Genomic DNA, 115,343 nt, shown 5'->3' with positions numbered 1-115,343 from the left:
TCAAACGATCTAGGTGACAATGTGAATCAACGAACAAGAATATACTCCAAGTTAAATTTGTTTTTGTACCGCTTGAGCTTGAGTTAACAAATCAAACAGTAATAGGGATTTATTTATGCCAGGGTGCGACAGCAACTTCACCGTCTCTAGGCAGCTCTGGTAACTATTAAATAGCTTCTCGTCTTGCTTGGTTTTATACTCATTCAAGAAGTATTGCGCCAGCCAGTTACTCATATTGCTAGCCTCAGCTTTCCATACTTCAGCAAGTCGACTTGGACTCTCCTGGCCACTTTTAAGGTGTCCAAGCGCCTTTTCAAAATCACTGAAGTTAAACTGCGAGTCATCTGACAATGATGCAAGATAACGTAGAGGAGAATTTGCATTCGCTAGCATCGCTTCCTGCGACGGGATTTCAAGGTCTTGGGTTTTCAGCCAAGAAGCACTTTCTTGGTAACTCGGCGCTGCAATCGTAATTTTTTCACAGCGACTAAGCACCGTCGGTAGTAGCTTTTGTGCTTCATTACTCGTTAACAGCAAATACGTATTCGCCGTCGGTTCTTCAAGTGTTTTCAGCAATGAGTTACTTGCCGACTCACTCATTAATTCAATGTTAGGAATGACGAGGACTTTGTTACCGCTGAGTTGAGCCGTTTGATTTAACTTAGCAATGGCTGAACGCACTTGGTCAATACCAATCTGAGTCTTTTCAGGAATAACAATGTTCAAATCAGGATGTGACCCCGCTGATAACAATAAACAGGACTTACAGTTTCCGCATGCGCCAGCGTCACTTCTTGGTTTTGTTTGGCATAACAGACTCGCGGCTAAAGATTCACACAGTTCTGTCTTACCAAGTGATTTTGCACCCATAAAAAGTATGCCGTGATGCAATGTACCTGCATCATACCGGGAAATTAACTGTCCGAAGGTGCGGTGTAACCAAGGATAAATCATCCCATCCCCACCTTTGTCTCAGAAGCCATGCGCAAATACCATTCATTTAAGTTGCGAATAACCTCGGCTTGCACTTCATCCATTGCTTGCATAGCACTTATCTCAATCGCTTTGGTGCTTTCTGCAACCAATTGCTTATACATCGCACGGGCTTTCTCAAAAAACTGTATTCCAGACAGTTCGATTCTATCTAATTCGCCTCGTCCACGCGCACGCTCTAGTCCTACGCTGGGTTCAACGTCAAGATACAAAACAAGGTCTGGTTCAAACTGCCCAATAGTAATTTGTTTAAGTGCCTCGAGGTCGCTTAAGGGTACTCCTCGGCCCCCGCCTTGATATGCTTTTGATGACATATCATGACGATCACCAATCACCCAATCACCGCGCTCTAATGCAGGTTGAACGACGTTCTGAACGAGTTGACTGCGCGCTGCATACATGAGTAACAATTCTGTTTCTTGCGTTACAAATTCGTCCCAATCATGTTTAACACACTCTCTGATCGCTTCAGCCATTGGCGTACCGCCTGGTTCTCGAGTACAAGTCACTGAGTGACCTTTTTGTTCAAGAAATGATTGTATGAGAGCTATCACAGAGCTCTTTCCTGCGCCCTCTAAACCTTCGACAACAATAAATGATGGCGTCATCACTTTCCTTTATTTAACTGATATTTTCGAACCGCTGCATTGTGCTCAGCTAAGGTTTCAGAAAAGTGATGAGTGCCATCCCCTTTTGCGACAAAATAAATCGCGTCTGTTAACTCAGGTTGTGCTGCTGCGTAAATGGAATCTGGTCCTGCCATCGCTATAGGCGTAATTGGCAGACCTCGAATAACATATGTATTGTACGGTGTTTTTTCACGTAAATGCTTACGTGTAATATTACCATCAAAGTCTTTAATACCATAGATCACGGTTGGATCTGTCTGTAAACGCATGTTTTTTCCAAGCCGATTGTCGAAAACGCCAGCAATAATTCCTCGCTCACTTGGTACCGCTGTTTCTTTCTCTATAATCGAGGCCATTATAAGGAGCTCATAAGGGTTTTGATAATGCGTATCTAGAAAGCGCTTCGTCCAAGCGTCATTCAATAGTTTTTGCATTTCGACAAAGGAGCGCTTGATTACCTCACTTGCTTTTGTCTCTCGTTCAAAGAAATAAGTATTAGCAAGCAAACACCCTTCAAGGGATCGGTACTTATTCGCACAGAATGAGTTTTCATCGACAACAATTGTGTCATACAAGTTATCTACATTTTCAATATCATTAACGAGGTACTCGTTCGTAGCCAGTGTTTCTAACCATTGCGTTAAGGTGAGCCCTTCTATTAGCGTCACTGAAAACTGAGCAACTAATCCCTTAGAGATTTTGGTAAAAACATCCTCAAGACTTTCGCCCTTTTCGAATGAATAATAGCCCTTTTTAATTTGACTATATTGAGGGTTCAACTTTAGCCAGAACTTAGCAACGAGTATGCTGTCGAATTGCGTTTCGTTTTGTAACACAGAAAGTAAGGAATGAGCTGTTTGTCCTTTTGAAATACTCATTGTCATATCATCTTTAAGAATTTGATATTGGAATCCAAAATTCTTTACATGCGCGTACCCAACATAGACGGCAAGCACACTAGAAATAAACAAAGATAAAGCTATAAATCGTTTTTTTATTTTCAAGTGTTTTCCTTACACTGCTCTTCAAGGTCAAGCGAGATGAATTGGTCTATTTGAATGGAGAGCTTTTCTGACTCTGCCGTGTCGAACTCAATTATATTTTCTAAATACTCAAGGGACTGAATTATTCTAAGATGACTGAGCGCATTGCAACAAAACGCAGCGCTAGCTGTTGCTAAAAACGACAAGTGATAGTCACCCACTTTGTAAGCGATGCTCTGTTCATCTAAATACTCAAAAATACAGGTTCTCATCACGCCACTCACACCACACTTTGTCAATTCAGGTGTATACCAAACGTCGCCCACTTTAAAAAACACATTAGCAGCGGTTAATTCAATGACACGTTTCTGCTCGTCGAGCATTAATGCATCATCCCACCCTCTCTGCTTTTTCAAATGAAGCTTCGCAAGGACCTGTTCGAGGCGATTTAAATGTTTTATGCCTGCCAACAGCCGCTGTTGAGAGAGAGAAACATCACTGATCCCAATGTGCATTGGAGACCGTTTAGTGTCAGCCAAATGATGATGCGAAATAATGATTGTTGGCACCGAGGGGTCATCTGGTGCATAGCCTCTATTTCCATTCCCCCTAGAAATTAAGATTTTAGTGACATAATAGTCATGGTCTGTCTTACTAAAATTATTCTGGGCACCATGGCTTACCAATAGTCGAAAATCATTTGCTGTTAGCCCCTCAGTTTCACAAAACATAGAGAGTCGTTTAGCATCATTATACAAACGAGCAGCATGCAAGCCCAAGAGTTCAGCTTGTCCTTTATAGCACCTTATCGTAGTGAAGCATCCATCACCGTAATTGAGGGCTCTATCGTTATGGGCAAGATCCTCATTCACGATAAAGTTGAGCAAAGTCGTCATGTATAAACTTAAGATAAAATTTTAATGGGGTTCATATGCTTAGTGTAAGTTTTCACATAAAAAAAGCCACTGAAAGTGGCTTTTTTTTTCTTAATGATAGGATTGCAAAGTTACATGTCGCAATCGCTAGTCGACGGCACTTAGTCTTTCCACTTCTTAAATAACAATGAACCGTTGGTACCACCAAAACCGAAAGAGTTGCATAGTGCATAGTCTTCTGTAAATTTAGCTGCACCATTGGCGACAAAGTCTAAGTCACAACCTTCACCAGGATTATCCAAGTTAATTGTTGGCGGCGCCATTTCATCGCGCAAAGCAAGAATCGTAAAGATCGCTTCGACAGAACCTGCTGCACCCAGTAAATGTCCAGTCATTGATTTTGTAGAGCTGACTTTCACCGTTTTGGCTGCCTCACCAAAAATACTCTTAACAGCACTGACCTCTGCTACGTCGCCCGCCGGTGTTGAAGTACCATGAGCATTAACATAGCCCACTTTACTAGCATCAATATTAGCGTCCTTCAGCGCATTCTTCATCGCTGCGGCAGCGCCTTCACCATTTTCTGGGGGTGAAGTCATGTGGTAAGCATCACCACTCATACCAAAACCAACTAGCTCTGCATAGATTTTAGCACCGCGAGCAACAGCGTGTTCGTACTCTTCGAGCATGACAACCCCGGCACCTTCGCCCATAACAAATCCATCTCTAGCACTATCCCATGGGCGGCTTGCCTCTTGAACATTGTCATTATTTGTAGACAAGGCCCTTGCTGCACCAAAACCAGCGATAGAAAGAGGCGTAATAGCCGCTTCAGCGCCGCCTGCTAACATACCGTCAGCATCACCATATGCAATCGTTCTAGCCGCGATACCTATGTTATGAACACCGGTTGTACACGCTGTCACCACATTAAGGTTTGGCCCTTTCAAGCCTTCCATAATGGAAATAAAGCCTGAAATCATATTCGTAATAGTAGAAGGAACGAAAAATGGAGAAACCCGTCTTGGTCCGCTGTTAATCAGCTTACTGTGGTTCTCTTCGATTAATTCCAAACCGCCAATTCCTGAACCAATCGATACACCGATTCTTTCAGCATCAAGTTCATCGATGTTGATGTTTGCATCACGCAATGCTTGTAAGCCTGCGACGATACCAAACTGGATAAAACGATCCATTTTTTTTGTTTCTTTGCGAGGAATAAACTCTTCGGGGTTAAAATCTTTAACCTCACCAGCAAAGCGGGTTGAAAAGTTTGTTGCATCAAAACGTGTTATGTCAGAAATACCACTCTTCCCGGCTAATATGTTTTCCCAAGTGGAATTAACATTATTACCCAGTGGAGACAGCATTCCAATACCAGTAACCACTACGCGACGTTTAGCCACAATAGCCTCCGTACTAAAATTATTGCTCACAAATAAAAAAACGGCTCGTAAAGAGCCGTTTTTCTAAAGATTCAATTACGCGTCTTTGTTAGCGTTGATGTAATCAATAGCAGATTGAACTGTTGTAATTTTTTCTGCTTCTTCATCTGGGATCTCTGTATCAAATTCTTCCTCTAAAGCCATTACTAGCTCTACAGTGTCTAAAGAATCTGCACCTAAATCATCTACAAAAGAGGCTTCAGATTTTACTTCTTCTTCTTTTACGCCTAGTTGTTCAACAATGATTTTTTTTACGCGTTCTTCGATGTTACTCATAATTTCAGGTTTCCTTTACGTACCTTTTAAAAATTCCGACGGTAGTTTATTTCCCTACCTCAGTGCTTGCAAGATATTCCCGCAATAAATGCTGTGGTCAAACCACAATTTTATCACTGGATTTTCCTACAAAACAACTTTTCTCTATAATAAATTGCTTTAATACCTTTATTTTCAAAGGCTAAGCAATTACGACATATACATGCCGCCATTAACATGAATTGTTTCGCCGGTAATATATCCTGCCTCATTACTGACCAAAAATCCAACAGTTGACGCTATTTCTTTAGGGTCACCCAGCCTATTAGCAGGTATGTCCTTGAAAATAGCCTGTTTTTGCTCATCGGTCAGACCTTTAGTCATGTCCGTATCGATAAACCCCGGAGAAACGACATTTACAGTAATTCCTCTTGATGCTATTTCTCTTGCCATTGATTTAGAAAAACCAATCACTGCCGCTTTAGCTGCAGCGTAATTTGCCTGTCCTGCGTTACCAGAAGAACCAACAACAGAACCGATGTTAACAATACGACCATGTTTCTTTTTCATCATGCCGCGAAGAACTGCTTTTGATAATTTAAAAACCGAGGTCAAGTTGGTTTGAATAATATCATTCCACTCGTCATCTTTCATTCGCATCAACAGATTATCGCGAGTAATGCCAGCATTGTTGACGAGTATATCGATACTGCCAAACTCATCGTTGATTTGAGACAACAGAGTAGTCATTGATTCATCGTCAGTGACATTTAATACTTTGCCCGTGCCTTGTGCACCAATATAAGCACTAATGGCTTCTGCACCCTTCTCACTTGTTGCTGTACCAATTACCTTTGCGCCTTTCGCCATCAAGTCTTCAGCAATTGCTTTACCAATGCCTCGACTCGCTCCAGTCACTAAGGCAACCTTTCCATCTAAATTTGACATAAATCTTCCCGTTGCTTAAATATTTTCAAAATCACTTGGCTGAGAAAAATTCGCCAAACTAAGCGATTTGTTGATTCGCTTGTTTAGCCCAGATAACACTTTGCCTGGACCAACTTCTATCATTTTATCCACGCCTAAATCACTCAAAGCTAAGACAGATTCAGTCCATCTCACTGGCATATACAATTGGCGTAATAACGCATCTTTTATAAGACCCGCATCAGTTTCAATACTCACATCGACATTGTTAATAACACTGATATTTGGCGTATTAAATGAAACGTCTTCAAGCAATGTAGCCAACTTTTCAGCTGCGGGTTTCATTAAGGCACAATGAGACGGTACGCTCACAGCGAGTGGTAACGCTCGTTTCGCACCCGCTTCCTTGCATAATAAGCCTGCTTTTTCTGCCGCTTCTGCATGGCCTGCAATCACGACTTGTCCGGGACTATTGAAATTTACTGCAGATACAACCTGAGCGGTTTCTTCAGACACTTCTTGACAGATTTGCATTATCTTTGCGTCGTCTAAACCAATGATTGCATACATTGCACCTACACCTGCAGGAACCGCTTGTTGCATAAATTCGCCACGAGCTTGAACCAATGTAACGGCATCGCTTAGATTCAACACACCTGCACAAGTTAACGCGCTATATTCACCTAAACTGTGGCCGGCAAGATAATCAACCTGAAGATTCTTTTCCGCTTGCAAAACACGCCAAGCTGCCACACTTGCTGTTAACAAGGCTGGCTGTGTAATGTGAGTTTGGTTTAATTGAGTTCCGTCGTCTTCTTGAACTAACTTCCACAAGTCGTAGTTCAAGGCTTCAGATGCTTCAGCAAACGTTTCTTGAACACTAAAAGCGTGCTCTGCCAATGTGTTCAACATGCCGACGGACTGTGAGCCCTGACCAGGGAACACGCAAGCTAACTTTGTCATATTGTTTCCTATAAAAGCGTTTAAATCTTTTTATTATTAATATTTAACAAGGGCTGATGCCCACGCAAAACCGCCACCGAAGGCCTCTAGTAATAAATGTTGGCCGCGTTGAATACGACCATCACGAATTGCTGTATCAAGCGCAGTTGGCACTGTTGCTGCCGAGGTGTTACCGTACTTTTCCAATGTCATGACAACCTGGTCAAGCGACATATCTAGCTTTTTAGCGGTGGCTTTTATTATTCTGAAATTTGCCTGATGTGGCACTAACCAGTCAATGTCTGATTTTTGAAGATTATTAGCTTCCAGAGTCTCCAAGACGATTTGGCTAAGCTTTGTAACCGCGACTTTGAACACTTCGTTCCCTCTCATGACGCCCCAGTTTTCGTGGACTGATTGTTCATCACCTCGAGTGGGATTGCCTACGTACAACAGATCACCATGTGAGCCTGCCGCGTTAATGTGGGTAGAAAGAATTCCCGGCTCTTCACTCGCTTCAATGATTGTTGCGCCAGCTCCGTCACCAAATAAAATGATCATAGAGCGGTCAGCTGGATCTATCAATCGACTCAAACAATCTGTTCCAATCACTAATATCCGTTTTGCCATACCGCTCTTAATGTACTGATCAGCTACACTAAGTGCATAGCAATAGCCAGCGCAAGCGGCGGCGATATCAAACGCTGGAATATTATCAACTCCCAGTATTTTTTGTATCTCGCAGGCCGTACTTGGAAGAGAATAACGCCCGCTTGTGGTTGCACAGACAATCATATCCAAATCTTTGGCATCAATTCCTGCCGCTTCTAAGGCTTTAAAAGATGCTTCAGCTCCCATTGTCGCTGCCGTTTCATGTTCACCTATTATGCGGCGCTCTTTAATACCTGTGCGGTCGGTAATCCACTCATCAGAAGTGTCTACCATTTGCTCTAGGTCCGCATTTGAGCGAACATCACTTGGGTAATAACTACCCGTTCCAATAAACCGTGAATACATCAATTAATGCTCCATCAAGACTGATTCTATTTTTGTTTTTATTTTGTCTGGAACCGCATTTTTTGCTTCTTCATAAGCTTGTTTAATTGCATAAAAACTAGCTTCAGAGTTTGCATTTCCGTGACTCTTTACAACGATTCCGCGCAATCCTATCAGACTGGCGCCGTTATACTGGTCGGGGTTCATGCGTTGATAGAGCTTTTTCAAAAAAGGGAGAGCAAGTTTGCTCAGTAAACGAGCAGTAAAATTTTCAGTAGTCAGGCGTTTTAGCTCATCGATCACGAGCTTTGCAATACCTTCACTAGACTTTAAGGCGATATTACCTGTAAAACCGTCTGTAACAACAACATCAGCTTTACCTGCAAATATTTGGTCGCCTTCAACATAACCGATGTAATCCACACTTTGACTATCACGCAGCAACTGGTCGGCATGTTTCACCAGAGTGTTACCTTTAATGTCTTCTTCACCAACATTCAATAATGCGACCTTCGGTGATTCGACACCGGCGCACAGTTTGGCGAACACCGACCCCATCACTGCATATTGGAAGAGGCCTTCCGCGTCGCAATTCACTGATGCACCTAAGTCTAGTAATAGAACCTTTTTACCTTGGGCTTTAGGCAACCAAGATATCAATGCGGGTCTAGAAATTCCGGGTAAGGTTTTCAACACATAATACGCCATCGCCATGAGTGCACCGGTGTTACCCGAACTGACACAGGCATCAGCCTTTCTTTGCTCAACTAAATCTATTGCGCGACGCATAGAGGATTGTTTCTTTTGGCGTAAAGCGGTGGTGGGTTTATCACTCATAGATACAACTTCATCACATTCTTCGAGTGTGATGCGTGCTTTCAGATCGCCGGACAGTGTATTTATGAAGGATTGGTATACAGAAGAATGACCGCATAGTGTGATATGCAAGTCGGAATAATGTTCGAGTGATTTTTTTGCAGCATCTAAAAGAACATGGGGGCCAAGATCGCCCCCCATGATATCTAATGCAATATTTACCTTAGACAATGTGCAATGCCGAATTAATCAGCAATCACTTTTTTGCCTTTGTAAAAACCATCCGCCGTCACATGGTGACGTAGATGTGTTTCACCAGACGTTTGATCAACCGATAAAGTTGCGCCTGTTAATGCATCATGAGAACGACGTGTGCCACGTTTTGCACGCGTCTTCTTATTTTTTTGTACAGCCATAGGTTAAACTCCTAATCTCGCTTAAGCTCTTTTAAAACCGCAAATGGGTTTTTACGCTCTTGTTCCGGTTCGATTACTCCGAATGTCATATCATCTTTACCAACGCGGCAATCTTCTTCTGCATGAAGTGCCACAATGGGTAAAGACAAAATCAACTCGTCTTCAATTAATTGAAGTAAATCGACTTCTCCGTGGTCATTGACCTCTACCGGTTCGTAAGCTTCTGGTAACTCTTCCTCAGCTTCTTGCCCCTGCACAGGACTGAAACAATATTCAATAGAAATTGAATGAGGAAATTCATGGTTACACCTCTGGCAAAGTAAATCAACCTGAGCATTTGCAGTACCCTGGAAGTAAGTAAGACTCTGCGCGTCTTTCGAAAACTTAACATCCACCGATACTTCTTCGCTGCAAGCCGCCACTGATCCAACAAACCGCTCCATTAAAGCAGTAGAATAAATACCCACATAAGTAGAGCGTTTCATCGCACTTTTTTGTGGATCGATTAGTTGGGGTAGTTTCACTTTGACCATAGCGCGCGCATAATATAGGTTTACGTAGGCATAGTCAAAGAAATTACCTAATCGCTTAGGTACTTTTTATCATTTTTTATCGACAACGGAGTTTTACTAAATGTCTGATACAAGCAGGGTGTCAAAAACGAACACTCTTCAATCTAACGATTCTAATGAAGAAAACTCAATGCAGTCGCGTCAGTCTCCAATTCTACTGGCATCCTCGTCCAAGTATCGCGCATCACTATTAAACAAACTGAATATAAGCTTCGAGTGTTACTCACCTAACATAAACGAAACACCAAGAGTCAATGAAAGCCCATTGCAAGTCGTTACACGCTTGAGCTTTCAAAAAGCTTTGAGCGCACAAAAACAGTTTCCAAAGCACCTGATCATCGCTTCAGATCAAGTTGCCTTTATAAAGGAAGAGCAAACTACTCTTTCGTCTAAACAAATGGATATCAGATTACTCACTAAACCACTCACCCTTTCAAACGCTGAAAAACAACTCACGGCCTGTTCTGGAAAAACTGTTCGGTTTTTAACTGGATTGTGTTGCTTACCGCCACTTCAGAGCATTATAGATTCTGGTATTGGTGCCATCGATGCAAGCAACCGCGCCATGGTCGACAAGTATTGTGAAGTAGCTTACGTCGACGTCACCTTCAGAAACTTGAGTCAACGTGAAATTCGAAGCTACCTTGAACAAGAATTACCTTTAGATTGTGCTGGCAGCTTTAAGGCCGAAGGTCTAGGTATCGCACTATTTGAAAAACTGGAAAGCACTGACCCAAATACAATTATTGGTTTGCCGTTGATTGCACTGTCAAAACGATTACGAGATTTAGGTATCAATCCACTATTGAGCAAATGAATACTCTGTGATTATCCGTGACTATCTAAATATAAACAAACTCTTGCAGTTCAGAAAAACAATCAATAATCCGCAAGGGTTTGTGAACTGATAGCGCATCACTATGGTGGACGCCATAAGAAACAGCGACTCTGGGCATACCGATATTCTCAGCCATTTGCATGTCGTAAATGGTGTCACCCACCATCAACACTTCACCTGCATTTACCTGCCATTGCTCTATTATCTGTATAAGCATATCTGAACTGGGTTTAGACTCAGCTTCATCAGCGCAACGAGAGTGCTCAAAATAATGTCGAGTCGTGCTTGCATCAAACGCCCTTTCCAAACCTCTTCTCGCTTTTCCAGTCGCCACAGCCAAGCGCGCTCGTTTACTTAAAAAATCTAAAGTGGGTTCAGCATGAGCGAACAATGGACACGGTGTAGTGTCTTGCTTTATGAAAACGGTTTTATAATGTTCTTTCAACTCATCAGCTTTTTTATCGTCAACGTCAAATAACTGTTTGATAGCGGGTTGTAAACTAATACCAATGATATGTTCGACCGCTTCTTTTGAAGGGACAGGCATATCACCTAATACAGCTGCTTGTTGCATACACGAGACGATTTTAGCTGCAGAGTCCATCACTGTGCCGTCCCAATCGAAGATAATGTATTTAAACTTCATGTGACAAGGTATCCATCAACTTAAGCAAATCATTGTCATAGTCGGCCTCAAATTTCATTCTTTCGTCATTCAAGGGGTGGTCAAAGGCAATGCTTTTGGCATGTAAAAATAAACGTCTGAACTTAAGTGATTTTAAATGACTATCGAAATCCTCATCCCCATACTTACTATCCATAGCAATGGGATGGCCGGCATGTAGGCAATGCACGCGAATTTGATGGGTGCGCCCGGTAATAGGACTCGCTTCTATGAGTGTGCATTGCTTAAACGATTGTAGAATGCGAAAGCGTGTTTCTGAAGGCTTACCATCATCCGCAACAGAAACCAATCTTTCTCCACTTTTCAATATATTCTTTTTTAAAGGCGCTATCACTTTGAAACAATGACGTGGCCAGTCACCAGCTACGAGAGCATGGTAGCGCTTATCGACTCGTTTGGTTCTTAATTGTTCATGCAGATGTCGTAACGCACTGCGTTTTTTAGCCACTAATAGGCAGCCAGATGTGTCTCTATCTATTCGATGAACCAATTCTAAAAATTGATGCTGAGGCCGTAAAGCTCTCAAGCCCTCAATTACGCCAAAGTTTAAACCACTGCCGCCGTGCACAGCTAAGCCCGACGGTTTATTAAACACGATCAAGCGGTCGTCTTCGAACATAATATGACTCTCTAGATTCGCAACTCGATTTAAATTTACATTGTTTTGTTCTTTTACTGACGTGCGGACAGGTGGTATCCGCACGATATCACCGCAACGTAATTTATATTCAGGCTTCACCCGTTTCTTGTTAACTCTCACTTCCCCTTTCCTCACGATCCGGTAGATCATGCTTTTCGGCACACCCTTGAGTTTGCCAGTGAGATAGTTATCAATGCGTTGCTGCTCGTTGTCATCCGTGATTTCAACGAGTTGCACGGTATTATATTCTTCAGTCATGCGCGCATTATACAGAACTTATTGAGAAATGAATGACAAATCAATGCTTTTGAATTCTTTTTGACAATTCTGTATTTTTATCGAGTAAAGCGCACACCTTACTTGACAGTGTGGATAGTTTTGCTTGTTTATCCGTGGTAATTAAGCAATAATGCGCGCCGGTGTAACAATGTTCGACTATTAATGAATAGCGAAGCAGACAAATAAGCGCTGTACCCATAAACGGTAAACGGCGATAAAACACCACTAACAACGTTTATCATTCAATTATTGAAAACGTGAGCCTTGATAAAGAGTGCTACGAGAAACACGCACTGCATCGAAAAACAGATGCGACAGGGTATAAATTAAACAGGTAAAACGAACTGTTGAACAGATTTGAATTAACATTAATGATAAAAATCATTAGTGAAAAATTGTAGCAAGGACTAAATCGACCTACACGTGTTGTTGGATATTTTTGTACAGTGTAAGTTTAAAAAATTATAATAAACAATCACTTGTAATTTCCTTTTAAGAATAATGGACAATTTATACTCAGCCGTGAGGCTCAGAAAAACAGTTAATTCGAAACTGTATCTACAGGGTTTTCCCTACACTGAGTTAGATACAAATGAAAAGAATGCTAATCAATGCAACTCAACAAGAAGAGTTGCGCGTAGCCCTAGTAGACGGCCAAAAACTCTACGATTTAGATATTGAAAGCCCAGGTCACGAACAAAAAAAGGCAAACATTTATAAAGGCACCATCACTCGTGTTGAACCGAGCTTAGAAGCTGCTTTCGTAGACTACGGGGCTGACCGCCATGGATTCCTTCCTCTAAAAGAAATCGCAAAAACATATTTCCCATCTGGCTATAAACTAGAAGGCCGTCCTAACATCAAAGATGTTGTCAAGGAAGGCACTCAAGTTATCGTTCAAGTAGATAAAGAAGAGCGTGGACAGAAAGGTGCAGCCTTAACCACTTTCATATCTCTAGCTGGTAGCTATTTAGTTCTCATGCCAAACAACCCTAGAGCTGGCGGTATTTCTCGTCGTATTGAGGGAAGTGAAAGAACCGAACTTAAGCAAGCACTGGATCAGCTTGAATTGCCTGATCACATGGGTTTAATTGTAAGAACAGCGGGTGTTGGTAAATCTTATGAAGAATTAAAGTGGGACCTAGGTGTACTAGTTAATCACTGGTCAAATATCACCAAAGCTGCTGAATCACGCCCTGCTCCATTTCTTATCCATCAAGAAAGTAATGTTATCGTCAGAGCGATACGCGATTATTTACGTAGAGATATTGGCGAAATACTTATTGATAAACAAGCTATCTACGAAAAGGCTTTGTCACACATTGAGCTAGTGCGCCCTGACTTCGTCAATCGCGTTAAGTTGTATAAAGGCGATGTGCCATTGTTCAGCCATTATCAGATTGAAAGCCAAATTGAGTCTGCCTTCCAGCGTGAAGTACGTCTTCCTTCAGGTGGCTCGATAGTAATCGATCCTACAGAAGCGCTTACGTCAATCGATATTAACTCTGCACGCGCAACAAAAGGTGGCGATATTGAAGAAACAGCTTTCAATACAAACCTAGAGGCAGCAGATGAAATCGCAAGACAACTTCGATTGCGAGATTTAGGTGGTTTAGTGGTTATCGATTTTATCGATATGACGCCAGTGAAGCATCAACGCGAAGTTGAAAACCGCATGAAAGATGCCGTTAAACCAGATCGTGCCCGAATTCAACTAGGTCGCATTTCACGTTTTGGCTTGTTAGAAATGTCACGCCAGCGTTTGCGTCCATCATTAGGTGAGTCTGCATATCACGTGTGCCCTCGTTGTAGTGGCCACGGTACAGTTCGAGGAACTGAGTCCCTCGCACTTTCTGTGTTAAGAATCATTGAAGAAGAAAGTATTAAAGATAACACTGGGCAAATTGAAGCGCAGTTACCTATTAATGTGGCGACTTATTTACTCAACGAGAAGCGCAAAGCTGTTCATAGCGTTGAGAAACGACATAACGTTGAATTACTCATCATCCCTAATCCGAACTTTGAAACGCCTAACTACGAAATTGTTAGGCGTCGTCCGGATGACAAAATTGATGATATTAGTTACAACATTGCGTTAGCTGAAGTACCACAAACGGCTGCTGATACGACGTCACCGAAAGTAGTGAAACGTGAAGAACCAGCGCTTCAAGGTATGTCCGCTCCAGCACAAGCCGCACCAACAGTTGCGCCAAGCAAACCAAAAGAGAAAGCTGAAGATTCAGTTATTACTAAAGTTATCGCTTGGTTGAAAGCATTGTTTGTAGAGGAAGAAAAGAAACCTGAACCGAAACCACAACGTCGAAATAACAATCGCAATAGAAACAACAAACGACGTAACACCAATCAACGTGGTCCTCGTCAGGACAAGGGTGCTGAGCGTACTGAGCGCACTGAAAACAAAGAGCGTCCCGAAAAACCTAAGAATGAGCGTCAGGGAAATCGTAAACGCAGGAATGATCGTAATGACAGTCCTCGTAACAATCCGAAGAGCGAGTCGACTGTTGAAGAACAGAATCAACAAGACGACAATGCACAAAAAGCGCCGAAGCCTCAGGCAAAAAGAAAGCCGCCTGCAGAACGCAGAAAGCGCCGTGACACCAAGCGTAACGTGCGTGTATCAGATGATAATAAGACTGTAACCCCAGTAACATCTACTGAGGAAAAAGTCACAGCGCCAGTAACGAAAGAAGCGAAGCCTGAAACAAGCAACACAGAAACAGCAAGCGTCGACACGGCTGTCACTGCGCCTGAAACAAAGGCTATTGAAAAGACACAAGGCGACGTTGTCACTGAGTTACCAAAAACAAGCGAGACAGACGCGGAATCAAAGCAGGCAGATGCTGAGCAAGAAAGAGCTGAGGGTGATGCGCCTAAAGGTCGCGGTAGACGCTCTCCAAGACATGTTAGAGCTGCTGGTCAAAAGCGTAAGAAAGACAAAGAAAGTAAGTCTGACAACGCCGAAGTAAATGCTGAAGCTGTCGTTCAGGATGAACTTCAATTTGATGAGCCAAAAGACGCTATTTCAGACGTAGAGGCACCAACTGACAAGGTGGCAACTGAAGTTGAAGCGCCTGTTCAAGCGGAAATCGAATTGGGTGAATCAAATGTTGAGGAAACAGGCAAGGTAGACGAAGTTGTTGCTCCTCAAACTACTGAAACAAAAAAAGCGCCTGAGAGCCCTGTTATTGAAAACACTGAGACCAGTACTGCGGTTGAGGCAAAAGAAGCGCCTATCTCTGAGCCAATAAAAGCCACCGTTTTTGAAGCTTATGTAAGAGCACCACTGAAGTCGACTTCACATCCGATGACCAACCCAGAAAAGGTTGAGGCACCCAGTGAAAGAGAAGTAATTAACGCTATCTCAGACGAACAGCGCGGTTCTTTTGACTTAGGTGGACGCACAGCGCTTGTAGGCAACGTGAAGTCAAGTGCTAGTTCAGAAGCAAGCAACCCAGCAAAGGTTGATGATTAATTTGAACCTAGCATTGGCTTTGTAGCCAGTTAATATACTAACCATAAAAACGGAGCTCGACGCTCCGTTTTTTTTGGTTCTTACTCTCGCATTTATCATGTGGCATAATCCAACGACTTACCTCTTTTGAAGTTAGACGTGTGAACCTCTCTTTTATTGCTAAGAAAAAATTAAAGTATTACGGGCTTATTATTATCGGTGGGCTAGTAATCCTTGCCTTTACGATGTCATTTATCAAGTATTACGAAGATACATCCTCCGAATATGATGAAGAGGTAAAAAAGCTTATTCGCTCAGAACTCATTGCTTTACAGGTCCAATACTCTTTCAAGAAACAAGTTCAAGAATGGAAAAATATCTTGCTTAGAGGTAGTGATACAACAGACTATCAGAAATATCATCAACAGTTTATTGACGAGTTCGAGCGAACACAAAGCTATGCTCAAGCGCTTATCGACCAATTTGATTCGACGAATAAGATTGCCGAGTTGGCTAGCGATTTTCAGAAAACACACCGAAGTATATTGGCTGACTACCAACAAGCATTGTTGGTTTATGAGCAAACTGGATTTGACGCGAATGCAGCCGACAAAGAAGTTAAGGGAATAGATAGAGAGCCTGAAGAGCTTTTAAGCGAAATTTCGATATATGTGCGAAGTGATATTACTTACCGACTTAAAAATATCGAGTCCGAGGTATTTACTTTTAAAATAACTCTCGCGCTCGTTTTTATCGCCCTACAAGGGATATTGTGCCTTGGTTTAATTCGCCTAACTAAGCGCCTTTTAAGTGTTAACTTACACGACAAAACAACTGGTCTAGGGAATAGAGAGTTATTCGTTAACAGTATTACTGATTTTCATAAAAACCAGCACGATTTTACCGTCGGTATTCTCGATATAGATGAATTTAAAATCATTAACGAAACCTGTGGAAATAGTGGCGGAGATATCTACTTAAAAGAAATCGGTAACTTAGTGCAAAATCACCTACCGAAAGACGCTGTCATATGTCGCATTAGCGCAGATGTCATCGGCTTTATTTATCTGCAATCCGAGGCGGCTAACAATACACTAAAACAATTAAAAACTGCGGTAAGTCAGTACGAGTTCCATTATCAAGACCTGACAACGAGTTTAACCTGTTGCATTGCTATTTATGAGGTTAAAGAAGGCGATACAGTTGAACACACAAGCGTACTAAATGGCTTATATGCAAGTTTATTAGAAGCAAAATCTCTGGGTAGAAACCGATTGGTGAGCTATGACGAAGAGGATAGCTTTATTGTTGGTCGGCAAAAGTTGATGCGCATGGTTTCGCATGTTGCCGACTCATTAAACCAAAAATCGATTGTATTATTCCGCCAAGCAATCAGTCCTTTCGATACGGCGTCACAATCGACTTACTACGAAGTGCTGATGCGCGTGAAGCACAATGGTGAGTTCCACTCGCCCTTCCCTTACTTACAAGCAGCCGAAAAATTCCACTTAATCAATAAGATTGATCAGTACGTTTTGCGCGAAACCATCCTTTACTTAAATAAACATCCAGAAGATAAGGCCCATTATTCAATTAACTTATCAGGGCAAACCTTATCCGATGAAAGCTTTCCAATTTATATCAGAGAACTTTTCGAGAATAGTCAGTTTCCGCTCAGTCACTTAGGTTTTGAGATAACCGAAACAGACATCATCAGAAATTTCTCTATAGCACTGAATAACATTAATTTTTTAAAGAGTTATGGTTGTAAAATTTCCCTCGATGACTTTGGTACTGGCATGTCATCTTTTGGTTATATTGCACAATTAAACATAGACACCGTCAAGATCGACGGCACTTTTATCAAGAATATTGCCAACGTCGATCATAATAAAGCGATAGTGAAATCTATTGTTGGTTTAGCACAAGAACTGAGCTTATCCACTGTAGCGGAGTTTGTAGAAACTGAGGCTGAAATGAAACAGTTGGAGGCCTTGAATATCGAATATTGCCAAGGTTATTTAATACACAAACCCGAATTATTTTATGAGCCTCAAGGTTGAGGCCCTAGTTAGTCATTACCAGACTAAGTCATCTGGTATTTCATACTCTGCATACCAATCATCGTCTGCGTTATTTTGTTTTTCTTCAGCGACTTCTGTCGCTTGGTAAATAACGGACTCTGGCATGCGTTCTTTGATTTTATCAGCTACGGGGGTCGGCACCAATTCATAGCTATCTTGTTCATAGCTGACAACAGACAACCGACCTTGCGTCACTAAGCGATGCGTTTTGCCATCAACATACATCCGCTTCACTAACTTATTATCTGTGAAGTTAAGAACAATATCACCGCGCTTTCTCTCTTGCGCGTTGGCCTTGATGAGGTCTATCACTTGCGCGGCAATTTCTTTTTCCAATCGCTCTTGGCGCTGTTTTTCACTGAGCAAGCGGTCTTTTTCACGCTTTGCTGCCAGCGCTTGCGCAGCGGCAACCTTCGCCTCGTTTTCAACTTCAACATTATTGCGTTGTTTGGCTTTCACTTGCTTGTGCTTTTCTTGCTTTATTTTCTTCGCTTTTTTCTTATCAGCCAAGCCCGCTTTTAGGAGTTGATCTTGTAGTGATAATGCCATGACATTACCTCCTATTTTTTCGCTTTCTTACGTTTATCATCAGCTACCCACTTACCATCTTGGTACCACGCAGACCAACCTGTTGCTTTGCCTTTCTTATCTTCCGACATCACATATTGCTGCTTAGTTTTGCGACTATATCGAACAATTGTTGGGTTCTTATCTGGGTCGGCTTTTGGCGCATCAGCTAAATAATAAAACTTCGGTGAAATTCTATCTCGGAAACGAGCCAGCTCTTCAACTAATGGTGCTCTCGTTTCTCTTGATTTTGGGAATGTATGTGCAGCAAGGAAGATACCTGAAGCACCATCTCTTAAAACAAAATGTGCATCCGATTTTTCACACTCTAATTCGGGTAAGAACACAGGATCTTCTTTCGGTGGCGCTGCTTCACCGTTCCGCAATAATTTACGTGTATTTTTACACTCTTCATTGGTGCAGCCAAAATATTTACCGAAGCGGCCATTCTTCAGTTCCATATTACTTTGACACTTATCGCACTCAATAATGGGGCCGTCGTAGCCTTTAATTTTAAAGGTGCCCGACTCAACAAAAGCGCCCTCACAACCAGGCGTGTTGCCGCATACGTGTAATTTACGCCCCTCATCCACCAGATAACTATCCATCGCCGTGCCACAGAGGTCACAACGGCGTTTGGAACGCAGTGCTTCGGTTTCTAATTCTTCTTCGTCATCCACCTTCACGACTTCTTCGCCAGGCGTTAAGTTCATGGTGTTTGTGCATTTCTCTTTTGGTGGCAGGTTATAACCAGAACAACCTAAAAACACCCCAGTGCTGGCAGTTCTAATGTTCATCTCACGACCACATTTACCACACTCGATGCCGGCTGGAACAGCTTGGTTAAGCTTCATACCGCCTTCATCAACCGGTTTTTCAGCTAGTTCTAATTGCTCAGAAAACTCTGTGTAGAAATTATCTAATACATTTTTCCACTTTTTCTCACCATGGGCGATATCATCTAAGCGCTGCTCCATTTTGGCAGTGAAATCAAAACTGACTAATTCGGAGAAGTTTTCGACGAGTCTATCGTTGACAATCTCCCCCATTTTTTCCGCATAGAAACGTTTATTGTCAAGTTTTACGTAGCCGCGATCTTGGATCGTAGAAATGATACTGGCGTAAGTAGATGGACGACCGATACCACGTTTTTCAAGTTCTTTAACCAGAGATGCTTCATTAAATCTAGCGACGGGTTTGGTAAAGTGCTGTTTGGGATCGAGAGCCTTCAGGTCTAACTTATCGCCTTGTTTCACATCCGGCAGCATCAACTCGTTATCGCCCTTACGTTTGATTTGAGGTTGTACAGCAGTCCATCCATCAAATAACAGGACTCTGCCCTTCGCCGTTAATTCATAATTATTCGCCTCGACACGGATCGTCGTTGCATCATATTTTGCAGCCGTCATTTGACAAGCAACGAACTGACGCCAGATCAACTCATAGAGTCTCTGAGCGTCTCTTTCCATTTCTTTGAGTGAGTCTGCCTTTATAGCAACGTTCGACGGCCTGATGGCCTCGTGGGCCTCTTGTGCGCCATCCTTGCTTCCATAAGCAAGTGGATTTGGTGGTAAATACTTATCACCGAATTGTTTTTGAATGAGTTGTCGACATGCTTCTACTGCATCTTTACTTAGGTTTGTAGAATCTGTACGCATGTAGGTGATGTGCCCAGCTTCATACAAACGCTGCGCCATGGTCATCGTCTTCTTTACCCCAAATCCTAGGCGAGTACTCGCCGCTTGTTGCAGCGTCGAGGTAATAAAGGGTGCAGATGGGCGGCTTTGCGTCGGTTTAGATTCGCGGCTACTGACGACAAACTCAGCACTTTCCAGTTCAGCAACGGCCGTACTGGCTTGTTTTTCATTAACCGGTTTAAAAGCACTACCTTTATGCTTAGCAACCAACATTTGTAGCTTGTCTTTTTTTGCCGTATCTAAATCGGCATGAATGTCCCAAAACTCTTCAGGTACGAAGGCTTTAATTTCACGCTCACGCTCAACCACTAATCGAACGGCAACGGACTGAACTCTACCTGCTGATAAACCTCTAGCGACCTTTTTCCATAATAAAGGTGACACCATAAAGCCAACAACGCGGTCTAGGAAACGCCTTGCCTGTTGTGCATTGACTCGATTAATATTGACTTCGCCGGGATCAGAGAAGGCATCCTGAATTGCAGATTTAGTAATTTCATTAAACACGACTCGTTGATAGGTTTTATTCTTAGTACCAAGCAACTCTTGTAAGTGCCATGCAATCGCTTCTCCCTCTCTATCCAAATCGGTTGCGAGATAGATAGTGTCAGCGTCTTTAGCTAACTTTTTGAGTTCTGCGACAACTTTCTCTTTGCCTTGCAGAATCTGATAATGCGCTTTCCAGTCTTGTTTTGGATTCACACCCATGCGATCTACTAACTTGCGATATTCAAAATCTTTGAGGTAATCCGCTTTCTTCTTGTCTGAATAATCTTTCAATTCTTTTGCTGGTTTTTTAGGCTCAACTTGCCCTAAAGCTTTAGTTGGTAGATCACGCACGTGCCCAACACTCGATTTTACAATAAAATCTTTACCTAAATATTTATTTATTGTTTTCGCTTTGGCCGGTGACTCTACTATGACTAGTGATTTACCCATTTATGGAAAGAACCTTATTATTTACATACATTTACGTTGAAACTGAGACAAGACTGTATTATCTAGTTAATGTTTTTCTTTTTTTACATATATCTACAAAGTGAATAGAAAACAAGTTGTTCCACATACTTATATTTCAAATAAAACAAAACTCATTGTTTTTTATGACTTTTTCTTAATTTTAAATTGGCAGCCTAAATTTAATGCGTATAATTCCTCTGCAGATAGCGAAATAATCTACGACACTATAGCAACACTTTACGCAAGTTCAGTCATCGACAAAGACGTAAAGTGATTCAATTGGAGAAGTTACCATGCATCAGTTCGAAGCTAATTTTGACGGCTTAGTCGGACCCACACACAATTACGCAGGCTTATCTTTCGGCAATGTTGCTTCGAAAAGCAATGCGAATGCAACAAGCCATCCTAAACAAGCGGCATTGCAAGGTTTACAAAAAATGAAAGCCTTGTCAGATATGGGCATGGTACAAGGTGTATTAGCGCCACAAGAGCGTCCTGATGTGTATGCCCTCAGAAGACTTGGCTTTACTGGCAATGACGCGACTGTCATGCAGCAGGCATACAAACTAGCCCCTCATATATTTCTCGCTTGCTGCTCAGCTTCTAGCATGTGGACTGCTAATGCGGCAACGGTATCACCGAGTGGTGATACCGCTGATGGTAAAATTCATTTCACCCCGGCTAATTTAACCAATAAGTACCATCGTTCTCTCGAACCAGAAGTTACAGGCAGGATTTTACAAGCCACGTTTGCCGATCCTGAGCACTTTGTTCACCACCTTCATTTACCTGAAAACGAACATTTTGGCGATGAAGGTGCTGCCAACCATACTCGTTTTTGCCATGATTATGGAGGAAAAGGCGTCGAATTATTTGTCTTTGGTCGCTACGCTTTTGACGATTCAAAACCTGCACCACGCAAATTCCCAGCTAGGCACACATTCGAAGCTTGTGAAGCTGTCGCGCGCTTACATGGGCTTTCTGAAGATACGGTAGTGTACGCTCAACAAAACCCAGCCGTGATTGATTCAGGAGTGTTTCACAACGATGTTATCGCCGTTGGTAACCAGAATGTGTTATTTTTCCATGAAAAAGCCTTTTTAGACACGACTAAAATGAAAAAAGAAATTCTCTCAAAATTAGGGTTTGACGATTTTCATTTTATTCAAGTCGATGAATCCGACGTGAGTGTAGAAGAGGCGGTCAAAACCTATTTATTTAATACACAGTTGATTCGCCTGCCAAATGGAAACATGTCAATTGTGGCCCCTAAAGAGTGTGAAAATAGCGAAAGTGTATCGCGCTACCTTAGCAAACTCATCACTCAAAATACGCCGATTAAAGAAGTGCATTATTTTGACGTAAAACAAAGCATGCAAAATGGAGGTGGTCCCGCCTGCTTGCGTTTAAGGGTTGCACTAACGGAACAAGAAAAGAATAAAGTGAATCCACATACTTTGATCACTGAACATAGCTATAACGCTCTTTGTGCTTGGGTGAATAAACATTACAGAGATGAGTTACACGTAGCTGATTTAGTTGACCCTCAACTCCTTATTGAGTCTCGTACTGCCCTTGATGAGCTTACTCAACTTCTCAACTTAGGCAGTGTTTATCCTTTTCAACGCTAAGCCCTTTCATTAAACTAAAAATAAAAAACCCCTCTTATTGAGGGGTTTCTTGTGTGCATTCCTAACTAGTTAGGATCCGAACAATCAAACGCACTACCAAATGGATTCGCTGGTGGAGCCTTATTCTCATCATTGATATCGTTGGCTTCAATAGGTAATGTCAGTGTTTGACTGTCTCTTGCCTCACTACCGGAGCTTTGACCGAATACCGCTATTTCAACTTCAGCCCATAGCGCGAATTGTCTGGGGTATCTGAGTTCTAAGGTCGCTTGCCCTGAAGCATTAGTACGACTAATACCATCTTGAAAACTAATTGTACCGATAATTCCCGGTGTTAATTCACCATCTCCATTGACATCCTCACCGGCATCGAGGCGACCGTTATTGTTAATGTCTTCGTTGTCACAAGTCGCAGTAATGAATCTAACCCAACGGTCAGAATCAGCATCATATTGATAAAAACCCTTCTGATATGTGCCACCGCTGCTAAATTTCACTGGCGTAGATGACGCAGTTAACTCGGCATTTTCAACTGGGCGTCCAACAGAATCGCTTACAAATACAGCAAACTCTTTTAGATACGTTGAGGAATCTGGAGATTCAATCTCTGCGCCAGTACCAATTGAAATATCAAAGGCTCTGTCACCGACCGTTAAATCAACTGAGCTGGATACCCCATCAGCTGAAGCAGTCACAGTGACACCGTCTTCAGCACTGACTGCATTTGAGGTATAAACAGTAGAGGCGATACCGTCGCTCCCTGTAGTTGCACTGTTTGGAGAGATGCTACCACCACTAGAGTCTAACAAAGAGAAGTCGACCACTTTTCCTTTTACTAAATTGCCACTTGGGTCTCTTACGACTGCCGTAATGGTACTTGTTTCGCCCTCAGGTCCGATTAAATCAGGCGTCGCATCAACAAAAATACTTTGCACTTGTGAAGCAATAAATTCAACATTAGCTCTGGCTGTTACTTGATTTCCATTGTTGTCAGTCCCAATCGCTGAAATTGACGCAGGGCCTGCAAACGCTGAAGATATTGAGAATGTCGCGATACCAGCATTGTTGGTTACTATATTTGGTGTAGCGATGTCACCACGAGAGGTCGTTACTACTACATCACCGCCCACAAACGCAGCGTTATCTTTAAACCAACGCACCGAAATATCTTGCGCTGTGTTTAAGGGAATATCATCACTTGGTAATGACGAGAAGGTGAAATCATCTTGCTGAACGGTCACTTCAAAGGAACCTTCTGCATTTAAAGCAGAGGCTGTAATGGTACTTACACCTGATACATTGGCCGTAAAGTTCACTAACACCTGACCATTTGCACCCGTCAAAGGTGAGTTGTTATCTAAACTACCTGAAGATACTGATAATTGGACCGTTTGGCCAGAAATGCCATTACCTTCAGAATCAATTAAATTCACTGTTAGTGGGACTGAATCGTTAATAATAGCAGACGATGCACCGTTTACTCTCACTTCCGTACCAACAACTTCCAAAGTCAAATCATCAGTTAATGATGCTGTGCTAGCTGACACGTTTATGGTGCGATTCATTTGATTATTTGCTGTCGTTAAGGTTGCTGTAACAATACCGGAAGCGTTACTTACGCCGTTATCATCTACGCTTAACGACGCGCCATTGTCTGCCGAGAAAGAAACATCAACACCTTCTAACAGGACATTTTGCTCATTTTTTACAACCGCTGTAAGAATGACTGAGTCAGAACCACTCGATTCCATTTGCACCTGACTAGAAAACAGCTCCAACGTAGCAGGCACTACTTGTGTTTGTTGAGTACCGGTTGATGAAAAGCCAACGTTAGCAGATGTGGTATTCGATCCAATCTCGATTGAGCCAGTGACTAAGGCATCGCCTCTCAATTGCCCTACTTCCAAACCGATTTGAGCAACACCATCGGCGTTAGTTAACGCTGTTGAAGAGTCATTATCGAAGTTAGCTAAACCAGTGGAGCTCATGGTAAAAGTCACTAGAATATCATTTACAGCCGCACCGCCTGTTGCGGTTACCGTCGCTGTAACTACTAGTGGATTACCTTCGCTCACTTCATTAGTTGCTGTGCCATCAGCATCAGCAATAGTTAATGTCACCGCATAAGACACGTCTGGAGATTGATCTGGGTCATCCGGAGTGTTGCCACTGCCATCTCTGGTCAGCTCATCACCACCCCCACATGCTGCAAGCATAATGGTGGATGCCAAGACTAAAAAGAATTTCATAAACGCCTTCATTTAAATACCCTACTGAGTTGTCGCTAACAAATTAGCTTTTTGAACAGCTTACCTAATCAATAAATGGTTTAGCTTTGAGGCTAGAATTGGTAATCTTTACGTATACGGACGAATAACGAAAACAACAAGGTCTATATATGCAAAATTCCAACGCTAAACTCAGTCTAACCTCTAGAATCTTTATCGGCATGATTGCCGGAATCCTGATTGGGTTTACACTGCAACTTGGTAACTATCTTAACGGAGATCTTGATTTTCAGGTATTCTCAATCACGTTTTCTACGTATGGATTTTTCGTAGAAGGTATATTTCACGCCGGAGGTAAGATCTTTATCAACGCGCTGAAAATGCTCGTGGTCCCTTTAGTCTTCGTGTCTTTGGTGTGTGGCACAAGCAGTTTGTCTGACCCTTCCAAACTGGGTAAGTTAGGGGGCAAGTCGATAGCATTGTATATGTTCACGACATTTGTTGCCGTGACTTTCGCCATGACATCCGCCTTACTATTTAAACCGGGAGCTGGTTTTCAGGCGCCAAGTGATACACCAGAGTATGTAGCCAAGGAAGCCCCCTCTTTAGTTCAGGTAATTATAGACATGGTGCCAAGCAATCCGATCTCCTCTATGGCAGAAGGTCAAATGATACCTATCATCGTGTTTGCTATTCTCTTTGGTATTTCCATGTCTTACGCTGGCGAGGCAGGTAAACGTCTTTCAGGTTTCTTTAATGACCTTAACGAAGTCATCATGAAGATAGTGACTATTGTGATGAATTTTGCACCATATGGCGTGTTTTGTTTAATTGCCAAACTAAGTGCAACAATAGAATGGCGAGACATTTTTGCTATAGGTGCATATTTCTTTAATGTGTTAATTATTTTAATTCTGCATGCCATTATTGTTTACCCTCTTCTATTAAAACTGACAACAGGTCTCAATCCACTTATCTTGTTATCTAAACTAAAGGAAGTCGCCGCTTTTGCTTTCAGTTCAGCAAGCAGCAGTGCGACACTTCCACTAACAATTGCAACTGCAAGGCAGAAACTTGGTGTGAGCCGTTCAGTGTCTTCATTTACCTTACCTCTCGGCGCTACCATCAATATGGATGGAACCGCTATAATGCAAGGTATCGCAACAGTATTTATCGCTCAGGCCTACCAAGTCGACTTGTCTACTGTTGATTTATTAATGGTGGTTCTTACCGCAACATTGGCATCTGTTGGAGCCGCGGGTGTACCAGGTGTAGGCTTAATACTGCTTGCTGTTGTTTTGCAACAAGTGAACTTGCCGGTTGAAGGGATAGCGTTAATTATTGGTATTGACAGATTACTCGATATGACACGCACGGTCGTTAACGTCACTGGTGATAGCACCATAGCAACCATCGTTGCTAAAACCGAAGGTGAATTAGATGAAGATATCTATCACGATAGAGCACTTGCGAAGCAAAAAAGTGTCGTTGAATAGCCCAAATCGACCAAAAGCATAATGATACATAAAGGCCTCTTCAGCAATGAACAGGCCTTTCTTATATCCACCACAAACCTAGGCTAGAGAAGTAGCCGGATCAACATTAGCGGCCTTGTGAGCCGGATACAATGTTGCTAGTACACATAAGACAATCGCTAAGAAATAAGTGGCAATAACATCAACAAGCTGCAAATCGGAAGGAATAAAGTTAATAAAATAAACGCCGTCGCCCAGCAAGCTAAAGTTAAATAGGGTTTCAATAAATCCGCTAATCTCTGCTAAATAAATAGCTGACAGTACACCGAGTATAGTCCCAACTGTGGCGCCATATAAGCCATTGATAAGACCTTTTATAACGAATACTTGACGTAAGAGCTTATTTTCCGCCCCCATACTTTTCAAAATAGCGATTTCTTTGGTTTTTTCTTTTACTGACATTACTAGCGACGATACGATATTAAAACAAGCCACGCAGATCACGAGAATTAGAGTGATGTAAACAACGGTGCGAACCAACTGAATATCTTGATACAAGTGACCGTTAGTTAAGGTCCAGTCGGACATATAAACGACTTGTTTGAAATCGTAACCATATTCTCTAATAAGCTGACGTCCCAAGAAAGGATCGCTGAGTTGAAATTCGATATGACTTGCCCCACTTTCTATCTTTAAAGCAGACGAAAGCGTTTGCTTATTCATGATGCCAACAAAATCATCGACTTCACCGCCTAAAGATATTTCGCCCAAAAATTCTAACCAAATCGCTTTTGGTGCTTGAAATGATAGATCGGCGCTAGCACTTGGCAACAATAACTGCACTTTATCACCAGGCACGATAGAAAGCGTCTCCACGATGCCAGAACCAAGGTATATCCCTTTTGGTTGGGCCGCAAATACCTCAGGGGCCAATGCAAATGCCGGTTTATTCTTTATATAGTCTGCGTCTACACCTTGTATTTCAACAGACTTCATTTTGGCGCCTTTTTGTAGCAAACCAGAAGCTTTGGTGTAAGAAAATACGGCACGCACTCGGGGGTCATTCTGGGCTTTATTAATTGTTTCTTGGTCTAGGTAAACACCCTGTTCAGACGCTGCAATAAATTCAGCATGAGGAATATATGACAAGAGTGTATTACGTAATTCTTTTTCGAATCCGTTCATTACTGAAAGGAGCAAAATAAGAACGAAACACCCTAAACCAATACCGATGGTTGAAGATGCTGACACGAAGGAAATAAAGCCACTTTGTTGTTTGCTTTGACGAAAACGATTAGCAATAGTGAGCGCGAGAAACAAAATTAGCGTCCTTTTTCATCTGGAAGTAATTTACCTTTAACCAAACGAAGTGTGCGGTCCATTTTTTTTGCTAAGCGCTCATCATGCGTGACTAGTAGAAATGCTGTGGCGAACTCTTTATTGATATCTTCTATCAGGGCATAGATAGACTCTGTATTTTTATCGTCAAGGTTACCCGTTGGCTCATCTGCGAAAATCATTTTAGGTTGGTTGACCAAAGCTCGAGCTATCGCTACTCGCTGCCTTTCTCCACCAGAAAGTTGATTAGGTTTGTGCTCGACACGATTCTCCAAACCAACTCTTGCAAGCAGTTCAGTAGCGTGTTTAAGCGATTGCTTTTTGTTGTCACCTTTTATAAACAATGGCATTGCCACGTTTTCGGCTGCAGTGAATTCAGGAAGCAGGTGATGAAATTGATAAACGAAGCCAAGTTCGCTGTTTCTAAATCTGGCTTGTTGCTTTTTTGACTTAGCAAAAAGTGCTTGGTTTTGATAGAAGACTTCACCCGAGTCTGGTTGGTCTAGTGTGCCTAAAATATGTAGTAAGGTACTTTTACCAGAACCTGAGGCGCCTAAAATGGCTACTTTTTCACCAGGGGATATGGAAAAATCAACGTCTCTTAAAATTTGGAGATCTTGGTTTGCGTCGGAATAATGCTTATTTATTTTTTCACAACGAAATAATGAGTCTGTCATTTAAATTAAAAATTGGCTGTATGTAATCAACTGAATATGGATAGTTTACAGGCTTGCGCGCTAGGAACAACAAAATATGAGGAAAAGATGATTGAAGTATTGTCTTTGCAATAAATGGCGGAGTGGACGGGACTCGAACCCGCGACCCCCGGCGTGACAGGCCGGTATTCTAACCAACTGAACTACCACTCCGCAGTGGTATGTGCTTTTGCTTGTTTAATATGAGATGACAAATGGCGGAGTGGACGGGACTCGAACCCGCGACCCCCGGCGTGACAGGCCGGTATTCTAACCAACTGAACTACCACTCCGCTGAAGATGTCATCTTGTTTGTTAAATGGCGGAGTGGACGGGACTCGAACCCGCGACCCCCGGCGTGACAGGCCGGTATTCTAACCAACTGAACTACCACTCCGCTTTAACAAGCAAAATCAATGAGTTACATTTTTCCGAAGAAGCCTGTCCCTGCATTGCGGCGCAGATAATACGGTTTCAGTCTTATTGAGTCAACAGCTTTTTTAAAAACATTGTTTTCTTGCGCGAATTTTAGGCAAAGCGGTGACCTTCTATTCACTTTCTTTTTTCCCCGATGTCGCTTCTTCGGTTTTTGCTGACTTCTTAGGAATAATGTTTTTTATTTTACTCAACAAAGACGATGCACTTTCTTGCAATCTCATCAAAATATTATCGTTGGGATTGTTCCGCTTATTGATAATTAAAAATAGGCTTAGACCACCAAAAATAAGAATACACAAGTTAATCGCAATCACTACTGTAAACGTGTCAGCAGCAGACCACTCAGGTTCAATCGGTTCAGCAAATGGTTGCAAGTCCAGTGAGGGGCTCGCACCCTCTATCTCAGCCTCAGGAACAGGCTCTGGTTCAGGCGGTGGAGGTGCTTTCGTAACAAATGTATGTTCTGGCACATCAATAATCACATCGCGCCCATTCACCGTTTCGGCAAACGTGGTGATATTAATCCTGTAAATCCCGAAGCTATCGTTTAGCACCTTCACCTTTCGTGCCTCACTACTCAGTTCAGTTAACGAAATATTATCTGTTTCGCCATTGGGGCGCTTTATTTTTCCATCGACTAAGAGCGAATCTAGCTTAATATGCTCGGGGTCAACATCAATGAGAATTACATGTTCCCCCTCATTCGTTTCGTCGATAATTGTCTCGATTCGAATAGGATTTTTATGCAATATCACTGTTTCGTTGATTTGTTCTCTTGTGTACATTGGGGTTCGAATACTAAAAGTAGGACGCCACTCACCACTTGGGATACTGAGATTAAATTGCCCAGTAAATACTCCGTCGGCCGCTACTTCATCAAAACCTTCACCATTATCTTGGAAGCGCGCAATGGTGCGAGAACCTAAGCCAAAATTTTCATAATTGGGATTATTATTACTGACAAAGTCGATGCTCAAACTGACAACATCTCTAAACGGAGAGAAATCGACTTGTTTTCCTGCGTTTCTTAGTACTGCGGTTTGCTTAATGATTTCGCCTGAGTAAATATTTGGTGGTATCGGCTTAGCATCTAAGACGATATCTGCGATTACCATAATTTTACTGCCATCGAGCACTTGGCCAACTGCTTGCCAAGGGCCAGGCATTGGCTTTTTAATCGAAATCATGTCGTAGGTTTCGGTTTCATACCAACGCAACATATTGTCGTCGTCGTCATCCTCCAAGAACACTTTGGAGCCGTCCGGTCGCACTAGCACAATAGGTGAAGAACCTGGCTCTCTAAAGAACACCATTGTGACTTCATCGACATCGTTATCAATACGGAAGCGGTTGCCGAGCAGTTGAATGCTATTTTGAAATTCGTTGCCCAATTCAATAATCGCTGGGCCACTTCTTTCTTTCTCTTCTTCGACCTGCTCTTTATTCTGCAAGAGCATATCAAGATCAGGCGATCGTTCGTCTTGCGCGAATGCACCAACGACACAAAACAAAACCATATACATACTTGCAATGGTTTTAGTGACCAGCTTGGATTGAGTGGAGCGTGGCCTAGTCAGCTGAAACGTCGCGCCATACCACTGTTGAAGATTTTTTTTCAATTTTATCTAAATATGCCTCATGATTACTTAGTTCATCGGCAGATGCTTTCACAACCTTTAAGGAACCTGACACATTAACTTTGCGAGGCGCATTTTTCTTTTGAGGATCGCTGCCTTCAGATTCATGAGCCCAACTCATGGCCGTTTGTCCGCCCGTCATCCATAAATAAACTTCGGCAAGAATTTCGGAATCCAGCAGAGCGCCATGATAAGTACGATGAGCATTATCAACACCATAGACTTTGCATAAAGCGTCAAGGTTATTTTTTTGACCCGGACGTTGTTGTCTAGCTAGAGCTAATGTATCTAAAACCGTGCACACTTCACTCGTTTGCGAAATGGAGCATCGATTGATTTGAAATTCATTGTCCATATGGCCAATATCAAAGGGCGCATTATGTATGACTAATTCCGCACCTTTGATAAATTCGATAAATGCTGGTGCTATTTCCTTAAAGCTTGGTTTGTCTTTCAGAAACTCATTGGTTATTCCATGCACCGCAATCGCTTCTTCTTCTACTTCCCGCATTGGATTAATATACTGATGATAGGTGTTGCCAGTCAGCTTTCGATTAATCATCTCAACACAACCGATTTCAATAATACGGTGACCTTCTTTTGGGTCTATACCGGTTGTTTCTGTATCTAACACTATTTGACGCATTTTTTCTTCTTCTATTTTTAAGTTGCGGGTAAAAACGTACAGCAAAGGTGAACAGACCCTAGTATACTTCGCAGCAGTTCACGCAGACAATGATAAATAAGACTTAATATGAAAAAACTGAAAATTTACACAGATGGCTCTTGTCTGGGTAATCCGGGTCCGGGTGGATATGGTGCCCTCTTGATCTTTAATGAACACAAAAAGCGCTTATCCAAGGGTTACAAATTAACCACAAATAATCGGATGGAGTTACTTGCGCCTGTGGCAGCTCTCAATAGTTTGAAAGAAAAATGTCAGGTTGATTTATATACGGATAGTCAGTACGTCAAGAATGGTATTAACCAATGGATTCATAATTGGAAAAAGAATGGATGGCGTACCAAGGATAAAAAACCAGTAAAGAATGCTGATTTATGGCAGCAACTTGAAGAAGCGGTTTCAAAGCACGATGTAGACTGGCATTGGGTTAAAGGTCACTCTGGTCAGCCTGAAAACGAAGAAGTCGATGATTTGGCGCGCGAAGCAGCGAGCGGCAACGCATTACATACAGACGAAGAATATGAGCAAAGCCAATCATGAGTACTATTATTTTAAAAGAAGGGCGCGAGAAATCGATGTTGCGCCGTCACCCTTGGATATTTGAGGGCGCTATTCAGGAAACTCAAGGCCGTTTAAAGATAGGTGATACTGCAGACGTGCTAGCGAGCGATGGCACGTGGTTAGCAAAAGCAGCCTTCTCCCCTCACTCTCAAATTCGCGCCCGAGTATGGTCGTTCACGAAGTCAGAAGCCATTGATAACGTATTTTTTAAACGAAAAATAGAGCAAGCCATAGAACGCAAGCGTTCTATACTAGAAAAACATCAAACCAACGCATATCGTCTCATCGCAGCTGAAGCGGATGGTTTACCAGGTATTACTATTGATGTCTACGACAATGTCGTAGTTTTACAATTACTTAGCGCTGGCGCTGAGAAACACAGAAACAAAATTGTTTGGGCATTAGAAACGCTTTTCCCTGAGGCGATTATTCACGAGCGCAGCGACGTTGATGTCAGAAAAAAAGAAGGTCTTGAACCTCTCATCCAAACGCTCAAAGGTGAACTGCCAAAGACAGTCACTATTGAAGAAAATGGCATAAAGATAATTGTCGATTTAATAAATGGCCATAAAACTGGCTTTTACTTAGATCAACGAGAGAACCGTCGAATTGCTGGAACTTACTGCAAAGACAAGAGTGTCCTTAACTGCTTCAGTTTCACTGGGACATTCGGACTGTATGCCTTAGCCGCAGGTGCTACGGATGTGATCAACGTAGACGCTTCTGAATCAGCATTGGAAATGAGCAAACAAAACCTGTTAGTGAATGACTTGCCTTTAGAAAAGGTAGCGCATTTGAAGCGAGACGTGTTTGAACTCCTCAGGGAGTATAAAGATCAAGGGAAACGCTTTGATGTTATCATTTTGGACCCACCGAAATTTGTCGATGGCAAGCATAACTTAAACAAGGCATCGCGCGGTTACAAAGACATCAATAGATTAGCGCTGTCTTTATTGAATAAAAATGGGGTACTTCTAACCTTTAGTTGCTCTGGCTTGATGTCTCAAGACTTGTTTCAAAAGATTGTGGCAGATGCTGCTTTAGATGCACAAACAGACGTATTCTTTACCCAACGTTTATCGCAGAGTGAAGACCATCCTGTGAGCGGTAATTTTCCGGAAGGGTACTATCTAAAAGGCTTAGTTTGTTCTGTATAGTAAACATCGTGCGCTGCTAGATTATGCAGCGCATCCCTACTTCATCTCACTTATTTCAACACCCACCAAACAGGCATTTTCACCCTCGGCTTGACAGCGAAGTACTTTCGCCTTTGCACTCAATGAAGGAATTTGGTCGCTATTTGACTCAATGGAAACCTCTAGTAGTGTACCAATCTCCATAGATGCCTGCTCTATTTCCAAAGACATGCCTGTGGCACTGATATCTTTACAAATAGCGGGAATTGTCCTTTGTGCCGGGTCGTCTAGCATTGCTAGCTCACAAGGTGAATTTACCATCATTCTATAGAAATTGCGTTTGTCGTCGTAGCCTAACATTTCATACTCCGGACTTTATTATTGTTTGCAACTCAACAATCAGAACTTGCATCGTGTAGTACCTTTATATTGTGCCTCGGAATATAAGTCAACAAAGAGACTAAAATTCAGCCAATTTATTGGTAATACGCTTCAACGATATTGGCATACTTGTCCCCAATTGTTGTGCAAATAAAGACACCTTAAACTCCTCTAGCATCCACTCAACTTCGTTCAACTGATTTGTCGCTAGTCCTTGCTTCTTGTATTTACTCAGCACTTCTTGATATTTGCTATCCGCTTTCTCAACCTCTAGTTGATTCAATCGGTCGCGATTAGGGTCAACTTTCAATTTATCCATACGCTGTTGCAAGGCAGTGACGTAACGGTTCCAATCATCTAAACGGTGTATACCGAAATCAAACACAAAACCGCGATAAACTAAGCGGGATAATTGCGCTTTTATCGCACCAATACTATTTAGCATATTCAAAGGAATATTCCCCTTACACTGCTTCTGTATTTGATGAGCAACCGTCAGGCCTTTTTCAATTTTGGTAGCGATTTCCAATGCGGTATCATTAATATGTTCCCGCACTATTTCACACACTGCTTGAAAGCTTTGTTTATCTCTGATTTGTTGTTTTGTTTTAACTTCAAATTCACGCACCAGTTGGTCGATTGCAGCCATGATAATATCGTCGATTAAGATTGAAATCTGCCCAAATGGGTTGAAATACAAACTGAGCTTGGCTTTATTAGGCAGCTTTTGCTGCAAAAATTTTAAGGGTGAAGGTACAGTATTTTTTATCAATTGATACACACCTAAACGATGCTGCTCACGTGCCGTATTTATGTCGTCCAATAAAACGATATCGACCTTATTGTTGCGCTGAACAAGGGCTGGATAAGCTTTGATCTGATAGCCGGCATGTTTTTGCTCAAAAGATTCTGGCAGTGAATTAAAATCCCATTCTAATAGACCTTGTCTTTCTAAATCTGGCGTTGCAACAGATTCAAGCGTTTGCTTCACTTTCCCCTTTAATAGACCTTGTAGAGTCCTTAAACACTTTCCTTGCTTTTGTACCTTGCCATTTTCATCCACAATGGAAAAATTCATTCGTAAATGATTAGGCAAAACCAGTTCTTCAAAATCTTCTTCCGTTAACAACACACCCGTCATTTTTCGTAATTTACGGCTGACGGCTTCAATCAGGTTAACAGGCCCGCCATTATCATCGGTGGGCTGAATATCAGCTAAGCATGCCTCTGCGAAATTAGGCGCCGGTACAAAATTACGTCTCAGTCGCTTCGGTAGCGCCTTGATTAATGCAACGATCAATTCATGTCGGAAACCCGGTACTAGCCAATCAAAACCAACATCTTTCACTTGGTTTAAGAGCGGTAAAGGAATATTCACGTTTACCCCATCATTATCAGCATTCGGTTCAAATACATAACTTAAGGGTAGTCGGATATTGCCTTGTCTCCATTCATCCGGATAGTCTCTATCATGGATATCAGAAGCATCCTTTTTAAGCAAAGCATCAATATCGACGTCTAATAAAGTCGGTGATTTATGTGCTTCTTTCTGCCACCATTTTTTAAATGTGACATCATTGCAAACCTCGTTAGGTATTTTATCTTGATAAAATAAACAGAGATCATCTTCGTCTATGAGTAAATCACGTCGCCTTGATTTCTGCTCTAAGGTTTCGACTTCAGCAATCAGGGCTTGATTCTTTTTCAGGAAGGCATAACTCAGTCGTGTGTCGCCATTAACCAAAGCTTCGCGGATGAAAATTTCACGACACAAGGCTGGATCTTCATTTGAGTAATTCTGTAAACGCCTAGAAACTATCGGTAAACCAAATAAATTGATGGTTAAATACGCCATCACCGCACCCTTATTTTTGCTCCAATGCGGTTCTGCAAATTGTTTATTGACCAAATGAACAGATATAGGCTCCAACCAACGAGGGTCGACTTTTGCTACATTCCTTGCGAACAATTTAGAGGTTTCAACCAGTTCCGCAGACATGATCCATTTGGGACTGCTTTTACTTAAGCCTGACCCCGGAAAAATCATGAAGCGCGTATTTCTTGGGCCTAAATACTCTCTGTTTTTATCTTTCATCCCGACTTGAGATAATAAGCCAGTTGCAATACTGGTGTGTATAGATTCGTAGTTAGCTTCGCTACTATTCAGTCTATAACCTACTTCGACTAGGGATTTTTTCATCTGACTGACAATGTCTTGCCATTCTCGCATACGAAGATAGTGCACAAAGTGCTGCTTGCACCATTTACGTAACTGCCCATTACTCAATGCTTTCTGCTGTTCAGCGAAGGCTGTCCATAAGTTTAGTAGAGAAATAAAATCTGAATCTGCATCCGCAAAGTCTTTATGCTTTTCATCTGCAGCTTGCTTTTTATCTTGAGGACGTTCACGAGGGTCTTGCACACTCAGCCCCGCGGTAATTATCATGACTTCCTTGGCACAATCTCGCTCAGCAGCAGCGATTACCATTTTGGCATAGCGTGGGTCAACCGGTAGTCGAGCAATTTTCCGACCTAAACTGGTTAATTTGACCTTGCCATGCTGACGCTGGATAGCAAGAACTTCTTCTAACAACTTCATGCCATCATTAATATTCTTATCGTCAGGCGGTTGCACAAACGGGAATTGACTCACATCTCCCAAGCCCAAGGCCAACATTTGGAGGATGACGGAAGAGAGATGAGTTCTAATGATTTCCGGGTCTGTAAACTCTGGTCGAGAAAGGAAGTCTTGTTCACTGTAAAGTCGAATACAAATACCATCCGATACACGCCCACAACGCCCTGCTCGCTGATTTGCAGATGCCTGCGAAATAGCCTCAATGGGTAAACGCTGTACCTTGCTGCGATGACTATAACGAGACATTCTAGCCAAGCCAGGATCAATCACATATTTAATACCTGGAACCGTCAGCGAGGTTTCAGCAACGTTCGTTGCTAAAACAATCCGGCGTCCCGAGTGAGACTGAAAAATACGGTTTTGTTCCGCCGCAGATAAACGCGCATACAAGGGCACAATTTCCGTATTTCGATAATGCTGTTTAGACAATAAGTCTCGTGTGTCTCGAATATCCCTTTCACCGCTTAGAAAAATCAGAATATCACCGGGTTTTTCCCGCATGAGTTCATCGACAGCATGCACTATCGCAGAACTTTGGTCGGTATCGGCCTCTTCCTCACTCCCTCCTGAGCTTGGGTCGTGATAACGAATCTCGACGGGGTAAGTTCGCCCGCTAACTTGAATGATTGGCGCATCGTCAAAATGTTTGGAGAAGCGCTCAGGGTCTATTGTCGCCGAGGTGATGATTAATTTTAAGTCTTTTCGTTTAGGTAAAAGTTGCTTGAAGTACCCCAATAAGAAATCGATATTTAAACTACGTTCATGAGCTTCATCGATGATGATCGTGTCATATTGATTCAGGTAGCGATCTTGTTGGATTTCTGCCAGCAAGATTCCGTCAGTCATCAGTTTAATATGGCTATTGTCACCCACGTTGTCGCTAAATCGGACCTTGAAGCCAACCGCTTGACCTAATTCACTTTCTAATTCTTCAGCAATACGAGACGCAACGCTTCTTGCCGCCAAGCGTCGGGGTTGTGTATGCCCAATAAAACCAGCAACGCCTCGGCCAAGTTCTAGGCACATTTTTGGAATTTGGGTGGTTTTCCCCGACCCCGTTTCACCAGCAATAATGACCACTTGATGCTTAGATATAGCCTCTTTAATGTCGTCACGTTTGTCTGCTACGGGCAAGTCAGGATAATCAATCGAAGGCACACTTTCAGCACGAGACTGCCTCGCTAGCTGAGACTCATCGATGCTGTGCAAGAGTGCCTCAAAAGAGGCGAGTTTCGTATCGCTATCAGCTAAGCGACTTAGCTTTTGATACTGCTTTGAAAGTCGAAAGCGATCCTTTAGAAGGCAGCGTTCTAAGGCGTCATTAATTTTAAACTGCATTTATTATTTTTCTGAACCGTATATTCCGATAGTAACCTTGCCTGACGTGTCGATACTGGCGCGGTACATCCCTTCGGTATTGAAAGGCATGCTTATATTACCCTGATTATCCATTGCGATCACCCCGCCAGTCCCACCTGCCTCGGCCAAAACTTGATTGACGACTTCATTTGCTGCGACCTCTATGGTCTTATCTTGATATTTTACTCTCGCGCAAATATCTGCAGCCACGTTAAAACGGATGAAATATTCGCCATGCCCCGTTCCAGAGACCGCGCAACTGTCATTATCTGCATACGTGCCAGCGCCGATAATAGGTGAATCACCTATTCTCCCAAAGCGCTTTGCTGTCATGCCGCCAGTAGACGTTCCAGCAACTAAATTGCCGTGTAAATCTAATACAACAACACCGACTGTACCGAACTTATAGTCTGCATTTTCAGGGTTCGCAAAAAAAGCCTGCTCATTGGCCTGTATTTTTGCTTTTGCACTATCTAACGCTTTTTTGCGACGCTCAGTATTAAATACTGAATTGTCGACTTTTTCTAAACCGTACTTAAATGCAAAATCCTCTGCCCCACCCCCAGTAAGCATGACATGCACAGACTCAGTCATGACTAGATTCGCAGCAGCTATTGGGCTTTTGATATGCTTCACACTCGCTACCGCGCCTGCCTGTTTAGTCCTACCATGCATGATTGAGGCATCTAGTTCATGCTCTTCGTCATAGGTATAGACGGCACCAACACCCGCGTTAAATAAAGGAGAATCTTCCATAATTTGTATCGCCGTAATGACCGCAACTGAACCGTCTTCTCCGGCTTGTAGAGCACGGTACCCAGCGCGCAAAGCTTGCTCCAAAATAGCGCGGTATGCTTTCTCTTGCTCAGCGTTTAAATTGGCCTTAGAAATCGTGCCAGCACCACCGTGCAGCGCAATAGCCACCTTAGCATTGGGGTTTAATGAGCTTGTAGTAGATTCAGTTTCAAACGCATTTGAAACAAAACTTATTGATAGCATAAGTGCGCACACAAACTGCGTGCGCAGTCTCAAAAGATTGGTTACTTGCATGTTGGATATCCTATTTTTTATGTCCATTAACATTGCCAGTAACAGTAAGCTATTAGCTTGTGCCTTGTCTAGGTTTTGTCAGCAGAACCCGCAGACGCTCACGTTGACAAAAATAGACAAGACATAGGTAACAAAATCTATTTATCTCCTCGCAGCAATTGCTTGCCACTTGTTTAGTTCTAATTGCGGCGCGACCGACGACATCACTTGGTGCTTGAACGCATCGTATGAGTCAAATTCAAATCCACTACTTCCAATCAGCTCATTGTAGATCAAGCGCAGTTTTCTCACGGAAAAGAAGGGTAAAATTGCACTATCGATTTCAGTTCCCATTGACGATATTCCCTCATCCGCATAACCCTGTTTATAGTCAGCTTCCATTTTTATTACTTCACGCATAATCGCTTCCTAATTAAAAATGACTGTCGCATATTAGCGCCACAATAACGTCTAGGCTTAGTCAAAAAAGGAATAGAAACTGACAATTATTGAGCAAAAAGTGATTGGAAAAAAAGAAACACTGTATTTTCAATTCATCGCGAAATGCGCCTGAAAAATGACGCTACGTGTTAGAGCAAAAAAGTCTGAATAAACGAAATCATCATTAAAAACAAAATAACAAACAAAAACATCAAGATACAAATACAACTTACTTTTCAGATACTTACAATAAATTTAACTACTAAACCCATAAAAAACATCAACTTTTACCAACGCGTGTTTAAAAAGGTTTGTGCTTAGAAATCCCACGATATTTACGTAAGTACAATGCCCAATTAGCCTTGTATAAATGAGCGTCACAGGAAAATATCTTGAGGTCAGGTTCAATGTAGACTTAAGCATGCTAAAGTAAACGCTACGTTGTGTCAGTCGCATTACTTTATTGCGCTCAAATTAGCAGGGATCCATGCCAAGCTCAGAATTAAAAGAACAATTTAAATCCTTCTTAGTTGAACTGAATGATAAAGACGAATTGCCAACTACCACAGATTATGACGGCCCAACCTTACTTTGGCACGATTATGAAAGTTGGGGCGTGAATCCAAAGTATGACTTTCCTTGCCAGTTTGCATCCATCAGAACTGATGTAGATTTGAATATTTTAGAAAAACCAAACAGTTTTTTTTGTCAGATACCTAATGATTACATTCCTAACCCAATGGCATGTTTGGTTACCGGCATCACACCACAGCAAAGCCTCAGAGATGGCTATTCTGAGGCGCAGTTTGCTAAGAAAATTCATTCGGTAATGAGTAAAAATGACACTTGTGTTGTTGGCTATAACAGTATTCGTTACGACGATGAAGTAACGCGCAACCTGCTATATCGAAATTTTTATGACCCCTACGAACGCGAGTGGAAAAACGGAAATAGTCGTTGGGATGTCATTGATTTGATGCGGGCCTGTTACGCACTAAGACCGGAGGGGATTGAATGGCCTATTAATGAAAAACAACTACCTTCTTTCCGCTTAGAGGAGTTGACTGCGGCAAATGGTATTCTTCATGAGTCGGCACATGATGCGGTATCTGACGTGAAAGCGACAATTGCAATGGCAAAACTGATAAAAGAGAAGCAACCTAAATTGTTCTCGTTCTATTTTAGCCTACGTAATAAAAATACGGTCCTTCAACATATAGATTTAGAGGCCAATAAGCCTTTTCTGCATATTAGCGGTATGATTTCTTCAGAAAGAGGATGTTGCTCTTGGTTTTATCCTGTTGCTCAACACCCAACGAACAAGAATGCCATTATCTGTATCGACCTAGCAGAAGATATTTCCTCACTGTTAAGCTTAGATGCTGATACTATTAGCCAATATTTATACACCCGCAGTGACGAATTACCAGAGGGTATTTCGCGTCCTCCCTTAAAATTGATTCATATAAACAAATGTCCGTTTGTTGCGCCAGCTAAAACACTCAGCCCAGAACATGCGCAAAGACTCAATATTGATCGTGAATTCTGCTTACAACAACTTCAATCTTTGCAACAAATGTCGGATTTACAATCTAAAGTGACACAAGTGTATACACAAGAGAATACAAACAAACAAAACCTTGATGTTGACGGCAGCATATACGCTAGAGGTTTTCCTTCACATGCCGATAAAGAATGGATGATGGAAGTACGTCATAGCGAGCCAGAACAACTTGCTGTATGGCAGAACAAAGCCCCTAATGACGATTATCAAGCGCAACTTTTTCGCTATAGAGGTAGAAACTTCCCATCAAGTTTTGATCAGCAAGAGTTAGAAACTTGGCAGTCACATAGGAAACAACGCTTTATAGAGCAAGGTAAACAGACTTGCTTGTCGTTGAGTGAATGTCAGCAAGAAATAGCGATGCTGACAGAGAAATATGCTGATGATCAGAAAAAAATGACGATACTCAATTCCCTAACTCGGTTTTTGGAAGAATTGTAATTTAACGAAATTACTGATAAAACCAATTTCGTGTAAACAAGTATCTATTTAAGTAGTCACTCTTTTGGTAAATTTTTAATGATGAAAGGCGTAACACTAACAGCAAACAGCAGCACGAAGCAGTTAACTGCGACTGTTGACCCTCTTCTACTAGAAGGTGAGCTCAAGCCCGCGAGTTTAGAGGCTTACGTTATGTCATCAGAACATAACAGTTATTTTATGCTGACCAATGCTATTGCGTCGCTTTGTGAAAAAGCGAACGCGGCGAAGCTCAGTCAAAGCGTGGAAGAACAAAAAATAGTTATTGGTGAGGTGCGTGATGCCGCCATTTCTATCGAAATAGCTGATGACAAAATGAGCGCTCAACTAACGATTGAGGCGCCCTATTCTGGCAGTGTACCATCCTATGAGAACATACTCGCTCTGCTCAATCAGCAGGGGGTTACTCGCGGGATCAGTAAGAAGCGAGTGATTAGCTTGATAGAGCAGGCCTCCACTGCACCTAGTGGCGCTGAATTTACGAATGACGTAGCAAAGGGTTTGCCATCGCGTGACGGCAAACCTTCATATATCAAACCATTGGTGCCCAATGCCCTTGACCGCATATTACAACCTCAAGATGCGGGTGATGACAAAGTGGATATGCGCAACTTAGGTGACATATTGTGTGTACCAGCGAAAACACCTGTCGCTAGACGCCAAGCCCCTAGCAAAGGACGCATAGGCTACAACGTAGTGGGTGAAGCCTTAACACCCGAAGCAGGTGAATGGAAAGAAGTCAAATTAGGTCACAATACGACTCTTAAACCTCAAGATGAAAACACCATAATTGCAACGGTGACCGGTCAGCCAAAGTTTGAAAACGGTGTGATGTGCGTTGATGATACCTTTCAAACCAAAGGCGTGAACGTAGGTACAGGTAATATCAATTATGAAGGCGCTGTTTTGGTTAATGGCGACGTAACAGAGAGTATGCAAGTGATTGCAAAAGGTGATGTCACCATAAACGGGTTCGTGGAGTCGGCTACCATTCGTGCTGGCGGTGACATCATTATTACCGAAGGTGCAATGGGCAAGATGAATGAAGAAGACTGCCAGCTAATAGCTAAAGGTAGTGTTTTTGTTCAGCACGGCCAAGGTTTAAATATTACCGCTGGCAAGAATTTAAATGTGAGAAAGCAGCTCGCTTATTCAAAAGTAAAATGCCAAGGTAAAGTCACTATCGGCGACCCAGAAAAGCCCCAGGGTAACTTATTTGCAAGTGAAATCCATTGCGGAAATACTCTCGCTGCGGGTACCGTGGGCGCAATCTCTGGCAGTGCTTTGATTATCGATTTCTCTGACGGTATCAATCAATTGAACACGCGGTATGACGCCATTTTAACTTCGTTAAAACAGTTGCGAGAAAACAACTTCGACCATGAAGTGAAATTACGAGAAATTCACTCTCGTCACATCCCTAACTCTCTGCTAAACCAAGTAGAAAAAATTGATTCCGCTTTTGAGTCTGAGAAGCATTTACTGAAATGGCTTGAAGATATTGAAGCTGAAATGCGCCAAGCTAAAATTGATTATGAAGTTAATGCTCGCGTTGTCGCTAACAAAGAACTTTTTCATGGTGTCTCTGTGAAGCAGAATAAACGAAACTGGCGCTCTGAGAAAGATTATAAGCGCAGCGTCGTTCGTTTGGTTGGTGGAAAATGGACATACGAACCACTGGTGTAAAGGGATATACCTGCTGGTTTGAGCAACAAAAAACGCCGAACATTCAAAGATGTTCGGCGTTTTTGATTTTAGGCTTACTGTTTTTAGATTAAAGCATTTCAACAGCTAATGCGGTGCCTTCACCACCACCGATACATAACGCAGCAACTCCTTTTTTCAAGCCCTGTTGTTTTAATGCATGTAGTAGCGTTACAACGATACGTGCGCCAGAGGCGCCAATAGGATGGCCTAACGCGCATGCGCCGCCCTTAATGTTAACCTTACTGCTATCTAAACCCAGTTTATTCATACCCAGCATCGTGACCATTGCGAAAGCTTCATTGATTTCAAATAAATCAACATCATCTTTTGTCCAACCGGTTTGAGCAAATACTTTCTCAATAGCGCCAACGGGAGCAACCGTAAAGTCTTCCGGTTTTATTGCGTTCGTAGCATGCGCGACGATTTTTGCTAATGGTTTCAAACCTAGCGCATTGGCTTTGGATTCAGACATGATAACTAATGCTGCAGCACCGTCAGAAATGGAACTCGAGTTTGCAGCTGTAACAGTGCCATCTTTCTTGAATGCTGGACGCAGAGCTGGAATTTTTTCAGGACGTGCATTACCTGGACCTTCATCAGTGTCTACCACAAGGTCACCTTTGCGAGACTTTACGGTTACCGGTGCAATTTCATCGACAAACGTGCCATCAGCGATGGCTTTATTTGCTTTGCTCAGCGAGCCAAGGGCAAACTCATCCATTTGTTCACGAGTAATACTTTCGCTATCCGCTGTATCTTGTGCAAAACAGCCCATTGCTTTTCCGTCATAAGCATTCTCTAATCCATCTAACATCATATGATCGAGCGTTTGGCCATGCCCCATGCGATACCCTGCTCGCGCTTTAGGCAATAAATAGGGAGCATTACTCATACTTTCCATACCGCCAGCGACAATGAGCTCAGCACTACCTGCTTTTATTAGATCATGAGCCAACATAATGGCCTTCATACCAGAACCACACACCTTATTGATGGTGGTTGCGCCCGACGCTAATGGCAAACCAGCACCGAGTGTCGCTTGTCTTGCGGGTGCTTGACCTAAACCGGCAGGTAATACACATCCCATGATCACTTCATCAACCGCATTTACATCAATGCCATCAATGGCAGCTTCTATCGCTGTTGCACCCAAAACGGTGGAAGCAACGGCCGAAAGACTTCCCATAAAACCACCCATAGGTGTTCTTTTCGCACTGACAATTACAATTGAATCACTCATTTCATTCTTCCTATTGTTTAAAATATAACCCACATTTTGACTATAAATCGTTTCAGGTCGTTTAACAGACGACTTTGGTGGTAGACCAAATTTAAATGGTTTTTTGTTGATCTACATTAAACTTTACTTTACCTTTACGTTAACCCAGCTTTACGTAAACGTAAAGCTAGTAGATGTATAAATAAATAATTTGTGTTAAATGAAAGATAAATGCAACAAAGAATGCGCTTCCAGAAGCTTGATTCTATTGTAGATACAAGAAATGACAAGCATGTGTCACTGCGGTGTTTATTGATTTATAGGTGAAAATAATGTCGGAAAACCAACAATATACCATCGGTGAGCTATCGAAACTGTTTGATATTACCGCGAGATCTATTCGGTTTTATGAAGAACAAGGCTTATTGGTGCCAGAACGACAAGGACAAAGTCGTATTTACCACCTAAAAGATAAAGTCCGTCTTAAATTGATTCTGCGAGGAAAGCGACTAGGCTTTTCTCTAGCGGAGATAAAGACATTGTTTGAGTTATACGATACCAATCCAAATAGTGCTGCACAGTTGCAAACTATGTTGGAACTAACAGAGCAGAAACGAGCAGTGTTGAATCAACAACTCAACGACATACAAATGTTGATGAATGAATTAGATGACGTTGAGTCGCGCTGTAAAGAAGAATTAAATGAATTACAAAAAGGTGAACTAATATGAACGCACCCTATCCTACTTTGAATTTCGGTCTTGGCGAAGATATCGATATGCTTCGCGAACACGTTTACAATTTTGCCCAAAGCGAAATTGCACCACTCGCTGAAAAAGCAGACGAAGACAACATGTTCCCAAATCAATTATGGCCTATGTTGGGCGATATGGGCTTGCTTGGTGTCACAGTGACAGAAGAGTTCGGTGGTTCAGATATGGGTTACCTTGCTCATACCGTCGCTATGGAAGAGATATCAAGAGCATCTGCAGGTATTGGCTTAAGTTACGGTGCGCACTCTAATCTGTGTGTAAACCAATTAGCAAAAAATGGTAATCAAGCACAGAAAGAAAAGTATCTACCAAAGTTAGTTTCAGGTGAATACATTGGCGCACTCGCGATGAGCGAGCCGAATGCGGGATCTGACGTGGTCAGTATGAAATTACGCGCAGAGAAAAAAGGCGACAAATTCATATTGAACGGAAATAAAATGTGGATCACCAATGGTCCTGACGCTCATGTATTCATCATCTATGCTAAAACCGATGTAAATGCAGGTTCACGCGGAATCACTGCGTTTATTGTTGAAAAAGGAACCCCCGGTTTTACTCAAGCCCAAAAACTGGACAAGTTAGGTATGCGCTCTTCCAATACCTGTGAATTAGTTTTTCAAGATTGTGAAATCCCTGAAGAGAATATCGTAGGTCAACTTGGTGGCGGTGTAAAAGTCTTAATGAGTGGCCTAGACTATGAACGCTTAGTGCTATCAGGTGGTCCTTTAGGCATTATGCAAGCTTGTATGGATGTTGTCGTTCCGTATATCCATGACAGAAAACAATTTGGTCAATCAATCGGAGAGTTCCAGTTGGTTCAAGGTAAAGTGGCCGATATGTATACTCAAATGAATGCAGCTAGAGCTTATGTTTATGCCGTTGCACGATCATGTGATCGCGGCGAAACCACCCGTAAAGATGCGGCTGGTGCTATTTTATATAGTGCTGAATTGGCAACCAAAATGGCCTTAGACGCTATCCAGTTGCTTGGCGGCAACGGTTACATTAACGAGTATCCCACAGGTCGACTGCTACGTGATGCTAAGCTGTATGAAATTGGTGCGGGAACAAGTGAGATACGCCGTATGTTAATTGGCCGTGAATTATTCAATGAGTCGGCGTAGAACCAACAAGCTAAACCACACTGAAGCGTAAATAATAGTTTGCGCAAACCACTAGACGGTTGAGTCATTTGCACAGCCGTCTGGTTACATATAATGCAGGCAGAGCGACAACAAGAGGTGCATCAGTGCCAAAAATAGTATCTAAAATCAATCCAAACAGCCAAGAGTTTGCTGACAACGCAGCGCACATGCAAGCACAAGTAGATGACTTGCAAAAACTCATTCAGCAACTCTCTCTGGGCGGCGGCGAAAAGGCCCGTACAAGGCACACCGATCGCGGAAAATTACTACCAAGAGATCGTATCAATGCTTTGATTGACAAAAACACCGCTTTTTTAGAGATTTCGCAGTTAGCTGCATGGGAAGTTTATGATGATTATGTGCCTTGCGCTGGTGTTATAGCTGGGATAGGCAGAGTATCAGGCGTAGAATGTATTATCGTGGCAAACGACGCTACCGTAAAAGGTGGGACTTACTACCCTCTTACCGTGAAAAAGCATTTACGAGCACAAACAATCGCTGAACAGAACAACTTGCCTTGCATTTACTTAGTTGACTCTGGCGGTGCAAACCTTCCTCGTCAAGATGACGTATTCCCAGATAGAGAACATTTTGGGCGTATTTTCTTCAACCAAGCTAACCTTTCCGCCATGAATATTCCACAAATAGCTGTCGTGATGGGTTCGTGTACAGCAGGCGGAGCCTATGTTCCAGCAATGGCTGATGAATCAATCATCGTTCGCGAACAAGGCACTATCTTTCTCGGCGGTCCTCCGCTAGTTCAAGCTGCAACCGGGGAAGTGGTCAGCGCTGAAGAATTAGGCGGTGGTGATGTTCATTGCAGAACCTCTGGCGTAGTAGACCACCTAGCCAATAATGACCATCATGCACTTCAGATAGCCCGCGATGCAGTTGCCCGTTTGAACAGGAGCAAGCCTGCTACATCCTTACAACATACGCCGAGCTTGCCAGCTTATCCAACAAGTGAAATTTATGGTGTTATCCCTAAAGACACTAAACAACCCTATGATGTGCGCGAAATCATTGCTCGTATCGTGGATGATAGCGACTTCGATGAGTTCAAATCACTTTATGGCACGACATTAATTTGTGGATTTGCTCGAATTGAAGGGTATACCGTCGGCATCGTTGCGAACAACGGGATCTTATTCTCTGAGTCAGCACAAAAAGGCGCACACTTTATTGAGTTGTGTTGTCAACGCAAGATACCACTCGTGTTTTTACAAAACATCACCGGTTTTATGGTGGGTAAGCAATACGAATCTGGCGGCATTGCTAAACATGGTGCCAAGATGGTTACCGCAGTGGCCTGTGCAAAAGTACCTAAATTTACTGTCTTAATCGGCGGTAGTTTTGGTGCAGGAAATTATGGCATGTGCGGCCGAGCTTACGATCCACGATTTTTATTTATGTGGCCAAATGCCCGTATTTCGGTCATGGGTGGTGAACAAGCTGCAGGCGTGTTAGCTCAAGTCAAAAAAGACCAAGCGACTCGTGCCGGCGAAGAATGGACACCAGAGCAGGACCAAGCCGTGAAGAAGCCGGTAATAGATACCTATGAGAAGCAAGGTCACCCTTATTACGCCTCTGCTCGTTTATGGGATGACGGTGTTATTGACCCTGCAGATACTCGACGAGTGCTGGGCCTTGCAATATCAGCAAGCCAAAATAAAGAGATCGAAGACACCAAATTCGGCATTTTCAGAATGTAATTATCGCCTAGCGATACACATACTTATTCGCTCTAAAAGGAGCAAACATGACAGAACAATTAGCAGTAATTAGTACAATAGATGACCGCGGCGTCGCAACAGTGACGTTAAATAAGCCAGAGTTACATAATGCTTTCGACGAGCATGTCATCAGTCAACTTATTGAAGCATTTACAACACTTAACAATAACAGTGATGTAAGAGCAGTCATCCTAGCGGCAAAAGGAAAATCCTTTTGTGCTGGCGCAGACTTGAATTGGATGCGAAAAATGGCCTCTTACTCTTATGAAGAGAACAAACAAGACGCAGGCCAATTAGCTGAGTTGTATCGCACACTTTTCAATTTGAATAAGCCAACGATAGCCCGAGTGCAAGGCGCTGTATTTGGTGGCGGTGTTGGCTTAGTCGCCTGTTGCGACATTGCAATAGGCACGCGAATGAGCAAGTTTTGTTTAAGCGAAGTGAAACTGGGCTTAGTGCCAGCCACTATTAGCCCTTACGTCATTGAAGCGATCGGTCCAAGGTTAGCCAAGCGCTATTTTATGACGGCAGAAGTATTTTCTTCTCGCCGTGCCAGACGTATTGGATTGCTATCTGAAACAGTCAGCGAAGACGATCTTGATACAACCATTGAGTCATTAATAAGTGCCCTACTCAACAATGGACCGGATTCAGTTTCGAAGGCGAAAGCGCTAGTAAATCAAATCAGCTACCAAAGTATTGATAGTGAGTTAATCGAACAAACTAGCGAGCTCATTGCAAATGTTCGGGTATCCAATGAAGGTCAAGAAGGCCTATCGGCATTCCTAGAAAAACGCGCTCCAACTTGGAAAAAGGCATAGGTGGTAAATCACATGATTAAAAAGATCCTTATTGCGAATAGAGGTGAAATTGCCTGCCGCGTAATCAAAACAGCTAAACAAATGGGCATCACGAGTGTTGCAGTTTATTCAGATGCTGACGAAAATGCTTTGCACGTTAAATTGGCTGATGAAGCAGTTCGTCTTGGCCCTGCACCTTCAAAAGATAGTTATTTGAGGGGCGACTTAATTTTAGAACACTGCAAGAGACTCAATGTTGACGCCGTCCACCCTGGCTATGGGTTTCTTTCAGAAAACGCAGGCTTTGCGAAAGAATGCGCAAAGCAAGGCGTCATATTTATTGGACCGACAATAGAAGCTATCGAAGCGATGGGGTCTAAATCAGCAGCCAAACAAATCATGCAAAAAGCAGGTGTTCCACTTGTGCCTGGTTATCATGGCGACGACCAAGACCCAGAGCTTATCCGCAAAAGCGCCAATGATATGGGCTACCCAGTACTACTCAAAGCTGCCGCTGGCGGCGGCGGTAAGGGAATGCGACAAGTTTGGTCTGCGCAGGAGTTTGATGATGCGCTAGCTGCAGCAAAACGCGAGGCAATGTCGAGCTTTAATGACGACAAAATGTTGGTTGAAAAGTACTTAACTGAACCTAGACACGTCGAGATCCAAGTTTTCTGTGATCACCACAAAAATGGTGTGTATTTATTTGAACGAGACTGTTCCATTCAGCGCCGACATCAAAAAGTTATTGAAGAAGCCCCTGCCCCAAACATGCCGCAAGACCTGCGAGAGCGCATGGGTGATGCCGCACTCAAAGCCGCATTTGCAATCAATTATGCGGGTGCTGGTACAGTGGAATTTCTCCTCGATACAGACGGTAGCTTTTACTTCATGGAGATGAATACTCGTTTGCAGGTAGAGCACCCCGTAACAGAAATGATTACCGGTGAAGACCTGGTCGAATGGCAAATCAAAGTCGCTAACAATGAAATCTTACCAAAGACTCAGGAAGAACTCAGTATGCGAGGACATTCCTTCGAAGCGAGGGTATATGCCGAAGATCCTAACAATGACTTCTTACCCGCAACCGGCACGCTGTCATTATTAAAAGCCCCCATTGAAAATCGATTCGTTCGCGTAGATACAGGCGTTGAACAAGGTGATGAAGTTTCTATTTATTACGACCCAATGATTGCAAAGCTCATTGTTTGGGATGAAAACAGAGAAAAAGCGCTTTCACGATTGGCTGCTTGTTTGGCTGACTACGCCATAGGCGGTGTCGTGACGAATATAGACTACTTAAAGCGCATTGCCTGCTCTGGTCCTTTTCAAGCAGCAGAGCTGAGTACTGACTTCATTGAACGACATCAAGATAGTATCAGCACTCAGACGATGATAGACGAAGTGCCATTTTTATCCGAACTTGCGTTGTTAGCCTTACTAAGTGAGCAGGATGAGGACGCTTACTCGAGCGACCATAGCAATGATCCTTGGTCAAGGGCTGATAACTATCGTAGCAACCATGTTTATCAAGATACTTTAGTGCTTAACTTCGCAGAAGAGTCATACTCTATCGGCATTATCCAACTGTCAGCAAATCGCTGGAAGTTGATGTTTGACAGCAAGCTCAATATCGACGACATCGAAGTGAGCGGCTGTCTTATCGACCAGAGATTAGACATAAACAAAAACGGCCTGAAGCAAAGCTATCATTGTATGCAGGTTGGCGCTCAACTGAGTTTGTTTACTCCTATGGGCATAGTAAGTGCGGATATCGCACAAATTGACCTGGGTGAGCAAAGCGACGACGATGGCACAAATGCAGTGGTTGCGCCCATGAATGGGACAGTAGTCGATCTGTTAGTTGGCCCAGGAGATACGGTTGAAAAAGGACAAGTCCTTATTATCGTTGAAGCCATGAAAATGGAACATGCGATTAAAGCACCTTATGCAGGTACCGTAAAAGAGTGTTTCTTTCACACGGGTGATTTAGTCAGTGGCGGCATCGCACTGTTAGAAGTGGAAGCCAGTGAGCAAGATACCTAGCTATTAGAATTGGAGTACATTACACATGTTTGATTCCTTACCTCGTGAAGTACAGGTAGTCGAAGTTGGTCCTAGAGACGGTCTTCAGAACGAAAAAACAAATTTGAGTGTTAATGATAAAATCGAACTCATAGACGCTCTGTCGAAAACGGGTCTTAAGCGCATTGAGGCCGGCAGTTTTGTCTCACCTCGTTGGGTACCTCAGATGGCTAATTCTGACGAAGTACTCAAAGGAATTGACCGTGCTCCTGATAGCACCTATAGCGCGCTTACTCCTAATCTAAAAGGCTTTGAGCTCGCCATGGCAGCCAATGCTCAAGAAGTAGCAGTGTTTGGTGCTGCTTCTGAGTCTTTTTCACAAAAGAATATTAACTGCAGTATTGATGAAAGCCTTGAGCGCTTTACTCCTGTTTTAGAGGCTGCCAAACGAAAAGGCATTCCAGTTCGAGGATACGTGTCTTGTGTGCTTGGCTGTCCTTACGAGGGTGAAATAAATGTCGCCGACGTTGTCAAGGTTAGTGAGACACTACTGAACATGGGATGTTATGAGATATCTTTAGGTGACACTATTGGTGTTGGAACCCCTTTAAGAACAAAGCATTTATTAGAAGCATGTTTTGCAAGCATCCCAAAAGATAAAGTTGCAGTACACTTTCACGATACATACGGGCAGGCTCTGGCCAACGCTCTCACTGCGTTGGATATGGGTGTTCGCATTTTTGATAGCTCAGTAGCAGGACTCGGAGGCTGCCCATACGCCAATGGCGCATCGGGTAACGTCGCCTCTGAAGACCTAATCTACATGCTTCACAACATGGGAATTGACACGGGTGTTGACCTAAATGCGTTGCTTAAGGTGGGGCAAGATATCTCGGCAAAATTGACACGTAGCAACGGCGCAAAAGTAGGCATGGCCTTGGCCAGTCAATAGATTTTAAGCGTTAGTTTACTTCTCTTTTTTCAGTTGCAGGCTTGCAAATAGGCCTGCAACAAGACCCAAAGCCATTACCGTAAATACCCAAAAGGTTCCAGCAACACTTAAGGCCGAATAAAATAATCCAAGCGCAAGCAAAACGACGCCAATGGCCGAGTTGGCTTGACCAATAAAGTTTGTTCGCTCACTGCCCTGCTTTATATCCAAGGCGTAGACCTTTCGTCCTGCTCGTGCGCCCTCGTGACCAAGACTCAAGCAAAAATACAATAGAACATACCAGTGCGGCGAAATATTCGCTGCCTGTTCAAAATAAGTCAACAGGACCACGGTCACCAGCACCGTTAGCACAATGCTAGCACCCAGTTGCATAGTCAGTTTTGCATTACTATCAGAGAGTCTGCCCCACGCGTAAGAAGACAAAATGGCTGCGGATGCTTGTGCCACGATAAACAAAGAAAGGCTCAACCATTGGCTTTGCAAATTCAGACTTGTGCACCATACAACAAAAAATGGCGCTAATAATGCGGTGTGCACGAAACAAGAACGCACAAGAATGAAGCGACCCAAGCTACCTTTGAAAGCCTCACACACACTTTTTAATAATGCGATTGGTTTTGAGCCAGCTTCTTGCTTGTTATTTTGTTCAGACGTATCGACCTCGACTGTCGTCTTCACGCCCACCATAACCGCAGTGGCAAATAACATTGCCAAAATACTAATGATGCCTATGCTCAATATAATGTCATTATTGAGCTTTTGAGAAAAAAGGCTGGTGAAAGCAAACCCTAAGGATAATAAACCTGCTAGTGTAGAGGCTATTCCAACCAAATCTCCTCGCTTCCCCTTATCTATGTGCTGTCCTTGAATATCTTTCATCGTTAATGACGTCAGAGCTCGGCTGATGCTCAGACCGGCCAAACAGGCCAACACTATTGCTCCCAAGATAGTCGTATTAGATAGTGCACCCTCGCTCTGTTGACCGAGCATTGGGCCAACGATCATTAGCAAAATGAACAAGGTTTGCATCATCATGCTACCCAACCAAAGTCGATGTCGCTTCGCTCGAGAACTCAGATATTGGCTAAACAATCCTTGCGGCAATAATGCTCCTGACTCTCTTATCGGGACGAGAAGGCCTAGCATCCATGACGGCGCACCCAAGTTTGTCAGAAACGTAGGTAAGGTCGTTTTCGCTGACAGCAATATATCAACGAGTTTACTTAACAGTAGAGACGCAACAATTCGCCACTTTACTTGCATAAGCCCTTTATTCTCAGAATGTTTGGCCGAACTATTTGCTTGCGCGATACTCAGTCTCCTAATACACTGTGTGTCTATTTTAATTTTATATATAAATTACTTACGGTCCTGAATTAATTATAGTTTTTATTTTTTTCAGGAACTTAGTGATGACTTAAGCACTTGCACATACTATGGCATATCTTGCCGACACCTAACTCAACTATTCATTCGCTTACATCAAGCAGTGTTTGGGCAAATCCCGTATATTCTCATATTTCAATTTCGCTATGGGTTTGCTTATCTGCTAAGATCTAACACAACAAATATTACTAGAGGTTATCGCTGTAAACATGCCAATTGATCAGTACTTCAACTATCTACAAGATTCAAACTTACAAAAATCTATCATTAGTGTGTGCCTGATAATATTGGTAGGAATAACCAAATCACTGTTGAAGCGTGTACTTGTGGACCGCGGTAAAAAACTCAATAAAAATTACCGCTCGCAGGTCAATACCTTAAACAATTCGCTAAACATCAGTTTAGTGTTTTTTATTATTATCTTTTGGTCGGGAGAAATACAACAGTTCGCCTTATCTATCGCCGCTTTTATGTTTGCAATCGTATTTGCGACCAAAGAATATATTCAATGTTTTATTGGCTACTTTTATTACCTAAGTGCCCGTCCTTTTCGCATTGGTGATTGGATTCAAGTTCAAGAAGGCGTGGGTGAAGTAATGGCTTCAGACTGGGCAAAAATCACCTTGCTCGAAGTTGATCTTCATTCAAACAGCTATACCGGAAAGCACCTTTTTATTCCTAACAATCAGTTGCTATTAAAAACCGTTAAAAACCTTAATTTCTTGCGTCGTTATTGCATGAATCAATTCACCTTAACTTGTGAGCCCTTAATTGATGTTGTTCCTATTGTTGAGCACTTGGAAAAAAGAGCGGAAGAGTATTGTGCAGATTTTGTTGATGTTGCGGAACGGTATAAGAGTGTTATCGAAAAGCGAATGGACATTGAATTCATCAGTGTCAAACCCCACTTTCATATCCACACCAACCAATTTGCAAAGATTTGTATCACAGTAGATTTGTTTTGTCCTGTAGAGCAAAACTTAGCGATTCAGCAGGCGATTACTAAAGAGTTTTTTGAGATATGGCATAAAGCGCTCAAGAATGAGGAAGCAGTCAAAAAAATAGATATCTTTAATACCGCTGAAAACGATGCTTAAAATAGTCGAATATGGCGTTACAAAGTTGATTGCTTTCAGGGATATACAAAAGAACAAAATAGAGTACACTAAATAAAACGAACGAAAAATAGTAAAGGATTGCCCTATGCCAAAAGCTAACAACGTACGCTATATTAGTAACCTCACTAAAGATACTTATGCACTGGTTTTAGCTGGCGGTCGAGGGTCCCGCCTTCATGAATTAACAAACTGGCGAGCGAAGCCTGCACTTTACTTCGGCGGCAAATTCCGCATCATCGATTTTCCACTCTCTAATTGCGTGAACTCTGGTATTCGAAACATTGGCGTACTCACCCAATATAAGTCGCACTCATTGATTCGTCACTTAGTTAGAGGCTGGGGCCACTTTAAGAAAGAACTCGGTGAATCAGTAGAAATACTACCCGCTTCACAACGCTTTTCAGAAGAATGGTATCAAGGCACGGCTGATGCGGTATACCAGAACATTGATATTATCCGCGATGAATTACCAAAGTACGTTATGGTGTTGTCCGGCGACCATATTTATCGTCAAGACTATGGACACATTCTTGCTCAACACGTTGAGTCCGGCGCTAAAATGACGGTGAGTACCATTGCGGTACCAATCGAACAAGCTCGAAATGCGTTTGGTGTCATATCAATTGATGAAAACAACAAAATAGTCGATTTTCATGAGAAGCCCTCAGAACCGACGCCTCTCGCCGGCAATGAGTCGCACTGCCTTGCTTCAATGGGGAATTACGTTTTTGATACTGATTTCTTATTTGAACAATTAGAGCGTGATAGTCAAACGAAAGGGTCTGAACGTGACTTTGGTAAAGACATCATTCCAGCACTCATTGATAAACATGACGTCTATGCCTTCGAGTTCTCTAAAAGTAGTAAAAATGATTCTTACTGGCGTGATGTAGGAACACTGGACTCATATTGGGAGGCCAATATGGAATTAGTGGCTCCTGTGCCCGCGCTAAATATATACGATAAAGAGTGGCCAATTTGGACTTATCAGGAACAATTACCCCCTGCGAAGTTTGTCATGGAAAGTGAAACCAACCGTGGCGAAGCCTTGAATTCCGTTGTATCTGGTGGCTGTATTGTGTCTGGTTCCACCTTGGTGAAAACCGTGTGTTTTAGCAACGTCAGAGTCAAATCCGGCAGTACTGTTGATCAAAGCGTGATTTTACCGGGTGTGACTATTGGTACAGATTGTAAGATTCGTAAAGCCATTATCGACCGTGGTTGTGTTATTCCAGACAATACAGTCATCGGTCACAACCACGACGAAGATCGCGCTCGTGGTTTTAGAGTCTCTGAAAATGGCGTGGTATTAGTCACTAAAACTGAATTGGGCGATTAGTTCATTCAGCTTAGTGGCGACTTCGGTCGGTCTCTCCAACGGGAACATGTGTCCGCCAAACGGCAGCTCAATATGCTGAATATATTGCTTGTTGCCGCGGATAAATGGACTTCTTAATCGTGGGATACATACTTCTGTGTACTTCCCTGTGAGCAAGTAGCTTGGCACAGTTAATTTGCCATTTTGCGCGCTTAAGTTGTCAGGTAATGTGCGAAAAATATTTGTCTCGATATTCACATCGAAATGCAGGTGACGATATTCTCCATCCATTCGGGTTACGGCTTCGACGTAATCGGCAATGCACTCTTTATCCATATTTCTAAATAGAGCACGCTCATGAAAATAAGCGACTAGGTCCGTTTTATGATGCCATTTAGTATTTCTAATTTTTGTCTTACCTGCTGGCGTAATTTTATCAATTAACTTTCCTCGCTTGGCGAACTTAAACACCCAGCTTGCCACACCTGTGACTAAGGGCGGATCTAACATAATTAAGCCTGCAAACATATTTGGATATTTACAAGCAGCCAAGAAAGAAATAACTGCGCCAAAAGAATGCCCAATCAGAACGACGGGTAATTCAGGCTTGCCATTTTTTGAGCGTTGCGTTTGTTCACTTTTTATAAAATGAACGAGTTCGTCAACTTGGTTTTGCCAGTTATTATTCAATGGGAAATCTGGGTTGTGCGCGAATTTGTCTAAAGCGATTAATTCACATGACTCGTCTACATGGTCAAATAGCTTTCGGTAACTTTGTGCTGGAAAGCCATTTGCATGTGCAAAGTGCACGAGACATTTTGCTTCACCAGACATGTTAACTCTTTTTGGTTCCTGCATTATCTTCCCTTTTGAGAGTGTTGTTTCACCCATTGTTTGGGCGAAATTCCATACCAAGACTTAAACGCCCTTCTGAAGTTGGCACTGTCAGAATAACCCAGATATTCTGCAGTTTGAGCGACCGAGTATGCATTTGATAATAAGCGTTTCGATTGCTCTGCCCTCGCCCCTTGCAATAGATCTTTGAAACTACATGATTCGAGTTCTAAATTTCGATGTAACGTACGCTTACTGATAAACAAACGCGAGGCAACATCCTCTAAACTTAAATGGCAACCCTCTTCTTCTCTCAACAATTTAAGTACGCGGTCTTTCATTGTTAAGTTCTGTTGCTGATATAACGCCAATTCACTTTCGCAACGAGCAACAGCTCTTTGAAAGCTAAATTCATCCACATTACTTAGCGCTTTACTCAAGTATACACTTGAAAAAGTTATACTGGATACCGCCTGCTCGAAATATAAATTTTGCGCTTTCATCGCTTGATATTTTATTTGGTATTCCGGTGCTGGGTAATCAAAATGGGCATCTTCTACCACGAGTTCACTCCCATCTTGAAAATCCAATGAATGCAGCATGTTCACTATCGCAATCATAACAGCTTCAATGATCGAACGATGCAAACTTCCTTGCCAATGCTCATCCTTCAAGGTCAACACCACGTTCTTATTCACTACCGTATAATCAACAGAGACAAAAGGCACTCGAATCCCCAAAAAACGACGGTGGAAGTTGAGTACTTCTGTCAAATTAGCACAATTGAGAGCCGCTAAACCGAAATCACCATGATGAGCAATTTCCAAGCGTTTGCCCACCCGTATACCAAAGTCGTTGAATCCATTCGTCTCAATTATTTTCTGCATCAAAGCATCAAATTGCTCAACACTCACCCGCGCATCCAATGCAATCAACTGCCCCAAATCTAAGCCTTCAGATGCTAACCAAGTGTCAACTTGCACACCTAGCGACTTCAATACGCTGATCACGTGACCGAAGTAATATGTAGGTAAACTGATATTTTGTTTCATCATCCGTTTCGCACTAATAAGCTTTCTGCGTGACGACTACGCTACGTTAAAATTAGCACCATGGCAACAAATGACTGTTTTATGTCACTCCTTGCTACTATTTCTTGACTTCAGGTCTGTACTATCAGCAGTATCAAAAAGGAGAATCTTGATGTTTCACTATCTGAAGTTTGCAAATTATTTTATATCCACACTTTTAGGCATTTCTACTGTTTTGCTAGGTCAACATTGGATATTAGTGGGTTTTGCTGTATTCGTTGCCTTCTATGTGATTGGTGACGCATTTTTTGGCGAAGATATGAGCCAACCCAAACTGAATAACAAAATGTTCTTAGACGCTATGCTATATGCCTCTGTCCCCACGACAATCCTCTTACTCAGCGTGTGCCTTTGGATAGTCACTCCGTATGATTGGACGTTTATGCATTGGATCTCTGATCACTTTGTGTATGACTTTGTGGCTGCTAAGCAAAATACAAACTTAGCAGAATTGGCTGTTGCCGTTGTATTTTGTGGATTAATGCTCAGTGGTGTAGCGACTGTCGTTGGCCATGAGCTAGTGCATCGAGTGGGTAACAAAACAGCAGTAACAACCGGTAGATGGTTAATGTCTCTTAGTTTTGATGCCAGTTTTTCAATCGAGCATGTGTTTAACCATCACGTTCACGTAGCAACAGAAAAGGACCCGGTCACTGCGCCCCGAGGCCGCTCAGTTTATATACAGGTCCCTTTAGCGATTTATGGGACAAGCAAAGCAGCCTGGGAAATAGAAAAGAAGCGACTTCAACGCAAGAAGCTCCCTGTGCTAAGCTTGCAAAACCAATACATAACGGGTTGGTTAATGACTGTCGCATGGCTGGTCTTAGCGACCATATTAGCCGGTTGGCAAGGCTTGTTGTTTGTTTCCGGTGTCGGTATCGCCGCAAAAGTGATATTAGAAATAGTCAACTATATGGAACATTACGGTTTAGTGCGCCATCCACGCCAGCGAGTAGAGCCTCGTCATTCATGGAATAACAACCGAAAAATTAGCTGTTGGGCCATGTTCAACTTGCCGCGTCACAGCCATCACCATGCCCGAGGTGCAGTACCATTTGAAAAGCTTGAAGCAATGCCTGATGCACCCATTATGATCGGTGGCTATATCTCAACGATGCTTCTCGTGCTAATACCACCACTCTGGTATCGTCTTATGGCTTCTAAACTTCAGCATTGGGACGAAACAATGGCCAACGAACAAGAATTAGCCATTTTGGCCCAACAAAAGACCGAACGCATCAGTGCTAAGGCCCAGCGTCGCCGATTAATCTAGTGCTTGCATTCTCTCGGCTTCTACCCAGTCATGTTCAATTTTGGTAGAAGCCCAATAGAAAGTAATAATCGATAATATATAGGGTAAGAGTAACCAACTGAGTGACATTCGCAATGCTTCAGCTTCACCCAATGAGCTTGTTAAATACTCACTGAGTAACCCGACAATAGTAGGGCCTCCACCTAACGCTATGATGTTAAGCACAAAGAAAAATAGTGCTGTCGACATTGCCCTTGCATTCACTGGCGCTAGCGTTTGAGCAATTGCAAAACAAGGGCCAAGATACATTCCACTACTAAATAGTAATATCGTCATTAATCCTAAAGATAGCCATACATCACCCACATGCAGCGATACAAAGAAGCATGGCACACCAATCAACATTGCATAAGTCGGTAGTAAGGCATACGCGCGTTTCGTGGTTCTCCCCCATTTATCTGCAATTACGCCACCAAGCCAAACACCAGCAGCATAAGCAGTCCCATTTACGATACCAAATACAATGAGCAACTGCTGTATGGGCATGTCGGAATGAACTCTAAAATAAAAGTCGATTATCCAAGTCGAAATCGCATAGTTACCAAAAGATCCAAAAGAAATACCAAGACACATACCCCACCACGTTGGAATTTTAAGAAGTCGTTTTACTGAAACCACAAACCCCATTTGCTTTGGACCATGACTGACTGTGGCTCTTGTCGGCTCTTTTACCGTCAGCTTGAGTAGCAAAGCTAAGATAACTCCAGGCACGCCAACAGCAATCATCACAGTGCGCCAATCTACTGAACCGCCATCTAAAAAAAATGCGGCAGCAAAATAAGCCGCCATAATGCCAAACGGTATCCCAAGCGAATAAACAGCCAGTGCTTTTGCTCTTTCAGTTTTATCGTAGAGATCAGATAAAATAGAGTGACTTGGTGGACTACCACCGGCTTCGCCGATGCCTACACCAACTCTGAGAATGGCGAGTTGCCAAAAGTTACTAGCAAAGCCTGACAAGGCTGTAAATCCACTCCATAATGTGAGTGAAACGCCTATGATATTGACTCTATTATAGCGGTCTGCTAACCAAGCGATTGGAATACCGACAACCGTATATAGCAGGGCAAAGGCGAAACCTTTTAACCAACCTAATTGCGCATCATCAAGGCCAAGATCAGCTTTTATAAATGGAGATAGAATACCGATAATTTGACGGTCAATAAAATTAAACGCATAGACAATCGTTAATATTATCAACACATAAGTGCGGTAGGCATTATTTGCTTGCTTAACTTCTGTTGAGTTTAGCTTTTCTGAAGGTAGGTCGGCATTTGCCAAAATCATTCTCCGTTGATTTGCATGATCTAATAGTGGAGTAGCTAAGTTTAATATACCAGTAAATGTTAATTATTTGTGAACATCACCAAAAATAGGTGGAACGTACTTGCATGACTATCATCCTTATATACAATAAGAAGTCCGACCAGTTATATAACACCGTGGAAATTATCCTACATGAACATAGATGATTTACTGGCGCAAAGCGCTAGTCAAAAAGAAACGCCAAACATGAGTTTTGTAGTGCCTTCTAGCTGGAGCCAAGGCAGAACTGTTTATGGTGGCCTTTCCGCAGGTATGCTTTACGCAGCTGCAAGGCCTTACGTTGATGAAGCAAGAGTAATGCGCTCTAATTCGACCAACTTTGTAGGCCCACTAATGGCAGAGACACCGTTCTCTATCGATGTTGAAATAGTCAGAGAAGGTAAAAATGTTAGCCAAGTAATGGTCAGAGCGATTCAAAATGGCAAGACCTGTGTTGTATCTCAAATATGCTTTGGTACTAGTCGAGAGTCGAAAATTCGTGTAGACAATCAAGAGAAACACAACATGTTGGCGCCTAAAAAAGGTAACTTCATTCCTCCGATCCCGAAAGTAACGCCCAAATTTCTACGCAACATTGACTTGTCGATTCAAAGCGGAGGGATACCTTTTACTGGAAGAAAAACGTCGCATTATCATGGTTGGATGAGATTTAAAGAAATACGCGGCAAGGTAACAGACGCACATATTATCAGTATTATCGATGCTTGGCCTCCGACACTATTACAAATGTTAAAATGGCCAGCGCCTGCAAGTACAGTGAGTTGGAATGTAGAATTTATCCATCCTCATCGTGAGTTAAAGCCAACAGATTGGTTTGCGTATCAGGCCGAAACACGTCAAGCTGCCGGAGGTTATGGGCATACTGAGGCTAACATTTGGGATTCACATGGCGTATTGATTGCCATATCAAGACAAACTGTGGCTATTTTCGATTAAGCTTGCGAGTAGCTTAAGCCACTTTAAAGACGTCAGGATTGAATAGATGAATAATCTGTTCAACCTGATAGTTTGTCATGTCTAGCGCCTCTTCAATATCTTCCTCACTCAAGTTAAGCGATTTAAACAGAAATTCTGGTAAATGGGTTTGAACGCTATAATGGTGACCGAAGGTATTAATCACTGACAAATCGTAGGCTAATTGCATGATCTGAACTTCTAAGATGTCCGCTGCTGAGTCGTCGTGATGCTGCATCGCTATCGTTGATACTATTGAATCCGGCAACATCCAGTGTTGCGATAAGGCTGCCGAAATCTCGGCGAAGGTAAAACCCATAATATCTTGCTGACAATCGCGAGGTAATAGACGAGAATCAAATCGACCACAATCTTTAGCTAAATTCGGGTTAACTTTTAGCACAACTAACTCACCTATGTTGTGTAGGAGTCCACTCACGAAAAGCCTATCTGCATCTCTGATCCCATTGAGTGAACCGAAATGCTTTGCTAATAGTGCACAACTTACGCTTTGCTCCCAAAATTTATCGAGGTCAACAAATTCGCTCTGCTCATTACTAAAGGCATTGGAAATACCAAATACTAAAGCGTAATCATAAACGGCTGAGGTGCCGATGACTTGGACAGCTCGTTGAAGTTGTTCAATTTTACGGGGAAAACGGTAGATAGCACTGTTTGCAATTCTAAGAATATGTGCTGCTAGGCCAGGGTCAGTCTGCACCAATGCGGCAATGCTTGCGGCATCGGTTGTCTCGTCCTCGATCAGGGTCTTTACTCGCATGGCCGTCTTGGGCACTGCAAACAAGTCTGATACCTTTTTAGCGTAATCTATCGCGTTCATTTATTCCCTAGACAGTCTGTGTTTTTTCAAATCATTGGCGAATCAGCAAAAATACCCTGCCTCTGAGCGCTTGTTTTCAAAAACACGTTAACCCTACCACAAATTTTTAACACGACTTGAAATGAAAGTTCAAGACATTTAGGACTATTTCAGTGAATTAAGCCTGGTTTCGTCATTTTTTACAACTTATGTAGTAAAAACAACCAATGAGCGCCGATTGCGGAAAACCAAAAAATTACCTAACATACGTTGCCATAACAATTTAGCCAAAATTTGAGCTAGAAGGTATAAAGATCGCGACAACGGTTTTAATACAGAGAATGAAATATACGAATACAAATGGCAATATCACGCCCGTGTATCAAAGTGAGGTGAAATTGACCTTGTATTACAAATCTTAACAAAGAACTCGCCATGACTGCCAGAAATTCAATTATTTCCATGCTATTTGTTTGCCTTAGTTGCCTTGCAACTATGTTTTTTGTTGAACAACGCTGGCACGACCAAGTAGCGTCTCCCTTAAGTAATTTAGTCCCCTTCATTTCTATCATTCTTTTCGTTGTTGTCATTTTCACTTTAGCTCTGCGCCAGGCACTTACAATGTACGTTGCCAGCATCATCGCGCTAAGTACAATCGCGCACTTTTATATCTTGCCGTATTTTAGTGAACAACAAGCACTCGCAAATGCGCCATTGATGCTCAAGCTACAAACCGAACATCTCTTAATGTCGTTTATCGTCCTACTTCCGATTTTTGGGCTCATTACAATCCCAGCCCATAGATTGATAAAAAGCTTCTTATATTTGTTAGGTAGCTTAATTGCTTGGGTCTTTTTTAGCATCGTCATTTCAAAAGCTGAGCCAATCGTGATCGAGGTGTCAACAAAGGTATTCAGTAGTATAGCGATGCACAACCCTTTCGAGACGTTTTGGTTTACCCCATTAGAATTTGCTTTAATCTGTATAACAATGGTCGCGATGTTAGTTATCGTTTTGGGTTCGCATAAAAACCTCTATTTGCTAGCAATTGCGGTTATGGCGGGTTATGTCATTGCTAAACCGTCCCCTGTATCCATTGTCTTACTAGCATGTTTAGCGAGTTTGTTGTGCTTGTATTCAGCAATCATGAATAGTCGAAACATGGCATTTAACGACGAATTGACCAGTATTCCAGCACGTCGTTCTATGACACAATATGCTGATGAGTTAAGCCGCCACTTTACTGTTGTGATGATAGACGTCGATCATTTTAAACGTTTCAACGATAAATATGGGCATGATTCCGGTGACGACGTTCTCAAACTGGTAGCAAGCAAGATCGCAAAAACGAGAAACGGTGCTAGAGCGTTTCGCTATGGTGGCGAGGAATTCACACTTGTATTTGACGGTAAATATATTGATGATGTGCGTGAAACGATCGAAGATCTAAGAGTTGAAATTGAAAGCTACCCAATGGCAATCAGGGTTCAGAAGCGCAGTCAAAAGTCAGCCTCGCAATCGCGGAATCGAAGACAAAGCCCCTTACGCCAAGAGATAGTGAAAGTAACATGTAGCTTTGGTATTGCTGAATCATTGTCTGGTAGCAAAGATTTCAAACCAACCTTAAAACGCGCTGATAATGCCTTATATAAAGCAAAAAAGGCGGGGCGAAACTGTGTAAGAACGGCGTAAGCCCAAAATCGCAACAAAGCTTAACAATGTATCAGTTAAGCTTATTTTCACGTTATAATCCCCAAACATTATTCTTAATCGGCACAATCATTGTCAGTGTTAAAAGTCCTATTTATTGGCCTTGTATGGCCAGAGGCTCGTTCCTCCGCAGCGAGCCAAAATATCTTAAGCTATATCGAATTGTTCAAGCAGCAAGGACACGAGGTATGTTTTGTCAGCGCATCTGAAAAGTCTGAACGCTCAACACCGCTAGATTGCCTTGTTGATGAACAACGCAGTGTGTTGTTGAATGATAGTAGTTTTGACGAATTCGTTCGTGAGTATCAGCCGAACATTGCTATTTTTGACCGTTACATTAGTGAAGAGCAGTTTTCTTGGCGAGTCGCAGAAGCTGCGCCAAATTGCCTAAAAGTCTTGGATTGTGAAGATTTACATTTTTTGCGTTATGCCAGACATGAGGCGTATAAAAACCAAGTCAATCCAAACCACTTTGCTAGTGTAGAGCCCTACCTCTATTCAGATACCTGCAAACGAGAGTTAGCCTCAATATGGCGGTGCGACATCAGTATTTTATTATCGGATTTTGAAACTAACTTATTGGTGGAACACTTCGGAATATCGTCTGACCTTCTTCACCACTGTCGCTTTTTACTCCCCAATAAGGATGCACAAAAAGATCCCCTCTATTCAGAGCGACGAGACTTCATCACGATTGGAAACTTTCGACATGCGCCTAACTGGGATGCAGTACTGACACTGCGCAGCAAAATTTGGCCAACTATAAAGAAGCACCTTCCTGATGCGAAATGTCATGTTTATGGTGCCTATTTACCTCCTAAAGCTAAACAACTAGAGAATAAGAAACTTGGCTTTTTGGTGCATGGTTATATTGAAGACGCTGAACAAGCCATTGGCTCATCTCGTGTATTACTTGCTCCAATAAACTTCGGTGCAGGCATTAAGGGAAAGCTGGTGGACGCAATGCGTTGTAACACACCCAGTGTCACTAGCCCAATTGGTAGCGAGGGCCTGATTGTAACGACAGATGTAGCGACAGATGCAGCAACAGACCACACGGTAGGTTTACCATCTTGGCCTGGCGCCATAAGCGATATCAGTGAAAATACTGATAACTTCATCAAGGAAGCGATAGCGTTATATCAGAATGAGGCGCGCTGGCTTGAGGCAAGCCAAGGCTGTGCGCAGCATATCAATGCCCTATTTGACTATGAAACGCAATCACATGGGCTATTAGAGAAGTTACAAAAAGTCTATGCGAACCTAAATCAACATCGAAATAAGCACTTTTTTGGGCAAATTCTTCAACACCATACAACAAGTTCAACGAAATACATGAGTCAATGGATAGAAGCCAAATCAAAACTGAAGTAACGTTATCTTGGGTTTTTGGTGGTTAGCTGACTCAGCATTAACAATGGCTATGCCGTTTTCAGTAGTCGCTTAATTCTTTCTATTACGTGACCGACACCATCTCTTCTACCTTGGCTAAAGTATTGAGTGAGGTGCAAAGCCTCAAGATAAGTAAAATAATCAAATGAGCTAGCCTCTTGCCCAAGCGAATTCGCTTTTTCTAGCAGAAGTGAAAGAATACCACGGATCACTTTGCTCTCAGAGTACCCGTGTAACTCACCTGATATATTAGCCATCCAAACATCAGATTCACAACCTTTCAATAAAGTTGCCTCTGTGCGTTCTTCCACAACCAGTGTGTTTAACTTTTTGCTTGCTAACAAAAGCTGGCGATACTGATTATCCCACCCTTTGCTAGCTGCTATCTTACTCGCAATTGGGAGTGCTAAACTTGTTGAATCAATCCCCTCCCTTGACTCAATTATCTCACTGTCTTTACTTACGCTACTCGACATATCTTGCTTTAACGCTGATATAGCCGCTTGTAAGTGTTTCATGAAAAAGGAAATCTCTTCTTTGCTGGTGTAGCACCCGAGAGAAATCCTTAAGGTTCCCCCGATACCCAGTACTTTCATCAATGGCATGGCACAGTGATGACCAATCCTAACCGCAATATTCGATTGAAATAAGTATTGAGCAACATCATTGACATTCAGCTGATGGAAGCTGATAGAGACAGTGGCAATACTGTTGTCTCTTGTTTCAGGTTGCGCATGGTTACCCCAAACTTTAATGTCAGAGATATCCAAAAGAGAGCTCAACAAAAACGCTTTCAAGGTATTTTCGTGTACCTGAATTTCTGCCAAATGTTGATGGACAAAATGGGCCGCAGTAGCAAAACCAATCACCCCAGAAATATTAGGCGTACCAGCTTCAAATTTCAGCGGTGGGGGCGCGCATTCGAAACTATCAAAACTTGCATCGCTCAGCATTTCACCGCCCAGCTTGCTTGGTAACAAAGCCAGTAAGTTGTCATATTTGCCAAAAAGCATGCCAATGCCAGTTGGTCCGTACATTTTATGTGCACTGGCTACATAAAAATCACAGTCAAGCTTTTGCACATCAACCGGAACATGCGCTAGCGCTTGAGTACCATCAATCACACTGAGAATATTATGCTGCCGGGCTATCTTCAAGATAGACTCTAAAGGGTAAATATTCCCTAGGGCATTAGACACATGAGCAATCGCTAATAGAGCAACATCTTGAGTCAGTTTTGAACATAATGCCTGGAATTCGCGTTTATCAAACTGCCCTTCGCTTCCTAAAGGGAGCGTTTCAATCTCCAAACCCAATTGTCTCGCGAGCATTTGCCATGGGAGGATATTCGCATGATGCTCACTCGTCATAATTAAGATTTTTCTCCCACTCAGCATGTTGGCATGTAAGCCCTGTGCTATCAGGTTGAGGCTTTCTGTCGCACCACTGGTAAAAACGATTTCGGAAGGCGAACTAGCATTAATCAGTTTCTGCAGAGCCGTTCGAGAGCATTCATATGCTTGAGTAGCTTCGTTTGCTATTTCGTAGGCGCTGCGATGCACACTTGCATTATAATTTACGTAATACGACTCACTGGCCTTCAGCACAGCACCTAGCCGCTGTGTGCTAGCAGCGCTGTCTAAATACACTTGTTCTGGTCGTGCAGTGAAGAATGGAAATTGTGGTTTAAAGTTCACTTTGCCTCGATATCTGAAAATAAAAATAGCCAGCTTGACTAAAAGTCAGGGCCCATATTATGTATCATATACACTCACTCTTCGAGTTGTCTTCATGAAACTTCAGCAAATAATGTGTATTACAAATGACAATAATTGAAATCATGTCCTTGATAGGCGCCTTGTGTCTGCTCTTCGTTGTATTAAAAAATACAAAGATCGCTGACCTCAAAACCGATACGACACTGCAACATCGCTTTTTCGGCACCACCGTGTTGGTGTTTATTCTGTGGATTTTTCGTGCTGGAATAGTCGATGAACTTTACGTTCATTTTATGTGGCTAACATCCTTAGCCCTAGTTCTCGGCTTCCGCTGGGCCATTATTTCTGCCAGTTTAGTATTGCTTGCAGTCACTCTGTTAGGCTATGAACATGCCTCAATGTTAGGAGTAAACTGGTTGGCTGGCGTCGCAATGCCAATTGCGATCACCTATCTTATTTTCAGTTGGTCATTTCATAAGTTGCCACGTAACGTTTTTGTCTACCTTTTCGTTTGTGGCTTCTTTCCTGGTGCAATTACAATTTCATTAAAAATGCTGATATTAGCCGGTTATTACTACATCGATACTGACCTGACATGGGACACTATCTATCAGAATTATGTACTACTCACCCCTCTCCTGTTATTTCCAGAAGCGATGTTCAATGGCATGACAATGACGGTACTCATCGTCCACAAACCCCATTGGGTTTATACTTTCCACGACAAATTTTATATTGATAACAAATAATAGCGGTATATTGCATGGCAATACTCTGTTCGGAAAACGAAAAAGGCTGCAGATGCAGCCTTTTCCATGAGGGTCAATGAATTGCGCTATGTACTAGTCGAGCAAAACATCCAATATGTTACTTAGCTCTGTCTTCCCTTCTTTTATCTCTTCTACGCTCAAGCCAGCCAACTCATGCGGAAATACAAGCCACTCATCACTCTCATTCACAAAGTAATCAGGCACAATTTGTGTTTTATTGTTCTGAGGCTTGTACCAAGGAGTCGCAATTCTTATTTCTTTCGGCGTATTTAAGCGCATCAGCGTTTCAATCTGATTGATAAGGGCTTCGACACTGCGGCCTGAATCAAACACGTCATCCACAATCAACAAGCTATCTCCAGCATTCGCATTCTCAATAAGATAATGCAATCCATGAACCTTTATTTCTTTGGATTGTTTATTAATGCCGTAGTAAGACGATGTGCGCACCGCGATATGATCAGTTGGCGTATCTTTGTATTCAAAAAACTCTTGAACAGCAATCCCTATAGGCGCTCCGCCGCGCCAGATGCCAATGATAAAATCAGGCTTAAATCCGTCTTTAAACACTTTTGATGCTAAACGAAAACTATCCTCTAAAAGGGATTGTGAACTGATATATTTTTTGCTCAAAATAAACTCTCTGTTAAATCTGTATCAGATAAAGGTAAAAACAAGTAAGAACTTGCCACTATAGATTCATGTTCGCATAGTATAACGATTATTGGGTTTGTAAGCTATTTGCAGGATGAATTGAAGCAGCCCTAAACGCAGGGTATAAAGTAGCAGCAATACATAAGCCGAGTGAACTTAACGATATTACCAACACTTCTGACCAACGTAAATCAATGGGCAGGCCCATACCATTCGGACCAAAGCCTAAATTTACGCCAATCAAGCTGAGTATATTATTCAGTTGCGACACCAGTAACAAGCCTAATGCAAGCCCAGCCAGAATGCCTTTTACGCCATTAAATACACCATTAAGAATGAAAATTAACATCACATCTTTCGGCAATAAGCCTTGGGTTTGTAATATTGCAATATCACTGGTTTTTTCACTGACAACCATCACCAGTGCTGAAACGATATTAAAAGCCGCGACAGCAATGATCAGTAATAGCATGAGAGACATCATTGACTTTTCCATACTCACTGCGTCAAACAAAGGACCTTGTCTTGAGCGCCAGGTGGTATATTCCAAACCTTGTTTATCTAGGGCCTGAGTGACACTTTCGTATTCGAATGCATCTTCAAGGTAGAGACGTTGACTCACAAAGTCGAGATTGCGCTTTCGAGACAACTTCGCAATATCATGAATATTCATTAGCATGACTTTATCATCAGCCTCGCTATTCAGTTGAAACAAGCCTCCAATCGTTACCAAGCGTTGACTAGGCATTCTACCTAAAGGAGTAAACACGCTAGCGTTTGGGCTAATAACACGTAACTGATCGCCTATGCTGACTCTCATTTGACTCGCCAAGGCTCGGCTGATCAGTACTTGAAAACTCCCCTGACGCATTGACTGCCAGCTACCAGCGATCATATTCTTTGCAATGATAGAGTGCTTTTGCACTTGCTCAGTATCTATCCCCTGAAGAAAGACTCCTTTGATTGTCTTGCTAGATTGAATAATCGCTTCCTGTTCAGTGAAGTCAGTTGTAAATACGACTTGTTGTGCAAGGTCACTTGAAAACTCAAGCGGTTCTCGACTTTCAACAACAATATGCGGGAGTATCCCCAGTATCTTTTGTTTAAGTTGCCCCTCCAGCCCATTCATAACTGAAATAACAGTGATCAATGATGCGATGCCAAGGGCGATACCAACCACCGAGAACAAGTTTATAAAGGCAATAAAACTGCGTTTAACTGAGGTTTTGGAATATCGCATTCCGATGAATGCTGAAATTGGTAGGCGCAACATAGAGTATATACTTCAGTCCATTTTATGTATTGGAAGGTCGACAAGTGTAGCAAAGTCTTGCTAACGCATTTGCTCACAAGCCTACAAGGTTGTAATAAGTCATAAACAACAGTGAAACTTGCGAACAATTTTGTTAAATTACGTGACTTGCATTCTACCCTAAGCATTGGGGGGCTGCTACTCCCTACTCGGGATTAATGCCATGTGCGGCGATTACAGGAACGTTTCCATTGAACTCATTAGAAGAAAAACAAGCCAACTTCGGCTCATACTTTTTAATAAAGCATGCAACCAAAGTAAACGTAAAATTTATTGATAGCAGCCTAGTTAATCAAAGCATGGATGAATTTGAAGCCAGTATGCCCTATGCTTTTCGTATCGCTTCTGAACTCTCTGAGATAGAATCTCAAGCACTAAAACCGCTGCGTTCACTAGGTGACAAACTAGAAGACTTAGTGGATTACTTGCAAATGCAAGCGCGAAAAATCGACCTTATGATGTCTTACATACTGATTCAACAAGATGATGAGGCACTTAGAAAAACCGCATCTAAATTTGGTGGCGGAGGTGTTATCGTTGAACATCAGGATGCGCCAGAATTAGGTCAGCTTGCAGAAGTTAAAATCTTTCTAGAAAAAGAAGCGGCTGCCATATTCTGTCTAGCTGAAGTCATTGAGGTTGAACACATCGATGATCTTTATCAAGTCAGTTACGTTTACACACACATCCGTGAGCAGGACCAGGAACTTTTGGTTCGTGCCAGTTTACATTTACAAACTTCTCAACTTCGTAAAAATCGTTAACATTTTTAGTGTTAGCGATGAGTGATTGGGCGGACTTGTTTTGCAATCTTATATAATCAAAGAGTTTTTTTCTTCGTAGTATGTCAAATTTATTCAATATTCCATTACCCAAAACAAAATCTGCCTCCGGCTCACAGGCGTCTGCGCGCATCATCGATCATATTCAGTGGGGCGAACTGCAGGGTGCTAGCTCAGCACTTAGCATTGCAAATGCCGGTAAAAGCCATAGCGGGCCTTTAATTGTTATCACCGAGGATAGCCCCAAAGCGATCAAGCTAGAAAAAGAACTGGCATTTTTCCTTCGGGCCGATGACATACATGTGCAGCTTTTTCCCGATTGGGAAACCCTACCTTATGATGGTTTTTCACCTCATCAGGATATTGTTTCTCAGCGATTAGAGACCTTATATTTATTAAATAAGAAGCAAGCGGGTATCTTTATTGTGCCCATGAATACACTCTTGCAGCGTTTAGCACCAGTAGATTATGTGGGACAACATCTCTTGTACCTCAAGGTTGGTGAAACAATAGATACTGATGACTTCAAACGCAAATTAGAAAAGTCTGGTTATCTACACGTCAGTCAGGTGATGTCACACAGTGAATTTTCTGTTCGAGGCAGTATTATTGACTTATTCCCAATGGGTAGTGATCACCCCTTCAGAATCGATTTATTTGATGATGAGATTGACTCTATTCGACTATTCGATCCTGAGAGTCAGCGAAGCCTTGATGAAACCGATGCCATTCGCTTATTGCCGGCTAGAGAATTCCCAACCGATAAACCAGCAATTACGGGTTTCCGTGAACGCTATTTAGAAAAATTTGAACGCAGTAATACTGCAGATAAAGAGTCGATTTTCTATCAGGTGAGCAAAGGTACAATGCCAAGTGGTATTGAATACTACCTTCCACTCTTCTTCGATAAAACAGCGAGCCTGTTTGATTATTTAAACGATGACTCATTACTCATCTGTATGGGTGATATGCAGGCAGCGTCTGATCGATTTAGCAAAGACCTGAATAACCGTTACGAACAATACCGTTATAACTTAGCGCGTCCATTGCTAGCGCCAATCGATTTATTTTTAGATACACATGAGTTACTCAATTCTTTGAAACAGTGGCCACGCGCTTTCATCGTGCCAGAAACCTTACCGAAGAAAGCGGGCAAATATAATTTTTCATGTCACCCTGTCACAAATATTGGTATTGATCTCACCGCAACGAATCCATATCAGGCTATACAGGCAGAAGTAAAAAAAGCCTTAGAGAAAAAAACGAAAGTGATTTTCATCGCAGAATCACAAGGTCGAAAAGAAAACCTGATCGATATTCTTAATAAAGCGAAAATTAAACCGTCTAATTCACCTACCCTTGAGGATGCATTGACACATACCAGCCAACATATATTTATATGTGTAGGTATGGTTGAAAACAGTTTTGCTTTTGAGGACGGTAAGCAATCGTTTTTGTTTGTCACTGAGACTCAATTACTTGGGCATAAAGTCAGCCGCCGTAAACTGAAAGATAAGCGCAAAGTCAGTGATGAAGCATCAATAGTTCGAAATCTCGCAGAGTTAACCGAAGGCCAACCGGTTGTGCATATTGACCATGGTGTTGGTAGATTTCTCGGCATGCAAACCTTAGATGCGGGAGGAGTGACTACAGAGTACCTCACTATTGAATATGCAAAAGGTGCTAAATTGTACGTTCCGGTGTCTAGTTTGCATCTAATAAGTCGCTATTCTGGGGGAGATCCAGACCATGCTCCTATACATTTACTCGGTAACGATACCTGGAGCAAAGCTAAACGTAAGGCGGCAGAGAAAGTCAGGGATGTCGCTGCACAGCTGCTAGACGTATATGCTAAACGAGCTGCAAAACCTGGTTACGCATACCCAATTGAATGGCAAGAATATCAAACCTTCGAAGACAGTTTTCCTTTTGAAGAAACTGTAGACCAAAAAACCGCCATCAATGCCGTTTTGCAGGATATGGGCAGCCCCAATGCAATGGATCGTCTAGTCTGTGGTGATGTTGGTTTTGGTAAAACTGAAGTTGCAATGCGTGCTGCATACATTGCTGCATCTAGCGGGAAACAGGTCGCGATATTAGTTCCCACCACCCTACTAGCTCAGCAACACTACGAGAACTTTAAAGATCGATTTGCTCAATGGCCATTTAAAATCGAAGTAATTTCCCGCTTTGGCAGTGCAAAAGAGCAAAAGGTTGTGATTGAAGAACTAGCCAATGGCCAAGCAGATATTGTAGTAGGAACGCATAAGCTCTTGCAGGATGATGTGAAGTTTAAAGATCTTGGTTTAGTCATCATTGACGAAGAACATCGCTTTGGTGTGCGCCAGAAAGAAAAATTCAAAGCCTTACGTGCAGATGTCGATATTCTTACGCTCACCGCTACCCCTATTCCTAGAACACTGAATATGGCGATGAGTGGTATGCGCGATTTATCTATCATCGCAACGCCGCCAGCCAAGCGTTTGGCGATTAAAACCTTCGTGCAGGTTCGCCAGGAAGACATCGTGCGTGAAGCTGTTATGCGCGAAATTTTGCGTGGTGGTCAAGTTTACTTTCTACATAACGAAGTGAAGACAATTGAGAAAACTGCCCGTGAAATCGAAGAAATCATTCCTGAAGCGCGTATCGCAATTGCGCACGGTCAAATGCGTGAACGCGAACTCGAAAATGTAATGAATGATTTCTATCATCAACGTTACAATGTATTAGTGTGTACCACGATTGTCGAGACGGGTATTGATGTACCTACCGCTAATACTATTATCATGGACAGAGCTGATCATCTTGGACTCGCTCAGTTACACCAACTAAGAGGGCGTGTTGGGCGTTCGCATCATCAAGCTTATGCGTACTTATTAACACCTCATCCACGTCGAATGACCAAGGATGCGAGTAAACGGCTAGACGCCATTGCCTCTCTTGAAGACTTGGGTGCGGGATTTGCGTTAGCGACTCACGACTTGGAAATTCGTGGTGCGGGTGAACTGCTTGGTGATGACCAATCAGGTCAGATTAATTCGGTTGGCTTTAGCTTGTACATGGAAATGTTGGAACAAGCCGTACAAGCTCTAAAAGACGGTAAAGAGCCGTCATTAGACGATGTATTATCGGCGCAAACAGAAGTTGACCTGCGTATACCCGCTTTGCTACCAGATGATTATATTGGTGATGTAAATACTCGCCTTTCCTTGTACAAGAAGCTAGCAAACTGCAAGTCGCAGCTAGAAATAGATGAATATCAAATTGAACTGATAGACCGCTTTGGACTGCTACCAGATAGCGCCAAAAACCTTGTTCGTCAGTCGAGTTTGAAGCTCATCGCTGAGAAACTCGGAATACAAAAGATAGAAACTAGCCAAACAGGTGGCAGTATTGAGTTTGAGCAAAACACCAAGATTGATCCAGGCTACCTAATTCAGTTGATTCAAAAGTACCCCAGTCAATATAAATTTGATGGGCCTCAAAAACTTAGGTTTGTGAAAAAACTCGACAGCGCGCAACAAAAACTGGATCATGTAACAGAATTGCTAGAAAAATTTGTCAAGGAATGCCATGCGAGCTAACTCAGTGAAACCTTTGCTTAAGGTTATCAATGCATTACTAATATTAGCTATGCCCATAGCAGCCAATGCTCAATCAGATAATCCAGCTTCGGTTGAAGATACTGATTGGTGGTTCGATGTTGAAGTGATTGCTTTTCAACGCAGTGCATCTTCTCAGGTTGAGGAAGATTTTTCGAAAGCGACCTTTAACGCAGAATCTACGTCGCCAGTCGATCTGCTTTCTTATCCTTTGTATCGTAAAGCCAACCCTTTAGTAAATATTCAAAAAATGGTCTTTGAATGCATTCCCGAAGAGCCTGAATTTCCAAGCCGCTTAGTGAATATATTCTCGCCATTAGCGCCATTCAACATGGTGGAAGACAACCGTCAGGAAGAAACAAACACTGAACAAACCGATATAGATGACACTTTTCAAGCCGATATCTCACTCTGGTCACAAAAGTTGAAAGAGAAGGAAGCGTGCGATAACACGAGAGAACAGCTCGTTGCACAGATGATTCAATATAAGAATGTCGATTCAGTCCCTATATATCTGCAACAGGAAACACTAGAGCAAACCCGTAACCACCACCTATTGAGTGACGACCAGTTCTATCTTAAAGACTATGCTTCGCGTCTTTTTGCACAGCGTGACGTGCAAGCCCTGATACATGTTGCATGGCGACAACCCGTGGTATTTGGTGAAGAAAATGCCAAATTTTATCGTGTTTACGCTGGTCAACGCTTGCAACTTCCCCCACCGTCAAGTCCAAGGTATGATGAATTAAAAGAAAAGTATGAGCCCGACGAAGATAGCGTAATTAATCAAAATTCAGAGACCTTTTTTGAAGAGCTTAAAGCCCAACTTCAAGCTGGCAATACGGTCGATTGGACACGCCAAGAAGCAAGTGTCCCAAATACAAAAGGGTCAGAAAGCCACATTGAGCCTTGGGAGTTAGATGGACAAATGAAGGTGTATTTGAAATACATCAACAGAGTACCTTATCTGCATATTGAGGCTGAGTTTGAGCATGTAGAATTGAAAGTCGATACCTTCGGTGATGCTTACTTTGAACAATATCCCTTCAAACAGCGTCGACGTATCATCAGTAAGCAGATTCATTATTTCGATCACCCTAAATTTGGTTTTGTAGTGCGACTTCAGCGGTATGAGTTTCCGAAAGAAGAGATTGCTGAAAACTAGTTTCAAGCCTAGGGCTTATTTATCCTTATACAACAGTTAAACTGAGTTTACGCTATCGATAGCAAGGCTAAGCGAAGAAACACACACAGCGGAAATTGCACAACATGAAAATATATACGAAAACTGGCGATAAAGGCACGACGCAGGTATACACCTCAGAAGTTTTAAGACTGAGCAAAGACGATATCATTTTAGAATGTTATGGCACCTTAGATGAACTGAATAGCCACATTGGTTTGTTGTCAGCCTTGTTAAATGAAAAAGAGAATTTAAGTGCAAGCTCCTTGAGTTGCGAGTTTCTTCAATCAATCCAACACAACTTGTTTTCTATCGGCTTTGCAATATCAGACAAGCCACAATTAAACGAAAATAGCGTCGAGGTATTGGAGACAGCAATTGATGAGCTTCAGTCAACACTATCACCACAAACCAAATTCATTCTACCTGGTGGTTCACAACTCGGTGCCCAGGCTCACGTTGCACGAACCATTGCAAGACGCGCAGAAAGAAACCTTGTTGCTTTATCCGCTCAGCAGAACATCCCTGATATTTGTATCGCTTATATTAATCGTTTATCGGACTATCTGTTCGTTGCGGCCCGCAGTTTTAATGCAAGAACAGGCATTGCCGACATCGAAATTTAAGCCCCACAGAAACAGTAAGCTTTTCAGCTAAGTTAATCCTCTTGTAAACGATTGATCAAAGCCTGATGCTCTAGGTACTCCGCTCGTTTTGCCTCTAAGGTGTTGCGGCCCTGCTCTGGTCGCGGTGCCAACAGTGATAGCCAACGTTGGCTATACGTGGTTGATTGCGACAAACCATCGATGGTCTTTTCTGCTTCGCTAGGAGAGTTACACACAAGGACCATATCGCAGCCCGCATCAAGGGCCAGTTCCGCGCGGTCGCAAACACTGCCGCCAACACTCGCAGCTTCCATAGATAGGTCATCAGAAAAGACAGTGCCGTTGAAACCAAGTTCACCGCGCAATACATCATGGATCCAAGTGCGTGAAAAACCAGCTGGTTTATCGTCAATCTCTGGATAGATGACATGAGCTGGCATGATGGCATCAATCTGTTGTTTAGCAATCATTTTTGAAAAGACATGCATGTCACTTTCTTTGATTTCTGCGTAGGTCCGCGTATCAACGGGCATCGCTATATGGCTATCTTCAGCCACAGAGCCATGGCCAGGAAAATGCTTTCCTGTTGTTTTCATACCAGCTGCATGCATACCTTGGGTGTAGCATTCACTGAGTCGAATAACCTCCGCAGGATCAGCGGAAAAGGCCCTTGATTTAATCACTTCACTGACACCATTTAGATCTAATACAGGAGCAAAGCTGATATCAATATCGAGAATAAGCAACTCATACGCCATCACAAAGCCCATTGCAAATGCCAAAGCGTGTTGCTGCTGCTCTTTTGCAGTTTCAGAAAAATTATTAAAGCGGTTCTCAATACTGGCCATAGGCGGTATTTTTGTAAAACCTTCTTGAAAGCGCTGTACTCTGCCCCCCTCATGATCCACTGAAATCAGGAAAGGCCGAGAAACGGTTTTTCTGATATCTTTTACGAGTGCTGATAACTGTTCTTTGTCCGCAAAATTACGAGAAAATAAGATAAGCCCACCCACAAGTGGGTGCTGGAGTTTCTCGCGTTCAAGTTGGTCTAACTCATAAGCTAAAACATCTAAAACGATTGGTGACATTTCTACCCCTTTTAATTACTTGTGTACCAAGCTATTTTCACTTAGCCTATTCATTCCAAAGCAAACTATAAGAACAAAAAATGAAGTTTATCAAACCTGCATTGGCTGCCCTATTTCTACTTATCTTTCTAATTTGCATAATAGCCTATTTCATATTAAAAGGCAGTCTACCTAGCCTTGATGGGACGATTAAAACCCGACATATTCACGCTCAAACTAAAATACAAAGAGACCGATATGGCACTGCGATTATCAGCGCAGACAATAAAAAGGATGCAGCCTTCGCCTTGGGCTATGCGCACGCGCAAGATCGCCTTTTTCAAATGGATTTATTGCGCAGAACCGCCGCAGGTGAATTGTCTGAAATTGTCGGCGCTGCTGCGTTAAATATCGACAAATCAAATCGATTCCATCAATTTCGACAACGTGCTGCAGCGATTATAACCAAGTTGCCTGCAGCTCAAGTTGCTTTGCTAGAGGCCTACGCTAAGGGCGTTAACGAAGCAGCTGAGGCTTATAGCGTTAGGCCCTTTGAGTACCTTCTCACTGGTAGTGAATTTGCACCTTGGAAAATGGAGGACAGCTTACTTGTTAGCTTTAGTATGTATCTCGATTTACAAGGTGGACAAGTAGAGCGAGACTTTACCAACACATTTATAGTACAACGTTTTGGTCTATCTATGCTTAGCTTCTTAAACCAAGCGAGCCCTTATCAAGCCGCTCTTGATGGCAGCGTAATGAGCAGCCCTTCGATCCCAAGTCCTGATCCCAACAATACACAAACTTTTCGAGCTACTACGAGCCAAATTAATTCAATAAATGAGCTGGACGTATTCGCCTATGAAGCAATCGAAGAGGTCGATGATATTGGGAGTAACAATTGGGCTGTGACGGGAGCCCTCAGCAACACAAAAAGCGCCATGCTCAGCGATGACATGCATTTAGGCCTCAGAGTTCCCCCTATTTGGTACAAGGCTCAACTTAATTATACTGCTGGGCAACAAGAGATAAAAGTAACAGGCGTCTCTTTGCCAGGCTCTCCTGGCATTATTGTGGGCTCAAATGGACACATTGCTTGGGGATTTACAAACGCAAACCTCGATAATGTCGATTGGGTCGAGCTATCACCCTACGCATTAACACAACAAGTTAACGAAACCATACTAAGCCCTGATGGTGCTGAAGAACTTGTCATTGAAATGAGCCAATATGGCCCAGTGAAACAAATCCGCGACAAAAAATACGCGCTATCCTGGGTTGCCCACCAGTCCTATGCTGTCAATGTAAAAGTAAATGACTTAGCTGAAGCTAAAAACCTGAAAGAGGGTTTTGAAATTGCACAACAAGTAAGGATCCCAATCCAAAACTTAGTGCTCGCTGATGCAGAGGGTAACGCAGGGTGGAGAACGATTGGCGCACTTAGTGCGAGGCCAAGTCCCTCACTTTCTGCTATTAGTGAAGCGGAATACTCCTCTCTATGGCAACAGCATGAATTCGATTCGCCGCAAAATATCAATCCAACGAGCGGTCGCCTATGGACTGCTAACGCACGAGTCATGTCCATTGATGACATGCGTCGCTTTGGCGATGGTGGTTATGCTCTGGGCATTCGAGGCTTACAAATACGAGACCTATTATTCGCTAAGTCAAAATTTGCAGAACAAGATTTTTATAATATTCAATTGAACAACCAAGCACTATTTCTCGGGCCTTGGCACAACTTACTATTAAATGTTTTAGAGTCTCAGCCTGAAAAATATCAAAATGATATAAAAGCCTTACAAGAATGGCAAAACTGTGCCTGCAGTGATTCAATTGGCTATACCTTAACGCGTTATTTCCGTTCAACTGTCATTAACCGATTGCTAGAGCCAATTAATCAGCAAGTAAGATCAAATGGTTTAAGTTTGCGAAATGCTTTACGAAAAATTGAGCCTGCTGTATGGCAGTTGATTGATGACGAAGTGGACACTTGGTTGCCTGTTGGAGAAGCAAGTTACGGCTCGTTTCTTTTAAGCTCCTACGATAAAACTAGAGCAGACCTGATAAAACAACATAATGCTGACCCATCAAGTTTAGTGGGATTAGAATGGGGAAAAGTAAACAAACTCGCCATCAAACATCCCTTTTCATCTCAACTAGGTCCTTTCGGCAGTTTTCTTACTATGCCTGAATCTGCCGGCTTCGGTGACAGTTATATGCCCGCGGTACAGCGCTCCTCATTTGGTGCATCACAACGACTAATTGTACAACCTGGTAACGAAGAAAATGGTATCCTCACGATCCCTGGAGGACAATCTGGCCATCCACTTTCTGTGTTTTTCAAAACCGGGTACTCAGAGTTTGTTGAAAATGAAGCACAACGTTTCCTACCCGAAGAGGTACAACACACCTTAGTCTTTGAAGTGGAATAGATTTATTGTGAATTTACAGTTTGTCTAACAAGCCGCTTTGCAAGACATAGTCACGCCATTGCTGCTCCGCGGCAATGCGTGCGTTCCCCTGGTAAGCATCGTTTTCTAGTATTTCGATTGCTTTGAGCACCAAAGCATCTCTTTCAGCAACCAACTTCCTGGCTCTTTCATGAAGACCCGTTAAGTATGGGTATTGGTTGATAAGGCTGTCAATTTCCTGAAAATAAAGGAACCTTTCTACGAAGCTATCATTGAATAACTGCTTTTTAGCTTGATACTCGATATAAACAAGCCCCTGCTCACCGCTTATTAGCTCTAGCTCTCTCTGCAGTAAATTTGCTTCGCTTGCTACTAGCAATGCTTGTTCTTGCCAATAGACTAAAGCAGCGCGGTCATCGTTTATAACAGCTTGCTTAATGCCTTCTTGGAAATCACTCGCACTCATTAATTCGGAAAGGCTTAGCAAGGGAATTGAAGCTTGGTCGCGCTCTAGAGTGGATACTTCGCTTACTGCATCTTCATCGCTCGGTTGGCAAGCAAATAAAAACAGAAAAGCGCTCGCCATTAGCGAACGCTTTACCAGCATTGACGTTGATAGAGTGTTCAGTTTGAGCACCTTTATATAGACAGTACTTAGATAGACCAGCGCGAAACAGCGCTGGAACATAAGGCAGATTTAATCGGTTTTGATATTCTCAACACGACTTTTTAATTTTTGACCAGGTCTAAATGTAACCACTCTGCGGGCTTTGATAGGAATATCTTCACCAGTTTTCGGGTTCCGTCCGGGACGTTCATTTTTAGTTCTTAGGTCAAAATTACCAAAACCTGAAAGCTTTACTTGTTCTCCAGATTCCAGGCACGCTTTGATCTCTTCGAAGAATGCTTCTACGAGATCCTTTGCGTCGCGTTTATTTAAACCTAATTTTTCAAACAAATGTTCAGCCATTTCGGCTTTGGTTAATGCCATTCGATTAATCTCTCAAAGATGCACTAAAGTTGTTTTCCAGCGCTTGCACTACTATATCGACAGATTTTTGAATATCTGCATCTTCAAGTGTTCGCTCTGGGTTCTGTAACCAAATTGAAAGTGCCAAGCTTTTATAGCCAGGTTCAATCCCTTTCCCTTTGTATACATCAAACAAGTTTAGGTCAATCAAGTCGGTTACGCCAAGTTTTTCGATACTTTTTAGTAATTTACCAGTATCGACCGTTTCTTTTACTGTAACAGCAATGTCGCGGCGATTCACTGGAAATTTAGAAATTGCTTTGATCCAAGGCAATGTTCTTGATGAAATACTAACCAATTCCAGCTCAAATGCAAAGGTCTTACCTTGCAATCCGAGTCCTTTTTCAAGTTTAGGGTGAATCGCACCGACATGTCCAATTAACTGACCGTCTTTGAATACCCCAGCACACTGACCTGGATGGAAAGCAGAATGACTTTCTGCTTTAAATTCAATATTCTGCTCATCTCTGCTCAGAGACATAATATTTTCAACGACTGCTTTCGCATCGAAAAAATCAAGGGATGCAGACGGAATAGACCAATGCTCGTTCGCCGTATTACCCGAAAGCACTCCAGACAACATACTTTCTTGTACGACACCTGACTTTTCACTCTTACTTGGTGTAAAGCGTAAGCCTGTTTCAAACAACTTAATGTTACTTTGTTGTCTTTTTTGATTGTAAGACAATGCACCAAGCAAACCTGGTAATAAACTCACTCTCATTACTGACATGTCTGAAGAAATAGGATGCGGTAAGACTAAGCCTTCGAGATCTGGAAATAACATTGATTGTTTTTTCGGATCAACAAATGAATAGGTAATGGCTTCTTGGAAGCCTTCATCTACCAACAAATCCTTAAAGCGATTCAAATCGATACTCGCTTCCGCGCTGTCACGCATTTTTAAGCTCGCAACGGGTGCTTGATTAGGAATGTTGTTGTATCCATAAACGCGAGCAATCTCTTCGATCAAGTCTTCTTCAATATTCATATCGAAACGGTAAAGAGGTGCCACAACTTCCCAACGGTCGTCTTTCACAGTGACTTCAAGACCTAGACGCTGAAGAATATCGCTCACGCGCGCTGAATCAATATTGATGCCCAATACACGAGCCAAACGCTCAGCACGCAATGTAATTTTGGCGGGTGTAGGCAAATGTGAAGCATCTCTTGCTTCAAATACTGGCCCCACTTCACCACCAACAACAGCAACGAGTAACTCAGTTGCACGCTCCATTGCTTGCAGTTGTAACTCTGGATCAACTCCGCGCTCATAGCGGTGAGATGCATCGGTATGCAAGCCGTATTGACGGGCTTTACCCATGATAGCGTCGGGTGAGAAAAAGGCACTTTCTAAAAAGATATTTTGAGTTTTTTCACTGACACCAGAGTGCAATCCACCAAATATACCGGCTATCGCTAATGCTTTATCTTGGTCTGCGATAACTAAGGTATTCGATTTTAGCGAAATTTCGTTTTCATCTAATAAGGTGAGTTTTTCACCCTCTTCAGCCATTCTAACAACAATATCGCCTGATAGAACGTCATTATCAAACGCATGCATCGGGTGGCCAAATTCGAGCAATACGTAGTTGGTGACATCAACGACGGCGTCGATACTACGGATACCGCTACGACGCAGCTTCTCTTGCATCCATAAAGGGCTTGGATTTGATAAATCAACATTTTTGATGACCCTGCCGAGATAAATCGGACATGCGTCTGGCGCTGCTAACTGAATCCCGCGTTGTTCTTCGGTAGTTACTTTGGCAGAAGAGATCGCGACTTCCTTAACATCAAGTTGATTCAACACGCCGACTTCTCGTGCGATTCCTTTCATACCAAGGCAGTCTGCTCGGTTTGGTGTTAAATCAACTTCGATACAATTGTCATCTAAGTCAAGGTATTCACGTATATCAGCACCGATTGGGGCGTCAGCGGGTAATTCAAGTATACCGCTGTGGTCATCGCCCATACCTAATTCAGAAAAGCTACACAGCATACCAAAAGAGGGCTGACCGCGAAGCTTTGCCTTCTTAATTTTAAAGTTCCCAGGCAAGACCGCACCTACCATTGCAACAGCAACTTTTAATCCTAAGCGACAATTGGGTGCACCGCAGACGATGTCGAGTAGCTCATCGCCACCCACATTAATTTTGGTTACCTGTAGCTTATCAGCGTCTGGATGTTGGCCACATTCAACCACCTCACCTATAACAACACCTGAAAAAGCTTCAGCAACTGGCGCTACGTCATCGACCTCTAGGCCAGCCATGCTTAATTGTTCGGATAACTCATTTGTAGAGATGGCTGGGTTTACCCACTCTCTTAACCATTTTTCACTGAATTTCATTGATAAACTCTGTTTTACTTAAATTGCTTCAGGAAACGAAGATCGTTCTCGAAAAAGGCACGTAAATCATTCACGCCATAACGTAACATTGTTAGTCGTTCTACGCCCATACCAAAGGCAAACCCAGTATATTCTTCTGGGTCGATGTTAACTGCCTTCAATACATTGGGATGCACCATCCCACAACCTAACACTTCTAACCAACTACCATCTTTACTCATTACGTCAACTTCAGCTGAAGGCTCTGTAAATGGGAAGTAAGAAGGTCGGAAACGAACGGTCATTTCTTCTTCAAAGAAGTGATTTAAAAAGTCGTGCAAAATGCCTTTTAGTTCAGCGAAGCTAACATTTTTGTCAACCATCAAACCTTCTACTTGGTGAAACATCGGCGTGTGCGTTTGATCATAGTCGTTTCGATAAACACGACCTGGCGAAATAATTCGTAAAGGCGGCTTCTGTGCTTCCATCGTACGGATTTGTACACCGGATGTTTGCGTTCTTAGCATGACATCTGGATTGAAATAAAACGTATCATGGTCAGCTCGCGCTGGATGATTTGCTGGGATATTCAGGGCATCAAAGTTATGAAAACCATCTTCGACTTCAGGCCCAGTCTTGACAGCAAAGCCTAGGTCGCCAAAAAAGCCCTCAATACGCTTAATTGTGCGGCTAACAGGATGAATATTACCGGTACTTTGCGAGCGACCAGGTAAGGTAACGTCAACCGACTCAGAGGCCAACTTCGCGTTTAACTCTGCATCTTGTAGCGCTTTCAACTTAGTATTGATTAAACCCTGAACTGACTGTTTCGCTACATTGATCTTTTGACCAGCAGCAGGCCTTTCTTCATTGGATAAAGCACCAAGTCCCTTCATTAAACCAGTGACCTTACCTTTTTTACCCATGAAAGCGACACGCACTGCATCTAATTCTGCAGGTGAATTCGCAGCCTCAACTGCTAAGCGCGCTTCTTCTACGATGGCTTCAAGCTCCATTACTTCCTCTTCTTGGACGGTAGATTCTGCTTTGTTAATAAAAGCATAAATAAATGACATAAACCACGTATTTTACACGGTTTTATGAGTATTTACGCGTAGTTTTTGGGTATTTTTGGAATATTTTAGGGACATGATTTGAGATGGGTTTTAACAGCAGGATCAAAAAAGCGAGCATCCCGCTCGCTTTTTCAAAAAGAACTTAAACTATTGTTAATAGATATTACGCTAATGCGCCTTTTGCTGCGTCAACAAGAGCAGTAAATGCCACTTTGTCGTGTACAGCGATGTCAGCAAGGATCTTACGATCGATTTCAACAGAAGCTTTTTTCAAGCCATTGATGAAACGGCTGTAAGACATTCCGTTTTGACGTGCAGCAGCATTAATACGTGCAATCCATAGTTGACGGAATTGACGCTTACGTTGACGACGGTCACGATACGCATACTGACCCGCTTTTGTTACCGCTTGTACCGCAACGCGATACACTCGGCTACGAGCTCCGTAATAACCTTTAGCTTGCTTTAATACTTTTTTATGACGTGCGCGTGCAACTACACCGCGTTTTACTCTAGCCATTCTTCAGTCTCCTAATTCTAAGGTTATACGTATGGCAACATACGTTGGATAAGAGCGGTATCACTAGTGTGAACCAATTTCTTACCACGTAAGTGGCGTTTACGCTTAGAACTCTTCTTGGTCAAAATGTGACGCAAGTGAGACTGTTTACTTTTGAAACGACCAGAAGCAGTTTTTCTAAAACGCTTGGCAGCTCCGCTGTTGGATTTCATTTTAGGCATTGCTAAAACTCCGCATTGTTTAATAACTAACGTAGGTTGCAGACCCTGTTAGTGGTTTATGTTTAGCAGCAAGGTGAAATTAATTGTGCAGATTAATTTACTTTAGACCGTTACTACTTCTTAAGTGGGGCAAGCACCATGATCATCTGACGACCCTCTACCCTATGAGGGAAAGACTCGCAGTTAGCAATATCTTCTAAATCCGCTCTAACGCGTTTTAGCAATTCAATGCCGATCTCTTGGTGAGCCATTTCACGTCCGCGGAAACGGATTGTGACTTTGGCTTTATCACCGCCTTCTAAAAAGCGACGCAGGTTGCGCAGTTTTACCTGGTAATCGCCTTCATCAGTGCCAGGGCGAAATTTAATCTCCTTGACCTGAATTTGCTTTTGCTTCTTTTTCTGTTCTTTTTGTTCTTTACTCTTTTCGAATAAGAACTTCCCGTAGTCCATGACTTTACAAACGGGTGGAGCTGCATTTGGGCTAATCTCTACTAGATCCAAAGTGGCTTCATCAGCAATAGTTTGAGCCTCAGACAGTGTGACAATACCTGCTTGTTCACCATCTTTACCAATTAGTCTTACTTCAGTAGCTGTAATTTCATCATTAATACGGGCTTTGTCGCCCTGAGCTTTATTATTAGCGCCTTTAATTTGCATTTCCTCCAAAACATTAAAAGATGCCGAGAAGTCAAAATCAGTGTAAAAAACTGTATTGAGCTCCTCGAAACGGGCATATTATACCTATATTTTCAATTCCTGCTATGGAATTTTTTTACTTTTGATCTCATCCTGTAAATGAGACACCACATCAGCAATCGGCATACTGCCCATATCAACGCCTTTGCGCGTTCTTACAGCAACCATGCCTGACTCTTTCTCTTTATCACCAACAACTAATAAATACGGCACTTTACGCAATGTGTGTTCACGTATTTTAAAGCCGATTTTCTCGTTGCGTAAGTCTGATTTGACACGTAAGCCAGCGTCTTTTAGTTGCTTCACTACAGAATTAACATATTCCGACTGACTATCTGTGATGTTAGCTACAACTGCCTGTGTTGGTGCTAGCCACAAGGGATATGCTCCAGCAAACTCTTCGGTGAGTATTCCAATAAATCGCTCTAGTGAACCGAGTATCGCCCGGTGAATCATAACCGGTGTTTTGCGTTCACCATCTTCGGCAACATAGGTTGATCCTAGGCGGCCTGGCATTGAGAAATCTAACTGCACAGTACCGCATTGCCAAGCACGTTCCAAACAGTCATAAAGAGTAAACTCAATTTTCGGGCCATAGAATGCGCCCTCACCTGGCAAGTATTCAAACTCGATGTTGTTGGCTTGTAGCGCCTGTGCTAATTCTTTCTCAGACTTATCCCAAACTTCGTCAGAACCTACCCGCTTTTCTGGACGCGTGGATAACTTAACCGCAATGTTTGTGAACCCAAAGGCGGCATACGTGTCATACACCATCTGAATACACTTACTCACTTCTTTAAGTATTTGGTCTTCGGTACAAAAGATATGAGCATCATCTTGAGTAAAGCCACGTACCCTCATTAAACCGTGGAGAGAGCCGCTCGGTTCGTTTCTATGACAACAACCGAACTCAGCCATTTTGAGCGGTAAATCGCGGTAAGATTTAAGGCCTTGATTGAAAATCTGAACATGACCTGGACAATTCATAGGCTTAATCGCGTACTCACGCTTCTCAGATTCGGTAGTGAACATGTTTTCAGCGTACTTATCCCAATGCCCCGACTTTTCCCATAAAGATCGATCCATCATCAACGGGGCTTTTACTTCATCGTAGTCGTATTCGCGTAATTTTTCGCGTACGAATTTTTCTAGTTCAGTGTAAATTGTCCAGCCGTCATTGTGCCAAAACACCATGCCTGGCGCTTCATCCTGCCAATGCCATAGATCTAGTGTTTTACCAATTTTACGATGATCACGTTTTTCGGCTTCTTCAAGGCGTTGCAGGTAGCCTTTAAGTTGCTTTTTATCAGCCCAAGCAGTGCCGTAAATACGTTGCAACATTTTGTTATCACTATTGCCACGCCAATATGCACCAGCGACTTTCATTAATTTGAAGTGCTGACAAAACTTCATATTCGGTACATGCGGCCCACGACACATATCAGTATATTCTTCGTGATGATAAAGTGCAGGTTGATCATCTTTTGCGATGTTTTCATCTAAGATCTGCATCTTATACATTTCGTCGCGAGCTTCGAAAGTGTCTCTAGCTTCTTGCCAAGAAACGACTTTCTTGACCACTGGATAGCTAGTTTTGGCTAACTCCATCATGCGTTTCTGAATCTTATCAAGGTCTTCTTGATTCAATGCTTGGTCTAAGTCAACGTCATAATAGAAGCCATTATCAATTACCGGTCCAATCGCCATTTTAACGTCAGGATATAACTGTTTGATTGCGTGACCGATCAGGTGAGCGCATGAGTGGCGAATAATTTCCAAGCCCTCGTCATCCTTAGCGGTAATAATTTGCAGACTTGCATCGCTGGTGATCATGTCACAGGCGTCAGCCAGTTCACCATTGATTTTACCTGCGATAGTCGCCTTCGCTAGACCAGGACCGATGTCCATAGCGACATCAACAATTGAAACAGGGTTTTCGAAAGAGCGTTGACTTCCATCTGGAAGAGTAATGACCGGCATAATTTTCCTTAACAGTGGTGACACCTACGATGTGCCACTTGATATTCTTTGTCGTAAACGACGTACAATGATAAAGGCAGTGCTACACTATAAAGAGCGTACACAGCATAATGAGTTAACACTTCAGCGTTTATAGACCATTAGTCTGTAAACCGTGGCGCAAATTATAACGACATGGAGACATGAGATGCAATTGCTAGTTTCCTTAATTCGCTAACAATAACGGCAGAAGCACCAACACAATAAGAATTTAAGCCGACAATACTGTCATTTCAATGAGAGCTGCAAGATGGAAAACGTGGATAAACTGACATAATGAAGGGAATTAGCATTGGGATCTTGACGCTAGCCATGCTCGCAAGCCCAGCATTTTCAGATGATGGAGAAGTATCGCTAAATTTCTCTATTGATGACAATGAACGCATCTGGCAAGTAAACGCAAGTATGCGTATTCAAATGACCCCCGTACAATTTGTCACGCTCTTGGACAGAGGACCCGAAAACTGTGAGTGGTTATTTAACTGTAAAGAAGTGATATTACTCAATCCGCCGACCGATAATGTTCGAGTTATCGCCACAAGATTAGACAGCCCTTGGCCTTTCAGTGATAGGATCATGTACACAAAGTCGACTATTAGCTACAACAGCGATCAGAGCCATGTCCTTATCACCATTACTCCGATCCCTGCCGACGAAATTAAAGCGCTTCCTAACGATGCTGTTATGATCACTAACCCAAGCGGTCAATGGCAACTTTCTAAAAGCGATGAAGATTATTTATTAAGCTACCGTGGCAGAGCCGATATTGATCCATCCATTCCAAAATTCCTTTTAAAAAGACAAGTTGAAAAATCAACAAAAGCAACCTTTGAAAATATTAGGAAACTGCATGAATAAAGCTGGGCCCAGCAACTACACGCAATACTTGTTCATTATTAGTCTGGCTTTGTTTCACCTGACCGCTTGCACGAAGCATCAGAACTTACCCGATGCAATAGAGACGTATCATGAACGTATTTATGGTGTACTCGAGCTTCCTCATACAGACCTTGACATTAACTTAGACTTGCAAGCTCCACCTAAAAGCACATGGAATATCGACATACCTAGTTTACAGATTAACATGCGAGAATTTTATGCCTTAGATGGCTGTGAGATAAAAAGTATCGTAGCTGAACGTAATACGGCGCTGGGGAAAATACAACTTCCTTCAACCCGGCTACAATACGAATGGCGACTTATTACTGCTCTGCGATTCTGTGAGGAGCAATTGTCGAAACAGAGCAATGAAGAACTACAAAACAAAACCACAATGTGGCTAGAACAAAAACAAGACTTATATGCCCTAAATTGGGCCAATATGTTTTCACAAAGCCAAGAGATATATAATAGCTTAGTCCATTCAGGCGGCTTCATTGATGGCAATTCAGATGATAACTTCACGCAAGCTAAACTTGATCTGCAACAAATCTTAGAAAGCTTACGGTCGCCAGAGTCGGCTCTGGTCAACTTAGAGAGTGCCTTACAATCAATGCAGCAACATAAATTATATGCCCGTAGTCTGCGCTCCCAGTTATTGTTGACACAGAGTCTTCAATCAATGACAGAAGATATTACCAACTGGTCTAGCACGTTCCAGTGCAATACAAGAAGAGATAGGGAGGACTTAAAAATTCTACGAAATGTATTCAATCTATATTTTGTTCAAGAAATACAAGCCATTGCTTCTCAAATGAACCATTATCATTATCAACTTAAACCAATCTTTATGGATTTGTTAACAGTGCCTCAAGTGCATCCCGAGTTTTCAATGTGGTTACAAAACCATCAAACCAATACGTTCGAGAATTACCAAGCCGCTATGCGGGAGCATATTGTTATGTGGCAGAACATTTTCGTAAAGTGCGACTGAGTCGATTTTTATTCGAATATTGAGAGGCGTATGATTAATCAACAGTTGACGTATATCTGATGTAAACGTAATCTTGGTGACACAATGGAGTGTAACTGCAGAAGATGGTGCGTCTACCCTGACTCGAACAGGGGACCTCTACCATGTCAAGGTAGCGCTCTAACCAACTGAGCTATAGACGCATCGTTTGGAATACCCCACCAAGTGTGTTTAGTGGAAGGTGCAAAACGGCGCGTATAATAACGATGAGTGCTCGTTAGCGCAAGCGCTTTTTTCACAATTTTTAGAAACCCGTTTGTTACAAGCAAAACGGTTTACCATCATCGAGAGTTGTACTTTGTCGAACACGCAATCTATCGCAGCAAAACCCATCAAAAATCGCATATTGTTGATTATTCTCGGCATCGCGCTTGTGGCCGCAGTCACCATGTTTTTAACTAACGCTGCGATTGATAAAATTGAACAAGATGTCGCCTATGAATATGGCGAATCATTGAACGCGGTCATGGGAACGACAGAAGCTGCCCTCTTATTTTGGGCTGAACAAAGAAAGTCCGAAATTTTACGTCTGTCTGAAAATGAAATCATCAAATCCTTTTCTCAACAATTAGCCGACACTTTTTCTGCGCAAGATATAGATGGGTTTCAATCGGTACAAGACGCTTTCAGACTCTACATCCAAACAATAGATAATTTGCAAACACATGATGGTTACCAAATTTTATCTCCTCAAGGCTTTTACTTGTTTTCAAATAACAAGAGCTTCATTGGTCGACAGTCTCTGATTTCAGTCAAGCACCCTTCCATTCTGCAATCCGTAATATACGGGCAAACCGTCTTTGTCCCGCCGATAGAGATTCGCCGTGATGATGGCACTGTTCAAGCGACAGCGTATTTTTTAGCACCCGTTTATTTTGAGGGAATTGTAGTTGCAATAGCTGCTTCGACTCACTTCCCGGAAAATGAAATATCTTCAATCATGGCACTGGGCCGGATTGGAGAGTCGGGTGAATCCTATATTATTGACAGACAAGCTAGGCTCGTTTCTCGTTCGCGATTTCAAGATAGTTTAGTCAACTTAGAACGGATTGCTTTGGGCGAGTCAGAGATCCTAAAAGTGAATTTAACTGTGCCAACTGAAACAGGCGAGACACCCTTAACGGTTATGGCTGAGAGTCTAACGCAACTCGAGTCAGCACAAAATCTAGTAGGTTATTCTGACTACCGCGGCATTGAAGTGATTGGTACCTGGAAATGGCTACCAGAATTGCAACTAGGTATGGCGACCGAAATTGATATTGCTGAGGCGCGACAACCTTTTATCCGAGCTAAAAATACTATCATTGCCCTAGTTATCGTTACTATTGCTGTTGTTTTGCTGATGTCATTGGTGGTCATTATCTTAAGCCATCGAGCCAACAAAAAGCTGATGAAAGCAGCAAATGAGATGGAGCAGAAAGTGTATGAGCGTACGCAAGAACTCCAAGATTCTACCCATGCACTTGAAGCTGAAAGGGTCACCTTACAAAGCGTGTTAGATAATATTCCCGATCCTATTTTTTGCAAAGACAGTGAGGGACGCTATGTCCGAGCCAATCAATCGTTCATTGAACTAACCGGCTTTGGTCTTGACGAGCTAATTGGTAGAACTGATAAAGAATTATATAGCAAAGATGATGCTGAGTTTTTTGTCAAAGATGATGAAAAACTGCTGTTGTCAGGGGTAACTCATGTAGTTGAGCGCCCTACTACCGATACAAGCGGCAATGAAATTCTTTACGAGACGCGTAAAACACTCATCCTGTATGAAAATGACAATCAGCCCGGTATTTTAGGGATTAGCCGTGACATTACCGATCGTAAGCGTTTTGAAGAAGCAATGCTAAACGCTACGCGAACAGCACAGGAAGCGAGTAATGCAAAAAGTGAGTTTTTGGCTAGGATGTCACACGAAATTCGAACACCAATGAATGGTGTACTCGGCATGATAGACCTTGTCCTCGACACTCAACTCAATGCGGAACAGAGACATAAATTAAAGGTCGCTAAAAATAGCGCCTCAAGCTTATTGACGATTATCAACGACATCCTCGACTTTTCTCGTGTAGAAGCTGGCAAACTTGAATTAGAGGCACTCGATTTCAATTTATCTCATCAAATAGAGACCATTGCACAATCACTCGCTATTCGTTCTGATGCGAAGGGCGTCGAACTCATAATAGATGTAACCGGTGTTAATCAAACAATGGTTGTCGGTGACCCGGTAAGATTACGTCAGGTTGTAACCAACCTGCTCAATAACGCGATAAAATTTACAGACCAAGGTCAGATCGTGATTACTGCGAAATCTTCCGCGCTAGACGATATCACTATTGTTGAATGCAGTATTGAAGATAGTGGTATTGGCATCCCTGAATCAAAAATTGAAAATTTATTTGACTCCTTTACTCAGGTGGATAGTTCAACAACGCGCATGTACGGCGGCTCTGGTCTTGGTTTAGCTATTTGCCAACGATTGGTCGATTTAATGGAAGGTGATATTCACGTAGAGTCGACGTTGGGTAGCGGTAGCAAATTTACCTTCACTATAAAAGTGGGCACTAGCACGCTTAAAGAAAAGCCTTTGCCCAAATCAAATATAAATTCATGGACCACACTAGTGGTAGACGACAATCAAACCAACCTCGAAATATTGGATAGTCAATTGACTAGTTGGGGTGTCAACGTGATTCTAGCGCATGACGCCGAATCTGCTTTGGACATATTGAAAAAACGCGTGCCAGATTTAGATTTAATTATTACTGATATGAATATGCCGAAGAAAGATGGTTTAGGCCTCGTCAGTGATATAAAACGTTTGGAAAAATATAAAGACACCAAAATTATGATGTTAAGTTCCATGTCTTTCCAAATGACTGCTGACGAATTTAAGACCTTAGGTTTAGATGCTTGCTTAATGAAGCCGGTAGGTTCTTCCGAATTATTCAACTCTTTGTCCCTGTTGTCACGTGATGAAACCTTTATCACTGAAAATACTCTGCTGTCTTACACTGGTGCAAATAAGGCAAAACAGATTGAGTGGCCCAGTTATCACAAGGTATTAATCGTAGAGGACAATCCAGTCAATCAATTGGTAGCGGAAGGTTTGCTTAAGAAATTCGGCCTAAACTATGGCGTTGCTGGCGATGGTCAACTGGCGATTACGACTTTAGTAAACAGCGACCATGACCAGCCTTACACCCTGATTTTAATGGATTGCCAAATGCCGGTGATGGATGGTTATAGAGCCACTGAGATTATCAGAAGTGGTGATGCAGGTGAACGCTATGTTGATATACCGATCATTGCCATGACTGCAAACGCCATGAAAGGTGACAGAGAAAAATGTTTATTATATGGAATGAATGATCACGTCGCAAAACCAATTGATACTAGCCTACTGCAAGAAGCAATATACGAAGGCTTTAAATTGACGCCAAAAACCTTACTCGATTTTACGATCAACTCTACTGAGCCCAAAAATACGAAGATGGAAGGCCAAATTATTATCCCGAGTGGTTTACAAACTATGGATTGGGAGACTTCTCCGCCCTCTTTGATTCAGCAACCAAATATTTACCTTAAGAGCCTCGCGCTTTTCCACAAACACTATAAAGATTCGTCATTTTCATTCCCCAATGAAAGACTTGAAATGGACGTATTGAAAGACAAATTACACTCGATTAAAGGTAGCTCTGGCAATATCGGAGTAACCAAGCTTTACAACGCGGCGCTAGCACTAGAGAGAAAAATATCCGAAAACACACTCGTCAGTAAGGATTTAAAAACATTTAATGACATATTAGAGGAGTCATTAATGGATATAAAACTGATGCTAGATGTTAATAAAGGTGCCAGTGATAGGACTCGTTCAGAGCGCACATATCAAGATGTCCTTAGACAGATTCAACCTCTCGTTGAGAAAAGTGAACTGGTGCCTTTTGAGTTGGTTGAGGAGCTCGCTAACATCGCTAAAGATAATCTTGCCGACGCCAAACTTCATGCTATAGTGGAAGCGTTAGAGGATTTTGACTATGAAACATCCAAAAAATTAATCGAAGGGAAGTTATGATTAATAGAAACATGACGTTTAGTATACTGGCAGTAGATGATGATCCCACCAACATCAATGTCATTATCAGTCACTTAAAGCCACTTAACGCAAAAATGCTAATCGCCACTTCTGGCGATGCTGCCTTAGAAATCCTCAAGTCTGTCCAACCTGACCTTATTATACTAGACATTAACATGCCTAACATGTCGGGTTTAGAAGTATGTAAACAGATAAAATCCGACCCACTATACAAGCACATTCCCGTCCTCTTTCTTACAGGCAGTGAAAAAGATATCAGCGAAGCATTTGCTGTTGGTGGCGTCGATTACATTATCAAGCCAGTCAGATCAGAAGAACTAATCGCTCGTGTCAACACACATTTAACGCTCAGTACTCTGGTTGATTCTTTGGATAAAGCCAACGTAATGTTAGAAAGCGTTAACGAAAGCTTAGAAATAAAAGTGGCTGAGCGCACAAAAGAGTTGGTTGCCGCTAACAGTAACTTACGTCGCGAAATTGACGAAAGACGTCGCCTTCAGGATAAGCTCACTTACTTATCGAATCATGACTTCATTACTCGCATGTTTAATAGAAACTCAATGGAGATGGAATTAAAGAATGTCATGGAATCAAGTTACGAAGAAAATAAAAAATACTATTTTCTGTTCATCGATTTAGACCAATTTAAAGTGGTCAACGATACCTGCGGGCATATCGCTGGCGACGAACTATTAAGACAGGTTGCTGATCTACTTCGCAATTTATTTTCGAAAGAAGATATTATTGCCAGAATGGGTGGCGACGAGTTTGCAGTCTTATTTAACTTAGATTCACTTGAGCATGCCATACGTCGAACCTCTGCAGTAAAAGAAGCGGTTGAAAGCTATCGTTTTGAATGGGGAGATGAAGCGTTCAAACATTCTTTAAGCGCGGCCTTAGTAGAAATTGATGAAAGCATCGATTCGGTAAGCCACTTAATGAGTATCGCCGAACGAACTTGTTTTGAGAGTAAACGGAAAGGTGGTAGTGAAGTCTCTGTATACAACTATACCAAACAACACATCGATAAAACGCATCAACAAATGCGCATTATTCCGCTTATTCACCACGCTATAGAACATGACCAGTTCACGCTTTATTACCAAGAAATCACACCTATCATTGAGGATGGCACCCGCAAGATTGAAGTCCTGATTCGATTAGTAGGGAGCGATGGAAAAATAAAACCGCCTGGTCAATTTATTCCTATTGCAGAAAAATTTCATATCATTACTGAAATCGATAAATGGGTTATTAGAAAAGCGTTTATTGCGGTAAAAGAACTCCCATCACATGTTGAAGTTTCGATTAACCTATCTGGTGATTTCATTGCCAAATCATCAGCAGTTGATTTGATAAAACGTTACTTAGCAGAGTATGAAATAAATCCACATCAAGTTTGCTTTGAAATAACAGAAACCTCTGCAATTTCAAATATTGAAAGTACACAATCCTTGCTCAGTAGTTTGCAACCTCTAGGCTTCAAATTCGCACTTGATGACTTTGGTACTGGTACTTCTTCTTATGAATATTTGAAAGAACTGTCGGTCGATTATGTAAAAATCGATGGTATGTTTGTACGTGATATCGACAAGGATGACATTAGTCAAAAGATGGTTGAATCTATTGCTGGTATAGCAAAAGCGAAAGGAATAAAAGTCGTTGCAGAATGCATTGAGACAGCAGAATCCTTAGATATTTTGCGCTCTCTTAATATCGACTACTATCAGGGCTATTATTCGCATGTTCCAGAGAGCTTGGTTAACTTCAGGGCAGATTAAACTATCTCCCTGATAGTTTTCCAGCTCACGATAAACACATTTCTTTTCTCTTGGCCTCTTTCATAAGTTGAGTTTGCAACGCAAGTCTAGCTAAAAAAGACTCTTTCTTTATTGGCTTGCTAATAAACTCATTGGCCCCTGCCTCAAAACAACTCACTTCTGTGTTTTCCTCATCATAACCTGTCATGACGACCATAAATGGAGGACTGAAACGAGTTTTGTCGGACTTGAATTGTTCACAGATATCCAAACCTTTGCCATCAGGCAGATTCAAATCAAGCAATACCAGACTGATATCTTCGTTTTCTAAAATCTCAAGAGCCCTTTTCTTTGTTCTTGCAATGGATATCTGGTAATCATTCCTAAGTAAACCAGATAGCATATTGATATTTACAGCATCGTCTTCAACAATTAGTAGTCTAGGTATTTCCATCATCTTTCTCTTCTTGTTCTTGTTCTTATTTTTATTTTTAGAGCTTTTCTACGAGCATTGGATAAATGAACCTGCTCGTATGCTGTTTATGTTTTATATTCTTTGCAATTGCAAAGGCAGTAGCTTGTGTTCGACGTTCTGCTCATGGAGTATGGATAAAAATTCATCAGCCAATTTATCTGATTCTTGTATCACTGTCATCCAATACTTTTTACGCTGTTCTGCCGGCATCGTTTCAAAATCTTTTCTGTCTGGAATTTTGCCATATGGTAGAGCATGAACAAACTCATCACTCGGGACAATCATCACCGTATTGTCATAACTACTGGCGTGACACGAACGCCGCTTAAGCCCTTTATCGAACCACCCAGGTACAGGTTTTGCGTAGAAATGCGGATATAACACTAACTTTTCAGTCTCAAATGATAGGTCGAAGTGGTAATCGATGATCCCACCATCACGATACATACCTGGCTTAGCGCCGGGTATATCCGTAATACCCTCTAGCACCACAGGAATAGAACCCGATGCCATTAACGAAGGAACCAGGTTTTGCTGGGTCATTTGATAAAAATCAGTGGGAAAGTGATAAGGATCGGTAAACAGTTCAGTGTTGCACCTAGCAGAAAAGACTGCTCTCGAGAAATGCTTTGCAATTCCTTTTCTTGCAATCGCATTTTTTGCAGCTGCCAAAGATAAGCCGGTCATTTGCGCTAGTTTGTTAGGTGAAGCAACTAAGCCATGACACTGTTGTACAAAAAAGTGAACATTCTTGTTCTTTGCAGTTAAAATTTCATCAATCCCGGAATCACCTAACATGGTGTACAGCAAGTCGTAACCTTTGGTGGTTATCTCAGCCGCTGTGGGTTTTTCTGAATACACTGTATTCGCGTAGTTAATCGCAAGACGCTCTATAGCCGCAGCTGAATCGTTTTGAGCTAGGCATGCGGCCCGGAATGCACCAGCAGAACTCCCCATGATATCAATATTGGAACTTCGATCATCAAGAAACTCTTTGAAGATGACCTTATCTAAGCCCGCAAGTACAAACCATTTCGGCCCACCAGAAGCCCCTAAAAAGCCACCAAACATATCGGCTTGAAAACCGTCCTGTTGGATCCTTTGCATGGCCATTTTGCCTGCATAAATATTAAGTGCTGCCATGCTTTCCTTCACTTGCTAAAAAAACGATATCGAATCACGAATAATTCAAACTTCCTGTTATGATAGTACTGTAAATTGTTTGAATTTTCAGTACTAAAGATACATTTTTTAAGCAAAAAATATTATGTGCACGATATATAGCCAATTGATATTTACTATTTAAAACATGACGTTATAAACTTGAAACTAAGTCACTCACAAGGTTATCCACATATTCCGTGGATAAAAAGGAATAACTTTGGCAAAACAAACACTTTCAGTTTTAGACGAGACTTTCGCGATTCACTCACTTAGCGAAGAACATCCCATTCCCTCTTCTGTTTTGAGCAGCGATTTTTATTTTATTGGGCGTACCAAGGATGAATTATCCTTAGTAGTCAAACAAACCATTCCGATAGAAGCAATAGAATCCGACTACGATTGGCGAGTATTAGAGGTATTGGGACCGCTCAACTTGTCTATGGTTGGCATAATGGCTCAAATTGGCGCGGTATTAGCCAAGGCTAAAGTGAGTATTTTTGTGGTTTCTACTTTCGAGACAGATTATTTTTTGGTAAAACACGCGATGCTTGAAAACGCGATTGCTGCGTTAAAGAAGTCAGGCTATGACGTGATTACTCAACAACAAGAAAAAGGATAGTTGATTTTGAATACACTTTTTGGGATCCCGAATTGCGATACAATAAAAAAAGCGAAAAAATGGTTAAATGAGAACAATGTTGACTATTCTTTTCATGATTACCGTAAAGATGGCATCAGTGAAGCGTGGATAAACGAAGCTGAGCAAGCGCTTGGATGGGAAAACATGTTAAATAAACGTGGGACAACTTATCGCCAACTCAGTGATGAGCAAAAAGCGAATATCGATCAAAATAGTGCATTGAAACTAATGCTTGAAGCTCCCGCAATGATAAAGCGCCCTATTCTCGTCGCCGATGGAGAATATACCGTCGGGTTTTCAGCCGACACTTATCAACAGGTTTTTTCATAACTATGCGTGATGTTACTCAGACCACAATAGATCTCGTTTCAAGACCATCTGTCACTCCTAAAGACGAGGGTTGCCAGGATTATATGAGTGCCATTCTTGGGCCTTTGGGCTTTGAGCGTGAAAACCTTGTCTTCCATGACACAACGAATATGTGGTCACGCCGTGGCACAAAGGCACCTCTGTTTTGTTTTGCAGGTCATACCGATGTTGTACCAACAGGACCTAGCAATAAATGGAAATATCCTCCCTTCGAACCAACTATTGAAGATGGCTTCATATATGGCCGAGGAACGGCTGATATGAAAGGCAGTCTCGCAGCTATGTTGTGTGCTACCGAACAGTTTGTCAAAGACTACCCGCAACACAAAGGTTCAATCGCCTACCTGATTACCAGTGACGAAGAAGGTCCCTTTATTAATGGCACAACACGTGTAATTGATACGCTTGAAGAAAGAAACGAAAAAATCGACTACTGTATTGTCGGCGAACCATCAAGCACCGAGCGCACTGGCGATGTTATCAAAAACGGGCGAAGAGGCTCACTAACCGGTGACTTACAAGTGAAAGGCATACAAGGCCACGTCGCTTATCCTCATTTGGTCAAAAACCCTATTCATGCCATTGCGCCTGCGCTTGCAGAACTCGCACGCACCCAATGGGATACTGGCAACGATTACTTTCCACCTACCAGTTTTCAAGTGTCTAACATACATGCTGGTACTGGCGCAGGTAATGTCGTTCCCGGCACAATTGACGTATGTTTTAACTTCCGCTTCTCGACAGAGTTGAGCAATGAAATATTGATAGCAAAAGTCGAGGAAATCCTAGCTCGACATGAACTAGACTTTCATATCGATTGGACTTTCAATGGCCAACCCTTTTTAACTGACTCAGGAACGCTAGTTGAAGCTGCAGTTGAGAGCATAAAATCAGTCAGCGGGATTGATGCTGAATTGTCTACCGCCGGTGGAACATCTGATGGTCGTTTTATCGCGCCAACAGGGGCGCAAGTGATTGAGTTAGGGCCGGAGAATGCCACGATTCACAAACTTGATGAAAAAGTGAAAATAAGCAACCTTGAGAGTTTAGTTTCTATCTATTATGAAATTCTCAAAAAGTGTTTAACATGAAGCCGCTCACTCGCTCTCAAATATTAGGCCTAGATTCCTCGCATTTAATAAAAATTGAGGATCAGCACCTGTTGCTTGACGAGGTTGCCGATGCCTATCAGAGAATGCAAACAGCAGCAAAAAGCGAAGGGCATGATTTACGCTTGGTTAGCAGCTATCGTAGTTTTGAGCGCCAGTGTCTTATTTGGAACAAAAAATGGCAAGGCTTGTTACCTCTCAATACGCTTGAGGGCACGACGGTAGATGCAAAGCTACTGAGTGATCACGATAAGCTCCATGCCATTCTACTCTGGTCTGCACTACCTGGTGCAAGTCGACACCATTGGGGGACCGATATTGACGTTTTCGACAAGCAAAAAGTTGAATTTAGTGGGCAGAAATTTGAACTGGTTACAGGCGAATATGAAACTGATGGGCCATGCTCGGCACTTGCTCATTGGTTAGAAGGTAATATTCAAGATTTTGGTTTTTCCTTTCCCTACGCCTGTTACACAGGTGGCGTTGCTCGAGAACCTTGGCATTTGAGTTACCGTGCTATCGCAGATCAGATTGAGAAACAATATTCGCTTAGTGCATTACGAGAACAATTAATAGAAGCGCAAATTGAAGGCATAGACACAGTCTTACCTGAATTAGATAGTATTTATCAGCGCTATACTTTAAACAAGGGTATAATCACAGGTTAATCATCTCAGACCGCATTCGGTTCTGTAAACCCTAAGGACATCATTATGGAAACTTGGATCATTGTGCTCATCATCGTTATCGTGATCGCATTCATTATCAGTACGATGACCGCCTTACTGAAGGTAAAACCGTTTCATTTTTCTGACGAGTACGAAGCCGCTAAGGATAAGAGGCAAGAAGCAATCAAGAAAGAAGATGAAGATGATCGAGACGGCTTAATTTAACGCGCCGTCACCCTTCTTTTTATTGTGTCAATTAGACCTTCCCGTACTGCTTGTTCATAAGCAACCATTGCTTGTCTCCCCCAAACAGGTGCGGGCCAGGCGATATCGTTCTTGAATCGACAGATATGATGAACGTGCAACTGAGATACAACATTCCCAATTGCCGCTACATTAAGCTTGTCAGGCACAAACTCAGTTCGAAGGATACGGCTCAGTAACGATGATTCGCGCCACAATTGTTGTTGTAATTCATCATCTAGATCGATGACGTCACTCATCCCATTTACCATTGGTACCAAAAGTAGCCAGACAAATTGTGCATCATTGATCAAGCGGACTTGGCATAAGTCTAACTGACAAATGAAGAAACTATCGTTCTCTAGTCTATGGTCAAGTTGAAAGCCATTTGAGCTATAATTCACAAGGCACCACAGTTAACAAAGCTCGCTGGCCTATCGCGACATTAGCGTTTGGAAATACAATTGCCTCTCCATCTTGCGTCGCCGTATATGTGATATCACCATCAACCGCTAATACTGCTCCCTCACTAAAATCCATGAAGTTGGGCGTGTCGTCGCTGAAGGTTAATCTAAAATCGTTTGATGACTTATCAATAACTTGTTTCACCTCAAACACTTCTAAGGGACATGCTTGATAAGCTGGTAAATCGAGTGATTCAGAAGAAATCAACTGTCTTAAGCTTGTCGTAACCGCTGCAAAGTCATCTGCATTGTTTTCGCCGAAAGGTCTTACTTTACCCAGCTCTACCGTAAAACTATGGCTGTAATAATGATAAGACGTATAGTAGCTAAAGGTACTCGTCGGAGACTGTGAAAGTAGAATCGTATTGACGCCGCATGCACTTAAAAAACGCAGTTGATCTTTATTATGCGCTTGGCCATGCAAGAAAGGATACACGGCAAATTTTTCATTCTTAGACTCACGGATTGCGGTGTGCAAATCATAGTGGTAGCGATCTGTATCTACATGACTTGACGGCTTATTCTCATTATCAAAGAATTCGGCCACTGCTTGCTTGATGACCTGCGCTCTTTTTTGTTCCATGTTCTCTTCAGATTCATTGGTATTGAAGAGCCTATTGAGGTTTTCCTCCACGAATCTTTCAGCAATATCCATCGCCGGTAAATTACCAAATATAAACAATAAACGATGTGGACTGCTTAGCTTCCCCGCAAGCAAATCCTGCACAATTGCATCACAGATTTCAATAGGTGCTGTTTCGTTACCGTGGATACCACAGGACAACACGATGCTCTTTGGGGCTTTTAGCGTGTTACCTTTAGCGTCTGCTCCAGCTTGTGCCAGAACAGGTTCAAACTGAATAATGCCTGGCGCAAAAATGGACACTGACGTTTGCTCACCTAGGGCCATTGTCATTTTTTTATCGAATAACTCTGGCGTTTGACGAGACTGAGAGAGGAACTGAAGAGTGGATAAATTCATAAAAACTTTTTAATTACAAAACACAGCGAGAGTTTATCACTAACTCACTTTAAATTGTGCCTTATGTGCAAGCAAGTTATGAAAATCACCTTCTGCACACAAACTAATAAACTCATTGAAACACACAGCAGGAGAAAATAGAAAGCCCTGCCCGCTTTTAATACCAGCTTCATTCAGTATTTTTAATTGAAGTACTGTTTCAATCCCTTCTGCAACCACGTCACACTGCTTTGCCTCACAGATAAGTTTAGTCGCCTGAACTATCGCAAGGTTGACCGGGTTATCTTCTAGCTCCATTACGAAGGTTTTATCAATTTTGATGGAGGTTAGTTCCAAATCGCGTATAAACGACAAATTTGAGTAGCCTTTACCAAAATCATCCATGGATATCTTCACACCCATTGCTCTAATTTCGTCTAATTGGCGTTTCACCATCAGAGAGTTACTTAGTGCCACGTCCTCAGTTAACTCAAGTTCTATCATATTGGCTTGAACTTGAAATTGCTCAATAAGATGGGACAAATGTTCTATCAATGTAGTGTCGTACAATTGGCTCGGTGACAAATTGATAGAAATTGGCATATTGATACCAAGTTGATTTAACTCTGACAGGCGGCGTAAGGCATGACTGATCGTCCAATGCCCTAGTTCATTCATCATGTTGTAAGACTCTGCAGCCTCAATCAATGTCCCTGGAAACAGCACGCCGTCGAGAGGATGGTTCCATCGCAATAAACATTCTGCCCCCGTAATGGTTAAATTGGATAGATTGACTTTGGGCTGGAAATATAACTCTAACTCATCTTTTTCCATCGCTCTGGAAAGATCTGCTTTTAGAGCTAAACCGCGACCCGTAACAGAGTCCTCGTTGTCTTTTACGTAGCTAAAGTTTTGGTGCTTGTTATTCTTAGCTTGCTTAAGGGCAGCCTCAGCTAATGATATTAAGCGTGTTACTGATACCGTTTTTTGGCTATGGCTTGCCACCCCAACATTGAAGTCTGCAATGAACGCAGTTTCATTCGTATACAAGGGCGTTTTGAAATGCTCAATTAAATGCTGAAACTTACTATGCATTTCTGATTCTGTGTATTTACCTACAAATACTAAACCAAAAATATCACCGCTGATCCTACCTAACGTCAAACGGCTGCCAAAAATCGTATGCACTCTGTTTGCTATCTGCAACAAAATATCGTCGCCAGCCTGATAGTCAAATGCTGAAGAAACATCTGAAAAACGCATGACGTCTATAAGCATAAGAGAAAAGTGGGGAGTCTCGTCAGCGATCGAATCGATCATATCGATAAAGTGATACCGATTGGGAAGAGTAGACAAGCTCTGGTGTTTTGAGGTCATAAAAAAAGACACCGAAAGTAAAGAGAAGGTAAGAAGAATTTAAAATGTTCATTTATTGTACAGGTTATCGACCAAAATTGCGAAAACTTTAATTAAAAAAGCCAACTATTAGCTGGCTTTTCTTAGATTATAACCTTTTTTTTCAATCGCTTAACTTACTTTACAAGAACTTAACTTCCAAATTCGTTCTACATAGTCAGAAATTGACCGATCTGAGGTAAATTTACCCATTTTGGCAGTATTCAATATCGCCATTTTTGCCCATCGCGCTTTATCTCTGTATGCGATATCAAGTGCAATATTGGCTTCACTGTATGACTCAAAATCAGCAAGCACCATATAAGGGTCACCGCCGCTTAGCATACTATTTTTCAAGGATGAAAGTGCGCCTGGTTGCCCTGGAGTAAAGTAGTCACCATCCAGCCAGTCAAGTACCGCTTTAATCTCTTTGTTTTGATAATAAATATCAAATGGGTTGTAGCCTTTTTTGCCTAGCGCTGTCACTTCATCCACATTCATTCCGAATATGAAAATATTGTCATCGCCCACTTCTTCTGCAATTTCGATGTTGGCACCATCTAAAGTACCAATCGTAATAGCACCATTCAAAGCAAGCTTCATGTTGCCAGTGCCAGATGCCTCTTTACCCGCTGTTGAAATTTGTTGAGATACGTCAGCAGCTGGGATCATTTTCTCAGCCATTGACACTCTGTAGTTAGGTAAGAAAACAACTTTAATCTTCTGATTAACACGTGGGTCATTATTAATTTTGTCGGCAACTTTGTTAATACCAAAAATAATGTCTTTCGCCAAAGCATAACCCGGCGCTGCTTTAGCACCGAAAATAAACACGCGTGGGTGCATGTCATAGTTTGGGTTTTCAAGCAGTCTGCGATATAAGGCCATGATATGCAGTAAATTCAAATGTTGGCGTTTGTATTCATGCAAGCGTTTGATCTGAATATCAAATATCGCTTTTGTATCAACCTTGATGCCTGTTTGACGTTTAATTTCCGCAGCCAATGCATCTTTGTTTTTCTGTTTGACCTTCATGAATTGATTTTGGAATGTTTTATTATCTGCAAACTCGGAGAGTTTTTCCAAATTGGATAGCTTAGTTGGCCAGTCATCACCAATTTTCTTACTAATCAACTCTGAAAGCATCGGATTACATGCCTTCAACCACCTTCTTGGCGTAATACCATTAGTGACATTGGTTAGTTTACCCGGCCACAAGGCCTCAAACTCAGGAAACAAATTTTGTTTAACCAATTGAGAATGTATTTCTGCAACACCATTGACAGCGAACGAGCCAATCACTGACAAGTTACCCATGCGAACCATCTTCTCGTTGCTTTCTTCAATAATTGATAACTTGGCTTTCATCACGTTGTCGCCCGGCCATTTTTGTTCAACCAAGGTTAAAAAGCGGTGATTGATTTCATAAATAATCTCAATATGTCGCGGCAAGATTTTTTCTATCATTCTGACCGGCCACTTTTCAAGCGCTTCCGGCAACAAAGTATGGTTAGTGTAAGCGAATGTTTTAGAACAAATACCCCACGCTGTATCCCAATCTAACTCAGCCCTATCAACCAAGATCCTCATTAACTCTGGGATAGCAATGGCTGGGTGAGTGTCATTTAATTGAATAACAACTTGGTCTGCAAAACGGCTCCAATCATCTCCATGAGCACGCTTGTATCGACGTATAATGTCTTTCAGAGAGCAGGCGCAGAAGAAATATTGCTGAATTAAGCGTAACTCTTTACCTGCTTCAGTTTCGTCATTTGGATACAAGACTTTAGAAATCGTTTCTGCTTGTATATTTTCTCGTTGGGCATCTACGTATCCGCCTGCATTGAATACATCCCAGTTGAAATAGTCAGATGACTCACTTTGCCATAAACGCAGCACATTGACTGTTTTAGCGCCATATCCAACAACAGGAATATCCCACGGCACACCTTTCACTATGGAGGCTGGATGCCATTCTTTTTGGACTCTTCCATTCTCACCGTATTTGGTTTCAACATAACCATAAAGAGGCACTTCTTGAATAGATTCTGGACGGCAAATTTCCCATGGGTTGCCATAGTCTCGCCAACTATCTGGACGCTCTATTTGTGCACCATTTTTTATTTCTTGTCGAAATAAGCCGTGCTCATAATGTATGCCATAGCCAATCGCTGGCAATTCCATGGTCGCTAGCGAATCAATAAAACAGGCTGCTAGGCGACCTAGACCACCATTACCTAGTGCCATATCAGGTTCTTCTTCTAAGACATCGCTTAGCTCAACTCCCAATTCTTTTAAGGCGGCATTCGTTGTTTCGAACAAGTTGAAATTATGCATATTGTTAGATAACAATCGTCCCATAAGAAACTCAGCAGAAAAATAATGTACTGCGCGGGTATCATGCATGTAGTGCGTTTTTTGTGTTGTACGCAAGCGTTCTAAGACTAGCTCTTGCATGGCAGCGCTTGTGGCTTTCCACCAGGCATGGTTATTTGCTTTGTTTTCATCTGTACCAAGCGTTGAGTGGAGATGTTTAACAATAGACTGTTTAATTTCAGCTTTCGTTAAGCTAGGAACTGAATCATTTGAGGATACTTTGCTCGACTTGCGCGGTGAAGATTTTGCGGCCGAAGCTTTCGAATTTGTTGATGATGCCATTTCGGGGCTCTCTCTATTAATAAACTGCCTGTAATATTATTACAGGCATTGAGATTAAACCACGCAATTTTATATGCAAACGTATGCATATGTTAATTTTTTGTAATTTTTTTAGACTTTTTAGTAACTACAACCAAATAAATCTAAATTTATTACAATTTATTTACATGACATTCACCAAAATCACACAACTAAGCATTTAACACTTCTCCAACAAGCTCTTTAGCCTCCTTAATTAGCAAGTCTAAATGCGTTTGTCCCAAGAAGCTTTCGGCATATATTTTATAGACATTTTCTGTGCCTGAAGGTCGGGCTGCAAACCAACCATTTTCGGTGCTCACCTTTAAACCGCCAATAGCGGCATTATTACCTGGTGCATGCGTTTGTATATTACTTATTTTTTCACCCGCCAATACTGTTGCTTTAACAACGGAAGCGTCCATATTCGACAATTTAGTCTTCTCTTCTAAACTTGCTGCAACATCAATTCGGGTGTAGCTCGGCTCGCCAAACTCGCTAACTAACTCAGCATACAGTTGCGAGGGGTCCTTCCCCGTAATTGCTTTCATCTCTGCCGCTAACAAACACATTATAAAACCGTCTTTATCGGTAGCCCATGGAGTGGCATCCATTCTCAGGAAAATACCGCCCGCTGACTCTTCGCCTGCAAACCCGATGTTTTGGTTGTTCAGGCCTTCAACGAACCATTTAAAGCCCACAGGCATTTCTGTCAACTCGCGAGGCAGCGTTGCACAAACACGGTCAATCATGCTGCTCGACACCAGTGTTTTACCTACTTGCAAAGTCGATGGCCAATGCGGCCGATGTTGAAATAGGTAATTGATAGCAACCGCTAAATAATGATTTGGGTTCATCAAACCGGCTGTCGGTGTGACGATACCGTGGCGATCAAAGTCCGGATCGTTACCAAAGGCTAAGTCAAATTGATCTCTGAGTGCTATCAAACCTGCCATCGCACTTGCAGAAGAGCAGTCCATGCGAATCTTGCCGTCTTTGTCGCAGTGCATAAAGCTGAACTGCTGATCAAGCGATTGGTTTACAACTTCAATGTTTAGCTTATATTTTTTAGCAATTTTATCCCAATAGTGAATACCCGAACCACCTAGAGGATCTGTACCAAGGTTTAAGCCTGCGTTAGCAATAGCTTGCATATCAATGACCTTATCTAAATCATTGATATACGCCTCCGAAAAATCAATGCTGGTTACCTTGCCACTTTTCATCGCCTCCTCAATATTTGTGCGCTTAACGCCTTTACTGCCAGCCTCAATTAACTCATTTGCGCGATTCTGTATTATCGTCGTTACGTCGGAATCAGCTGGACCACCATGTGGTGGATTATACTTAAACCCGCCATCTGAAGGCGGGTTATGCGAAGGAGTAATCACAACGCCATCAGCCAGCGCAGTTTTTCGTCCTTTATTGTAAGTCAGGATCTTATGAGAAATAACGGGCGTAGGCGTATAACCATTATCTTCTTGAATAACAATATCTACATCATTCGCCGCAAGTACTTCAATAGATGTCGTAATCGCCGCCTCGGACAAAGCGTGTGTGTCCATCCCTATAAAGATAGGTCCTGAAATACCATTGCCCTGTCGATACTCGGCTAGCGCTTGTGCAATCGCGGCGATATGTGTGTCGTTAAATGTCCCAAGCGACGAACAACCTCGATGGCCAGATGTGCCAAAAGCGACGCGTTGTTCTGGGATCTGAAGATTAGGGATCTTCGTATAGTAATCAGATATTAAACGCGCAACGTTAATCAACTGTTCAGGTAAAGCGGGCTTTCCAGCCATTGGATTAAGGCTCATTGGGTTCCTTTTCAACGTATTTGGTTAGTCACATTTTTATAATACGCTGTATTTTGCATAAAACATACATACGTACGTATTAATCATATTGAAGTAGTTTTTAGGCAATTATTCTACACTCATGGTATTACAACAGGAGAATACTATTCAATGCAAACAGAGATAAGTCAGTGTATTGAGGCAATACGTCAACAAATAAAAGGTAAAGATGAGCAAGTAAAACTTGCACTCATCTGTTTGTTGTCAAAAGGTCATTTACTTCTTGAAGATCTCCCAGGAATGGGCAAAACAACCTTGAGCCAATGTTTAGCTTCTGTTTTAAGCATGCAATATGCACGTGTGCAATTTACTTCAGATCTCTTGCCTGCCGATATGTTGGGCGTGAATATATATGAACCAGATACACACAAATTTAGCTTCCATCCAGGGCCTATTTTTAATCAAGTTCTGTTAGCAGACGAAATCAATCGAGCAAGTCCCAAGACACAAAGTGCTTTGCTAGAAGCAATGGCGGAAAGCCAAGTGAGTGTTGATGGAAAGAGTTATGACTTACCGCAACCTTTCTTTGTAATCGCAACACAAAATCCACTTTTTCAATCTGGTACTTACCCGCTTCCTGAATCGCAGATCGATCGGTTTACAATGAAGCTATCCTTAGGTTTTCCAAATTTTGCTGCTGAGAAAGAAATGCTGCTTGAAGAACAAATGCCTAAACAAACGAGTCCTGTGTTAGACACCGACACCTTGTTGAGAATACAAGATGCCGTAGCGAATATAGTCGTGAGTGAAGCCGTGGTGGATTACATATTAGCGTTGGTGAATATCACCAGAGATAATCAAGACTATCCTAACCCCCTTTCACCACGAGCAACTAAAGCAATCTACCATTGTGCACAAGCATGTGCCTTTATTGAGCAACGTGATTTTGTTACACCAGAAGATGTGCAATTTATTTTCTCAGCGGTCACAGAGCATCGCCTACGCGGCCAAGATCAGTTCGCAAGCGCAACTGTCTCTTTGAGCCAGCAAGTATTAAAAAAAGTAGATCCAATGGCCGCATAAGGTACACAGAATGAGTAGCTGGGCGAGCACAAGGCTAGACAAATGGTTAACGAAACGAATACCTCCTAGCAATCAGTATCAACTGGATGTAAATAATACCTTTATATTGCCTACTCGATTCGGTTGGGCTATGACTGGCCTTATGCTTTGCTTATTTATACTTGGCACCAACTACCAGAATAACGTTATCTTGATGTTTTGTTATTTTGTCTTCGCTATTTTGCTTTTATCCATGTTTCATAGTTACGTCAGCTTTGTTCAATACCATATTAGTTTTTCACCACTGCAAGCTAACTTTGCTAACCAAGATGCTAGCGTAAATTTACACTTAAAACATAAACCAAACCGGTCGCAACTTCATGCTCTATCAAATATTGCAGCCTACCGAAAAACACCATTTATGTTTCAATATTTAGACGATGATGCCAACATTGTTTCATTAGGCCGCTTTAAGAGGGGTCGACATACTATTGGTAGATTATCGATAGAAAGTATCTTTCCTTTTGGCTTATTTCGCTGTTGGACACATCTGACTGTGCCTGACAAGTTGACTGTCTACCCCACTCCTCTAGCGGGTCCATTAAAGCTTCGACAACAAAATGAACAAGGCAAGGCGGGTAAGAGTAAAAACAACAAAGTGAATAGTGATGATCTACAAGGGTTAAGAGAGTACCGAGATACCGATCCAATTCATCATGTCTCCTGGAAACACTTCGCCAAAGGTCAAGGCCTGCTCACTCGTGATTTTAATGAAAACGCGGCACTGAATGGTTGGTTGTATTTCAATGACTACCTTCAAGGTGACGTTGAACAAGCATTGTCATTACTGTCATATCAAATTATTGAATTAGGCACTCAGGATGCGTGCTTTGGTTTAAGCATCGGCAATCAGCAAATTATGCCAAGTAAAGGGCACGCTCATCAAACACAATGTTTAGAAGCAATCGCCCTCTACAAACACACTGATTGGGTGGCTTAAATGGAAAGGATCAAAGTTCACAATCGGAGTTATGCCGCTTTTTTATGCTTGGGTACATTCACAGCATTAATTCTGTCACTGCTGTCACCGATGATGGGATGGGTACTTGTTCTATGCGCATGCTCTTTTTCAATAACCGCTTACAAAGCGCACAATAATAGCCCGCCACTGAAAAACAGTTTACTCAATCTTATGGCAATGCTATGCATTGCCATTCTGGTTTGGTTAGCTAAGGATTTTGGTCTTCTCAATACGATGATCAATTTATTGGTAGTTTCCTGTTGCTTAAAAATTCTAAATCTACACCATACCGGCGATTATCAAATGGTTGCGTCGATTCAATTGTTCTTAGTCGGTTGTGGACTTATTTTTCATCAAAGCCTTGCTTACAGCCTATTTTACGGCGTGATTGTCATTCTGTTATTTTGTACGCTGCATGCGATTAAAATTCGCGACACATCCTTTCGAAAATACGCAAAACAGACGCTTCTGTTATTAGCACAGACCATTCCCATTGCTGTTATTTTATTTTTTGTCACACCGAAACTATCCCCACTATGGAAAATGCCAGTTAATAAATCGAATCAAACAGGCTTATCAGAGACGATGACCCCTGGCGATATTGCCAACCTAGCAAAATCAGACGAACTGGTCTTCCGTGCAGAGTTTGACAATGCGTTGCCAAAACCACAGGACACTTATTGGCGTGCGATTGTATTGGATGAATTTGATGGTAAAACATGGTCACTATCCGAACGGTCCAAGGCATTTCAGGGGCCGCCATCTGTGACCTTCACCGGTAAGTCATTAGACTACATAGTGATAGCGGAGCCGACCTCAACCACTTGGCTATACTCTTTAGACATTCCAGTTTTAGTTCAAGGTACTAGTACGCAAACCTTAAAAACCAATCAGCAATTTCAGTTGAGTAGCTCTAGTCCACTGTATACAAAAGGCTTGTATGCATTGCGCTCATTTGTAGAACAACCTTTGAATATCTATGCTGGTTATGAAGACACTTCTCAATATCTACAAGTGCCAAATACTGGCAATCCTGAGACCGTGGAGTTTGTCCTAAAGAATATAAGCCCCAGTATGAGCACACAGGAGAAGATTGCGAGACTCAATGATATTTTTCGTTCAAAGCCATTCAAGTATTCATTGTCACCACCACTGATGCAAAGCAACCCGATCGACCAATTTTTATTTGAAGAACAAGTCGGATTTTGTTCGCATTATGCTTCGGCCCTTACCTATATGCTGAGGTTGGCAAATGTACCCGCTCGGATTGTAACGGGATACCAAGGTGGAGAAGTACAATCTGGTAACGTTATTAGCGTTCATCAATACGATGCTCATGCCTGGGTAGAAGCTTGGGACAAATCAGCCGGATGGACTAGGTTAGACCCCACGGCGATTGTGGCGCCTAACCGCGTTCTCTCGGGCCTATTGAGCTCGATTGAAAACAGAGAAGAGTTTATGAAAAAGACCCCGTTCTCGTTATCACATTTACAAGAGTATGCTTTCTTTAACAAAGTCAGACTATTGATGGCTAAAATAGACCATACTTGGAGTCAGTCGATACTCAGTTACAATCAAGAATCGCAAAAGTTCTTACTAAAACGAATTTTCGGTAGTATGAATGCACAAACATTTTCTTACGCCCTCATCGGAAGCTTTGTCGTCATTGGTCTATTTATCTTTTTGTTATTCATACCAAGAAAGAAAACAAAGCTCAATGAAGACCAATATTGGCTCAAAGGATTATATGCACTTATTGAAAAGCAGGGCCATACAAAAGATGATGGCGAAACATTATTACAGTTTTCAAACCGCGTAGCTCCCCATCTGGATAAACCTTCTAGCGCGGCACTTTCATTCATGGTGAAGTCTTATTACCAATGGAAGTATGCGCAACAGCAACAACTTGAAGACTTTTCAGCAGTCAAACAACGTCTGCATAAACATTTGATGGTATTAGAAAATAGCTCACAAAAATCATAGTGAATATCAAATGACTCGTCACTAACCGCCTCTCTTTACAGAAATTATAGTCAAAAAAAACCCAGCCTTAGCTGGGTTTTTTGATTCTTTCTATAAGCAGCTTATTTAGCAGCTTTTCTCGCTTTCACTTCTTCGATAACTGACTCAGCAACGTTTGCCGGGCAAGGGTTGTAGTGTGAGAACTCCATAGAGAACTGACCACGACCTGAAGTCATTGTACGTAGTGAACCGATGTAACCAAACATTTCTGAAAGTGGCACATCACCTTTGATGCGAACACCAGTTGCGCCAGCTTCTTGGTCTTTGATCATTCCACGACGACGGTTCAAATCACCGATTACGTCACCTACATGATCGTCTGGCGTAAACACGTCGACTTTCATGATTGGCTCAATCAACTGAACGCCCGCTTTCGGAATAGACTGACGGAAAGCACCTTTCGCTGCGATTTCAAATGCTACAGCAGATGAATCCACGGCGTGGAAACCACCATCGTACAACTCAACTTCAACATCCAATACTGGGAAGCCAGCCATGGTGCCTTCGTCCATCATACCTTTAAAGCCCTTCTCGATTGCTGGGAAGAATTCCTTAGGAACGTTACCACCAACTACGACAGACTTAAATGTGAAACCTGAGTTCGGCTCACCTGGACGGATTTTATAATCAATTTTACCAAATTGACCAGAACCACCAGACTGCTTCTTGTGCGTATAAGAATCATCAACTTCTTTCGTAATCGTTTCACGATAAGCTACTTGCGGTTGACCAACTTCTAGCTCAACGCCATAAGTACGCTTCAAAATATCTACTTTGATATCTAGGTGTAACTCACCCATACCAGATAGGATAGTTTCACCAGAATCTTCATCCGTTTCTACACGGAAGGTAGGATCTTCAGCAACCATCTTACCGATTGCAATACCCATCTTTTCAGTTGAACCTTTATCTTTCGGTTTAACCGAAATTGAAATTACAGGCTCTGGGAATACCATCGCTTCAAGGATGATTGGGTCTTTCGGATCACATAAAGTGTGACCAGTTTGTACGTTACTCTTCATGCCGACGATTGCAATGATGTCACCCGCTTGCGCTTTATCTAGCTCGTTACGGTCATCAGCTTGCATTTCACACATACGACCAATACGCTCAGTTTTACCTGTAGCAGAATTCAAAATCGTATCGCCTTTTTTGAGCGTACCTGAGTATATGCGCACGAAAGTGAGCGCACCAAAACGGTCATCTGTTATTTTAAACGCTAAAGCTTTGAATGTTTCATCAGCGGAAACGATTGCATGACGTCCTGTAGGCTCACCTTCTTCATCAGTCAGTGGCTGAGGATCAACTTCTGTCGGGCTTGGCAAGTAATCAACAACGGCATCAAGAATTAACTGAACACCTTTGTTTTTAAATGCAGAACCACAATACGTTGGGAAGAAGTCCATTGTGCGCGTACCTTTACGGATACAACGCTTAAGGTCTTCAATGGAAGGCTCTTCGCCGTCCATATATGCCATCATTAGGTCGTCGTCTTGCTCTACAGCAGTCTCAACCAGCATTTCGCGATATTCTTCTACTTTATCAACCATGTCAGCAGGAACATCTTCGATTGAGTAGTTTTCAGGAAGACCAGTATCATCCCAAACGTATGCTTTACGAGTTAAGAGGTCAACAACACCCACAAACTCATCTTCAATACCGATAGGCAATACCATTACCAACGGGTTGGCCGCTAGTACATCTTTCGTCTGCTTAACAACACGGTAAAAATCAGCACCCATACGGTCTAATTTGTTAACGAAGATAATACGCGCTACTTCTGAGTCATTCGCATAACGCCAGTTAGTTTCTGACTGTGGCTCAACACCACCAGAACCACAGAATACACCGATACCGCCATCAAGTACTTTAAGAGAACGATATACTTCAACAGTGAAGTCAACGTGTCCTGGAGTATCGATAACGTTAAATCTGTGATCTTTCCAAAAACAAGTTACCGCTGCTGATTGAATGGTAATACCACGCTCTGCTTCTTGTTCCATGAAGTCGGTAGTTGATTCACCGTCGTGTACTTCACCCGTCTTATGTATTTGACCGGTGAGTTTCAAAATTCGTTCTGTCGTGGTCGTTTTACCCGCGTCAACGTGAGCAAAAATACCTATGTTTCTGTAATGTGCTAAATCTGACATGTTTCCACTTTATAGGTTCTAAAAAATCGGGGCGGATTATATAGATTATTGCAACGAATTTACACACTTTTCATTCGATTCTTGAAAAAGAATTATGAAAGGTAGTAAACCCATGCTTATTCCGCACCTCCCGTCGATACAGAATATAATCATAAATAATTGTTTTAACTAACTTAAATGTGTTGAAGTGCGAATAATCACGCTTATCTCATCACGATCATGGTAGAGATGTTTAGCCTGCATTTTAAAGTCAATTTGCTGCTTTTCCAGAGAGTTTTTAATCTCATTCAGCAATTCATCAACAATTTGAAAACGGCGCTTCATTGGTAACTTTAAATTAAATATACAACTTGTTGTGAGTCGTTTAAGTAACCATGTTTGCATCAGCTTTGCTACCCTTTCTGGCTTTTCTATCATGTCGCAAACTAACCAATCCACATGGCCGTCTTTGGGCTGATAAACAAAACCGTCAGCCGCATGATAGTCGACCATACCCGTTGCCATGAGTGAATCAGCCATTTCGCCATTGTCTATGGCTTCGACTCTGATTCCGCGGATGACTAGTTGATACGTCCACCCCCCGGGACAGGCTCCCAAATCGACAGCAGTCATGCCCTTTTGAAAACAATTAGCTTGGTCTTGTTTACTTAAAAACAAGCGAATCGCTTCTTCTAGCTTGAGTGTTGAACGACTTGGTGCATCGGCAGGCGACTTCAATCGCATGATGCCCATGGGCTCCGAATTTCTATTCTTCGGTACAGAAATATTGACTAAGCATTCATTGCTTTGCGTAAAATATAAATGTAAGTAGGGTAAACCCGTATTTGGTTTAGCAGACAAACTCCCCTGCTTTCGCATCGCTTGTCTCAGCGGAACGAGAAACTTCTTACAAAACTTGGCGAGCTGTTTCCCCTCTTCATGATCAGGGTGCTCCGCAAATACGTCGCCAAACATACCATCCAATAGCAGAGAGTTTTCACGTAGGTATTCAAGGACACTAGAAACACGATCGTGAGGATTCGAAAACGTCAGACTATCAAAATGTATTAAGCGGGTTCTTGCGAATATGAGGTCATCAAGCGCAATTGCTGAGCGCATTTGTGCTTGGCTTAATTCCGCATAAAAATGGTAATGAACAAGCGTACTTTTTGGTATGAATTGAGCATAGCCGTAAAGATTTTCTTTGGCGCTTAGCATATCAAGCTCTGCAGCTAAGTCTGCTTCATAGCCTTCTCGACAATAAAAAAGCATCGATTTACTGGCTGCAATTTTAAGCTTATTTTCCTGCACGATACACTCCAAGCATAAATAGTAACCAAGCGATAATCATAGCCATGCCGCCTATTGGCGTAATAATGCCCAACATCGAAGCATCGAAAATTGCAATAGCGTAAAGAGAAAACGAAAAACAAAAAATGCCAAAGACTAAAGCAATTGAACTGGCATGCAATAAAGCAACCTTTAGACCAGCCACTTGTTGGCTAAATAGTATTAAAACGCCAATGATTAGCAAAGCGACACCATGCACCAATTGATATTTTACGCCTGTTTGCATAATACTTAATTGGTAGTCGTTCAGGCTGCCTTTCAAGGCATGCGCAGCGAAGGCCCCTAAAATGATGCCTAAACAAAGATATAGCGCGCCAAATATCATCGCAAAGCGCGCCTTTATTGCAAGTTCTAAGCTTGTATCATTGTATTGTTCATCCATTATCACTCTCCACTTGCGCTAACATCCAGTCAGTAAAAATTTGAATCTTTGCTACTTCAGATTGGCCTTGGTGACACACTAAATAAAATGCGTCTTTGCTTTCGAAAGATTCCTCAAATGGACAAATCAACCTACCCGCTTCAATTTCAGGCTTTGCCAACACTGACGTAGACAAGGCGATCCCTTGTCCCAACGAAGCCGCTTGCAAGACTAACATGGTATGGCTGAACATGGGTCCCTGATTTACATTAACGCCGTTAACTTGGAAGTGCTTTAACCAATTTTTCCAAGCGCTTCGACTGCTATCGTGCAAGAGGAGGTGATGCTTTAAATCTTCGAGTGAGTCTAATGGCTTGCCCTTTTGCAATAAAATGGGTGAACACATTGGCGTTAGGTATTCTGAATGTAGTTTAATAGATTCAACCCGTGGCCATTTTCCCTTCCCGTAATAAATGGCAACATCGACCGTTTCATCAAGAAATCCGTCATCCAAATCAACGGCTTTAATTCGCACGTCTATATCTGGATGCAAAATAGAAAACTGGCTTATTTTTGAAACCAGCCACTGACTCGCAAAGCTTGGTGGTGCGGCGACTGTAATAGCGCCCTTTGAACCTAGCGCAAGTAAGCGGTCCGTTGCATCCTGTAGATTTGAAAATATATCTCGCAAATCCATAAAATAGGATTGCCCTTCTTCAGTTAGCAATAAAGTTCGGTTTCTGCGTAAAAATAATTTCGTTGATAAATAGCTTTCTAATGATTTTATTTGATGACTCACCGCTGCTTGTGTCACGAAGAGTTCTTCTGCCGCTTTTGTAAAACTCAAATGCCGGGCTGCCGTTTCAAAGGCTTTTAAAGCATTGAGAGGAGGAAGTCGTTTTGGCATTGTCGGTCACCTGCTGTTTTTCTTTAGCGCATTATACATTAGTTTATCTAATTAATAAGCTGAATTTTTATCATTATCTCTGTTGAAATTTTTAGCCTAATATTCCTGTCTGTTAGAAGGAATAAATTATTGTATTTTAAAGGAATAAAGCTTTTACAATAGTTTAATATTTTTTTAACAATGGAAAGCAAAAAGTAATTAACTAAATTAAGGCAACAAAGATGAAACTTAAACTATTAGCAGTGACGGTACTTTCAGTACTTAGCGTATTTACAGGGACGGTAAATGCACAAAACGACATTAACAAGGATCTTGTTAAAGACAAAACGATTACGATGCAGTTAATCGATAACTCGCTAGA

The 115,343-nt window shown here is 42.2% G+C and carries 96 protein-coding genes and 4 tRNA genes (2 of these 100 cut by a window edge); 41 read left to right on the top strand and 59 right to left on the bottom strand.

What is annotated here, in order from left to right:
* From RM556_RS01470 to yceD, 13 genes are all read right to left on the bottom strand, one after another.
* On the bottom strand, window positions 1-37 hold the beginning of the coding sequence (locus RM556_RS01470; protein ID WP_311373673.1) for a YchF/TatD family DNA exonuclease. It extends 734 nt beyond the left edge of the window; only the first 37 of its 771 coding nucleotides appear in the window; it begins with the start codon at window positions 35-37; its stop codon lies off the left edge, out of view.
* Window positions 38-51: 14 nt separating this feature from the next.
* Window positions 52-954 (bottom strand): DNA polymerase III subunit delta', encoded by a 903-nt coding sequence (gene holB / locus RM556_RS01465; protein ID WP_311360170.1) that lies wholly within the window; start codon window positions 952-954, stop codon window positions 52-54.
* On the bottom strand, window positions 951-1,601 hold the full coding sequence (tmk, locus tag RM556_RS01460) for a dTMP kinase (protein ID WP_311360169.1): 651 nt from the start codon (window positions 1,599-1,601) through the stop codon (window positions 951-953). Before tmk ends, holB begins: the two co-directional genes overlap by 4 nt.
* Entirely contained in the window at window positions 1,601-2,626 is a 1,026-nt protein-coding gene (gene mltG / locus RM556_RS01455) for an endolytic transglycosylase MltG (protein WP_311360168.1), read from the bottom strand. Before mltG ends, tmk begins: the two co-directional genes overlap by 1 nt.
* A complete protein-coding gene (pabC, locus tag RM556_RS01450) occupies window positions 2,623-3,501 on the bottom strand; it encodes an aminodeoxychorismate lyase (RefSeq protein WP_311360167.1) in 879 nt (292 codons plus the stop codon). Before pabC ends, mltG begins: the two co-directional genes overlap by 4 nt.
* Window positions 3,502-3,641: 140 nt before the next feature.
* On the bottom strand, window positions 3,642-4,886 hold the full coding sequence (fabF, locus tag RM556_RS01445) for a beta-ketoacyl-ACP synthase II (protein ID WP_311360166.1): 1,245 nt from the start codon (window positions 4,884-4,886) through the stop codon (window positions 3,642-3,644).
* Between the two features lie 75 nt (window positions 4,887-4,961).
* A complete protein-coding gene (gene acpP, locus RM556_RS01440) occupies window positions 4,962-5,201 on the bottom strand; it encodes an acyl carrier protein (RefSeq protein ID WP_018981476.1) in 240 nt (79 codons plus the stop codon).
* Between the two features lie 189 nt (window positions 5,202-5,390).
* Window positions 5,391-6,128, bottom strand: coding sequence for a 3-oxoacyl-ACP reductase FabG (gene fabG / locus RM556_RS01435; RefSeq protein WP_311360165.1), 738 nt, complete (start codon window positions 6,126-6,128; stop codon window positions 5,391-5,393).
* 15 nt (window positions 6,129-6,143) lie between these two features.
* Window positions 6,144-7,070: an ACP S-malonyltransferase gene (fabD, locus tag RM556_RS01430; protein WP_311360164.1), complete on the bottom strand. Its 927-nt coding sequence runs from the start codon at window positions 7,068-7,070 to the stop codon at window positions 6,144-6,146.
* A gap of 36 nt (window positions 7,071-7,106) precedes the next feature.
* Complete coding sequence (locus tag RM556_RS01425) at window positions 7,107-8,066, bottom strand: beta-ketoacyl-ACP synthase III (protein ID WP_311360712.1); 960 nt, start codon at window positions 8,064-8,066, stop codon at window positions 7,107-7,109.
* A gap of 3 nt (window positions 8,067-8,069) precedes the next feature.
* The gene (plsX, locus tag RM556_RS01420) at window positions 8,070-9,107 is read right to left on the bottom strand and encodes a phosphate acyltransferase PlsX (protein ID WP_409220041.1); all 1,038 of its coding nucleotides are present in this window, start codon (window positions 9,105-9,107) and stop codon (window positions 8,070-8,072) included.
* Window positions 9,107-9,277 (bottom strand): 50S ribosomal protein L32, encoded by a 171-nt coding sequence (rpmF, locus tag RM556_RS01415; RefSeq protein ID WP_311360162.1) that lies wholly within the window; start codon window positions 9,275-9,277, stop codon window positions 9,107-9,109. Before rpmF ends, plsX begins: the two co-directional genes overlap by 1 nt.
* An 11-nt stretch (window positions 9,278-9,288) precedes the next feature.
* Window positions 9,289-9,810, bottom strand: coding sequence for a 23S rRNA accumulation protein YceD (gene yceD / locus RM556_RS01410; protein WP_311360161.1), 522 nt, complete (start codon window positions 9,808-9,810; stop codon window positions 9,289-9,291).
* 100 nt (window positions 9,811-9,910) lie between these two features.
* On the opposite strand from yceD, the gene RM556_RS01405 reads away from it, so the two are divergent.
* Window positions 9,911-10,666 carry a Maf family protein gene (locus RM556_RS01405; protein ID WP_311360160.1) on the top strand — a complete coding sequence of 252 codons (756 nt, stop codon included), beginning with the start codon at window positions 9,911-9,913 and terminating at the stop codon, window positions 10,664-10,666.
* Window positions 10,667-10,691: 25 nt separating this feature from the next.
* On the opposite strand, the gene RM556_RS01400 is transcribed toward RM556_RS01405, so the two are convergent.
* Window positions 10,692-11,333 carry an HAD-IA family hydrolase gene (locus RM556_RS01400; RefSeq protein WP_311360159.1) on the bottom strand — a complete coding sequence of 214 codons (642 nt, stop codon included), beginning with the start codon at window positions 11,331-11,333 and terminating at the stop codon, window positions 10,692-10,694.
* Complete coding sequence (rluC, locus tag RM556_RS01395) at window positions 11,323-12,270, bottom strand: 23S rRNA pseudouridine(955/2504/2580) synthase RluC (RefSeq protein WP_311360158.1); 948 nt, start codon at window positions 12,268-12,270, stop codon at window positions 11,323-11,325. Before rluC ends, RM556_RS01400 begins: the two co-directional genes overlap by 11 nt.
* 622 nt (window positions 12,271-12,892) lie before the next feature.
* On the opposite strand from rluC, the gene rne reads away from it, so the two are divergent.
* Together rne and RM556_RS01385 are read left to right on the top strand one after the other, a co-directional pair.
* On the top strand, window positions 12,893-15,784 hold the full coding sequence (gene rne / locus RM556_RS01390) for a ribonuclease E (RefSeq protein WP_311373791.1): 2,892 nt from the start codon (window positions 12,893-12,895) through the stop codon (window positions 15,782-15,784).
* A 140-nt stretch (window positions 15,785-15,924) separates the two neighbouring features.
* Window positions 15,925-17,826, top strand: a complete 1,902-nt coding sequence (locus RM556_RS01385; protein ID WP_311373672.1) for a bifunctional diguanylate cyclase/phosphodiesterase — start codon at window positions 15,925-15,927, stop codon at window positions 17,824-17,826.
* Between the two features lie 15 nt (window positions 17,827-17,841).
* Here the strand turns inward: RM556_RS01385 and RM556_RS01380 are convergent, their stop codons facing one another.
* Window positions 17,842-18,396 carry a DUF2058 domain-containing protein gene (locus RM556_RS01380; protein ID WP_311360156.1) on the bottom strand — a complete coding sequence of 185 codons (555 nt, stop codon included), beginning with the start codon at window positions 18,394-18,396 and terminating at the stop codon, window positions 17,842-17,844.
* Window positions 18,397-18,407: 11 nt separating this feature from the next.
* The gene (gene topA, locus RM556_RS01375) at window positions 18,408-21,050 is read right to left on the bottom strand and encodes a type I DNA topoisomerase (RefSeq protein WP_311373671.1); all 2,643 of its coding nucleotides are present in this window, start codon (window positions 21,048-21,050) and stop codon (window positions 18,408-18,410) included.
* Window positions 21,051-21,364: 314 nt separating this feature from the next.
* Here topA and astB point away from each other — a divergent pair, with 314 nt between their 5' ends.
* The gene (gene astB, locus RM556_RS01370) at window positions 21,365-22,702 is read left to right on the top strand and encodes an N-succinylarginine dihydrolase (RefSeq protein ID WP_311373670.1); all 1,338 of its coding nucleotides are present in this window, start codon (window positions 21,365-21,367) and stop codon (window positions 22,700-22,702) included.
* A 65-nt stretch (window positions 22,703-22,767) separates the two neighbouring features.
* Here the strand turns inward: astB and RM556_RS01365 are convergent, their stop codons facing one another.
* A complete protein-coding gene (locus RM556_RS01365) occupies window positions 22,768-24,951 on the bottom strand; it encodes an Ig-like domain-containing protein (protein WP_311360153.1) in 2,184 nt (727 codons plus the stop codon).
* Between the two features lie 149 nt (window positions 24,952-25,100).
* Between RM556_RS01365 and RM556_RS01360 the strand changes: the two genes are divergently transcribed.
* Window positions 25,101-26,426 carry a dicarboxylate/amino acid:cation symporter gene (locus RM556_RS01360; protein ID WP_311373669.1) on the top strand — a complete coding sequence of 442 codons (1,326 nt, stop codon included), beginning with the start codon at window positions 25,101-25,103 and terminating at the stop codon, window positions 26,424-26,426.
* Between the two features lie 78 nt (window positions 26,427-26,504).
* Here the strand turns inward: RM556_RS01360 and RM556_RS01355 are convergent, their stop codons facing one another.
* The 7 genes from RM556_RS01355 to dnaQ all read right to left on the bottom strand — a co-directional run bounded on the left by RM556_RS01355 (window position 26,505) and on the right by dnaQ (window position 31,159).
* Window positions 26,505-27,725 (bottom strand): FtsX-like permease family protein, encoded by a 1,221-nt coding sequence (locus RM556_RS01355; protein WP_311373668.1) that lies wholly within the window; start codon window positions 27,723-27,725, stop codon window positions 26,505-26,507.
* Window positions 27,726-27,727: 2 nt separating this feature from the next.
* Window positions 27,728-28,420, bottom strand: coding sequence for a lipoprotein-releasing ABC transporter ATP-binding protein LolD (gene lolD, locus RM556_RS01350; RefSeq protein WP_311373667.1), 693 nt, complete (start codon window positions 28,418-28,420; stop codon window positions 27,728-27,730).
* Window positions 28,421-28,535: 115 nt separating this feature from the next.
* Window positions 28,536-28,612 (bottom strand) — tRNA-Asp (locus RM556_RS01345).
* Between the two features lie 42 nt (window positions 28,613-28,654).
* A tRNA-Asp gene (locus RM556_RS01340) sits at window positions 28,655-28,731 on the bottom strand.
* A 27-nt stretch (window positions 28,732-28,758) separates the two neighbouring features.
* Window positions 28,759-28,835 (bottom strand) — tRNA-Asp (locus RM556_RS01335).
* A 151-nt stretch (window positions 28,836-28,986) separates the two neighbouring features.
* Window positions 28,987-30,495, bottom strand: a complete 1,509-nt coding sequence (locus RM556_RS01330) for a TIGR03503 family protein (RefSeq protein ID WP_311373666.1) — start codon at window positions 30,493-30,495, stop codon at window positions 28,987-28,989.
* A complete protein-coding gene (gene dnaQ / locus RM556_RS01325) occupies window positions 30,446-31,159 on the bottom strand; it encodes a DNA polymerase III subunit epsilon (protein WP_311360148.1) in 714 nt (237 codons plus the stop codon). The genes RM556_RS01330 and dnaQ overlap by 50 nt, the downstream gene beginning before the upstream one ends.
* Before the next feature lie 108 nt (window positions 31,160-31,267).
* Between dnaQ and rnhA the strand changes: the two genes are divergently transcribed.
* Both rnhA and RM556_RS01315 read left to right on the top strand, forming a co-directional pair.
* Entirely contained in the window at window positions 31,268-31,738 is a 471-nt protein-coding gene (gene rnhA / locus RM556_RS01320) for a ribonuclease HI (protein ID WP_311360147.1), read from the top strand.
* Window positions 31,732-32,916 (top strand): class I SAM-dependent rRNA methyltransferase, encoded by a 1,185-nt coding sequence (locus RM556_RS01315; RefSeq protein WP_409220040.1) that lies wholly within the window; start codon window positions 31,732-31,734, stop codon window positions 32,914-32,916. The genes rnhA and RM556_RS01315 overlap by 7 nt, the downstream gene beginning before the upstream one ends.
* 36 nt (window positions 32,917-32,952) lie before the next feature.
* Here the strand turns inward: RM556_RS01315 and RM556_RS01310 are convergent, their stop codons facing one another.
* From RM556_RS01310 to RM556_RS01295, 4 genes are all read right to left on the bottom strand, one after another.
* Window positions 32,953-33,255, bottom strand: coding sequence for a PilZ domain-containing protein (locus tag RM556_RS01310; RefSeq protein ID WP_311360145.1), 303 nt, complete (start codon window positions 33,253-33,255; stop codon window positions 32,953-32,955).
* A gap of 100 nt (window positions 33,256-33,355) precedes the next feature.
* Entirely contained in the window at window positions 33,356-37,252 is a 3,897-nt protein-coding gene (gene hrpA / locus RM556_RS01305; RefSeq protein ID WP_311373665.1) for an ATP-dependent RNA helicase HrpA, read from the bottom strand.
* Window positions 37,253-37,255: 3 nt separating this feature from the next.
* On the bottom strand, window positions 37,256-38,323 hold the full coding sequence (locus tag RM556_RS01300) for an isoaspartyl peptidase/L-asparaginase (RefSeq protein WP_311360143.1): 1,068 nt from the start codon (window positions 38,321-38,323) through the stop codon (window positions 37,256-37,258).
* Window positions 38,324-38,464: 141 nt separating this feature from the next.
* Window positions 38,465-38,722 carry a hypothetical protein gene (locus tag RM556_RS01295; protein WP_311360142.1) on the bottom strand — a complete coding sequence of 86 codons (258 nt, stop codon included), beginning with the start codon at window positions 38,720-38,722 and terminating at the stop codon, window positions 38,465-38,467.
* 508 nt (window positions 38,723-39,230) lie between these two features.
* Between RM556_RS01295 and sbcB the strand changes: the two genes are divergently transcribed.
* Together sbcB and RM556_RS01285 are read left to right on the top strand one after the other, a co-directional pair.
* Entirely contained in the window at window positions 39,231-40,748 is a 1,518-nt protein-coding gene (gene sbcB / locus RM556_RS01290; protein WP_311360141.1) for an exodeoxyribonuclease I, read from the top strand.
* Window positions 40,749-40,826: 78 nt separating this feature from the next.
* Complete coding sequence (locus tag RM556_RS01285; protein ID WP_311373664.1) at window positions 40,827-42,473, top strand: FapA family protein; 1,647 nt, start codon at window positions 40,827-40,829, stop codon at window positions 42,471-42,473.
* Between the two features lie 88 nt (window positions 42,474-42,561).
* On the opposite strand, the gene RM556_RS01280 is transcribed toward RM556_RS01285, so the two are convergent.
* Window positions 42,562-43,734, bottom strand: a complete 1,173-nt coding sequence (locus RM556_RS01280; protein WP_311360139.1) for an acetyl-CoA C-acyltransferase — start codon at window positions 43,732-43,734, stop codon at window positions 42,562-42,564.
* Window positions 43,735-44,045: 311 nt separating this feature from the next.
* Between RM556_RS01280 and RM556_RS01275 the strand changes: the two genes are divergently transcribed.
* The 6 genes from RM556_RS01275 to RM556_RS01250 all read left to right on the top strand — a co-directional run bounded on the left by RM556_RS01275 (window position 44,046) and on the right by RM556_RS01250 (window position 51,141).
* The gene (locus tag RM556_RS01275) at window positions 44,046-44,444 is read left to right on the top strand and encodes a MerR family DNA-binding transcriptional regulator (protein ID WP_311373663.1); all 399 of its coding nucleotides are present in this window, start codon (window positions 44,046-44,048) and stop codon (window positions 44,442-44,444) included.
* A complete protein-coding gene (locus tag RM556_RS01270; protein WP_311360137.1) occupies window positions 44,441-45,610 on the top strand; it encodes an isovaleryl-CoA dehydrogenase in 1,170 nt (389 codons plus the stop codon). Before RM556_RS01275 ends, RM556_RS01270 begins: the two co-directional genes overlap by 4 nt.
* Before the next feature lie 125 nt (window positions 45,611-45,735).
* On the top strand, window positions 45,736-47,343 hold the full coding sequence (locus tag RM556_RS01265) for a carboxyl transferase domain-containing protein (RefSeq protein WP_311373662.1): 1,608 nt from the start codon (window positions 45,736-45,738) through the stop codon (window positions 47,341-47,343).
* A gap of 47 nt (window positions 47,344-47,390) precedes the next feature.
* Window positions 47,391-48,185, top strand: a complete 795-nt coding sequence (locus RM556_RS01260; protein ID WP_311360135.1) for an enoyl-CoA hydratase/isomerase family protein — start codon at window positions 47,391-47,393, stop codon at window positions 48,183-48,185.
* 12 nt (window positions 48,186-48,197) lie between these two features.
* Window positions 48,198-50,210, top strand: a complete 2,013-nt coding sequence (locus RM556_RS01255) for an acetyl/propionyl/methylcrotonyl-CoA carboxylase subunit alpha (RefSeq protein WP_311373661.1) — start codon at window positions 48,198-48,200, stop codon at window positions 50,208-50,210.
* A 25-nt stretch (window positions 50,211-50,235) separates the two neighbouring features.
* The gene (locus RM556_RS01250; protein ID WP_311373660.1) at window positions 50,236-51,141 is read left to right on the top strand and encodes a hydroxymethylglutaryl-CoA lyase; all 906 of its coding nucleotides are present in this window, start codon (window positions 50,236-50,238) and stop codon (window positions 51,139-51,141) included.
* A 15-nt stretch (window positions 51,142-51,156) separates the two neighbouring features.
* Here the strand turns inward: RM556_RS01250 and RM556_RS01245 are convergent, their stop codons facing one another.
* Entirely contained in the window at window positions 51,157-52,404 is a 1,248-nt protein-coding gene (locus RM556_RS01245; protein WP_311360132.1) for an MFS transporter permease, read from the bottom strand.
* 332 nt (window positions 52,405-52,736) lie between these two features.
* Here RM556_RS01245 and RM556_RS01240 point away from each other — a divergent pair, with 332 nt between their 5' ends.
* A complete protein-coding gene (locus tag RM556_RS01240; protein WP_311360131.1) occupies window positions 52,737-53,624 on the top strand; it encodes a mechanosensitive ion channel family protein in 888 nt (295 codons plus the stop codon).
* 106 nt (window positions 53,625-53,730) lie between these two features.
* A complete protein-coding gene (gene glgC / locus RM556_RS01235) occupies window positions 53,731-54,984 on the top strand; it encodes a glucose-1-phosphate adenylyltransferase (protein ID WP_311360130.1) in 1,254 nt (417 codons plus the stop codon).
* Here the strand turns inward: glgC and RM556_RS01230 are convergent.
* The gene (locus tag RM556_RS01230) at window positions 54,955-55,821 is read right to left on the bottom strand and encodes an alpha/beta hydrolase (protein ID WP_311373659.1); all 867 of its coding nucleotides are present in this window, start codon (window positions 55,819-55,821) and stop codon (window positions 54,955-54,957) included. The two genes, glgC and RM556_RS01230, sit on opposite strands and share 30 nt — an antisense overlap.
* On the bottom strand, window positions 55,821-56,852 hold the full coding sequence (locus RM556_RS01225) for an AraC family transcriptional regulator ligand-binding domain-containing protein (protein ID WP_311360128.1): 1,032 nt from the start codon (window positions 56,850-56,852) through the stop codon (window positions 55,821-55,823). Before RM556_RS01225 ends, RM556_RS01230 begins: the two co-directional genes overlap by 1 nt.
* A 148-nt stretch (window positions 56,853-57,000) precedes the next feature.
* Here RM556_RS01225 and RM556_RS01220 point away from each other — a divergent pair, with 148 nt between their 5' ends.
* On the top strand, window positions 57,001-58,161 hold the full coding sequence (locus tag RM556_RS01220; protein ID WP_311360127.1) for an alkane 1-monooxygenase: 1,161 nt from the start codon (window positions 57,001-57,003) through the stop codon (window positions 58,159-58,161).
* On the opposite strand, the gene RM556_RS01215 is transcribed toward RM556_RS01220, so the two are convergent.
* The gene (locus RM556_RS01215) at window positions 58,153-59,481 is read right to left on the bottom strand and encodes an MFS transporter (protein ID WP_311373658.1); all 1,329 of its coding nucleotides are present in this window, start codon (window positions 59,479-59,481) and stop codon (window positions 58,153-58,155) included. The genes RM556_RS01220 and RM556_RS01215 overlap by 9 nt on opposite strands.
* 177 nt (window positions 59,482-59,658) lie before the next feature.
* Here RM556_RS01215 and RM556_RS01210 point away from each other — a divergent pair, with 177 nt between their 5' ends.
* Window positions 59,659-60,462, top strand: coding sequence for a thioesterase family protein (locus RM556_RS01210; protein WP_311360125.1), 804 nt, complete (start codon window positions 59,659-59,661; stop codon window positions 60,460-60,462).
* 13 nt (window positions 60,463-60,475) lie between these two features.
* Here RM556_RS01210 and RM556_RS01205 read toward each other — a convergent pair whose 3' ends face one another.
* Window positions 60,476-61,321 (bottom strand): HDOD domain-containing protein, encoded by an 846-nt coding sequence (locus RM556_RS01205; protein ID WP_311360124.1) that lies wholly within the window; start codon window positions 61,319-61,321, stop codon window positions 60,476-60,478.
* Between the two features lie 414 nt (window positions 61,322-61,735).
* On the opposite strand from RM556_RS01205, the gene RM556_RS01200 reads away from it, so the two are divergent.
* Both RM556_RS01200 and RM556_RS01195 read left to right on the top strand, forming a co-directional pair.
* Window positions 61,736-62,992, top strand: coding sequence for a GGDEF domain-containing protein (locus tag RM556_RS01200; RefSeq protein WP_311360123.1), 1,257 nt, complete (start codon window positions 61,736-61,738; stop codon window positions 62,990-62,992).
* Window positions 62,993-63,088: 96 nt separating this feature from the next.
* Window positions 63,089-64,384 (top strand): glycosyltransferase, encoded by a 1,296-nt coding sequence (locus tag RM556_RS01195; RefSeq protein WP_311360710.1) that lies wholly within the window; start codon window positions 63,089-63,091, stop codon window positions 64,382-64,384.
* A 47-nt stretch (window positions 64,385-64,431) separates the two neighbouring features.
* Here RM556_RS01195 and RM556_RS01190 read toward each other — a convergent pair whose 3' ends face one another.
* Window positions 64,432-66,099, bottom strand: a complete 1,668-nt coding sequence (locus RM556_RS01190) for an aminotransferase class V-fold PLP-dependent enzyme (RefSeq protein WP_311373657.1) — start codon at window positions 66,097-66,099, stop codon at window positions 64,432-64,434.
* 125 nt (window positions 66,100-66,224) lie between these two features.
* On the opposite strand from RM556_RS01190, the gene RM556_RS01185 reads away from it, so the two are divergent.
* Entirely contained in the window at window positions 66,225-66,869 is a 645-nt protein-coding gene (locus tag RM556_RS01185) for an energy-coupling factor ABC transporter permease (RefSeq protein WP_311360121.1), read from the top strand.
* Between the two features lie 93 nt (window positions 66,870-66,962).
* Here the strand turns inward: RM556_RS01185 and RM556_RS01180 are convergent, their stop codons facing one another.
* Together RM556_RS01180 and RM556_RS01175 are read right to left on the bottom strand one after the other, a co-directional pair.
* Complete coding sequence (locus tag RM556_RS01180) at window positions 66,963-67,523, bottom strand: phosphoribosyltransferase family protein (RefSeq protein ID WP_311360120.1); 561 nt, start codon at window positions 67,521-67,523, stop codon at window positions 66,963-66,965.
* Between the two features lie 88 nt (window positions 67,524-67,611).
* Entirely contained in the window at window positions 67,612-68,817 is a 1,206-nt protein-coding gene (locus RM556_RS01175) for a lipoprotein-releasing ABC transporter permease subunit (RefSeq protein WP_409220033.1), read from the bottom strand.
* Window positions 68,818-69,047: 230 nt separating this feature from the next.
* Between RM556_RS01175 and RM556_RS01170 the strand changes: the two genes are divergently transcribed.
* From RM556_RS01170 to RM556_RS01155, 4 genes are all read left to right on the top strand, one after another.
* Entirely contained in the window at window positions 69,048-69,620 is a 573-nt protein-coding gene (locus RM556_RS01170; protein ID WP_311360119.1) for a PilZ domain-containing protein, read from the top strand.
* Between the two features lie 80 nt (window positions 69,621-69,700).
* A complete protein-coding gene (mfd, locus tag RM556_RS01165; RefSeq protein WP_311373656.1) occupies window positions 69,701-73,222 on the top strand; it encodes a transcription-repair coupling factor in 3,522 nt (1,173 codons plus the stop codon).
* Window positions 73,212-74,405 (top strand): CsiV family protein, encoded by a 1,194-nt coding sequence (locus RM556_RS01160; protein ID WP_311373655.1) that lies wholly within the window; start codon window positions 73,212-73,214, stop codon window positions 74,403-74,405. The genes mfd and RM556_RS01160 overlap by 11 nt, the downstream gene beginning before the upstream one ends.
* Window positions 74,406-74,509: 104 nt before the next feature.
* Window positions 74,510-75,049, top strand: coding sequence for a cob(I)yrinic acid a,c-diamide adenosyltransferase (locus RM556_RS01155; RefSeq protein ID WP_311360116.1), 540 nt, complete (start codon window positions 74,510-74,512; stop codon window positions 75,047-75,049).
* Between the two features lie 32 nt (window positions 75,050-75,081).
* On the opposite strand, the gene nagZ is transcribed toward RM556_RS01155, so the two are convergent.
* Complete coding sequence (nagZ, locus tag RM556_RS01150; protein ID WP_311360115.1) at window positions 75,082-76,116, bottom strand: beta-N-acetylhexosaminidase; 1,035 nt, start codon at window positions 76,114-76,116, stop codon at window positions 75,082-75,084.
* Between the two features lie 80 nt (window positions 76,117-76,196).
* On the opposite strand from nagZ, the gene RM556_RS01145 reads away from it, so the two are divergent.
* A complete protein-coding gene (locus RM556_RS01145) occupies window positions 76,197-78,530 on the top strand; it encodes a penicillin acylase family protein (protein WP_311360114.1) in 2,334 nt (777 codons plus the stop codon).
* 13 nt (window positions 78,531-78,543) lie between these two features.
* On the opposite strand, the gene RM556_RS01140 is transcribed toward RM556_RS01145, so the two are convergent.
* From RM556_RS01140 to thrS, 8 genes are all read right to left on the bottom strand, one after another.
* The gene (locus tag RM556_RS01140) at window positions 78,544-79,095 is read right to left on the bottom strand and encodes a hypothetical protein (RefSeq protein WP_311360113.1); all 552 of its coding nucleotides are present in this window, start codon (window positions 79,093-79,095) and stop codon (window positions 78,544-78,546) included.
* Between the two features lie 111 nt (window positions 79,096-79,206).
* Window positions 79,207-79,500, bottom strand: coding sequence for an integration host factor subunit alpha (locus RM556_RS01135; RefSeq protein WP_311360112.1), 294 nt, complete (start codon window positions 79,498-79,500; stop codon window positions 79,207-79,209).
* A 4-nt stretch (window positions 79,501-79,504) separates the two neighbouring features.
* Window positions 79,505-81,892, bottom strand: a complete 2,388-nt coding sequence (gene pheT, locus RM556_RS01130) for a phenylalanine--tRNA ligase subunit beta (RefSeq protein ID WP_311373654.1) — start codon at window positions 81,890-81,892, stop codon at window positions 79,505-79,507.
* Between the two features lie 14 nt (window positions 81,893-81,906).
* Window positions 81,907-82,887 (bottom strand): phenylalanine--tRNA ligase subunit alpha, encoded by a 981-nt coding sequence (gene pheS, locus RM556_RS01125; protein ID WP_311360708.1) that lies wholly within the window; start codon window positions 82,885-82,887, stop codon window positions 81,907-81,909.
* Window positions 82,888-83,110: 223 nt separating this feature from the next.
* Window positions 83,111-83,467: a 50S ribosomal protein L20 gene (gene rplT, locus RM556_RS01120; RefSeq protein WP_311360110.1), complete on the bottom strand. Its 357-nt coding sequence runs from the start codon at window positions 83,465-83,467 to the stop codon at window positions 83,111-83,113.
* A gap of 23 nt (window positions 83,468-83,490) precedes the next feature.
* Window positions 83,491-83,688: a 50S ribosomal protein L35 gene (gene rpmI, locus RM556_RS01115; RefSeq protein WP_195732607.1), complete on the bottom strand. Its 198-nt coding sequence runs from the start codon at window positions 83,686-83,688 to the stop codon at window positions 83,491-83,493.
* Between the two features lie 113 nt (window positions 83,689-83,801).
* Window positions 83,802-84,347 carry a translation initiation factor IF-3 gene (gene infC, locus RM556_RS01110; RefSeq protein ID WP_311360109.1) on the bottom strand — a complete coding sequence of 182 codons (546 nt, stop codon included), beginning with the start codon at window positions 84,345-84,347 and terminating at the stop codon, window positions 83,802-83,804.
* Window positions 84,348-84,449: 102 nt separating this feature from the next.
* Window positions 84,450-86,366: a threonine--tRNA ligase gene (gene thrS / locus RM556_RS01105; RefSeq protein WP_311360108.1), complete on the bottom strand. Its 1,917-nt coding sequence runs from the start codon at window positions 86,364-86,366 to the stop codon at window positions 84,450-84,452.
* On the opposite strand from thrS, the gene RM556_RS01100 reads away from it, so the two are divergent.
* The 3 genes from RM556_RS01100 (at window position 86,356) to RM556_RS01090 (ending at window position 88,278) form a co-directional block, all read left to right on the top strand.
* On the top strand, window positions 86,356-86,502 hold the full coding sequence (locus RM556_RS01100) for a hypothetical protein (RefSeq protein WP_311360107.1): 147 nt from the start codon (window positions 86,356-86,358) through the stop codon (window positions 86,500-86,502). The genes thrS and RM556_RS01100 overlap by 11 nt on opposite strands.
* 179 nt (window positions 86,503-86,681) lie before the next feature.
* Window positions 86,682-87,263 carry a hypothetical protein gene (locus RM556_RS01095; protein WP_311360106.1) on the top strand — a complete coding sequence of 194 codons (582 nt, stop codon included), beginning with the start codon at window positions 86,682-86,684 and terminating at the stop codon, window positions 87,261-87,263.
* Window positions 87,256-88,278, top strand: coding sequence for a DUF3080 family protein (locus RM556_RS01090; RefSeq protein ID WP_311360105.1), 1,023 nt, complete (start codon window positions 87,256-87,258; stop codon window positions 88,276-88,278). Before RM556_RS01095 ends, RM556_RS01090 begins: the two co-directional genes overlap by 8 nt.
* Before the next feature lie 105 nt (window positions 88,279-88,383).
* Here the strand turns inward: RM556_RS01090 and RM556_RS01085 are convergent.
* Window positions 88,384-88,460, bottom strand: a tRNA-Val gene (locus RM556_RS01085).
* Between the two features lie 113 nt (window positions 88,461-88,573).
* Here RM556_RS01085 and RM556_RS01080 point away from each other — a divergent pair.
* Together RM556_RS01080 and RM556_RS01075 are read left to right on the top strand one after the other, a co-directional pair.
* On the top strand, window positions 88,574-92,389 hold the full coding sequence (locus tag RM556_RS01080; protein WP_311373653.1) for a response regulator: 3,816 nt from the start codon (window positions 88,574-88,576) through the stop codon (window positions 92,387-92,389).
* Window positions 92,386-94,191, top strand: coding sequence for an EAL domain-containing protein (locus RM556_RS01075; protein ID WP_311360103.1), 1,806 nt, complete (start codon window positions 92,386-92,388; stop codon window positions 94,189-94,191). The genes RM556_RS01080 and RM556_RS01075 overlap by 4 nt, the downstream gene beginning before the upstream one ends.
* A gap of 25 nt (window positions 94,192-94,216) precedes the next feature.
* On the opposite strand, the gene RM556_RS01070 is transcribed toward RM556_RS01075, so the two are convergent.
* Both RM556_RS01070 and RM556_RS01065 read right to left on the bottom strand, forming a co-directional pair.
* On the bottom strand, window positions 94,217-94,627 hold the full coding sequence (locus tag RM556_RS01070) for a response regulator (protein WP_311360102.1): 411 nt from the start codon (window positions 94,625-94,627) through the stop codon (window positions 94,217-94,219).
* Window positions 94,628-94,717: 90 nt separating this feature from the next.
* Window positions 94,718-95,788, bottom strand: a complete 1,071-nt coding sequence (locus tag RM556_RS01065; RefSeq protein ID WP_311360101.1) for a patatin-like phospholipase family protein — start codon at window positions 95,786-95,788, stop codon at window positions 94,718-94,720.
* A 238-nt stretch (window positions 95,789-96,026) separates the two neighbouring features.
* Here RM556_RS01065 and RM556_RS01060 point away from each other — a divergent pair, with 238 nt between their 5' ends.
* Genes RM556_RS01060 through RM556_RS01040 form a run of 5 tightly spaced genes read left to right on the top strand, consistent with a single transcriptional unit; the run spans window position 96,027 to window position 98,820 of the window.
* Window positions 96,027-96,428, top strand: coding sequence for an ACT domain-containing protein (locus RM556_RS01060; RefSeq protein WP_311360100.1), 402 nt, complete (start codon window positions 96,027-96,029; stop codon window positions 96,426-96,428).
* Between the two features lie 6 nt (window positions 96,429-96,434).
* A complete protein-coding gene (locus tag RM556_RS01055) occupies window positions 96,435-96,779 on the top strand; it encodes an ArsC family reductase (RefSeq protein ID WP_311360099.1) in 345 nt (114 codons plus the stop codon).
* Window positions 96,780-96,781: 2 nt separating this feature from the next.
* Window positions 96,782-97,909 (top strand): succinyl-diaminopimelate desuccinylase, encoded by a 1,128-nt coding sequence (dapE, locus tag RM556_RS01050; RefSeq protein WP_311360098.1) that lies wholly within the window; start codon window positions 96,782-96,784, stop codon window positions 97,907-97,909.
* A complete protein-coding gene (locus RM556_RS01045) occupies window positions 97,906-98,595 on the top strand; it encodes a M15 family metallopeptidase (protein ID WP_311373652.1) in 690 nt (229 codons plus the stop codon). The genes dapE and RM556_RS01045 overlap by 4 nt, the downstream gene beginning before the upstream one ends.
* A gap of 45 nt (window positions 98,596-98,640) precedes the next feature.
* The gene (locus tag RM556_RS01040) at window positions 98,641-98,820 is read left to right on the top strand and encodes a DUF2897 family protein (protein WP_311360096.1); all 180 of its coding nucleotides are present in this window, start codon (window positions 98,641-98,643) and stop codon (window positions 98,818-98,820) included.
* Here RM556_RS01040 and RM556_RS01035 read toward each other — a convergent pair.
* The 5 genes from RM556_RS01035 to pgm all read right to left on the bottom strand — a co-directional run bounded on the left by RM556_RS01035 (window position 98,817) and on the right by pgm (window position 106,151).
* Window positions 98,817-99,242 (bottom strand): HIT family protein, encoded by a 426-nt coding sequence (locus RM556_RS01035; protein ID WP_311373651.1) that lies wholly within the window; start codon window positions 99,240-99,242, stop codon window positions 98,817-98,819. The genes RM556_RS01040 and RM556_RS01035 overlap by 4 nt on opposite strands.
* Window positions 99,232-100,284 (bottom strand): succinylglutamate desuccinylase, encoded by a 1,053-nt coding sequence (astE, locus tag RM556_RS01030; RefSeq protein ID WP_311360094.1) that lies wholly within the window; start codon window positions 100,282-100,284, stop codon window positions 99,232-99,234. Before astE ends, RM556_RS01035 begins: the two co-directional genes overlap by 11 nt.
* A 39-nt stretch (window positions 100,285-100,323) precedes the next feature.
* Complete coding sequence (locus RM556_RS01025; protein ID WP_311360093.1) at window positions 100,324-101,640, bottom strand: bifunctional diguanylate cyclase/phosphodiesterase; 1,317 nt, start codon at window positions 101,638-101,640, stop codon at window positions 100,324-100,326.
* A gap of 150 nt (window positions 101,641-101,790) precedes the next feature.
* The gene (locus tag RM556_RS01020) at window positions 101,791-104,316 is read right to left on the bottom strand and encodes a glycogen/starch/alpha-glucan phosphorylase (protein WP_311360092.1); all 2,526 of its coding nucleotides are present in this window, start codon (window positions 104,314-104,316) and stop codon (window positions 101,791-101,793) included.
* A 191-nt stretch (window positions 104,317-104,507) separates the two neighbouring features.
* Entirely contained in the window at window positions 104,508-106,151 is a 1,644-nt protein-coding gene (pgm, locus tag RM556_RS01015; protein WP_311373650.1) for a phosphoglucomutase (alpha-D-glucose-1,6-bisphosphate-dependent), read from the bottom strand.
* A gap of 150 nt (window positions 106,152-106,301) precedes the next feature.
* On the opposite strand from pgm, the gene RM556_RS01010 reads away from it, so the two are divergent.
* Genes RM556_RS01010 through RM556_RS01000 form a run of 3 tightly spaced genes read left to right on the top strand, consistent with a single transcriptional unit; the run spans window position 106,302 to window position 110,196 of the window.
* On the top strand, window positions 106,302-107,213 hold the full coding sequence (locus RM556_RS01010; RefSeq protein ID WP_311360090.1) for a MoxR family ATPase: 912 nt from the start codon (window positions 106,302-106,304) through the stop codon (window positions 107,211-107,213).
* 10 nt (window positions 107,214-107,223) lie between these two features.
* On the top strand, window positions 107,224-108,192 hold the full coding sequence (locus RM556_RS01005) for a DUF58 domain-containing protein (protein WP_311360089.1): 969 nt from the start codon (window positions 107,224-107,226) through the stop codon (window positions 108,190-108,192).
* On the top strand, window positions 108,193-110,196 hold the full coding sequence (locus tag RM556_RS01000; protein ID WP_311373649.1) for a DUF3488 and transglutaminase-like domain-containing protein: 2,004 nt from the start codon (window positions 108,193-108,195) through the stop codon (window positions 110,194-110,196).
* A gap of 101 nt (window positions 110,197-110,297) precedes the next feature.
* Here RM556_RS01000 and fusA read toward each other — a convergent pair whose 3' ends face one another.
* The 4 genes from fusA to RM556_RS00980 all read right to left on the bottom strand — a co-directional run bounded on the left by fusA (window position 110,298) and on the right by RM556_RS00980 (window position 114,982).
* The gene (fusA, locus tag RM556_RS00995) at window positions 110,298-112,385 is read right to left on the bottom strand and encodes an elongation factor G (protein ID WP_311373648.1); all 2,088 of its coding nucleotides are present in this window, start codon (window positions 112,383-112,385) and stop codon (window positions 110,298-110,300) included.
* 168 nt (window positions 112,386-112,553) lie between these two features.
* Complete coding sequence (gene rlmM / locus RM556_RS00990) at window positions 112,554-113,675, bottom strand: 23S rRNA (cytidine(2498)-2'-O)-methyltransferase RlmM (protein ID WP_311373647.1); 1,122 nt, start codon at window positions 113,673-113,675, stop codon at window positions 112,554-112,556.
* Window positions 113,662-114,096 (bottom strand): DUF423 domain-containing protein, encoded by a 435-nt coding sequence (locus RM556_RS00985; RefSeq protein ID WP_311360085.1) that lies wholly within the window; start codon window positions 114,094-114,096, stop codon window positions 113,662-113,664. The genes rlmM and RM556_RS00985 overlap by 14 nt, the downstream gene beginning before the upstream one ends.
* Window positions 114,089-114,982, bottom strand: coding sequence for a transcriptional regulator GcvA (locus RM556_RS00980; RefSeq protein WP_311360084.1), 894 nt, complete (start codon window positions 114,980-114,982; stop codon window positions 114,089-114,091). Before RM556_RS00980 ends, RM556_RS00985 begins: the two co-directional genes overlap by 8 nt.
* Before the next feature lie 221 nt (window positions 114,983-115,203).
* Here RM556_RS00980 and RM556_RS00975 point away from each other — a divergent pair, with 221 nt between their 5' ends.
* Window positions 115,204-115,343, top strand: the beginning of a protein-coding gene (locus RM556_RS00975) for a hypothetical protein (protein ID WP_311360083.1). Its footprint extends 145 nt past the window's final position; 140 of the gene's 285 nt are visible here — the first part of the coding sequence; the start codon lies at window positions 115,204-115,206; its stop codon lies off the right edge, out of view.

Origin of the sequence: Alteromonas sp. W364 (genome assembly GCF_031846205.1) — a bacterium.
Lineage (GTDB): Bacteria > Pseudomonadota > Gammaproteobacteria > Enterobacterales > Alteromonadaceae > Glaciecola > Glaciecola blandensis.
This window is presented reverse-complemented; position numbering and strand designations above follow the sequence as displayed.

Bases quoted from the DNA above. Each gene is read 5' to 3' on its own strand.
- RM556_RS01205 (WP_311360124.1), bottom strand. From the start codon at position 61,321: ATGAACGCGATAGATTACGCTAAAAAGGTATCAGACTTGTTTGCAGTG.
- astE (WP_311360094.1), bottom strand. From the start codon at position 100,284: ATGAATTTATCCACTCTTCAGTTCCTCTCTCAGTCTCGTCAAACGCCA.
- hrpA (WP_311373665.1), bottom strand. From the start codon at position 37,252: ATGCAGTTTAAAATTAATGACGCCTTAGAACGCTGCCTTCTAAAGGAT.
- RM556_RS01285 (WP_311373664.1), top strand. From the start codon at position 40,827: ATGATGAAAGGCGTAACACTAACAGCAAACAGCAGCACGAAGCAGTTA.
- fabG (WP_311360165.1), bottom strand. From the start codon at position 6,128: ATGTCAAATTTAGATGGAAAGGTTGCCTTAGTGACTGGAGCGAGTCGA.
- RM556_RS01160 (WP_311373655.1), top strand. From the start codon at position 73,212: ATGCGAGCTAACTCAGTGAAACCTTTGCTTAAGGTTATCAATGCATTA.
- RM556_RS01310 (WP_311360145.1), bottom strand. From the start codon at position 33,255: ATGTTAGGCTACGACGACAAACGCAATTTCTATAGAATGATGGTAAAT.
- RM556_RS01045 (WP_311373652.1), top strand. From the start codon at position 97,906: ATGAAGCCGCTCACTCGCTCTCAAATATTAGGCCTAGATTCCTCGCAT.
- nagZ (WP_311360115.1), bottom strand. From the start codon at position 76,116: ATGTCACCAATCGTTTTAGATGTTTTAGCTTATGAGTTAGACCAACTT.
- holB (WP_311360170.1), bottom strand. From the start codon at position 954: ATGATTTATCCTTGGTTACACCGCACCTTCGGACAGTTAATTTCCCGG.
- rpmI (WP_195732607.1), bottom strand. From the start codon at position 83,688: ATGCCTAAAATGAAATCCAACAGCGGAGCTGCCAAGCGTTTTAGAAAA.
- pheS (WP_311360708.1), bottom strand. From the start codon at position 82,887: ATGGAGCTTGAAGCCATCGTAGAAGAAGCGCGCTTAGCAGTTGAGGCT.
- RM556_RS01280 (WP_311360139.1), bottom strand. From the start codon at position 43,734: ATGAGTGATTCAATTGTAATTGTCAGTGCGAAAAGAACACCTATGGGT.
- mfd (WP_311373656.1), top strand. From the start codon at position 69,701: ATGTCAAATTTATTCAATATTCCATTACCCAAAACAAAATCTGCCTCC.
- RM556_RS01245 (WP_311360132.1), bottom strand. From the start codon at position 52,404: ATGCAAGTAAAGTGGCGAATTGTTGCGTCTCTACTGTTAAGTAAACTC.
- astB (WP_311373670.1), top strand. From the start codon at position 21,365: ATGCATCAGTTCGAAGCTAATTTTGACGGCTTAGTCGGACCCACACAC.
- RM556_RS01260 (WP_311360135.1), top strand. From the start codon at position 47,391: ATGACAGAACAATTAGCAGTAATTAGTACAATAGATGACCGCGGCGTC.
- RM556_RS01155 (WP_311360116.1), top strand. From the start codon at position 74,510: ATGAAAATATATACGAAAACTGGCGATAAAGGCACGACGCAGGTATAC.
- rpmF (WP_311360162.1), bottom strand. From the start codon at position 9,277: ATGGCTGTACAAAAAAATAAGAAGACGCGTGCAAAACGTGGCACACGT.
- RM556_RS01095 (WP_311360106.1), top strand. From the start codon at position 86,682: ATGAAGGGAATTAGCATTGGGATCTTGACGCTAGCCATGCTCGCAAGC.
- RM556_RS01040 (WP_311360096.1), top strand. From the start codon at position 98,641: ATGGAAACTTGGATCATTGTGCTCATCATCGTTATCGTGATCGCATTC.
- lolD (WP_311373667.1), bottom strand. From the start codon at position 28,420: ATGACAGACTCATTATTTCGTTGTGAAAAAATAAATAAGCATTATTCC.
- RM556_RS01075 (WP_311360103.1), top strand. From the start codon at position 92,386: ATGATTAATAGAAACATGACGTTTAGTATACTGGCAGTAGATGATGAT.
- acpP (WP_018981476.1), bottom strand. From the start codon at position 5,201: ATGAGTAACATCGAAGAACGCGTAAAAAAAATCATTGTTGAACAACTA.
- RM556_RS01010 (WP_311360090.1), top strand. From the start codon at position 106,302: ATGCAAACAGAGATAAGTCAGTGTATTGAGGCAATACGTCAACAAATA.
- RM556_RS01250 (WP_311373660.1), top strand. From the start codon at position 50,236: ATGTTTGATTCCTTACCTCGTGAAGTACAGGTAGTCGAAGTTGGTCCT.
- RM556_RS01275 (WP_311373663.1), top strand. From the start codon at position 44,046: ATGTCGGAAAACCAACAATATACCATCGGTGAGCTATCGAAACTGTTT.
- dapE (WP_311360098.1), top strand. From the start codon at position 96,782: ATGCGTGATGTTACTCAGACCACAATAGATCTCGTTTCAAGACCATCT.
- pgm (WP_311373650.1), bottom strand. From the start codon at position 106,151: ATGAGCCTTAATCCAATGGCTGGAAAGCCCGCTTTACCTGAACAGTTG.
- RM556_RS01185 (WP_311360121.1), top strand. From the start codon at position 66,225: ATGACAATAATTGAAATCATGTCCTTGATAGGCGCCTTGTGTCTGCTC.
- RM556_RS01200 (WP_311360123.1), top strand. From the start codon at position 61,736: ATGACTGCCAGAAATTCAATTATTTCCATGCTATTTGTTTGCCTTAGT.
- RM556_RS01225 (WP_311360128.1), bottom strand. From the start codon at position 56,852: ATGATGAAACAAAATATCAGTTTACCTACATATTACTTCGGTCACGTG.
- rnhA (WP_311360147.1), top strand. From the start codon at position 31,268: ATGAAAAAACTGAAAATTTACACAGATGGCTCTTGTCTGGGTAATCCG.
- RM556_RS01295 (WP_311360142.1), bottom strand. From the start codon at position 38,722: ATGCGTGAAGTAATAAAAATGGAAGCTGACTATAAACAGGGTTATGCG.
- RM556_RS01220 (WP_311360127.1), top strand. From the start codon at position 57,001: ATGTTTCACTATCTGAAGTTTGCAAATTATTTTATATCCACACTTTTA.
- thrS (WP_311360108.1), bottom strand. From the start codon at position 86,366: ATGCCGGTCATTACTCTTCCAGATGGAAGTCAACGCTCTTTCGAAAAC.
- RM556_RS01145 (WP_311360114.1), top strand. From the start codon at position 76,197: ATGAAGTTTATCAAACCTGCATTGGCTGCCCTATTTCTACTTATCTTT.
- RM556_RS01255 (WP_311373661.1), top strand. From the start codon at position 48,198: ATGATTAAAAAGATCCTTATTGCGAATAGAGGTGAAATTGCCTGCCGC.
- RM556_RS01230 (WP_311373659.1), bottom strand. From the start codon at position 55,821: ATGCAGGAACCAAAAAGAGTTAACATGTCTGGTGAAGCAAAATGTCTC.
- fabD (WP_311360164.1), bottom strand. From the start codon at position 7,070: ATGACAAAGTTAGCTTGCGTGTTCCCTGGTCAGGGCTCACAGTCCGTC.
- RM556_RS01400 (WP_311360159.1), bottom strand. From the start codon at position 11,333: ATGAAGTTTAAATACATTATCTTCGATTGGGACGGCACAGTGATGGAC.
- RM556_RS01300 (WP_311360143.1), bottom strand. From the start codon at position 38,323: ATGCAAGTAACCAATCTTTTGAGACTGCGCACGCAGTTTGTGTGCGCA.
- RM556_RS01380 (WP_311360156.1), bottom strand. From the start codon at position 18,396: ATGGCATTATCACTACAAGATCAACTCCTAAAAGCGGGCTTGGCTGAT.
- pabC (WP_311360167.1), bottom strand. From the start codon at position 3,501: ATGACGACTTTGCTCAACTTTATCGTGAATGAGGATCTTGCCCATAAC.
- RM556_RS01025 (WP_311360093.1), bottom strand. From the start codon at position 101,640: ATGACCTCAAAACACCAGAGCTTGTCTACTCTTCCCAATCGGTATCAC.
- RM556_RS00985 (WP_311360085.1), bottom strand. From the start codon at position 114,096: ATGGATGAACAATACAATGATACAAGCTTAGAACTTGCAATAAAGGCG.
- infC (WP_311360109.1), bottom strand. From the start codon at position 84,347: ATGCAAATTAAAGGCGCTAATAATAAAGCTCAGGGCGACAAAGCCCGT.
- pheT (WP_311373654.1), bottom strand. From the start codon at position 81,892: ATGAAATTCAGTGAAAAATGGTTAAGAGAGTGGGTAAACCCAGCCATC.
- rluC (WP_311360158.1), bottom strand. From the start codon at position 12,270: ATGACTGAAGAATATAATACCGTGCAACTCGTTGAAATCACGGATGAC.
- rne (WP_311373791.1), top strand. From the start codon at position 12,893: ATGCTAATCAATGCAACTCAACAAGAAGAGTTGCGCGTAGCCCTAGTA.
- RM556_RS01425 (WP_311360712.1), bottom strand. From the start codon at position 8,066: ATGTATTCACGGTTTATTGGAACGGGTAGTTATTACCCAAGTGATGTT.
- fusA (WP_311373648.1), bottom strand. From the start codon at position 112,385: ATGTCAGATTTAGCACATTACAGAAACATAGGTATTTTTGCTCACGTT.
- rplT (WP_311360110.1), bottom strand. From the start codon at position 83,467: ATGGCTAGAGTAAAACGCGGTGTAGTTGCACGCGCACGTCATAAAAAA.
- RM556_RS01210 (WP_311360125.1), top strand. From the start codon at position 59,659: ATGAACATAGATGATTTACTGGCGCAAAGCGCTAGTCAAAAAGAAACG.
- RM556_RS01360 (WP_311373669.1), top strand. From the start codon at position 25,101: ATGCAAAATTCCAACGCTAAACTCAGTCTAACCTCTAGAATCTTTATC.
- RM556_RS01100 (WP_311360107.1), top strand. From the start codon at position 86,356: ATGACCGGCATAATTTTCCTTAACAGTGGTGACACCTACGATGTGCCA.
- RM556_RS01175 (WP_409220033.1), bottom strand. From the start codon at position 68,817: ATGTTGCGCCTACCAATTTCAGCATTCATCGGAATGCGATATTCCAAA.
- sbcB (WP_311360141.1), top strand. From the start codon at position 39,231: ATGCCAAGCTCAGAATTAAAAGAACAATTTAAATCCTTCTTAGTTGAA.
- RM556_RS01135 (WP_311360112.1), bottom strand. From the start codon at position 79,500: ATGGCATTAACCAAAGCCGAAATGGCTGAACATTTGTTTGAAAAATTA.
- tmk (WP_311360169.1), bottom strand. From the start codon at position 1,601: ATGACGCCATCATTTATTGTTGTCGAAGGTTTAGAGGGCGCAGGAAAG.
- RM556_RS01070 (WP_311360102.1), bottom strand. From the start codon at position 94,627: ATGATGGAAATACCTAGACTACTAATTGTTGAAGACGATGCTGTAAAT.
- RM556_RS01005 (WP_311360089.1), top strand. From the start codon at position 107,224: ATGAGTAGCTGGGCGAGCACAAGGCTAGACAAATGGTTAACGAAACGA.
- topA (WP_311373671.1), bottom strand. From the start codon at position 21,050: ATGGGTAAATCACTAGTCATAGTAGAGTCACCGGCCAAAGCGAAAACA.
- RM556_RS01090 (WP_311360105.1), top strand. From the start codon at position 87,256: ATGAATAAAGCTGGGCCCAGCAACTACACGCAATACTTGTTCATTATT.
- RM556_RS01240 (WP_311360131.1), top strand. From the start codon at position 52,737: ATGCCAATTGATCAGTACTTCAACTATCTACAAGATTCAAACTTACAA.
- RM556_RS01270 (WP_311360137.1), top strand. From the start codon at position 44,441: ATGAACGCACCCTATCCTACTTTGAATTTCGGTCTTGGCGAAGATATC.
- dnaQ (WP_311360148.1), bottom strand. From the start codon at position 31,159: ATGCGTCAAATAGTGTTAGATACAGAAACAACCGGTATAGACCCAAAA.
- glgC (WP_311360130.1), top strand. From the start codon at position 53,731: ATGCCAAAAGCTAACAACGTACGCTATATTAGTAACCTCACTAAAGAT.
- RM556_RS01405 (WP_311360160.1), top strand. From the start codon at position 9,911: ATGTCTGATACAAGCAGGGTGTCAAAAACGAACACTCTTCAATCTAAC.
- RM556_RS01000 (WP_311373649.1), top strand. From the start codon at position 108,193: ATGGAAAGGATCAAAGTTCACAATCGGAGTTATGCCGCTTTTTTATGC.
- RM556_RS01065 (WP_311360101.1), bottom strand. From the start codon at position 95,788: ATGGCAGCACTTAATATTTATGCAGGCAAAATGGCCATGCAAAGGATC.
- RM556_RS01020 (WP_311360092.1), bottom strand. From the start codon at position 104,316: ATGGCATCATCAACAAATTCGAAAGCTTCGGCCGCAAAATCTTCACCG.
- RM556_RS01365 (WP_311360153.1), bottom strand. From the start codon at position 24,951: ATGAAATTCTTTTTAGTCTTGGCATCCACCATTATGCTTGCAGCATGT.
- RM556_RS00980 (WP_311360084.1), bottom strand. From the start codon at position 114,982: ATGCCAAAACGACTTCCTCCTCTCAATGCTTTAAAAGCCTTTGAAACG.
- yceD (WP_311360161.1), bottom strand. From the start codon at position 9,810: ATGGTCAAAGTGAAACTACCCCAACTAATCGATCCACAAAAAAGTGCG.
- RM556_RS01140 (WP_311360113.1), bottom strand. From the start codon at position 79,095: ATGGCGAGCGCTTTTCTGTTTTTATTTGCTTGCCAACCGAGCGATGAA.